Origin of the sequence: Vibrio sp. D54 (assembly GCF_021728075.1) — a bacterium.
Taxonomy (GTDB): domain Bacteria; phylum Pseudomonadota; class Gammaproteobacteria; order Enterobacterales; family Vibrionaceae; genus Vibrio; species Vibrio alginolyticus.
The window spans coordinates 57,672-173,014 of the sequence record NZ_JAKKCS010000007.1 but is presented as its reverse complement, the minus strand read 5'-3'; the positions used below and the strand labels follow the sequence as shown (position 1 = coordinate 173,014).

95 protein-coding genes, 4 tRNA genes, 1 pseudogene and 1 other annotated feature (2 of these 101 cut by a window edge) are annotated in these 115,343 nt (G+C 44.8%); of the genes and pseudogenes, 50 read left to right on the top strand and 50 right to left on the bottom strand.

Annotation, left to right across the window (positions count from 1 at the left end; translation table 11 throughout):
• From L3V37_RS11985 to uvrY, 8 genes are all read right to left on the bottom strand, one after another.
• Positions 1 to 1,731, bottom strand: partial view of a pyridoxal phosphate-dependent class III aminotransferase gene (locus tag L3V37_RS11985; RefSeq protein WP_225477560.1) — the 5' portion only. Its footprint begins 1,146 nt before the window's first position; the window shows 1,731 of its 2,877 coding nt (coding positions 1–1,731); its start codon is at positions 1,729 to 1,731; its stop codon lies off the left edge, out of view.
• An 897-nt stretch (positions 1,732 to 2,628) separates the two neighbouring features.
• Positions 2,629 to 2,704: transfer RNA gene (locus L3V37_RS11980), tRNA-Gly, on the bottom strand.
• 13 nt (positions 2,705 to 2,717) lie between these two features.
• Positions 2,718 to 2,804, bottom strand: a tRNA-Leu gene (locus tag L3V37_RS11975).
• 78 nt (positions 2,805 to 2,882) lie between these two features.
• A tRNA-Gly gene (locus tag L3V37_RS11970) sits at positions 2,883 to 2,958 on the bottom strand.
• Positions 2,959 to 2,995: 37 nt separating this feature from the next.
• A tRNA-Cys gene (locus L3V37_RS11965) sits at positions 2,996 to 3,069 on the bottom strand.
• Between the two features lie 462 nt (positions 3,070 to 3,531).
• Positions 3,532 to 4,089 (bottom strand): CDP-diacylglycerol--glycerol-3-phosphate 3-phosphatidyltransferase, encoded by a 558-nt coding sequence (gene pgsA, locus L3V37_RS11960; protein WP_005394805.1) that lies wholly within the window; start codon positions 4,087 to 4,089, stop codon positions 3,532 to 3,534.
• Positions 4,090 to 4,135: 46 nt separating this feature from the next.
• Positions 4,136 to 5,968: an excinuclease ABC subunit UvrC gene (uvrC, locus tag L3V37_RS11955; protein ID WP_080773718.1), complete on the bottom strand. Its 1,833-nt coding sequence runs from the start codon at positions 5,966 to 5,968 to the stop codon at positions 4,136 to 4,138.
• A 1-nt stretch (position 5,969) separates the two neighbouring features.
• Positions 5,970 to 6,614: a UvrY/SirA/GacA family response regulator transcription factor gene (uvrY, locus tag L3V37_RS11950; RefSeq protein ID WP_005386783.1), complete on the bottom strand. Its 645-nt coding sequence runs from the start codon at positions 6,612 to 6,614 to the stop codon at positions 5,970 to 5,972.
• Positions 6,615 to 7,041: 427 nt separating this feature from the next.
• On the opposite strand from uvrY, the gene L3V37_RS11945 reads away from it, so the two are divergent.
• Positions 7,042 to 9,405: a DNA polymerase II gene (locus L3V37_RS11945; protein WP_237306388.1), complete on the top strand. Its 2,364-nt coding sequence runs from the start codon at positions 7,042 to 7,044 to the stop codon at positions 9,403 to 9,405.
• On the opposite strand, the gene L3V37_RS11940 is transcribed toward L3V37_RS11945, so the two are convergent.
• The gene (locus L3V37_RS11940) at positions 9,402 to 10,169 is read right to left on the bottom strand and encodes a nucleotidyltransferase domain-containing protein (protein WP_237306387.1); all 768 of its coding nucleotides are present in this window, start codon (positions 10,167 to 10,169) and stop codon (positions 9,402 to 9,404) included. The genes L3V37_RS11945 and L3V37_RS11940 overlap by 4 nt on opposite strands.
• A 194-nt stretch (positions 10,170 to 10,363) precedes the next feature.
• On the opposite strand from L3V37_RS11940, the gene yeiP reads away from it, so the two are divergent.
• Positions 10,364 to 10,930 carry an elongation factor P-like protein YeiP gene (gene yeiP, locus L3V37_RS11935; protein WP_005376801.1) on the top strand — a complete coding sequence of 189 codons (567 nt, stop codon included), beginning with the start codon at positions 10,364 to 10,366 and terminating at the stop codon, positions 10,928 to 10,930.
• A gap of 2 nt (positions 10,931 to 10,932) precedes the next feature.
• On the top strand, positions 10,933 to 11,253 hold the full coding sequence (locus L3V37_RS11930; RefSeq protein ID WP_005376800.1) for an HI1450 family dsDNA-mimic protein: 321 nt from the start codon (positions 10,933 to 10,935) through the stop codon (positions 11,251 to 11,253).
• Between the two features lie 187 nt (positions 11,254 to 11,440).
• Here the strand turns inward: L3V37_RS11930 and rluB are convergent, their stop codons facing one another.
• The gene (gene rluB / locus L3V37_RS11925) at positions 11,441 to 12,379 is read right to left on the bottom strand and encodes a 23S rRNA pseudouridine(2605) synthase RluB (protein WP_005376798.1); all 939 of its coding nucleotides are present in this window, start codon (positions 12,377 to 12,379) and stop codon (positions 11,441 to 11,443) included.
• 565 nt (positions 12,380 to 12,944) lie between these two features.
• On the opposite strand from rluB, the gene L3V37_RS11920 reads away from it, so the two are divergent.
• The gene (locus tag L3V37_RS11920) at positions 12,945 to 13,655 is read left to right on the top strand and encodes a calcium-binding protein (protein WP_005376796.1); all 711 of its coding nucleotides are present in this window, start codon (positions 12,945 to 12,947) and stop codon (positions 13,653 to 13,655) included.
• A gap of 93 nt (positions 13,656 to 13,748) precedes the next feature.
• Here L3V37_RS11920 and L3V37_RS11915 read toward each other — a convergent pair whose 3' ends face one another.
• Together L3V37_RS11915 and L3V37_RS11910 are read right to left on the bottom strand one after the other, a co-directional pair.
• Entirely contained in the window at positions 13,749 to 14,369 is a 621-nt protein-coding gene (locus L3V37_RS11915; protein WP_005376791.1) for an L-threonylcarbamoyladenylate synthase, read from the bottom strand.
• Between the two features lie 59 nt (positions 14,370 to 14,428).
• The gene (locus L3V37_RS11910) at positions 14,429 to 15,286 is read right to left on the bottom strand and encodes a PHP domain-containing protein (RefSeq protein WP_005386777.1); all 858 of its coding nucleotides are present in this window, start codon (positions 15,284 to 15,286) and stop codon (positions 14,429 to 14,431) included.
• 95 nt (positions 15,287 to 15,381) lie between these two features.
• On the opposite strand from L3V37_RS11910, the gene L3V37_RS11905 reads away from it, so the two are divergent.
• The 8 genes from L3V37_RS11905 (at position 15,382) to L3V37_RS11870 (ending at position 23,328) form a co-directional block, all read left to right on the top strand.
• Complete coding sequence (locus L3V37_RS11905; RefSeq protein WP_005376787.1) at positions 15,382 to 15,507, top strand: trp operon leader peptide; 126 nt, start codon at positions 15,382 to 15,384, stop codon at positions 15,505 to 15,507.
• Positions 15,454 to 15,557: a sequence feature (Trp leader region), on the top strand. Its footprint overlaps the gene before it by 54 nt.
• Positions 15,558 to 15,683: 126 nt before the next feature.
• Positions 15,684 to 17,249, top strand: a complete 1,566-nt coding sequence (locus L3V37_RS11900; RefSeq protein ID WP_237306386.1) for an anthranilate synthase component 1 — start codon at positions 15,684 to 15,686, stop codon at positions 17,247 to 17,249.
• 16 nt (positions 17,250 to 17,265) lie between these two features.
• Positions 17,266 to 17,874, top strand: a complete 609-nt coding sequence (locus L3V37_RS11895; RefSeq protein WP_005434961.1) for an aminodeoxychorismate/anthranilate synthase component II — start codon at positions 17,266 to 17,268, stop codon at positions 17,872 to 17,874.
• Between the two features lie 37 nt (positions 17,875 to 17,911).
• Entirely contained in the window at positions 17,912 to 18,922 is a 1,011-nt protein-coding gene (gene trpD, locus L3V37_RS11890) for an anthranilate phosphoribosyltransferase (protein ID WP_130545109.1), read from the top strand.
• Positions 18,923 to 18,935: 13 nt separating this feature from the next.
• A complete protein-coding gene (trpCF, locus tag L3V37_RS11885; RefSeq protein ID WP_033905672.1) occupies positions 18,936 to 20,375 on the top strand; it encodes a bifunctional indole-3-glycerol-phosphate synthase TrpC/phosphoribosylanthranilate isomerase TrpF in 1,440 nt (479 codons plus the stop codon).
• Positions 20,376 to 20,439: 64 nt separating this feature from the next.
• Positions 20,440 to 21,630 (top strand): tryptophan synthase subunit beta, encoded by a 1,191-nt coding sequence (gene trpB / locus L3V37_RS11880; RefSeq protein ID WP_005376781.1) that lies wholly within the window; start codon positions 20,440 to 20,442, stop codon positions 21,628 to 21,630.
• Positions 21,630 to 22,436, top strand: coding sequence for a tryptophan synthase subunit alpha (gene trpA, locus L3V37_RS11875; RefSeq protein ID WP_047009991.1), 807 nt, complete (start codon positions 21,630 to 21,632; stop codon positions 22,434 to 22,436). The genes trpB and trpA overlap by 1 nt, the downstream gene beginning before the upstream one ends.
• A gap of 196 nt (positions 22,437 to 22,632) precedes the next feature.
• The gene (locus L3V37_RS11870; protein ID WP_005376777.1) at positions 22,633 to 23,328 is read left to right on the top strand and encodes a Crp/Fnr family transcriptional regulator; all 696 of its coding nucleotides are present in this window, start codon (positions 22,633 to 22,635) and stop codon (positions 23,326 to 23,328) included.
• A 126-nt stretch (positions 23,329 to 23,454) separates the two neighbouring features.
• Here the strand turns inward: L3V37_RS11870 and L3V37_RS11865 are convergent, their stop codons facing one another.
• Positions 23,455 to 24,996, bottom strand: coding sequence for a long-chain fatty acid--CoA ligase (locus L3V37_RS11865; RefSeq protein WP_237306385.1), 1,542 nt, complete (start codon positions 24,994 to 24,996; stop codon positions 23,455 to 23,457).
• 544 nt (positions 24,997 to 25,540) lie between these two features.
• On the opposite strand from L3V37_RS11865, the gene L3V37_RS11860 reads away from it, so the two are divergent.
• From L3V37_RS11860 to L3V37_RS11825, 8 genes are all read left to right on the top strand, one after another.
• Positions 25,541 to 26,800 carry a dicarboxylate/amino acid:cation symporter gene (locus L3V37_RS11860; protein WP_005376774.1) on the top strand — a complete coding sequence of 420 codons (1,260 nt, stop codon included), beginning with the start codon at positions 25,541 to 25,543 and terminating at the stop codon, positions 26,798 to 26,800.
• A 156-nt stretch (positions 26,801 to 26,956) separates the two neighbouring features.
• Complete coding sequence (locus L3V37_RS11855) at positions 26,957 to 28,141, top strand: acyl-homoserine-lactone synthase (protein ID WP_237306384.1); 1,185 nt, start codon at positions 26,957 to 26,959, stop codon at positions 28,139 to 28,141.
• Positions 28,134 to 30,674 carry a hybrid sensor histidine kinase/response regulator gene (locus L3V37_RS11850; protein ID WP_237306383.1) on the top strand — a complete coding sequence of 847 codons (2,541 nt, stop codon included), beginning with the start codon at positions 28,134 to 28,136 and terminating at the stop codon, positions 30,672 to 30,674. Before L3V37_RS11855 ends, L3V37_RS11850 begins: the two co-directional genes overlap by 8 nt.
• Positions 30,675 to 30,785: 111 nt before the next feature.
• A complete protein-coding gene (locus L3V37_RS11845) occupies positions 30,786 to 31,028 on the top strand; it encodes a hypothetical protein (protein ID WP_005376770.1) in 243 nt (80 codons plus the stop codon).
• Positions 31,029 to 31,227: 199 nt separating this feature from the next.
• Positions 31,228 to 31,791 carry a septation protein A gene (locus tag L3V37_RS11840; protein ID WP_033905687.1) on the top strand — a complete coding sequence of 188 codons (564 nt, stop codon included), beginning with the start codon at positions 31,228 to 31,230 and terminating at the stop codon, positions 31,789 to 31,791.
• A 225-nt stretch (positions 31,792 to 32,016) separates the two neighbouring features.
• Positions 32,017 to 32,412 carry an acyl-CoA thioester hydrolase YciA gene (yciA, locus tag L3V37_RS11835; protein WP_005376768.1) on the top strand — a complete coding sequence of 132 codons (396 nt, stop codon included), beginning with the start codon at positions 32,017 to 32,019 and terminating at the stop codon, positions 32,410 to 32,412.
• Positions 32,413 to 32,527: 115 nt separating this feature from the next.
• The gene (locus L3V37_RS11830; protein ID WP_237306382.1) at positions 32,528 to 32,824 is read left to right on the top strand and encodes a YciI family protein; all 297 of its coding nucleotides are present in this window, start codon (positions 32,528 to 32,530) and stop codon (positions 32,822 to 32,824) included.
• 3 nt (positions 32,825 to 32,827) lie between these two features.
• Positions 32,828 to 33,220: a GspS/AspS pilotin family protein gene (locus L3V37_RS11825; protein WP_005386726.1), complete on the top strand. Its 393-nt coding sequence runs from the start codon at positions 32,828 to 32,830 to the stop codon at positions 33,218 to 33,220.
• A gap of 133 nt (positions 33,221 to 33,353) precedes the next feature.
• Here the strand turns inward: L3V37_RS11825 and metE are convergent, their stop codons facing one another.
• Positions 33,354 to 35,636, bottom strand: a complete 2,283-nt coding sequence (gene metE / locus L3V37_RS11820; protein ID WP_237306381.1) for a 5-methyltetrahydropteroyltriglutamate--homocysteine S-methyltransferase — start codon at positions 35,634 to 35,636, stop codon at positions 33,354 to 33,356.
• A 281-nt stretch (positions 35,637 to 35,917) separates the two neighbouring features.
• On the opposite strand from metE, the gene metR reads away from it, so the two are divergent.
• A complete protein-coding gene (metR, locus tag L3V37_RS11815; RefSeq protein WP_005376763.1) occupies positions 35,918 to 36,829 on the top strand; it encodes an HTH-type transcriptional regulator MetR in 912 nt (303 codons plus the stop codon).
• Between the two features lie 21 nt (positions 36,830 to 36,850).
• Here metR and L3V37_RS11810 read toward each other — a convergent pair whose 3' ends face one another.
• The 3 genes from L3V37_RS11810 to L3V37_RS11800 form a co-directional block, all read right to left on the bottom strand.
• Complete coding sequence (locus L3V37_RS11810) at positions 36,851 to 37,051, bottom strand: DUF4250 domain-containing protein (protein WP_005376762.1); 201 nt, start codon at positions 37,049 to 37,051, stop codon at positions 36,851 to 36,853.
• 152 nt (positions 37,052 to 37,203) lie between these two features.
• Positions 37,204 to 37,914: a hypothetical protein gene (locus tag L3V37_RS11805; RefSeq protein ID WP_237306380.1), complete on the bottom strand. Its 711-nt coding sequence runs from the start codon at positions 37,912 to 37,914 to the stop codon at positions 37,204 to 37,206.
• Between the two features lie 86 nt (positions 37,915 to 38,000).
• The gene (locus L3V37_RS11800; protein WP_237306379.1) at positions 38,001 to 40,457 is read right to left on the bottom strand and encodes an EAL domain-containing protein; all 2,457 of its coding nucleotides are present in this window, start codon (positions 40,455 to 40,457) and stop codon (positions 38,001 to 38,003) included.
• Between the two features lie 425 nt (positions 40,458 to 40,882).
• Here L3V37_RS11800 and L3V37_RS11795 point away from each other — a divergent pair, with 425 nt between their 5' ends.
• From L3V37_RS11795 to L3V37_RS11775, 5 genes are all read left to right on the top strand, one after another.
• Positions 40,883 to 43,216, top strand: a complete 2,334-nt coding sequence (locus L3V37_RS11795) for a YgiQ family radical SAM protein (protein WP_064368606.1) — start codon at positions 40,883 to 40,885, stop codon at positions 43,214 to 43,216.
• Between the two features lie 262 nt (positions 43,217 to 43,478).
• Entirely contained in the window at positions 43,479 to 46,988 is a 3,510-nt protein-coding gene (locus tag L3V37_RS11790) for a T6SS effector BTH_I2691 family protein (protein ID WP_237306378.1), read from the top strand.
• A gap of 3 nt (positions 46,989 to 46,991) precedes the next feature.
• Positions 46,992 to 47,945 (top strand): hypothetical protein, encoded by a 954-nt coding sequence (locus L3V37_RS11785; RefSeq protein ID WP_039984243.1) that lies wholly within the window; start codon positions 46,992 to 46,994, stop codon positions 47,943 to 47,945.
• A 119-nt stretch (positions 47,946 to 48,064) separates the two neighbouring features.
• A complete protein-coding gene (locus L3V37_RS11780) occupies positions 48,065 to 48,508 on the top strand; it encodes a DUF2079 domain-containing protein (protein ID WP_130545117.1) in 444 nt (147 codons plus the stop codon).
• A 3-nt stretch (positions 48,509 to 48,511) separates the two neighbouring features.
• The gene (locus L3V37_RS11775; protein WP_237306377.1) at positions 48,512 to 49,456 is read left to right on the top strand and encodes a hypothetical protein; all 945 of its coding nucleotides are present in this window, start codon (positions 48,512 to 48,514) and stop codon (positions 49,454 to 49,456) included.
• A gap of 127 nt (positions 49,457 to 49,583) precedes the next feature.
• Here the strand turns inward: L3V37_RS11775 and L3V37_RS11770 are convergent, their stop codons facing one another.
• From L3V37_RS11770 to L3V37_RS11760, 3 genes are read right to left on the bottom strand one after another with little or no spacing between them, the layout of a single operon-like run.
• Positions 49,584 to 50,006: a GtrA family protein gene (locus L3V37_RS11770; protein ID WP_053306596.1), complete on the bottom strand. Its 423-nt coding sequence runs from the start codon at positions 50,004 to 50,006 to the stop codon at positions 49,584 to 49,586.
• Positions 50,007 to 50,010: 4 nt separating this feature from the next.
• A complete protein-coding gene (locus L3V37_RS11765) occupies positions 50,011 to 51,417 on the bottom strand; it encodes a glycosyltransferase family 39 protein (protein WP_237306376.1) in 1,407 nt (468 codons plus the stop codon).
• 2 nt (positions 51,418 to 51,419) lie between these two features.
• The gene (locus tag L3V37_RS11760) at positions 51,420 to 52,460 is read right to left on the bottom strand and encodes a glycosyltransferase family 2 protein (RefSeq protein WP_237306375.1); all 1,041 of its coding nucleotides are present in this window, start codon (positions 52,458 to 52,460) and stop codon (positions 51,420 to 51,422) included.
• A 152-nt stretch (positions 52,461 to 52,612) separates the two neighbouring features.
• On the opposite strand from L3V37_RS11760, the gene L3V37_RS11755 reads away from it, so the two are divergent.
• The 3 genes from L3V37_RS11755 (at position 52,613) to L3V37_RS11745 (ending at position 55,579) form a co-directional block, all read left to right on the top strand.
• Entirely contained in the window at positions 52,613 to 53,290 is a 678-nt protein-coding gene (locus L3V37_RS11755) for a response regulator transcription factor (RefSeq protein WP_206225592.1), read from the top strand.
• Entirely contained in the window at positions 53,287 to 54,573 is a 1,287-nt protein-coding gene (locus L3V37_RS11750) for a HAMP domain-containing sensor histidine kinase (protein WP_017820496.1), read from the top strand. The genes L3V37_RS11755 and L3V37_RS11750 overlap by 4 nt, the downstream gene beginning before the upstream one ends.
• A 109-nt stretch (positions 54,574 to 54,682) precedes the next feature.
• Entirely contained in the window at positions 54,683 to 55,579 is an 897-nt protein-coding gene (locus tag L3V37_RS11745) for a 1-aminocyclopropane-1-carboxylate deaminase/D-cysteine desulfhydrase (protein ID WP_237306405.1), read from the top strand.
• Positions 55,580 to 55,618: 39 nt separating this feature from the next.
• On the opposite strand, the gene L3V37_RS11740 is transcribed toward L3V37_RS11745, so the two are convergent.
• Positions 55,619 to 56,161, bottom strand: a complete 543-nt coding sequence (locus L3V37_RS11740; RefSeq protein WP_237306374.1) for a hydrolase — start codon at positions 56,159 to 56,161, stop codon at positions 55,619 to 55,621.
• Between the two features lie 150 nt (positions 56,162 to 56,311).
• On the bottom strand, positions 56,312 to 57,172 hold the full coding sequence (locus L3V37_RS11735) for a LysR family transcriptional regulator (RefSeq protein ID WP_193245027.1): 861 nt from the start codon (positions 57,170 to 57,172) through the stop codon (positions 56,312 to 56,314).
• Between the two features lie 99 nt (positions 57,173 to 57,271).
• Between L3V37_RS11735 and L3V37_RS11730 the strand changes: the two genes are divergently transcribed.
• Together L3V37_RS11730 and L3V37_RS11725 are read left to right on the top strand one after the other, a co-directional pair.
• Positions 57,272 to 58,336, top strand: a complete 1,065-nt coding sequence (locus L3V37_RS11730; RefSeq protein ID WP_237306373.1) for an HlyD family secretion protein — start codon at positions 57,272 to 57,274, stop codon at positions 58,334 to 58,336.
• Between the two features lie 9 nt (positions 58,337 to 58,345).
• Positions 58,346 to 59,365, top strand: coding sequence for a DUF2955 domain-containing protein (locus L3V37_RS11725; protein ID WP_213962767.1), 1,020 nt, complete (start codon positions 58,346 to 58,348; stop codon positions 59,363 to 59,365).
• Between the two features lie 1,008 nt (positions 59,366 to 60,373).
• Here the strand turns inward: L3V37_RS11725 and L3V37_RS11720 are convergent.
• Together L3V37_RS11720 and L3V37_RS11715 are read right to left on the bottom strand one after the other, a co-directional pair.
• On the bottom strand, positions 60,374 to 61,402 hold the full coding sequence (locus tag L3V37_RS11720) for a methionine synthase (protein ID WP_237306372.1): 1,029 nt from the start codon (positions 61,400 to 61,402) through the stop codon (positions 60,374 to 60,376).
• Positions 61,403 to 61,432: 30 nt separating this feature from the next.
• Positions 61,433 to 62,407: a DUF1852 domain-containing protein gene (locus tag L3V37_RS11715; protein ID WP_139059381.1), complete on the bottom strand. Its 975-nt coding sequence runs from the start codon at positions 62,405 to 62,407 to the stop codon at positions 61,433 to 61,435.
• 1,102 nt (positions 62,408 to 63,509) lie between these two features.
• Between L3V37_RS11715 and L3V37_RS11710 the strand changes: the two genes are divergently transcribed.
• Both L3V37_RS11710 and L3V37_RS11705 read left to right on the top strand, forming a co-directional pair.
• Complete coding sequence (locus tag L3V37_RS11710) at positions 63,510 to 64,427, top strand: leukocidin family pore-forming toxin (protein WP_005376731.1); 918 nt, start codon at positions 63,510 to 63,512, stop codon at positions 64,425 to 64,427.
• 75 nt (positions 64,428 to 64,502) lie between these two features.
• Positions 64,503 to 65,186 carry a topoisomerase I gene (locus tag L3V37_RS11705; protein ID WP_237306371.1) on the top strand — a complete coding sequence of 228 codons (684 nt, stop codon included), beginning with the start codon at positions 64,503 to 64,505 and terminating at the stop codon, positions 65,184 to 65,186.
• A 66-nt stretch (positions 65,187 to 65,252) separates the two neighbouring features.
• On the opposite strand, the gene L3V37_RS11700 is transcribed toward L3V37_RS11705, so the two are convergent.
• The 14 genes and pseudogenes from L3V37_RS11700 to L3V37_RS11635 form a co-directional block, all read right to left on the bottom strand.
• A complete protein-coding gene (locus L3V37_RS11700; protein ID WP_237306370.1) occupies positions 65,253 to 65,957 on the bottom strand; it encodes an ABC transporter ATP-binding protein in 705 nt (234 codons plus the stop codon).
• A 22-nt stretch (positions 65,958 to 65,979) separates the two neighbouring features.
• Positions 65,980 to 67,263 carry an ABC transporter permease gene (locus tag L3V37_RS11695; RefSeq protein WP_213915218.1) on the bottom strand — a complete coding sequence of 428 codons (1,284 nt, stop codon included), beginning with the start codon at positions 67,261 to 67,263 and terminating at the stop codon, positions 65,980 to 65,982.
• A gap of 2 nt (positions 67,264 to 67,265) precedes the next feature.
• Positions 67,266 to 68,480: an ABC transporter permease gene (locus L3V37_RS11690; RefSeq protein ID WP_237306369.1), complete on the bottom strand. Its 1,215-nt coding sequence runs from the start codon at positions 68,478 to 68,480 to the stop codon at positions 67,266 to 67,268.
• Positions 68,477 to 69,748, bottom strand: a complete 1,272-nt coding sequence (locus L3V37_RS11685; RefSeq protein WP_237306368.1) for a TolC family protein — start codon at positions 69,746 to 69,748, stop codon at positions 68,477 to 68,479. The genes L3V37_RS11690 and L3V37_RS11685 overlap by 4 nt, the downstream gene beginning before the upstream one ends.
• The gene (locus L3V37_RS11680; RefSeq protein ID WP_237306367.1) at positions 69,741 to 70,874 is read right to left on the bottom strand and encodes an efflux RND transporter periplasmic adaptor subunit; all 1,134 of its coding nucleotides are present in this window, start codon (positions 70,872 to 70,874) and stop codon (positions 69,741 to 69,743) included. The genes L3V37_RS11685 and L3V37_RS11680 overlap by 8 nt, the downstream gene beginning before the upstream one ends.
• A gap of 228 nt (positions 70,875 to 71,102) precedes the next feature.
• Positions 71,103 to 71,663, bottom strand: a pseudogene (locus L3V37_RS11675) (GNAT family N-acetyltransferase).
• A 3-nt stretch (positions 71,664 to 71,666) separates the two neighbouring features.
• Entirely contained in the window at positions 71,667 to 72,092 is a 426-nt protein-coding gene (locus L3V37_RS11670; protein ID WP_005486380.1) for a GNAT family N-acetyltransferase, read from the bottom strand.
• Between the two features lie 19 nt (positions 72,093 to 72,111).
• Complete coding sequence (locus L3V37_RS11665; protein ID WP_237306366.1) at positions 72,112 to 72,867, bottom strand: class I SAM-dependent methyltransferase; 756 nt, start codon at positions 72,865 to 72,867, stop codon at positions 72,112 to 72,114.
• Between the two features lie 25 nt (positions 72,868 to 72,892).
• Positions 72,893 to 73,525, bottom strand: coding sequence for a class I SAM-dependent methyltransferase (locus L3V37_RS11660; protein WP_237306364.1), 633 nt, complete (start codon positions 73,523 to 73,525; stop codon positions 72,893 to 72,895).
• A 160-nt stretch (positions 73,526 to 73,685) separates the two neighbouring features.
• Positions 73,686 to 74,201, bottom strand: a complete 516-nt coding sequence (locus L3V37_RS11655; protein ID WP_237306363.1) for a protein disulfide oxidoreductase — start codon at positions 74,199 to 74,201, stop codon at positions 73,686 to 73,688.
• Positions 74,198 to 76,309 carry a protein-disulfide reductase DsbD gene (locus tag L3V37_RS11650; RefSeq protein ID WP_237306362.1) on the bottom strand — a complete coding sequence of 704 codons (2,112 nt, stop codon included), beginning with the start codon at positions 76,307 to 76,309 and terminating at the stop codon, positions 74,198 to 74,200. The genes L3V37_RS11655 and L3V37_RS11650 overlap by 4 nt, the downstream gene beginning before the upstream one ends.
• A 65-nt stretch (positions 76,310 to 76,374) precedes the next feature.
• Complete coding sequence (locus L3V37_RS11645) at positions 76,375 to 76,773, bottom strand: hypothetical protein (protein WP_237306361.1); 399 nt, start codon at positions 76,771 to 76,773, stop codon at positions 76,375 to 76,377.
• A gap of 102 nt (positions 76,774 to 76,875) precedes the next feature.
• A complete protein-coding gene (locus L3V37_RS11640; RefSeq protein WP_237306360.1) occupies positions 76,876 to 77,478 on the bottom strand; it encodes a response regulator transcription factor in 603 nt (200 codons plus the stop codon).
• A 25-nt stretch (positions 77,479 to 77,503) separates the two neighbouring features.
• Positions 77,504 to 79,336, bottom strand: a complete 1,833-nt coding sequence (locus L3V37_RS11635) for a sensor histidine kinase (protein WP_237306359.1) — start codon at positions 79,334 to 79,336, stop codon at positions 77,504 to 77,506.
• A gap of 178 nt (positions 79,337 to 79,514) precedes the next feature.
• Here L3V37_RS11635 and dsrO point away from each other — a divergent pair, with 178 nt between their 5' ends.
• From dsrO to L3V37_RS11585, 10 genes are all read left to right on the top strand, one after another.
• Positions 79,515 to 80,282, top strand: coding sequence for a sulfate reduction electron transfer complex DsrMKJOP subunit DsrO (dsrO, locus tag L3V37_RS11630; RefSeq protein ID WP_237306358.1), 768 nt, complete (start codon positions 79,515 to 79,517; stop codon positions 80,280 to 80,282).
• Complete coding sequence (nrfD, locus tag L3V37_RS11625) at positions 80,279 to 81,409, top strand: NrfD/PsrC family molybdoenzyme membrane anchor subunit (protein ID WP_237306356.1); 1,131 nt, start codon at positions 80,279 to 80,281, stop codon at positions 81,407 to 81,409. Before dsrO ends, nrfD begins: the two co-directional genes overlap by 4 nt.
• A 17-nt stretch (positions 81,410 to 81,426) precedes the next feature.
• Positions 81,427 to 84,519, top strand: coding sequence for a tetrathionate reductase subunit A (locus tag L3V37_RS11620; RefSeq protein ID WP_237306354.1), 3,093 nt, complete (start codon positions 81,427 to 81,429; stop codon positions 84,517 to 84,519).
• Positions 84,520 to 84,748: 229 nt separating this feature from the next.
• Positions 84,749 to 85,360: a c-type cytochrome gene (locus tag L3V37_RS11615; RefSeq protein WP_237306350.1), complete on the top strand. Its 612-nt coding sequence runs from the start codon at positions 84,749 to 84,751 to the stop codon at positions 85,358 to 85,360.
• Positions 85,361 to 85,368: 8 nt separating this feature from the next.
• On the top strand, positions 85,369 to 86,421 hold the full coding sequence (locus L3V37_RS11610) for a c-type cytochrome (RefSeq protein WP_086046930.1): 1,053 nt from the start codon (positions 85,369 to 85,371) through the stop codon (positions 86,419 to 86,421).
• Between the two features lie 301 nt (positions 86,422 to 86,722).
• Entirely contained in the window at positions 86,723 to 88,054 is a 1,332-nt protein-coding gene (locus L3V37_RS11605) for a paraquat-inducible protein A (protein ID WP_054729239.1), read from the top strand.
• On the top strand, positions 88,047 to 89,693 hold the full coding sequence (gene pqiB, locus L3V37_RS11600) for an intermembrane transport protein PqiB (RefSeq protein ID WP_005385808.1): 1,647 nt from the start codon (positions 88,047 to 88,049) through the stop codon (positions 89,691 to 89,693). The genes L3V37_RS11605 and pqiB overlap by 8 nt, the downstream gene beginning before the upstream one ends.
• A complete protein-coding gene (locus L3V37_RS11595; protein WP_237306349.1) occupies positions 89,693 to 90,271 on the top strand; it encodes a membrane integrity-associated transporter subunit PqiC in 579 nt (192 codons plus the stop codon). Before pqiB ends, L3V37_RS11595 begins: the two co-directional genes overlap by 1 nt.
• Positions 90,272 to 90,373: 102 nt before the next feature.
• Entirely contained in the window at positions 90,374 to 91,147 is a 774-nt protein-coding gene (locus L3V37_RS11590) for a hypothetical protein (RefSeq protein WP_017633868.1), read from the top strand.
• A 206-nt stretch (positions 91,148 to 91,353) separates the two neighbouring features.
• Positions 91,354 to 91,593, top strand: coding sequence for a hypothetical protein (locus tag L3V37_RS11585; protein WP_237306348.1), 240 nt, complete (start codon positions 91,354 to 91,356; stop codon positions 91,591 to 91,593).
• Positions 91,594 to 91,653: 60 nt separating this feature from the next.
• On the opposite strand, the gene L3V37_RS11580 is transcribed toward L3V37_RS11585, so the two are convergent.
• From L3V37_RS11580 to sohB, 8 genes are all read right to left on the bottom strand, one after another.
• Entirely contained in the window at positions 91,654 to 93,492 is a 1,839-nt protein-coding gene (locus tag L3V37_RS11580) for an extracellular solute-binding protein (protein WP_054574788.1), read from the bottom strand.
• A 499-nt stretch (positions 93,493 to 93,991) separates the two neighbouring features.
• Positions 93,992 to 94,693 carry an orotidine-5'-phosphate decarboxylase gene (pyrF, locus tag L3V37_RS11575; RefSeq protein WP_005376667.1) on the bottom strand — a complete coding sequence of 234 codons (702 nt, stop codon included), beginning with the start codon at positions 94,691 to 94,693 and terminating at the stop codon, positions 93,992 to 93,994.
• Between the two features lie 84 nt (positions 94,694 to 94,777).
• Positions 94,778 to 95,953 (bottom strand): lipopolysaccharide assembly protein LapB, encoded by a 1,176-nt coding sequence (gene lapB, locus L3V37_RS11570; RefSeq protein WP_005376665.1) that lies wholly within the window; start codon positions 95,951 to 95,953, stop codon positions 94,778 to 94,780.
• 18 nt (positions 95,954 to 95,971) lie between these two features.
• The gene (locus tag L3V37_RS11565) at positions 95,972 to 96,268 is read right to left on the bottom strand and encodes a LapA family protein (protein ID WP_005376663.1); all 297 of its coding nucleotides are present in this window, start codon (positions 96,266 to 96,268) and stop codon (positions 95,972 to 95,974) included.
• Positions 96,269 to 96,549: 281 nt separating this feature from the next.
• Positions 96,550 to 96,831: an integration host factor subunit beta gene (gene ihfB, locus L3V37_RS11560; protein ID WP_005385816.1), complete on the bottom strand. Its 282-nt coding sequence runs from the start codon at positions 96,829 to 96,831 to the stop codon at positions 96,550 to 96,552.
• A gap of 213 nt (positions 96,832 to 97,044) precedes the next feature.
• On the bottom strand, positions 97,045 to 98,715 hold the full coding sequence (rpsA, locus tag L3V37_RS11555; protein WP_005385817.1) for a 30S ribosomal protein S1: 1,671 nt from the start codon (positions 98,713 to 98,715) through the stop codon (positions 97,045 to 97,047).
• Between the two features lie 110 nt (positions 98,716 to 98,825).
• The gene (gene cmk / locus L3V37_RS11550; RefSeq protein WP_021033981.1) at positions 98,826 to 99,506 is read right to left on the bottom strand and encodes a (d)CMP kinase; all 681 of its coding nucleotides are present in this window, start codon (positions 99,504 to 99,506) and stop codon (positions 98,826 to 98,828) included.
• 208 nt (positions 99,507 to 99,714) lie between these two features.
• Positions 99,715 to 100,776, bottom strand: a complete 1,062-nt coding sequence (gene sohB, locus L3V37_RS11545; RefSeq protein ID WP_005385819.1) for a protease SohB — start codon at positions 100,774 to 100,776, stop codon at positions 99,715 to 99,717.
• A 254-nt stretch (positions 100,777 to 101,030) separates the two neighbouring features.
• Here sohB and L3V37_RS11540 point away from each other — a divergent pair, with 254 nt between their 5' ends.
• From L3V37_RS11540 to L3V37_RS11525, 4 genes are all read left to right on the top strand, one after another.
• The gene (locus L3V37_RS11540; RefSeq protein ID WP_213905694.1) at positions 101,031 to 101,777 is read left to right on the top strand and encodes a YciK family oxidoreductase; all 747 of its coding nucleotides are present in this window, start codon (positions 101,031 to 101,033) and stop codon (positions 101,775 to 101,777) included.
• 129 nt (positions 101,778 to 101,906) lie between these two features.
• Positions 101,907 to 102,599, top strand: coding sequence for a translesion DNA synthesis-associated protein ImuA (gene imuA / locus L3V37_RS11535; RefSeq protein ID WP_005372979.1), 693 nt, complete (start codon positions 101,907 to 101,909; stop codon positions 102,597 to 102,599).
• 4 nt (positions 102,600 to 102,603) lie between these two features.
• On the top strand, positions 102,604 to 104,007 hold the full coding sequence (locus tag L3V37_RS11530) for a DNA polymerase Y family protein (protein ID WP_225473355.1): 1,404 nt from the start codon (positions 102,604 to 102,606) through the stop codon (positions 104,005 to 104,007).
• Between the two features lie 27 nt (positions 104,008 to 104,034).
• Complete coding sequence (locus L3V37_RS11525; protein ID WP_237306347.1) at positions 104,035 to 107,109, top strand: error-prone DNA polymerase; 3,075 nt, start codon at positions 104,035 to 104,037, stop codon at positions 107,107 to 107,109.
• A 72-nt stretch (positions 107,110 to 107,181) separates the two neighbouring features.
• Here L3V37_RS11525 and L3V37_RS11520 read toward each other — a convergent pair whose 3' ends face one another.
• Positions 107,182 to 108,135 (bottom strand): chemotaxis protein CheV, encoded by a 954-nt coding sequence (locus L3V37_RS11520; RefSeq protein ID WP_005372976.1) that lies wholly within the window; start codon positions 108,133 to 108,135, stop codon positions 107,182 to 107,184.
• A gap of 363 nt (positions 108,136 to 108,498) precedes the next feature.
• Positions 108,499 to 109,716: an ROK family protein gene (locus L3V37_RS11515; protein ID WP_005385828.1), complete on the bottom strand. Its 1,218-nt coding sequence runs from the start codon at positions 109,714 to 109,716 to the stop codon at positions 108,499 to 108,501.
• Positions 109,717 to 110,126: 410 nt separating this feature from the next.
• Here L3V37_RS11515 and pyk point away from each other — a divergent pair, with 410 nt between their 5' ends.
• The gene (gene pyk, locus L3V37_RS11510; protein WP_237306346.1) at positions 110,127 to 111,569 is read left to right on the top strand and encodes a pyruvate kinase; all 1,443 of its coding nucleotides are present in this window, start codon (positions 110,127 to 110,129) and stop codon (positions 111,567 to 111,569) included.
• 108 nt (positions 111,570 to 111,677) lie between these two features.
• On the opposite strand, the gene L3V37_RS11505 is transcribed toward pyk, so the two are convergent.
• Together L3V37_RS11505 and L3V37_RS11500 are read right to left on the bottom strand one after the other, a co-directional pair.
• A complete protein-coding gene (locus tag L3V37_RS11505; RefSeq protein WP_005372971.1) occupies positions 111,678 to 112,829 on the bottom strand; it encodes a patatin family protein in 1,152 nt (383 codons plus the stop codon).
• 44 nt (positions 112,830 to 112,873) lie between these two features.
• A complete protein-coding gene (locus L3V37_RS11500) occupies positions 112,874 to 112,966 on the bottom strand; it encodes a YnhF family membrane protein (protein WP_005372970.1) in 93 nt (30 codons plus the stop codon).
• Between the two features lie 127 nt (positions 112,967 to 113,093).
• On the opposite strand from L3V37_RS11500, the gene L3V37_RS11495 reads away from it, so the two are divergent.
• Both L3V37_RS11495 and L3V37_RS11490 read left to right on the top strand, forming a co-directional pair.
• Positions 113,094 to 113,684, top strand: a complete 591-nt coding sequence (locus tag L3V37_RS11495; RefSeq protein ID WP_053306612.1) for an outer membrane protein — start codon at positions 113,094 to 113,096, stop codon at positions 113,682 to 113,684.
• Between the two features lie 569 nt (positions 113,685 to 114,253).
• On the top strand, positions 114,254 to 115,343 hold the 5' portion of the coding sequence (locus tag L3V37_RS11490; RefSeq protein WP_237306344.1) for a sodium-dependent transporter. 377 nt of this gene lie beyond the right edge of the window; only the first 1,090 of its 1,467 coding nucleotides appear in the window; its start codon is at positions 114,254 to 114,256; the stop codon falls past the right edge of the window.

The window sequence follows — 115,343 nt, the reverse complement described above, 5'->3', positions numbered from 1 at the left end:
AATCGCTGGCATCAAAGGTGGAGTATGCAGGTGAGCAATACAATCTGGATGTTGAGTAAAAATTGCGTTTTTCGCGACCAGCTCAGCAGCATCGTCGATAACGGTTTTAAGAGGCGCATTTCCATTATCAAGATCAACGTCGTGAATCGCTGCTTCCAATGCTTTTGGATCCATACCTGAATACGGTGCAGTCACTTGTTCAAACACTGACTTCATTGCCGTAGTAGTGTGATTCATCACCGAAGCAAATTCATTGCTGCCCATCTCTCCAGTGTGGATGAAATGCTTCTTCCATTCATCTTGTGGCTGAATTTCGATGTGACTACCGCCAGCGGCTAAAATCGCGTCTTCAAATACACGTAAAGCAAAGTCGATTTGCTCAAACGAGATGATAAGAGGAGGAAGGAAACGAATTACTGCGCCTTCGCGTCCACCTTTCTCAACGATCAAGCCACGCTCGAGTGCTGCGCGTTGAATAGAAAGTGTGAGTTCACTATCCGCTTGAGGTTCACCAAATTTATTGAGCTCACCGTTTGGAGTTTTAATCTCCACGCCTAGCATCAAACCTTTGCCACGAACCTCTGCGATACAGTTCACACGCTTTTGAATACTTTCAAGGCCGTAGCGCAAGTACTGACCCGCAATATTGGCATGCTCAACAAGATTATCACGTTGGATAATTTCTAATGCTTTCGCACCAGAGACCATGGCTAACTGGTTACCACGAAATGTACCTGTGTGCTCGCCCGGCTTCCATGTATCATGTTGCTTGTTGATAACCAATAGCGACATTGGTAATCCACCACCAATTGCTTTTGATAAACACAGAATATCTGGAACAATGCCCGACTCTTCGAACGCGAAATTGTAGCCAGTTTTACCAACACCACACTGGATCTCATCGAAGATCAGTAAGATACCGTGTTCATCACAAATACGACGTAACTCTCGTAGCCAGAATGCTGGCGCAGGAACAACACCACCCTCACCTTGCACTGGCTCCACGATAATCGCGGCAGGCTTCATAATGCCTGACTCATCATCGTTTAAAAGACGATCGATATAGCGAATACTTGCTTTCGCACCTTCATCACCGCCAAGCCCAAAAGGACAACGCAGGTTGTATGGGAAAGGCATAAAGTGCACATCCGACATCAAACCAGTTCGACGAGCTTTCGTGCCTAAGTTACCCATCATCCCCATCGTACCATTAGTCATACCATGGTATGCGCCGCGGAAGGCAAACATAGTGTTGCGACCGGTAGTCTGTTTCGCGAGCTTGATAGCAGCTTCAACCGCATCAGCTCCAGACGGGCCACAAAATTGGATAACGCTGTTCTCGCTTAACTCTTGAGGAAGAAAAGACTTAACAGATTGAATAAACGTCGTTTTTGCTGATGTTGCAATATCTAGCGTCTGATATGGCAGTCCTGAATCTAATTGCTCTTTCAGAGCTTGGTTTATTTCAGGATGGTTATACCCCAAAGCTAGAGTGCCTGCCCCCGCAAGGCAGTCTAGAAAGATCTGTCCACGCGTATCTTCAACCAAGCACCCAAAGGCTTGTTTAATTGCGATCGGCAAACGACGTGGATAAGAACGTACTTCAGATTCATGCTCAGCCTGATCAATCAATACTTGATCTGGCGTTAAGTCATACGTTCCCTCAACGATAGGAACCTGAGACGAAAAAATGTTTGCGATATTGCTATCGACTTCAAAGGCAGTGCTCATACTACATAATCCCTTGAATTATAATAATTCTGTATCCTGTATTAATAATCATTAGAACGAAATTACAGGAGGTGTGAATACCCCTCCGCATTTGTCAGTGCATAAATGACAAATACAGATCATCCGCCACGATACTCGCGACTTTATATGTAAAAGGGATTAATCAAGGTTCTGTAATGCACCCGTTTTGTAAAACAGGACATTTCGGCAGTATGAAGCTGATTAGTGTGTGTTTATTCAAAGGTTTCAATGTTGGGTTTCCCATTAATATGCCGCGTTTACAGCATTAGTATCCCGTCTATCGACAAAAGGCTTTGCCGATACCTACCCTACGCAGTGTCACAATCAGCTTGAATGGTCACTACGCGTATCCCCCAGAGATCAAACGTTGTTAATTACGCTCCGAGATTGCGCGCGAATTTATCACAAAATAAAATCTTCTGGCAACGATTTTTCATATTAGTAACAGTGATGTAAATCACAACAAAACATACCCCATCGCAACTCGCATGTTCATATTCATGAGCTATGCTTTTCTGCTTCTCTCAAACAGCTGTTATTTAAACAAATATTCTTGAGATATCATCACCTCATCTAACAGAGGTTTAAGGTTGTGCTGCTTAATCGTAAAACATTCCTTTCTATATCCGGAACATTTAAAAAGATAGCATTCTCGTCACAGCTTTGCCTGGAGTAAGAGTGGTTATTCACCACAAGTGATGGTTTAAACATAGACTAGTAGGAATAGCTAAGATGTTTTGCAATGGCAGAATTAACAATCACTTGAGTCAATGAGACAAAGGGTTCGTTACTTAACGAAGTCTGTGACAGAAAAGAAGTTTGAGATTTTCAAAAAATATGAAAAAGGCCTAACATTTTCATGTTAGGCCTTAAATCTGGAGCGACACACGAGGTTCGAACTCGTGACCTCAACCTTGGCAAGGTTGCGCTCTACCAACTGAGCTAGTGTCGCATTTAATATGAGATGGTGCCCCGGGCCGGACTTGAACCGGCACAACGCGAACGTCGAGGGATTTTAAATCCCTTGTGTCTACCAATTCCACCACCAGGGCACACAAATATTCTTTGTGATGCCTTTACAGAAAAGTAAAACACCATCTGATACCGCTAAATGCCATATCAATAAAATTTGGAGCGACACACGAGGTTCGAACTCGTGACCTCAACCTTGGCAAGGTTGCGCTCTACCAACTGAGCTAGTGTCGCATTTTTTCTCGAAAGCCATTCGCTCTCAAAAGAATAATGGAGGCGCCTCCCGGAGTCGAACCGAGGTCCACGGATTTGCAATCCGCTGCATAGCCACTCTGCCAAGGCGCCTCATTTGTGAATAAAGCTAAGCTTTTTCACCACCCTTTCGAGCCGTGCTCTCTTGGGTACGGGATGCATTCTACGGATTCGAGCGATCGAGTCAACACTATTTTTATTTTTTTAAATCGTTTGACTAGAATTTGTGCGAAAGACGATGGATTGCTTAGTTTTAATACTAAAAATCGCTTAAATACACTTGTTTATCATAAAACTTTGGCTACGCCTTACACTGCTGGCCGTGCGTTGCGTGCATTGAAGTATTAATAATCAGAAGACTCGCCTCTCTAAGACTCTCCAAGGACAAAAACAAGACTTAGATCACAAATGGAACTCTATCGAAGCAAAAGCCCCAGATACAAATTGCAAGCATGGCCGTTAACAAGCATTGAAAAGCGAGAGAAGCAAAAAATGCTGTAGATTGCCTTAGATACAAAAAAGCAGGCTACTAAGCCTGCTTTCTAACATCAGAATTTAATGGTGCTCTTCATTCAACAGATCGTCTTTCGCAGCAGCTAAATATTGAATCATTGACCAATATGTCAAGAAAGTTGCCACATACAAGGCCGCAAAGCCTAGCCAAACCATCCATTCATCGTAACGCCATATCAACACCCATAAGGCGAACATTTGCGAAACAGTTTTTACTTTGCCAACCCAAGATACCGCAACACTCGCTCGCTTACCGATTTCAGCCATCCATTCTCGCAATGCTGAGATAATGATTTCTCGCGCAATCATCGTTACCGCAGGAATGGTCACCCAAATTGAATGATAATGTTCCGTGATTAGAATCAATGCCGTTGCTACTAGCACTTTATCAGCGACAGGATCAATAAACGCGCCAAAACGAGAAGTTTGGCCAAGTTTACGGGCCAACATGCCGTCAAGCCAGTCAGTAAAACCCGCTACCCAAAACACCATTGCTGCTGCAAACGGTGCCCATGAATAAGGTAGATAAAAGACAACCACAAAAACAGGGATTAGGAACAGTCTAAGAAGAGACAGAATGTTCGGGATATTCAAACGCATTTTATTATTCTCTTACACATTGCGGCTTAATGTTGCGCGATTTTCCTTATTGTTTCAATGCTTGGAAAATAATTTCTGCTAAAGAGTGACTTATTCCCGGTACTTTGGCGATTTCTTCGACACTTGCACGTTTAAGTTCTTGTAACCCACCCATGTACTTGAGTAACGCCTGACGTCGTTTAGGGCCGATTCCCTCAATCCCTTCGAGTGCACTCGTACGTCTGGTTTTACCTCGCTTAGCACGGTGCCCCGCTATAGCATGGTTATGGCTTTCATCACGAATATGTTGAATAAGATGCAGCGCAGGAGCATCGCTTGGTAAATGAAACTCGTCCCCATCGACTGTAATCAGCGTTTCTAAACCTGGTTTGCGAGTAACGCCTTTTGCAATACCAATCATGATAGGACGCTTTGGCCAATCCCCCCAGTACTGCGAAATGATGTCATGCGCACGATTTAACTGGCCTTTACCACCATCGATAAAGATGATGTCGGGAATTTTCTCTACATCCAATTGCTTCGAATAACGGCGCTCCAACGCTTGTCCCATTGCTGCGTAATCATCACCACCGGTAATCCCAGTAATGTTGTAGCGACGATACTCTTGCTTTACGGGGCCTTCGTTGTTGAACACCACACATGACGCAATCGTGCTTTCCCCCATCGTATGGGAGATATCAAAACATTCCATTCGAGCTATAGACTCCAACTTCAATGTTTCGCGAAGCGCATGAAAACGCTGATTAATCGTCATCTTGTGATTGATTTTGGTGGTAATCGCCGTTAGTGCATTCGTGTTCGAAAGCTTGAGATACCTTGCTCGAGAGCCAGTTGGCGACGTATGAAAATGAACCTTACGGCCTGCCACTTCACTTAACGCTTTCTGTATTGGCGCAATATCTTCTGCCAACTCTTGATTCAAAATAATACGAGAAGGAATTGTACGTGCTTCGTTATGGCTCAAATAGTATTGAGTCAGAAAACTATCGAACACTTCCTGCTGGCTTGTATTTTGTGGGATTTTCGGAAAATGGCTACGGCTACCAAGCACTTTGCCTTGGCGTATCATCAGGATATGGATACACGCGATACCATTCTCCTGAGCAAACCCGAGTACATCCATATCATCCATGCTGTCTTCTGAGACGTACTGCTGTTCTTGAACACGCCTAATCGCTTGGATTTGATCGCGAAATTTAGCGGCATCTTCAAAGCGCAATTGCTGACTGGCAACTTCCATTTTCTCGATCAGTTGTTTGAGTACTTGCTGATCTTTGCCTTGCAAAAACATGCGCACAAAGCCAACCAACTCTGCATATTCTTCATCAGAAATGATGGTATTAACGCATGGTCCTGCACAACGACCAATTTGGTACATCAAACATGGGCGCGTTCGGTTGGAATAGACAGTGTCTTCACACTGGCGCACAGGAAATATCTTTTGCAGCAAATGCAATGTTTCTCTTACTGCACCAGAATCTGGGTAGGGGCCAAAATATTCACCTTTGCGCTTCTTGGCGCCACGGTGGATAGAAAGCCGTGGGTGCTTATGACCGCTAATAAAGATATAAGGGTAAGACTTATCATCTCGCAGCAACACATTGTATTTCGGTAAATACTGCTTGATGTAGTTATGCTCTAAGATCAGCGCTTCTGTCTCAGTGTGAGTCACCGTGACGTCTATTTTGGCGATATTACTGACAAGCGCGCGAGTTTTCTCACTGTCTACTTTTTTTCGAAAGTAGCTTGAAAGGCGCTTTTTAAGGTCTTTGGCTTTACCTACGTAGATTACAACAGCTTCGGCGTTGTACATTCTGTAAACGCCGGGCTGATGAGTTACTGTCTTGAGAAAGGAAGCCGAATCGAAGGGAGGATTCACGCTAAAGGGTCTCGGTGTCCAGCATTCCGTGGCGAATCGCTAAGTGAGTTAACTCAACGTCACCATTAATGTCCAATTTACTAAAGAGTCGGTAGCGATAGCTGTTGACTGTCTTTGGACTTAAATTAAGTTGCTCAGAAATATCCGTTACCTTTTGGCCTTTGGTGATCATAAGCATGATCTGCAATTCACGTTCGGATAAGTCTTTAAAAGGGTTCTCAGAGGCTGGAGAAAATTGACTCAATGCCATCTGCTGCGCAATCTCTGGCGAGATGTAACGCTGCCCACTATTAACTACACGAATCGCATTCACCATTTCGTCAGGGCCAGCACCTTTGGTTAAATAACCAGACGCACCTGCCTGCATCACCTTGGTTGGAAACGGGTTTTCTGTATGAACGGTAAGTACGATGATTTTCACATCAGGATTCACGCGAAGAATTTTTTTAGTGGCTTCCAAGCCGCCAATTCCTGGCATGTTCATGTCCATTAAAACGACGTCAGCATGATTACTGCGACACCATTTTACTGCATCTTCACCGCTGTCAGCTTCTCCTGCTACGTTCATTCCACGGACGTCTTCAATAATACGTCGTATCCCTGTGCGAACCAGCTCGTGATCATCTACAAGGAAAACATTTATCAAACTTGTATCTCCACACTTTGTATTGGTTCTGCACCCACATAACCATTATTTGTTAAATGTGGATATCAGTATGACTGCCTATATACTAACGTAATCGACAAAAAATTGCTTTCTATGAATATGTGCTGAAACGCAAACTTTAGCAAGAACTTATTCATAAACCACTCTATTATTTTAGAGCGTGATGAGCAGAACCGAAATCTAAGAAAAGACAATTAACAACATTAAGTACAATAAATCAAGTAACTAGGTTTCATATTGCCCAGCGAAACACGCTATAACTTAAAATGACACTGTCCCTCTTGCACCAAAGACTAACTTGTAATCACTAATTCCAGCAAAAATTTGAGACGCTTTCTTTACTGGTTATTTTTACAGTTCTTAGTGTTAAACTAACGTTCTTCAAGTTTTCTAAGGTTTCTCACATTTGAATATTCAACAAGGCTTCCTGCTAACTCGACAGGCACGAGACATCAAAGGTCAAACTCAAATCGAGCTGTGGCTTTCGACAGAAGCAGGTCCTACTCAGTTACTTATTAATGGTGAGAAGCCAGTATTTTTCATCGCTCAGAAACACTCAGAGCAAGCAAAGACACTCGCACGAGAAAAAAACATATTCGTCGACATCCGCCTTTTGGATCTCAAAACGTTTGAACATACGCCTCTTGCTGCCTGCTATACCAATGTAACCAGAGACGCTCTCGCACTCAAAGACACATTCGCTCAAAAAGATATCACTACGTATGAAAGTGATATTCGCCTCGCCGATCGCTACCTAATGGAGCGTTTTATCAAAGGCAGTATCGAGTTTACAGGCAATGTGACTCGCACCAATGGCTACCAACGCGTCCAGAGCGCAAAATGCCGTGCGGGGCAATATGAGCCGAAGTTAAACGTTGTCTCGTTAGATCTAGAATGCTCTGAGAAAGGCATTCTTTACTCAATCGGATTAGACAGCGTCATGGATTCCCGCGTTATCATGATCGGAGAACCAGAACCTTCGGAGACACCGATACAATGGGTCCAGGATGAAAAGGCGCTTCTAGAAGCACTCATCGATTGGTTTAAAAAATTCGACCCCGATGTCATTGTCGGTTGGAATGTCATTGATTTTGACTTTCGTCTGCTACACAAACGAGCAGAATGGCACAACATGAAGCTAATGCTTGGCAGAGCAGACCAAGCCAGCTTTTTCAGAAGTTCATCTCAAAGCCAACAAGGGTTTATCTCCATTCCCGGGCGAGTTGTGATGGATGGTATCGATACGCTAAAAACGGCGACTTACCACTTTCGATCTTGGTCATTAGAGTCTGTATCTCAAGAACTCTTGGGGGAAGGTAAAGAAATCCACAACGTGCATGACCGCATGGATGAGATCAATCGTATGTACCGCTCCGACAAACCATCGCTGGCTAAATATAATTTACAAGACTGCGTGTTAGTGAATAAGATTTTCAATCACACTCACCTGCTTGACTTTGCAATAGAGCGCTCTCGTCTCACTGGTGTCGAACTGGATCGTGTCGGCGGTTCGGTTGCAGCATTCACAAACCTATACATGCCTCAGATACACCGAGCAGGCTACGTTGCCCCAAACCTACACCCTGAAAATTGGATTGCCAGCCCCGGAGGTTACGTGATGGATTCCATCCCTAACCTATATGATTCTGTTTTAGTATTGGATTTTAAGAGTCTATATCCATCGATTATTCGCTCTTTCTTGATTGATCCTATGGGTTTAGTTGAAGGGTTATTGCTCGATATTGGAAAAGAAGAAAATCAGGCTGTACCTGGCTTTCGCGGTGGGCAGTTCCATCGTACGAAACACTTTTTACCAGAAATGATTGAAAAGCTTTGGGCAGCACGTGATGTTGCAAAGAAGAACAATGAAAAAGCTTTTTCTCAGGCAATCAAAATCATCATGAACTCCTTTTATGGCGTACTGGGCTCATCGGGATGTCGTTTCTTTGATACTCGGTTAGCTTCTAGTATTACCATGCGCGGACATGAAATCATGAAGCAAACTAAGGTGCTGATTGAGGAGCAAGGATATCAAGTGATTTACGGCGATACGGATTCCACATTCGTGTCGTTGAATCGACCATACAGTCAAGTAGAAGCTGACGCTGTTGGAAATCAATTAGTTGATTACATCAACTCTTGGTGGCAAGAACACCTGCGTTCTGAGTACAACCTAACATCTATGTTGGAAATCGAGTATGAAACCCATTATCGCAGATTCCTTATGCCAACGATTCGTGGCGCAGAAACTGGCTCGAAAAAGCGCTATGCGGGTTTAATCGGTGAAGGAGAGCAAGAACGGATTGTATTTAAAGGGTTAGAAAGTGCCCGTACTGACTGGACCTCGTTAGCACAGAAATTTCAAAATACACTCTATAGCATGATTTTCCATGGTGAAGATCCAAGCGACTATGTCCGAGAGATGGTTGAGAAAACTAACAACGGTGAATTTGATGAACAGTTGGTGTATCAAAAGCGACTGCGCAGAAAACTGCATGAGTATCAGAAGAACGTCCCGCCACAAGTGCGTGCAGCTCGTTTAGCGGATGAGATAAATGCCAAGCTTGGCCGCCCATTACAGTATCAAAACAAAGGACGAATTGAATACATTATTACCGTGAACGGCCCTGAACCTTATGAGTACCTCAATAGCCCGATTGATTATCAACATTACATTGATAAACAACTCAAACCCGTTGCAGATGCGATTCTCCCTTTCATTGGGACGGACTTTGACAGGCTTTCAGCGCCACAAATGGGGTTGTTTTAGCCGATACGAAACTCTGTTTTCTGGTACTGTTTGACTAACCAATCACCAAACGCATCAATTAGCCCGATAACAGAACGCTTGGGAATCCCCCGGCCAGAAAGTAAAATTTCTAGCCGCTCGATCTCAAGCTGCTTTTCAGGATGATAAGTTAAGAATACCTTGCCACACTCTACGGGGTCATCAAACCAACGTTTATCTCGATACATCACCAAAGAGTATGACGCTCTTAGTAACTTTTTAGCAATCACGCGCTGGGCGGCCACCTGCTCTTCTATCGTCTTCGCTTGTACGATTTTTTTGCGATAAGCCGTAATCCAATCTTCCACATCCATATTCCAGTGCTTAGCAATTTCCCAACTTGGGACGTAATCACCAAAACAGTCTGCTAGATCATCACCATAAACACAGACACAGCAATGCTTAAGCATAAAGCCCCAAGTGAAAATACTGTCTAAATTAGCTACTTCGCTCACTAAGGCTGTACGGACCGATACACCATTAACGTGAGGGTAACTCTGCTGCGCACGCCACTTAATTGTGTTGAGCAAAGTCGCGCGATTGTGCTCAAAGGATGATTGAGTAACGACAACCAGGTCTAAGTTCGACCTTCCTGCGATCGCTGTTTTACGAGCAACACTACCGTATACATAAACGCTGTGTAAGTTTTGCCCCAGTCCACCTTTGAGACAAGCGGTGACTTCCCTAATTAAAGGCGCAAACTCTGGTTGAAATGGTTGTTTAGGATCGATAACAGGCAGAGACATGACTTAAAACGTGTTCTCAGATGGTTCAAGAAGTTGGACTATATGTTCTCTTAGCCGACTCACTGAATCAAGTCCATTCAGGTGTTTAGTCATGGGAGTAACAACAAATTTCTGCAATGAATTTTAATGCTAGGCGGCTAACTTAGCGCTATAATCACCGAGTTTTGCTTAATAAGTATGAATAGGAATATACAATGCCAAAGGCAAGTGAAATCAAAAAAGGCTTCGCAATCGAGTCTAATGGTAAAACTCTTCTAGTTAAAGACATCGAAGTAACGACTCCTGGCGGTCGTGGCGGCGCTAAAATCTACAAAATGCGTTGTACAGATCTAAACACGGGCGCACGTGTAGATGAGCGTTACAAGTCTGATGACGTTGTTGAAACGGTAGAGATGAACAAACGTGCAGTTGTGTACTCATACGCTGACGGCGATGAGCACATCTTCATGGATAACGAAGACTACTCACAATACACATTCAAGCACAATGAAGTTGAAGACGACATGCTGTTCATCAACGAAGATACACAAGGTATCCACATTATCCTTGTTAACGGTGCTGCAGTGGGTATTGAACTACCATCTTCTGTTGAGCTAGTGATTGAAGAAACTGACCCTTCAATCAAAGGTGCTTCTGCATCTGCTCGTACTAAACCAGCACGCTTCGCTTCAGGTCTTGTCATCCAGGTTCCTGAGTACATTGCAACTGGTGACCGTGTTATCATTAACACAGCTGAACGTAAATACATGAGCCGAGCATAAGCATGTCTGATTTGATTTCTTACGACGACGTCATTGACGCAGCGTACGACATTTTCCTTGAGATGGCTCCAGATAACCTAGAGCCTGCTGACGTGATTCTGTTTACTGCGCAATTTGAAGATCGTGGTGCCGCAGAACTTGTTGAAACCGGTGATGACTGGGTTGAACATGTTGGCTTCGAGATCGACAAAGAAGTATATGCAGAGGTTCGTATCGGCCTAGTAAATGAGGAAAATGACGTTCTTGATGACGTATTTGCTCGTATGCTAATCAGCCGAGACCCTGAACATAAGTTCTGCCATATGCTTTGGAAACGCGATTAACGTTTCTTCATCATGAACAAAGATACCAGCCTAGTGCTGGTATTTTTTTATCTGTTGTTTTCGTTTAGCTGAGATATTTGTTTATACAAAGCACCCTGCTCTATATCGGCTTTAGATCCTTTTGTTATGTAACAGATAAGAAAAAGGCTTGCCGAATTGGCAAGCCTTTCTGATGTTTTGCTATCGATTAACGATGCTTGTTGCGTGCGCCTTGGTCACCAGCAGTCTTCTTCGGCTTACGACGAGAAGGGTTGTTGCTGCGGCCTTTTGGCGTGTTAACACGCTCTTCATGGCGCTTAACTGCGCGACGAATTTTTTGGCTGCGTGCACGCTCACGTTTGCGTGACGTGTTGTCTTTGTTCAGATCAAGCATGGTTTCTTTCTCTGGACGAAGCTCTACAAGCTCACGCAAGTAGTTTACTTCTTTCAGGTCAAGCTCCATCCAACCGCCACGAGGCAGTTTCTTGTCTAAGAAGATGTCGCCGTAACGAACACGTTTCAGACGGCTAACGGTACACTCTTGCGATTCCCATAGTCGACGAACTTCGCGGTTACGACCTTCGTTGATAACAACGTAAAACGTGTGGTTCATGCCTTCACCACCCGCGTAAACAACATCTTCAAAGCGAGCTAAACCGTCTTCCAGTTCAACACCTTTTACTAGATTACGAACTTTCTGTTCAGTTACTTCACCGAACACACGTACTAGGTATTCACGTTCAACTTGGCGGCTTGGGTGCATTAAGCGGTTCGCCAGTTCACCATCCGTTGTGAAAAGTAGAAGACCAGAAGTGTTCGCATCCAGACGACCAACTGAAATCCAACGAGAGCCACGAATTTTTGGCAGACGATCAAAAACAGTACGACGACCTTCTGGATCGTGACGAGTACACAGTTCACCCTCAGGTTTGTAGTACGCAAGTACACGACAAATCACTTCTTCTTGAATCTTTGCAGAGACAATGTGACCATCGATACGAACTACGCTGCTCTCGTCTTCAAGTCTTTCACCAAGCTTAGCGACTACACCGTTCACGCTAACGCGACCAGATTTAATTAACGATTCAATCTCACGACGAGAACCGTGACCAGCACGTGCTAATACTTTTTGTAACTTTTCGCTCATTTATCTACCTATGTGTCGTCTTCACAGACGTCTAGACCAGGATTGGTCTGCATTTTGCTATTTACCCATTTCAGTGGGATTTTTCGGTCGGACATTATACGTAACTTTCTTAGTTAATGTAAGCTAAATCGGCGCCATTCTCTACACCAAAATTCACTTCAAAAATGACCGAAATATTTGTCCTATTCTGCAACTTTTTTACTACTTAAAGCAGGCATTGCTCAACGAGAATCCCACTAATATCGGTCTTCCTGAACCACTTTAACCACGCGGTACCTGATAAAATTGTCAGGGTTACAACAATAACCACTTGGGGTGTGTTTACTGTTCGTATTGCTAGAAAGCAACGAAGAATAAGCCGTCCCTGTTTGCTGCTAAGTAATACCAATCACCGCAGGCAATGAGCACTCATAGCAAAACAAGGTCGTGGGTAACAAGACAAAAATTGTCTTTAAGTCATTAGTTCACATCAAAAATAACACTAATGCTATCGTGTACTCTGACTCACTAAGTTCGCTCTGCACTCTCGGCGATTGGCATAAATCAGACAAAAAGGAATAGAACAATGTCTATGCTAAATCTCGACCTAAATTGGATTTTTGGGACATCTCAAGATGACGATATGACAGGCACAAAAGGCTCTGAAACAACCGATATTTTCTTCGGCTTCTGTGGTGATGATAAGTTTGTAGGATACGGAGGTAATGATATTGTCTTCGGTGGCTGGGGAGATGATACCTTGCTTGGTGGCCGAGGTAACGACTTTGTTTCTGGCGGCTTTGGAAACGATTTCCTATCCGGCGGATTAGGAAACGACAAACTCTTTGGTGGCTGTGGCGACGACACAATTTTTGATTATTCAGGCAACAACTACTTGAGTGGTGGCTGGGGTAACGACACGCTCGTTGTTGGTGATGGTGAATCGGTACTGAGCGGTGGCTGTGGAGACGACACCTTCGTGCTTACAAACCGCCTGGCTATTGGTGTACCTGATCAGCCAGTGTCTTCCAACGATATTGATGTTAAAGCCGACATTGTCGATTTTAATATTTTCCATGACAAACTTGTCTTTGATATGGGCCGAGACACTGATAACGATGGCATTCGAGATACGTTCTTGGATTCAGCGGATGATCTGACTTTATCTTACAATGAATGTGGCTGGGCAGTATTCTCAAGTGATGAATACAATGTTGAAGTGACACTAAACGGTGTGAGCTCTGCATACATCAACTATGCAGAACAAAATGGTATCGACATTTTCGATTTCGCTTAACCTCAATCAGTTAAGTTCAATGAGATATTCGATATGACAACTAAAATAGGAGGCGCGATGCCTCCTATTTTGTTTGACGGTGGTGTGCGTCTACTATTCGAATGGTGCAGGGTCACCAGATCCCAAACGAACCACAACAGGTTCACCTTCGCTAAAGTCAATTACAGTCGTAGGTTGTTCACCTAAGTAACCGCCATTAAGAATCACATCAACCGCATGTTCTAGTTTATCGCGAATATCCTCTGGATCAGATTCTGTTACGTCACTGCCAGGTAGAATCAACGACGTAGACATCATCGGCTCACCTAATGCTTCCAACAAGTCCAAGGCAATTTGATTGTCTGGAACACGGATACCGATGGTCTTACGTTTTGCATTCATCAAACGACGCGGCACCTCTTTTGTGCCTTTGAAGATGAAGGTGTAAGGACCTGGTGTGTTATTTTTCAGCAGTCGGAATGCAGAGTTATCCACTCGCGCATAGAGAGAAAGCTCCGACAAATCACGACACAGCAAAGTAAAGTTATGCTTATCATCCAGACGACGAATCTGACAGATTCGTTCCAGTGCCTGTTTGTTCTCCAACTGACAGCCAAGTGCATACCCTGAATCAGTAGGGTAAACCACAACGCCGCCGTTACGAATGATTGCTACTGCTTGATTAATCAAGCGAGCCTGTGGGTTTTCTGGGTGAACGTAAAAAAACTGGCTCATTGTAATTCCTCATTATCGAGCCTCTCGGCTCTATATTTTTATGGGTTCTCGACTTCGTATTACTGAGTATTATTCAACGAAGGATCTATTCCCCAATCTTTCCAAACTGGTTCGACGCCAGCAGGCAACCATAGGTTCCTTCCTAGCTCCATCCACGGTGATGGGTAGTGAAAATCACTGCCTTGAGAGGCTAATAGTTTGTATTGTATAGCATAATCAGCCAAGTTGCGCCTTTCTTGTTGCGCTTGCTGTGGCTGTGCAACTTCCATCGCATCACCACCTGCTTCGACAAACGCTGCTAGAAGACGCTTAATCCACTTCGCTGTCAACTTATATCTGCCAGGATGCGCTAATACCGCCATTCCACCAGCCGCATGGATAGCATCAACCGCATCCTTCATCGAACACCAATTCGGTGGTACATAACCTGGGTTATTACGCGTTAGGTATTTTTTAAACACCATTTGCATGGTTTTTGCGTAACCATTATCTACCAACCATTTCGCGAAATGCGCTCTTGTCACTGGAGCATCACCGGCGATTTGCCTTACCTCTTCAAGCACACCTACTCGAGTTGCTTTTTGTAGTCGCTCTGCAATTAACTCAGATCGTGTTATGCGATGCTGCTTCTGCTGTTCTATGAGGGCAGATAATTGTTCATTTTCCGGATCAATATTCAGGCCGACAATATGAATGTCTTTGTTTTGCCAGACGGTCGATATCTCAATGCCATTGATGATTTTTATCGGCAAATTATTATCTTGAACGTATTGCTTAGCTAACGCCAAACCGTCAACCGTATCGTGATCAGTGATCGCCAAAACCTCGATATCAAAACTCAGCGCCCTTTCCACTAAATCTTTAGGTTCTAACCGACCGTCCGATGCAGTGGTGTGACTATGTAAATCAATTCTCATATTTTTATCGTTTTAATGCCGTTTTGGGGTTGACTTTTTACTCTCGCACTAGTTAACTAGTACACAAATACAAAGTACGTAATTTAAGGTTCACCATGTTACAAGAATTTAACCAAAACCAAAAAGCGAAAGTTGCGGTTTGTCTTAATAAGGCAAACTCATCAGATCTTGCTTGGTGGCGCACTTGGACTAGTTCTTGGTGGGCAAACGTATACTTCTAGTTTATAGAACCAAACGTTGTAAAGCCCGCTACTTAAGCGGGCTTTTTTGTTTTGTTGCTCATTTCACATTCAACTGCCTAAACATTAATCGAATATAGCCAACTCTAGATTGGGAGAACGTTTGCTTTATGCGACTATGTACGGCAGGAAGATTTAAACAGCTACAAGGAGGTCTTGTGAACAAGGCCATTGAAATTAAGAAACTTGGACAGCTTGAAGTGCTAACGGCTTCCGTCCCTTATACTCAAGACCCGACTCGCTTGTTCCACACACTATGTGAGAACAAAACTGACAGCCTATTGCTGGAATCTGCTGAGATCGATTCAAAGCAAAATTTAAAATCCCTGCTGATCGTAGATTCAGCGGTTCGCATTGTTTGCTTCGGCCATACCGTTAGCATGCACGCCTTGACCAATAACGGTAAAAACCTACTGTCTCACCTAAACCAGAACATCCGTGGTGACGTTGAGAGCAAGTTCGATGGCGAAACGCTAACTTTGCAGTTTAACCAGCCATGCGACACGTTAGATGAAGACTCTCGCCTACGTGAAGCCTCTTCTTTCGATGCGCTGCGTTTGGTTCAGCATAGTTTTGATATTTCACAGCAAGACAAACACGCGATTTTCCTTGGTGGTCTGTTTGCCTACGACTTAGTCGCAAACTTTGAGCCGCTTGGTAATGCCGAAGCAACAAATCAGTGTCCAGATTACGTTTTCTACGTCGCGGAAACACTACTTGTTGTCGACCATCAAACGGAATCTTGCCAGCTTCAAGCGACGTTGTTTGTTGATGGTTCAGAGAAAACAGCGTTAGAGACTCGTATTGCAGAAATTAGCGCCCAGTGTGCAGCGCCAAAACTGTTGCCGAGTGCAGAGCAAATAACAGATGTAACGGTAGAACCTAGCGTGTCTGATGCAGACTTCTGCCAAACCGTTCGCGACTTAAAAGAGTTCGTAGTGAAAGGCGATGTATTCCAAGTTGTACCATCTCGCCGATTCATTCTACCTTGCCCTTCTCCACTAGCGGCTTACAAAGAACTGAAACAAAGTAACCCAAGCCCTTACATGTTCTACATGCAAGATGAGCTGTTCACTCTGTTTGGCGCATCACCAGAAAGTGCGCTTAAGTACGAAACCGACACTAACCAAATTGAAATCTACCCAATCGCAGGCACTCGCCGCCGCGGTAAGCGCCCTAACGGCGAGATTGATTTCGACCTAGATAGCCGCATCGAACTTGAACTGCGTACCGACATGAAAGAAAACGCAGAGCACATGATGTTGGTTGACTTAGCACGTAACGACGTCGCTCGTATTGCTCAAGCTGGCACTCGCCACGTAGCAGACCTTCTAAAAGTCGACCGCTACAGCCACGTAATGCACTTGGTATCTCGTGTGGTTGGTCAACTGCGTGAAGACCTAGACGCGCTGCACGCATACCAAGCATGTATGAACATGGGCACGCTCACTGGTGCACCAAAGATTCGTGCCATGCAGTTGATTCGTGATGTAGAAGGCGCACGACGCGGTAGCTACGGCGGTGCTGTGGGTTACCTCACTGGCGAAGGTACATTAGATACTTGTATCGTGATCCGCTCAGCGTACGTTGAAAACGGTATTGCTCAAGTTCAAGCTGGTGCTGGCGTGGTGTTCGACTCTGATCCACAAGCGGAAGCAGACGAAACGCGCGGCAAAGCACAAGCGGTAATCTCTGCTATCCAAGCAGCTCATAAGTCACAATAAGGAATAGGGTTCAGAGATGGCTAATATCATTTTTATCGACAACTTTGACTCGTTCACCTACAACCTTGTGGATCAATTCCGCTCGCTAGGTCACTCAGTCAAGATTTACCGAAACAACATCCCAGCAGAAACCATTGAACAAGCGGTAAACGAGCTTGAAAACCCAGTGGTTCTGCTATCACCAGGTCCTGGTGCACCTTCAGAGGCAGGCTCAATGCCAGAGCTTATCCAACGTATGAAAGGCAAAGTGCCGATGATCGGCATTTGTCTTGGTCACCAAGCGATTGTTGAAGCGTACGGCGGTACTGTTGCTGGCGCAGGCGAAATCATTCACGGTAAGGTCTCTATGATGGAGCACCAAAACCATGCGATTTACCAAAACCTACCATCACCACTTGCAATTGCACGTTACCATTCGCTGGTTGCGACCAAGGTTCCTGAGAGCCTAACCATCACAGCAGAAGTGGATGATTTGGTAATGTCTGTTGTACATGAAGAAGATAAAGTTTGCGGGTTCCAGTTCCACCCGGAATCTATTATGACGACCTACGGAGCAACACTGTTGGCAAATGCCATTGAGTGGGCACTTGAAGAACAAACTTCAGCGAACCCACTCACTGCTTAAAAAGCACTTGGCACATAAGAAATTTAGGAGAGGAAATATGGAAGCAATCATCAACCCTATTATTACCAAACTGTACGAGCAAGAATCGCTTACTCAGGAAGAGAGCCAACAGCTATTCGACATCATTATCCGTGGTGAACTACATCCAATTTTGATGGCATCAGCACTGACTGCACTAAAAATCAAAGGCGAAACGCCAGACGAAATTGCAGGCGCGGCGAAAGCACTGCTGGCAAACGCAAACCCATTCCCTCGTCCAGATTATGACTTCGCAGATATCGTAGGTACTGGCGGCGACGGTCACAACACCATCAACATTTCAACCACTGCGGCGTTTGTTGCTGCAGCATGTGGTCTAAAAGTAGCGAAACACGGTAACCGAAGCGTTTCAAGCAAATCTGGTTCTTCTGATCTTCTTGATTCATTTGGTATCAACCTAGCTATGAGCGCAGACGATACGCGCAAAGCGGTCGACGATATCGGTGTTGCTTTCCTATTTGCACCTCAGTACCACGGTGGTGTGCGACATGCGATGCCAGTGCGTCAAACCATGAAAACACGCACTATCTTTAACATTCTTGGCCCACTGATTAACCCTGCTCGTCCTAACATCGAGTTGATGGGCGTTTACAGTGAAGAACTGGTTCGTCCTATCGCAGAAACCATGCTACAAATGGGTATGAAGCGCGCCGCTGTAGTACACGGCAGTGGCTTGGATGAAGTGGCGATTCATGGTGAAACAACCGTTGCCGAAATCAAAGACGGTAAGATCACAGAATACAAACTAACGCCTGCAGACTTCGGTCTAGAAGCGCACCCCCTAGAAGCGATCAAAGGTGGCGATCCTGAAGAAAACAAAGCGATCATTACCAATATTCTGACGGGTAAAGGTACAGACGCACAATTGGGCGCAGTGGCAGTAAACGTTGCTCTGCTAATGCGTCTATTCGGCCACGAAGATTTAAAAGCCAACACGCAACAAGCGATTGAGGCAATGAATTCAGGCAAGGCGTACCAATTGGTACAACAACTTGCCGCACACGCTTAAGGAATTGAAGAACATGACTGACTTCAACACTCAGCAAGCTGACAACCTGTCTGAACACGTTTCTAAGAAAGAAGCAGAAATGGCAGAAGTACTGGCGAAAATTGTCCGCGACAAATATCAGTGGGTAGCAGACCGTAAGGTGTCTCAACCGCTAAGCACATTTAAGTCTGATTTGCTGCCATCGGACCGCAGCTTCTACGATGCTCTGAGTGGCGAAAAGACGGCCTTCATCACCGAATGTAAGAAGGCATCTCCTTCTAAAGGTTTGATTCGTGATCACTTCGACTTGGATTACATTGCATCGGTTTACAACAACCATGCTGATGCGATTTCAGTCCTAACAGACGAGAAGTACTTCCAAGGTAACTTTGACTTTCTTCCTCAAGTGCGTGGTCAAGTCAAACAACCGGTTCTGTGCAAAGACTTCATGGTAGATACCTACCAAGTTTACCTAGCGCGTCATTACAGTGCTGATGCCGTGCTACTTATGCTTTCTGTCCTTAATGACGAAGAGTACAAAGCGCTAGAGGAAGCAGCGCACAGCCTGAACATGGGTATCTTGACCGAAGTCAGCAACGAAGAAGAGCTTCATCGTGCCGTTAAGCTAGGCGCACGCGTTATCGGCATTAATAACCGTAACCTTCGCGACCTAAGTACCGATTTGAATCGTACTAAAGAACTGGCACCGACCATTCGTGAACTGGCTCCTAACGCAACAGTAATCTCAGAATCTGGCATTTATACCCATCAACAAGTTCGTGATTTAGCGGAATACGCAGACGGCTTCTTGATTGGTAGTTCACTGATGGCGGAAGACAACCTTGAACTTGCAGTACGTAAAGTGACGTTAGGCGAAAACAAAGTCTGTGGCTTAACGCACCCAGATGACGCAGCGAAAGCGTACCAAGCTGGTGCGGTATTTGGTGGTCTGATTTTTGTCGAGAATTCGAAGCGTGCGGTCGACCTTGAAGGTGCGCGCTTAACCATGAGCGGTGCTCCACTTAACTACGTAGGCGTGTTCCAAAATCACGATATCGATTTTGTTGCTTCTGTCGTGACCTCTTTGGGTTTAAAAGCGGTGCAACTGCACGGTCAAGAAGACCAAGCTTACGTTAATCAGCTAAAAGCAGAGCTACCAGCATGTGTTGAAATCTGGAAAGCTTACGGTGTGACAGATGCGAAGCCAGAACTGCTTTCGGACAACATTGACCGTCACCTATTAGATGCACAAGTTGGCACTCAAACAGGTGGAACCGGACAAGTGTTCGACTGGTCACTGATCGGCGACCCAAGTCAAATTATGCTAGCGGGCGGACTGTCGCCAGAAAATGCTCAACAAGCAGCGACACTAGGTTGCTTGGGATTAGATTTAAACTCTGGTGTAGAAAGCGCACCAGGCAAAAAAGATTCACAGAAGTTGCTTGCGGCCTTCACCGCCATTCGCAACTACTAAAGCTGGACATCAGCTAAAAAATTTAAAGCTATTCGTAGCGAAAAATACGAGAAGGAATATAACGATGGCAAAACTGAATGCCTACTTTGGCGAATACGGCGGTCAGTACGTTCCGCAAATTCTAGTTCCAGCACTGGAGCAACTAGAGCAAGCGTTTATCGACGCGCAAGAAGATCCAGAATTCCGCAGCGAATTCATGACGCTTCTTCAAGAGTATGCGGGCCGTCCAACGGCTTTGACTCTAACTCGTAACCTAACCAAAGGTACGAAAACCAAACTGTACCTAAAACGTGAAGACCTACTTCACGGTGGCGCGCACAAGACCAACCAAGTGTTAGGTCAAGCTCTGCTTGCGAAACGCATGGGTAAAAACGAAATCATCGCAGAAACAGGCGCAGGCCAACACGGTGTTGCAACCGCACTAGCGTGTGCACTACTTGGCCTTAAGTGTCGCGTTTACATGGGTGCAAAAGACGTTGAACGTCAAAGCCCGAACGTATTCCGTATGAAGCTAATGGGCGCAGAAGTTATTCCTGTCCACTCGGGTTCAGCGACACTTAAAGATGCATGTAACGAAGCGCTACGCGACTGGTCTGCAACTTATGAAGATGCGCATTACCTACTAGGTACAGCGGCAGGCCCTCACCCATTCCCAACGATCGTGCGTGACTTCCAACGCATGATTGGTGAAGAAACGAAGAATCAGATTTTGGCACGTGAAGGTCGTCTTCCTGATGCGGTTATCGCATGTGTGGGCGGTGGTTCAAACGCGATTGGTATGTTTGCTGACTTCATCGAAGAAGAAAGCGTTCGCCTAATTGGTGTTGAGCCAGCAGGTAAAGGTATCGATACTGACCAGCACGGTGCACCACTTAAGCATGGTAAAACAGGCATCTTCTTCGGTATGAAAGCACCATTGATGCAAGATCCAAACGGCCAAGTAGAAGAGTCTTACTCGGTGTCTGCTGGCCTTGATTTCCCTTCAGTTGGTCCACAGCACGCACACCTAAACGCAATTGGCCGTGCTGAATACGACAACGTGACAGACGATGAAGCGCTAGAAGCATTCCAAGAGATTGCACGCCATGAAGGCATCATCCCTGCACTTGAATCTTCTCACGCCGTGGCACACGCACTGCGTATGGCACGTGAGAATCCAGAAAAAGAGCAATTGCTGGTTGTTAACCTATCTGGTCGTGGTGATAAAGATATCTTCACTGTACATGCCATCCTAGAAGAAAAAGGAGCGATCTAATGAGCCGTTATGAGAAGATGTTTGCGCGCCTAAACGAAAAGAACCAAGGCGCATTTGTACCGTTCGTAACGGTTTGCGATCCAAACGCAGAGCAGTCTTACAAAATCATGGAAACACTGGTTGAGTCTGGCGCAGATGCCCTTGAACTTGGTATTCCATTCTCAGATCCGCTAGCCGATGGCCCAACCATCCAAGGCGCTAACATTCGCGCGTTAGATTCAGGTGCAACTCCAGATATCTGCTTCGAGCAAATCGGTAAGATCCGAGCTAAATACCCAGAGTTGCCTATTGGTCTTCTGATGTACGCGAACCTTGTTTACTCTCGTGGTATCGAGAACTTCTATGAGCGTTGTGCAAAAGCAGGCATCGATTCTGTTTTGATTGCAGACGTACCAACTAATGAAAGTGCTGAATTTGTTGCTGCTGCAGAGAAGTTTGGTATTCACCCAATCTTCATCGCACCACCAACGGCAAGTGATGAAACACTGAAGCAAGTATCAGAGTTAGGTGGCGGCTACACTTACCTACTATCTCGTGCTGGCGTTACTGGCGCAGAAACCAAAGCAAACATGCCTGTAGGTCATATGCTGGATAGACTGAACCAATTTGATGCGCCACCAGCACTACTTGGTTTTGGCATCTCAGAGCCTGCACAGGTGAAACAAGCACTAGAATCTGGCGCCGCTGGTGCAATTTCTGGTTCAGCCGTGGTCAAAATCATTGAAGCGAACGTTGATCAGCCACAAATTATGCTCGACAAGCTAGGTGAATTCGTTTCTGCAATGAAAGCCGCCACTCAAAAATAATTTCAGTTTGATATGACACAACAACGCCCGCTTAACATTATGTTTAGTGGGCGTTTTCTTACTATCGCGTTTATGCCACGTCATTTTTTGTTCAACGCCCGCACTTTCCAAATCTATCTCAAGCAGAGCACTCAAAGAGTGTTAAGCTTGGGTAACTTAACTAACTCAATAAAGCAATGTGCAGTAAGGTTGCTACATGGAAGAAGTCAAAACACTGCTAGCCAAATGTCCTGTACTATCAGGGCTGCCAGATAAAGGGCTTAGTGAAGCAGCGCAAATGACTAAGGTTCGCTGCTTCGACGAAAAAGCACTGATTTGCAATAAAGGTGCGCTTCAATCTTCTCTTATGGTCATAGCTCAAGGTGCAGTGAGAGTGAACTCAATTAGTTCAAAAGGCAAAGAAGTCACACTGATGATTTTCGAAGCTGGTGGCTGGTTTGGAGACAATGTTTTTTCTCCCGGCATGCCTCGTATTTTTGGTGCGACCGCGCATTCTGACGTGACTGTAATGGAGCTTCCTGGAGATAAATTTCGCCAATTACTCGCCAAATACCCTCAAAGTTACCCCACTATACTCGACTTACTTAGCCGCCGCTTGTGGTCTGCTATTTCTGTTATCGAAGATGACGCGATTAGAGGAATTGAAGAACGAGTCGCCAAAAGGTTGCTGCTACTTGCTGAATACCAACTTAATCAAGCGATCGATACTCGACCATGCGTTGTCAGGGTAACAAGAGAACATATCGCTAACATGATGGGGCTAACTCGTCAGAGCGTACACAAGATACTAAAACGATTAGAAAGTATTGGGATGCTAGAGCTAAACTATGGCTCAGTAACCATTACCAATCCGAAACGCTTAGAAGAATACTTTAAAGAACTCGAGCAATAGATCCATTCAACAAACGGTAAGTATTGTCTAACGATAGCTAAAAACCTTATGCATCTAATTGGTCAAGAGCACAACACCATTTGCACTTAAGCAAGTGGTGCTGTGACACAAAAACCATTGAATTGACTAAGCTATATTCAATTCAGATTTCAACTCACGTTTCAAAATCTTTCCTGTCGCACTCATCGGGAGGTGTTCACGAATTTCGACATAACGAGGATATTTAAACGAGGCTAATTGCTCTTTACCCCACTTTTGTAATGAATCGGCGTCAATGTATTCTTTTGGTTTAAGTACAACGTAGGCTTTTATCTCTTCGCCATACTCTTCATTTGGAATCCCTATCACCGCTACCATTGAAACTGCAGGATGAGTCATGAAAACTTCTTCAATTTCTCTGGGATAAACATTAAATCCACCTCGAATGATCAGATCTTTCATTCTATCGACAATAAATAAATTACCTGAACTGTCAAAGCGGCCCACATCACCAGTATGGAACCAACCATTTTGTAGCGCAGATTCAGTAACTTCTGGGCGGTCAAGATATCCCTTCATAACATTATGACCACGCACAACAATCTCACCTTCTTCGCCTATCGGTAGTGCATTGCCTTCAATGTCGATAACTTTTACTTCGACACCTTGAACCGGTTGACCTACCGAGCCTGGTATACGCTCCTGATCCAAATGATTAAAACATGCAATAGGACTTGTCTCCGACAAGCCGTACCCTTCTAAGATCGGCACATTAAATGTTTCTTCAAAGGTTCGAAAGATTTCGGTTGGCAATGACGCACCACCGCTTACTGCAACACGCAATGACGAGGTATCAAATTGATGCTGCACATGAAGCAGACCGATGTACATCGTTGGCACACCAGCAAATATCGTCACCCTATGTTTTTCCACCAGCTCAAGAACATGTTTAGGCTCAAACCTAGGCACCAACACCAATGTTGCCCCGCCCAAAACACTAGCATTTAAGTGGACGGTTTGACCAAATGTATGAAATAAAGGCAAAGTTACTAAGTGAATATCATCGGCCTGGCTGCCCATAATGTTTTGTGCCACCAGAGCGTTCATTATGATGTTCTGCTGAGTCAGCTCAGCGCCTTTTGGTAAGCCTGTCGTCCCTGATGTATACAAAATCACACAAGTATCATCCGCATTACGCGGTATATAATCCGGCAACGGTTGGACATCGGCTATAAACGCATTGAGAGTTATTACACCATTCCAATAGCTTTCATCTTGAGATTGAGTCAGTACGACTATGCCTTCGCATGTATCGACTTGTTCAAAGGCTTTGACGCCCTCTTTTGCCATTGGCAGTTCTTTCGTCCCTTCAAAGCAGAAATAAAACTTCGCTTTTGAATCTTCTAAGTGATACTTAATTTCTCGCGCTTTCAAAAGCACATTTAATGGGACTGCAACCGCGCCAGCTTTTTGTATTGCATAATAAACAAACGCGAAAAAAGGAATGTTTGGGCATGAAATTGTAACGCGGTCACCTGGCTTTACACCTTTATTGATTAAAGATGCTGCGATCTTGCCGGCGATCGCATCAAATTGCGCATAATTTATCTTTTCAGCGCCACATATCAACGCCGTTTTATCTGGTTTACTCGCAGCATTTCTTTGTAACGCAGCAGCAAGATTCATCATAGTCTCTTCACCTCTTACTTGTCTTTCTCGTCTAATCAGCTCAGGAGCATTAACTAAGCAAGTTATCCTTAACACTGGATCGTCAGCATTTGAGTCTCACCAGTCATTATTATTTAACATTATGTTTACAACGCAATTAGAGCCAAGAATGTAAAGCAATTAACATTTCAGAAGGCAAATTAATAAAAGTGTGAGCTTGAAAGAGATGAATTGTTATAAACATCAACCCAAGTCACTAAAAAACTCTGACTGCAATAGCAAATACAAAAGCAGCTAAAATTAACAAAAAGAAAACAAATAAAGAGAAATAAACTTGAACAATCCTAAGCGCGACCCTTATAAGAAAAATCAATAGCAAACGTTTGCCATTGAACAAAACTTTATCGTTCGTCAATAAAATATCGATTAATCCATCAATAATACCTTGCTGCATATTGCCAATTGTAAACGATAAGTGTAAAAAGCAAGGCGAGATAATTATCCGTAAATCCATTTATGGTTAGTGGGTAATTTTAGGATTTTACATTTTATTAGCACAGAGGTTGTGGAAGTGTTAAAAGAAAAGAGTTTGCTAAACAACATTGGCGTACAGGTCGTAATCGCCATGATCGTGGGCACAGCCGTTGGTGCCATGATGGGTCATGATGCGACAGTGTTCGCTCCTTTAGGTGCTATCTTTATCAACTTAATCAAAATGTTGGTTATTCCTTTGGTCGCTGTAGCCTTGATTTCTGGCGCCGCTGGTCTTGGGAACAGCCAGTCAGCAGGTAAAGTTGGTATCGTCACTCTAGGTTATTTTGGTTTAACATCCGCCCTAGCCGTTGCGCTTGCACTATTTATGGGTGAAGTATTCCAACCAGGCATGGGTATCGACGTCTCTGGCGTTGAAGGCATGTTCTCAGCAGAATACGCTTCAAAAGGTGAACTACCTACTTTCTGGGCAACCATCACTGGTATGATCCCAACCAACGTTTTCCAATCACTAAATGAAGCAAACATCCTACAGATCCTCGTTTTCTGTATGTTCTTTGGTATTGCGATTTCTAAGCAAGCAAAAGAACGTCGTGAACCAATCATCAATGGTGTTAACTGCATCGTTGACGCAATGGTTTGGATGATCAACAAAGTAATGATCATTGCACCTATCGGTGTATTTGGTCTGATGGCAGAAGCCGTCGGTACGTTTGGTTTTGGTGCGCTAATGGTGGTGTTTAAACTGTTCGTTGTTTACGTTGCCGCCATCCTAATCTTCGGTTTCGTTGTTTACCCAGCAATGGTGCATGTTTTCACGAAGACATCTGCGAAGAAATTCCTGTCTTCAATGAAGAAACCGCAAGCAGTTGCGCTTTCAACAGCGTCTTCTATGGCAACACTGCCTGTCACAATGGACACCTGTGAAAAAGAGCTGGGCGTAAAAAATTCAACTGCATCATTTGTTCTGCCTCTAGGCGCAACGATCAACATGTCAGGTAATGCGATTTACTATGGCTTGGTTGCTATCTTCTTTGCTCAACTGTTCAATATCGATCTAGGCATGGGCGCTTACATTGCAATTATCGTAACGTCTACATTGGGTGCGGTTGGTCAAGCGGGTGTTCCTGGCCCTTCTTTCCTAGTGGTTGCCGTGCTTCTTGCCGCTGGCATTCCAATTGAAGGTCTACCGCTGCTATTCGCTCTTGACCGTATTTTCGATATGATTCGTACAGCACTGAACATCACAGGTGATGCTGCATGTGCAGTTATCGTTGATGCGCTAATTGAAGAAGAAACGGCAGAAGCTGAGCTAAAAAAGCAAGAAGCCTAACCCTTTCTTGAATAGACCAAAAACCGCTCATAATGAGCGGTTTTTTTGTCTTTTCTTGCATTACGTAACTATACAAATAGAAACCGATGGCATAAATTTTTCAAAATGATATAAACCATTACAAAATATAACAAAACGTTAGAACTAGGTTATATCATGAGTCTTGAGCAATCTTTGGAATATCTCACCAAAACAAATGTGCCGATCGAATCAAAGCAGCAGGCACTGATTGACTTAGTTATTCTTACCCTAACGAAACAAAAACGAGATGCTCTTTTTCAACAGGTTGCTCTGTATCGAATAAAACTGCTTAAATCTCTCTTTCCTAAACACGCATCAAAAAGTCTTTCTGCACTATTTGAGTTAATGGATTATCGAGATTTAGTGCAACAGTATCCGACAGGTTTCTCCGAAGAGATTCGTTTACTTGAACAACTTGCCGCAGATTGTTACCCGCATTGGATGGTTTTCTGGTGTCAATGCGAGATCGAAGCAATCAAACAAAAATATCCTTCAAACGAAGCTGCTATTCCTACTCCGCTCCCGTTTAACGACAACAGTTATACTAGCGTGTTAATTGAAGATATCGCAGATTGCGACCTTAAGGTCATGCTGCCAAATCATGCTGCGTTAATGCCGATTTCCGAAGCGATCACACTGAGTAATCTTGAGCTTTTCGTCCAAGCTGAACAGTGGTTTGAAATCTTGCCTCTTTTATCACTCTCGCAAAAAGGGCAGCACTTTGCCCTCTTGCTCAAATCGTCATCTTCACCAATCATGGTCTCCTCCGCTTTAGTGCAAAGCTGGCATCAACGAAATAACTGGCTTAGTTACTCACCACAGTTTAGTAACGAACAATGGCAGTTTTGCTTTCCTAATCATGGGTACAGTGTTCTCAATCAACTGGGTATTTTGGAGTGTCGTGCTCTAACTCATGAGCACACTCTTATTGAGTTTGATGCTCAGTTTCAATCTCGTGTAAAGAACACTGAAGCGGTTTGCGAAGTGCTGCGCCTTACGGTGGGAGGCAACATCCAACAAAAGCTGTATTTTTTGTATCTGGCGCAAAAAACAATGATGAGTGAGCTTTATAAAACAGGCTATAAGCTCGGCTTTACCATTATTGAGCAAGTATTTATGTTAAATTTCTATCAATCTATTGATTTAAGTGCCTACTTTCACTCAGGATACCGCGACATTAACGGTGACGGTACCAAGACATACCGCGGTTTCTGGAATTTAGGTATGATGGTTGAAGCATTTCAAGACATACAATTTCGCGACTACAAACATTGCGTACGAACAAAAAGAATGGATAAAAAGGTGAATGAGCATGCTTGATGTTCATTTGCACGGTCTCTTTTACCCAAAAGCAATGGCATTGTACGCGACTGTACTAATAGTATTCGCTTGGCTACTGTATTACTGCTATCGCCTAAAACAGAAGAGTGAATCAATCTTAGGCTCGCATCACGCGCCTTACATCGCTTATTCCAGCTGTATCATTGTTTGGATAAGCAGCAACGCCTATTTCCATACCGATTTATTGCCAGAATTAGGCTCTGTTGGTGGTATTTTTATGGCTAAGTTAGCGAACTTAGCGTCTTTTTTCGCCTTTGCGTTTGCATTCTATTTTTCTTGCCAGTTAACCGCAGATGTTAAAAAAACAGCGGTCAAAGTCTGGCAAAAAGTCGTCTTTGTCGCACTAGCAACGTATTCACTGTACATCAACTTAGTGCCGAATCTTACTGTCGAAAATGTCACCATTAGTGCTCCAAGCCAGTTCGTCATTGAATTTGGCCCACATACCTCATATTTTTTCATTAGTTTGCTAGCTTTCGTGGTACTAACGCTGCTTAACTTGATTGCCATGCGCGCGAACAGCAGCAAGCTCACGCTAGCAAAAAGCAACTATATGATCTCTGGCATTTTGGTATTCATGTTATCTACGGCAGTGATACACCTTGGAATGACGTATTTCCTTGGCGACTTCTCCCTAACTTGGTTACCACCAGCACTTTCAATCAGCGAAATGTTGTTTGTGGGCTATGCCCTACTTACCTCTCGCTTCTACAGCGCTAAATATCTCACGTACTTAACGGTAAGCGCGCTCTTAGTCTGCGCCATTTTTGTTCTGCCGCTAGGGGCGATATTTATTCCTATCTCTGAAGATAACCAATGGCTTGTTGCGGTACCTTTATGCGCGCTTATCGGTATCACTTGGCACTTGCTTTTTAAGCGAGTCAGTCGTTTCGCTTCGTATTTTATTTATGGGAAACGACACACTCCCGTTCAGCAAATCCTTGGGTTAGAGGAAGAGTTTAAACGCTCAATAGATGATGCTATGCGTCAGTTGGCATCGTTACTTAACATACCAAACAACAAGCTACAGCTAGTCACTAGCAATTACACAGAAACGTTTTACGAAGAGTACCTGCCGTCAAGCAAGTCAGTTCTCGTGCTTGATGAGTTGTCTGAAGAAATTGATTATGCCTCCTCTTCTAAAGGGTCGATGAGAAAGCTCTACGAGCGCATGCGCTCAAGCAATACTGCGCTCGTTATGCCTCTCTTCGGTCGTGGAAAATCTGTTACTCACTTGCTGATTTCTTCACATAAAATAGATAATAAGCTGTTTTCTAATGAAGAAATCTCAGCTCTGCAAACGTTATTAGTTCGCATCCAGAGCACCATTGAAGCCGATAGAAAGGTACGCCAAAGCCGTGCGCTGGCTAACTCCATTGCACATGAAATGCGTAACCCTCTCGCTCAAGTACAATTACAATTTGAAGCTTTAAAACAGCATATAGAGTCAAACGCCTCACTGGATACGCTAAAAAGAGAAATTGATAAAGGTGAAGCCGCTATACAACGCGGTCGACAACTTATCGATATTATTTTACGAGAAGTTAGCGACAGTTCACCAGAGCATGAGCCTTTAGTTCTCACTTCCATACATAAAGCCATCGACCAAGCAGTAAGCCGTTATGGTTTTGAAAACGATCAAATAATAGAGAGAATTAACCTGCCACAGGCACACGATTTTGTCGCGAAGTTAAATGAGACCCTGTTTAACTTTGTCATTTTCAATTTGATTCGTAACGCTATCTACTATTTTGATTCTTATCCCGACAGTCAAATTGAGATTCGTACCCAGACGGGGGCTTACGAAAACATTCTGATCTTCCGAGATAGTGGGCCAGGTATAGATAGCAGTATCTTACACAAGATATTTGATGACTTTTTCTCGTATCAAAAAAGCGGAGGCAGTGGCTTAGGTTTGGGCTATTGCCAACGTGTTATGCGCTCCTTCGGAGGACGAATAGAGTGCCAGTCTGAATTGAACGAGTTCACAGAATTCTACTTGTATTTCCCAGTCGTACCAAACGCACCAAAACCAGAGACATTAAGAGCACCGGACTTTGATAGCTGGAAAGCAACTGCATCACATTCTGAAAATCATTCAGCTCAACACGTACAAGTATGTAAAGATGCACCAACAGTGCTCATTGTTGATGACAAAGAGGTGCAACGCACCTTGGTACAAATGTATTTAAAAAGATTGGGAGTCAACAGCTTACAAGCAAATAGTGGAGCCTCTGCGGTAGAACTATTCCACTCTCACAAGATTGATCTCGTTCTTATGGATGTCCAAATGCCGGTAATGAATGGATTTGACGCAAGCCAACGGATTAAGCAAATCACATCTTCCGTTCCAATCATTGCCTTATCTGGTGAGTCTGGAGCTAGAGAGTTGGAGCTAATTTCGAAACTCATGGATGACAGACTCGAAAAGCCCACCACGTTAAATGCACTTCAAGTCGTCATCCAAAGATGGTTACAGAACGAGAATTTTGCACCTTCCAACACTTTTTAATTTGCAAATATAGAATTGGCACTAGATGTGCATTATTGGAGTAAATCGAATTATCCAGAAGGTCAAGCAGGCTGCAAAAGAGTAGCGTATGAGCTTGATAAGGAGATCGCCATGTTACTTCATCGTCATACATACTACGGCTTGATTCATCATGGAATCAAAACACTGTTACTTGATCGCTTAGGCCACTATACAGAAGAAGAGTATCATCAGTATCTGAGCCTGATGACTGGTAAATCCACTTGCTTCACGATGTCTCTTGAAGAGCTAGAAGCAACGGTCGATAACTTACTACGGGAAGGCTATTTAGAAGATGTAAAAACGCTTATTTCCCAATATCAACGTGTGGCTTAAGGTTTAAAACTCTCAACTTTATTGCCGCCTCATCGCGGCAATTTTTATTCCTTCCATATGCTGTTTCGACATGGAAGAATCTTGCGGTCTATACGATATACTAAGCGTTACTATTCTTACCTTAACTTCCTCAGTATTCACATCTTGTCAGATTCCGTTAGACTGTCTTCAATTCAATAATTAGGTAGATTTTGCCATCATGAAGCAGATCCTAGACTTTATACCACTCATCATTTTCTTCGCTTTATACAAGCTGTACGACATCTACGTGGCGACAGGTGCACTGATCGTAGCAACAGCCATTCAGCTTGTCGTCACCTACGCACTGTATAAGAAAGTCGAAAAGATGCAACTAATAACATTTGTTATCGTCACTATCTTCGGCGGCATGACCCTTTTTTTCCACGACGACAATTTTATAAAGTGGAAAGTCACCATCATTTACGCGATTCTGGCGATTGGCTTAGCAGTGAGCCACGCATTGGGAAAATCAGCCATCAAAGGTATGCTAGGCAAGGAAATTACGTTACCTGACGCTGTTTGGGCAAAGATTAACTGGGCTTGGGTTGGCTTCTTCTCATTCTTCGCTGGCCTAAACATTTATATTGCTTACGAATTGCCGTTGGATGTTTGGGTTAACTTCAAAGTATTTGGAATGTTGATCGCGACATTTGCCTACATGATTGCGACTGGCTTTTACATTTATAAACACATGCCAAAAGAACAAAAAAATAACTCATCCGACGTGTCCACTGATGATTAAAAACTCAGTTTTGCTATAATCCGCGACTTCACAGCGACCTTAGGGTCGCTGTTTTGCTCCATGTATCAGTAAACCGCTCAAACAACGTACCGTTTTCAGACCATTCTTGCTGCTGTAAACCAACTTTCTCTGGTCCGGTATCTGCGGTTTTTTAAGGACCTTTGGTTCTAGGTATTTACTATGTTGGCGCTTAGTTTGAGCGCCTTTAAGATTTAGGATGTCACAATGAGTCAAGAAATTAGCTCTCCGAAAGGTCAAATGCTGCTTCGTACCCTTGCAATGCCTGCAGATACAAACGCCAATGGCGATATTTTTGGCGGTTGGATAATGTCTCAGCTCGACTTAGCGGGCGCGATTCTGGCAAAAGAGATCTCTTGTGGTCGCGTTGTCACCGTTTCGGTATCAAGCATTACGTTCAAAAAACCTGTTGGTGTGGGCGATGTCGTATGCTGCTACGGCGAATGCACTAAGATCGGCCGCACATCCATGAGTGTCGATTTGGAAGTATGGGTCAAACCCGTCAAAGCTCACGGTGTTGGCGAACGCTTCATGGTTTGTGATGCGACCTTCAACTACGTAGCCATTGACAGTGAAGGTAAACCACGTCCGGTTCAGAATTAGTCAACCTACAACGCTAACAGTTAGAAAGGATCTCACATTTTCTGTTGTTCACTTGTGAGAGACACAAAAAAGGCGTTAAATTAACACTTTACCCTACCAATTAAGGAACTATGCTATGTGGTATGTCATCTTTTCACAGGACGTTGAGAACTCGTTGGAAAAACGCATGAGCGTTCGCCCACAACACTTGGATCGCTTACAAAAGTTACAAGACGAAGGTCGCCTTCTTACAGCTGGTCCGATGCCTGCGATAGATTCTGACAATCCTGGTGAAGCTGGATTTACGGGCTCAACTGTCATCGCTGAATTCGTCTCGCTAGAGGATGCTAAAGCGTGGGCAGAAGCCGATCCTTACGTAGCGGCTGGTGTTTACGATAATGTAATCGTGAAACCGTTCAAAAAAGTGTTTTAATTTATGAAAAAATTACTGTGTCTTTTCTTGGTATTTGGTGCTCTGGCTGGCTGTTCATCAACCGATGATAATCAGCGGCAACTTGAGCTTATGGCATCAAACCGAGCAGGAGTCTTGTCAGCGGGCCTCCCTTTAGAGTACGGTCCACTGCAAATAATGCGTGTCTCATCCAACAAAAATGTTGTAGAGATGATGATGATTTATAACGATGGCGCACTCGGTGCAAAGCCGTTAAATCAAGTACTGAATACCAGTATCTATACCTACTGCAGCAACCCAGAAGTTCGCAAGCAAATTGATATGGGCTTGATGTATCGTATTAAGGTACGTAATTCTCGCGGTCAGTTGATGGCAGATGAGTTGGTTTCCGCACAGACTTGTACTCAGGTGAAGTAGCTACAGTAATTTTTGTTGCTTTCGGCATGAGACGATGATTCGCTATTATTGGATAATCTGAAAACGAAAGTTAACAATTAAGAATAGAAAAACGGAGACCACAGTCTCCGTTTTTATTTGCTGCAACGATGTGTTACGCCAGCTCAGCACGGAGCTTCTTCGCCGCTGAAACCAGATTTGCCAATGCGGCTTCTGTCTCCTTCCAGTTTCGTGTTTTCAGACCACAATCTGGGTTTACCCACAAACGTTGAGCCGGAATTTTTTCTGCCGCTTTCTTGATTAAACCTTCAATCCATTCTTCCGTAGGAATGTTTGGTGAGTGAATGTCATAAACACCAGGGCCAATTTCGTTCGGGTAATTGAACTCTTCAAATGCTTTCAGCAGCTCCATATTTGAGCGAGATGTTTCAATGGTAATGACGTCCGCATCGAGTGCCGCAACCGAATCAATGATTTCATTGAACTCGCTGTAACACATATGAGTGTGAATCTGAGTTTCTGGTTTTGCACTTGCCGCAGAGACCTTAAACGCATTTACGGCCCATTCTAAGTACGCTTTGTGATCGCGTTTTTTGAGTGGTAAACCTTCTCGAATGGCTGGCTCGTCAATTTGAATGATATTGATGCCTGCATCTTGCAGGTCAGACACCTCATCACGTAGTGCCAAAGCAAGTTGCTGCGCAATTTCTTGACGTGTGATGTCTTCACGTGGGAACGTCCAACATAAAATCGTTACTGGTCCAGTCAACATGCCTTTCATCTGTTTGCTGGTTAGCGATTGTGCGTACGTCGACCATTCAACTGTGATCGGTTTTTCACGTTCAATGTCAGCAACTACAATGGCAGGTTTCACACAGCGAGAACCATAACTCTGTACCCAACCAAATTTGGTCGTTTGAAAACCCGCCAAGTTCTCAGCGAAGTATTCCACCATGTCGTTACGCTCTGCTTCACCATGAACTAGCACATCTAGGTCGAGCGCCTCTTGACGTTTTACTGCGTCAGCAATATGTCCTTTAAGTGCTTGGATATATTCAGACTCAGATAATTGACCTGTACGATAAGCGCTGCGCTGCACCCGGATTTCATCCGTTTGAGGAAAAGAGCCGATTGTCGTTGTTGGCAACAAAGGCAAGCCCAATACTTCAGCTTGATGCGCAGCACGCTCTGCATAAGGTACGCTGCGCTCGGCAAGTGACGCGGTAATGTTGTTTAAACGCGCTTGTACTTGAGGTTTATTCACATGTGTTGCTGTCTTGCGCGCTTTGATTGGCTGGCTATAGGTATCACAAGCGAGAATCGCATTTTGGTCACCATCGAGCGCTCGGCCAAGCAAGGCGACTTCTGCCACTTTTTGTTTTGCAAAGGCAAACCAACTTTTTACTTCTTCGCTCAGTTCTGTTTCCAGTGCTAAATCAACAGGGCTATGTAGCAGAGAACATGAACTGGCAACCCAAAGTTTGTCGCCCAGTTTCTCTTTGACTGGCTGTAGACGCTCGAGTTGGGCACTTAAATCTGAACGCCACACATTACGACCATTCACAACACCAGCAGAAAGCACCCAATCCTCCGGTAACTTGGTAACTACATCGTCAAGCTGCTGAGGGGCGGCAGATAAATCGATATGCAAACCATCTACCGGAAGCTCTACAATTTTGCCTAGCGTATCGCTTACGGAGTCAAAGTACGTCGTTAGCAGCACTTTTACATCGCTTCGAATCACTTGGTAGGCTAGCTTAAACGAATCAGCCCATTTGCTTTCTAGCTCCAGTGACAAAATTGGCTCATCAATCTGAACCCACTCAACACCTTGACTTGCTAGCTTTGCCAAAATAGCTTGGTAAGCAGTAAGTAAGCGTGGTAGCAGGGTTAAGCGGTCAAACCCTTCTTCGACCTCTTTGCCCAAGTAAAGGTAACTGACTGGACCAAGCAAAACAGGCTTCACTTGGTGGCCAGCTTGAAGCGCTTCGTTGACTTCTTCAAACAGTTGCGGCCAGCTCACTTCAAACGTATCGTCCTTGCTGAATTCAGGGACAATGTAATGGTAGTTTGTGTTGAACCATTTGGTCATATCCGATGCCGCAGCGCCCGCACAGCTGCAACCCGCCTGAGATTGACCGCGACCCACTTTGAACAACGTATCCAGGTTAGGGAAACCATCAGCGTGACGCTTTGGCACATGACCCAATACCAACGTGGTCGTCAGTACATGATCGTACCAAGCGAAGTCGCCAGCGGTGGCAAAACTCAGACCAGCATCCGTTTGTGTTTGCCAGTTTTTGGCGCGTAGATCTGCCCCAACCTTTTTAAGCTCAGCTTGATCAATTTCTCCTCGCCAGTATTTCTCCTGAGCGAATTTTAATTCTCTTTTTTCACCAATGCGTGGATAACCTAGTATGTGAGTCGTTGTCGCCATGTCCCTATTCCTTTCTCAATTTTGTTCAATTTGTTTGGATCAGAGCATCTTTCGGTAAAGAACAAGATGTCTGGATGGCTAAACTATCGCTCTCATCTGATATTAGAACAACGTCCATTTATTCAACTTGTTTATTAAAAAAATTCATCATGAAGCGACATGATTCGCAAATAAAAACAACAAATAGACGTCTAGACGTTTACATATCCATTTTTTGTCGTTAAGTTATTTACACGATTGCTATTCTGTTCATAGCGAGCAACAAAGGATGAAAGGAATTCATGATAGAGCTAAAACATTTGCGGACACTCACTTCGCTTCGAGACACTGGCTCTCTAACGGCGACAGCGACCGCTTTGCATCTCACTCAGTCGGCACTGTCTCATCAGATCAAAGATTTGGAGGCGCGAATTGGAGGGCAACTGTTCCTGAGAAAGACTCGTCCGGTGAAGTTCACTTCAGAGGGAGAAATCCTATTGCGTCTTGCAGAAGATATCCTTCCGAAACTCGCAAGAGCAGAAAATGATTTAGCGAGCTTGAAAGAGGACGTCAATGGCCGATTACATATGGCCATTGAATGTCACTCTTGCTTCCAATGGCTAATGCCTGCACTTAGGGAGTACCAACTTGCTTGGCCTAGCGTAACATTGGACTTTTCCTCTGGTTTTGGCTTTGAACCACTCCCAGCTCTATTGGCAGGCGAACTTGATCTCGTTATTACTTCCGATATCCAACCTCGATCTGAAGTCCACTACGAGCCTCTATTCGACTTTGAAATGCGTTTAATTACCGCAACCAATCACCCATTGGCGGAAAAAGAAATTATTGATCCGCAAGATCTCGCAGATCAAACCATGCTCTCTTATCCGGTTCAAAAACAAAGGCTAGACGTCGTAAAACACTTTCTTCAGCCAGCAGGAATAGAACCTGCGAAATGGAAGCAAGCCGACAATACTCTCATGTTAGTTCAGATGGTCTCTGCTGGATTAGGGGTGGCGGCACTACCCAATTGGGCGATTTCTGAATTTTCTCGCCAAGGTCTTATTACCAGTAAACCTTTCGGCCAAGGCTTATGGCGTCGCTTGTTTGCAGCAACGCGTCACTCAGAGAAAGAGAAGCGTTACTTACAAGCTTTTTTCGCAACCGCGAGGCTACAATGTAAAAGCCACCTTGACGGAATCAAGGTGGCTTAAAAGATTTGGGTTATGAAAGGCTTAGCGTTGATATGCTTTAAATTGGTTAGTCAATGGATCGTACTGATAACCGAGCATATCAAGCTTGCCGACTACAGACTCTACATCCATCTCATACACTGATACTAACTCGTCAAAACTGTCGCACTCTAAACGTAGCTTTTCGTTGACGATACCTAGCAAAATAGTGCTGTCCAGATTACCTACATTGCTTAAATCCATCGCGACTCTCCTCTTCGACAAGGTATATAAACAAGCGTAGTAGTAATCACGCGAATTTAAAGTGAGTGCGATCTAAAACGTGATCACCTTATACCCAAGCACCAAGAAAGCACTTGGATATAAGCTGTCTAGCTTTGTCTTTAGAATAGAGGTTAAGCCGCGAGGGAGAATAAACCTTGCAGGCTCGTCATCGACGCGAGTGCTAGAAACAAGGCAACGCTCAGTTGCACCTTTTCTGGTTTCTTATGCGTAAAAATATGCCAACACCACACAATAATTGAAGAAATTAGCATAGCTAAAGACAGCAAGATCGGCTGTGTCGCAGCGTTTAGTGTGGCTTCATTTAACTGGTAAGAAGCAAACAACGTTGCGATGACTAATAGCATTCCAGACACAATGCCCGTAACTGGTAAAATACGGTGAAATGCCTGTAATCTGCTGCGAGCTATCGTAAGCAGCAATTGAGAAAATGACGCCCCAAGGAAAAATATCATTAGCGCCATCGCTATCGATGCTGGCCAGCTTGATTGCTCAAATACTTGAATACTCACATACGCAAAGGCCAAACCATTCGCTAAATGCATCGCCCATAGTGGCCCTTTTCCACGCGTTTTCTTGGTTTGAACCTGAGAATAGAAGTAGAAAATAGCAAACACGATCATAAATGCTTCAATGCGAAGTGACGCAACAGCGAGCCACAATACAGCTACTGCAGGCAACATTTTATGAAGACGTCCTCGCTGACCAGGACAAATATCGCCCTTGATTAGAAGCAAAGTCAGTAGCGCTTGTGCGCCAAATAGCATCGGAGGGAAAGTAACCAGCAATTGTTGAATCATGTTGAATGCACGCTCAAAAGTCATTTTGGGGGGCGATAATATCAAATCAACTATCGCCAAACCACCGAAAGTCGGCCCCCAAATGAGCTAAAACGGTAAGACAATTTTATTCACAGAGAAGCAAGATACTTCAACGCGTCTTCCTGCGTTAAAACTCCACGGTACTCTTCTTTGGTATTACACAATACCCAAGGGAAACGAATGCCGGTTTTAACCAACTCTCGAATAACAGAGACAGGTAAATCCTCATCAACCAACACAAATTCGGTGCTCATTATCTGATTAACAGGACGTTTCCAAATTCTGCTTTCTCGTTCAGTTTCTCGCTCTGTGCCCATCGAGGGCGTTAGGTGTAAATTCAGCGTCTCTTTCGTAATTAACCCAACACAACGATTTTCATTGAGAACAACTAAAGGCAAGCTTGGATTCAAATTCATGTACTCCACTGCCAAGGAGAGCGGTTCTCCAGGGTCCATAGACCTGACTTGTTCATGGCTCACAGATTGCAACACATCACTTTGCTTAGACTCAATCGCGATGTCAGAGAACAGATGCTCATAACTGTCCGCTTTATCCATCAAATCGACAGGCACGGCAGCAGAAAATAGAAAGCCCTGCATGTAATCGACACCGATTTCTGCCAATACTTGAAGTTCTTGCTTAGATTCCACGCCTTCAGCAACCACTTTTACATTCATTTGCTGTGCAAGCTCGGTGACCATTTTCACAATGTTATAGCTGGTGCTCCCTTTATGAATGTTCTTGATGAATTTTCGGTCTATTTTCAGTAAATCAAACTGCCCTTTTTCTAGATAAGAAAAAGAAGAATACCCAGTACCGAAGTCATCAATCGCGATCTCAATGCCCTCTTTCCGCACTTCCTCTAGAGCTCGAGTATGCTCCTCATCTTGTTCAAAATACGCGGTTTCTGTTAGCTCGATAGTTACTCGCTTAGGGTCTACACCACTGGCTTTAATCAAATCATGCGACCGCTGAAGGATCTGAAGAGAATCCAATTTCGTATTGAGGGAGCGATTGATGGTCACGCCCACTTCCTCGCCATAAATTTCTTGTAAGCGCGGAAAGTGCTTCAACGCAGCTTGGCAGACCACATCATCAAGTGCCGCTATGAGTTCTAGATCTTCAATAATAGCGATCATCTTTTGCGTACAATACGCATCATTTTCATCATAGAAGCGTGCGAGAGCCTCGAACTTAACCACTCTTCCGGTTTGAACGTCGATAATCGGTTGAAAGTAAACGTCCACTAGTCCACTCTCTATTTGCGCCTCCAAAAACGCCTCGAGATGTTGGCGCTTCACTAATTCAGAGTGAAGTTCACTGTCGTAAAAGTTGAAATAGCTGCCTTCACCGGAAATAGAGGACAACATCGCTTGCGCTGCATGTGCTAGCGCTTGTCTTGGTCGGTTCGTATCATAGCCAAGGATTGACACACCAGTTTGGCCTTTAACGATAGTGGCATGCATTTTTGTGCCCATTTCATTTCTAAGCTCATTAAAGAACCCTTTCATGGCAATTTGGATCAAACGAACCGGGCTCAACCATTGACAATGAGGGGTCAGCAAGCATACGACAAACACGTCCCGAGATAACTGCCCCGCAATACTGGTGTAGCGACTTCGCATAATAAAATCTGCAAAACCTAATTGCTGTTCAAGCAAGTATCTCTCCGAAAACTTGGGTCTGAGTGTCATAACAATGTTGAGTTCTTTATTTCTGCTTTCATTCGCTAAGGTAGCTAATTGGAGTTCAAATTCTTTCCTCGTTGGTAAAAAGGCAGCCCAATCATGCTGTTGTTCACAACGATTTTTCATCCACAACAACGAAGCAGAAATATCCGTAGAAAATCCGAGATAAAGAATTCGTCCAGAATGAAACGTAAGTCGGTAAATACAAAGATGATGAGCTTGGTTGCTACCGTTTGCTGTTTTGCTCAGCAAGTTACCACACCAACATCCTTCATCATTAATTTGCTGCCACAGCTGATCATAAAACGCTTGGCTATGGTGAGAGGTACTGAAAATATGAGTTTTAAGCCCAACCAGATCTCGGTTTTGATAGCCCATTTGTAACTCAAAGGCACGGTTACAACCTAAGATGCGCGTATCTTCATCGGCAACTAAAACGCCTACATTCGGCAAATCAAAAATCGTTTCGAGGATTTTCGCTAACTCCTCGCAACCAGTGATTGTTAATTGTGGAATGATAGTGCCTTGGATAATGCGCTTATTGAGCCTTTCAAAACTAATAGTAACGTGCACTAAGTTAACGTTTTTTAGCATCATGCAACAAGAAAACCGCCCCCGTCCGCCAAAGAGTTCCACTTCTAGAATTCGTTGTTTTAGCGTTTCTTGTTGCCCCATCAGCATATGATCAAACAAGTTATTTAGGCTGGTTACTGGCGTACTTATCCCAAATGCCTTTGCCATTCCTTGCTGATCACATTCGAACTCGCGAGTATCAATATCGTAAGACCACTCTATAACAGGAGTTAGACTGGAAGTCGTTTGCATTTTTGGATGCACTGTTGTCGTAGATTCACTCATACCCTAGCCCCTTTTTTTGTAATTAGCCCAAGGCTCAAAATTCACAGTCAATTCGCGACATTCCAGTTGGGACCTGCCGATCCTCTTTATAGATGGATTGTGTCAACGATAAGCCTATCGACTTAGAACTATTTCCAGAGCAGTTCAGCCTTTTGCATTTAATATGCACCAATTTGATTATAGGCTTTACCCCATATAAGCACACCATTGCTTATACTTTGTATTAAGATTGCGACATTTTTCATGAACCGATCTATAACCATGAGACTTTCAAGGTGAAATTAGACAGAAAATCGCCGATAGAGCATTGATATTTTTACAAACCAAATAAAACTCGATGAACTAAGCTGGAATAGATGAGTTTGTTATAGATACCTGATAATCAAATCGCTATAATTCGCGCTCCCTGGAACAGAGAGCAAAATATGACCAATAACATCACTCCTATTCATGAGTACAAAAAATACTGGGCAGAGTGTTTTGGTACGGCACCTTTCTTGCCGACCAGTCGCAAAGAAATGGATGCCCTAGGATGGGATAGCTGTGACATTATCATTGTAACCGGTGACGCTTATGTGGATCACCCAAGCTTTGGTATGGCTATCATTGGCCGCCTGCTAGAAGCGCAAGGTTTCCGTGTCGGTATCATTGCTCAACCAGAATGGCAAAATAAAGATGCGTTCATGCAACTTGGTAAGCCAAATCTGTTCTTCGGGATCACTGCGGGTAACATGGACTCCATGATCAACCGTTACACCGCGGATAAAAAGCTTCGTCACGATGACGCGTACACACCGAATAACGAAGGTGGTAAACGCCCAGACCGCGCAACGTTGGTTTACTCTCAACGTTGTCGTGAAGCTTACAAAGAAGTACCTATTGTTTTAGGTGGTATCGAAGCCAGCCTACGCCGTGTTGCGCACTACGATTACTGGTCAGATAAAGTTCGTCGTTCAGTACTGTTTGATGCAAAAGCAGACATCCTACTTTTTGGTAACGCAGAACGCGCACTTGTCGAAGTAGCACATCGCATCGCAAACGGCGAAGACATCAGCACCATGACCAATATTCGTGGTACTGCCGTGAACTTGCCAGCGGCGCCAGAAGGCTACACAGTTATTGATTCTTCTCGCATTGAAAAACCTCGTAAAGAAGCGTTCGTACCAAAGAACCCATACGAAGTAGAAACTCAGTGTGAAACTAAAAAAGACGAGCCAGTTGCACAACCAATCACGATTCGCCCATCACGCCACGATGCTGCGACGACTGCGGTCCGTTTACCTTCGTTTGAAAAGTTAAGAAACGATCGCATTCTTTATGCGCATGCAAGCCGTGTACTGCATTTAGAAACGAACCCGTACTCTGGTCGAGCGTTACTTCAAAGCCATGGTGATCGTGAACTTTGGGTAAACCAAGCTCCAATTCCATTGACGACCGAAGAGATGGACTTTGTGTTTGGCCTGCCTTACGCGCGTGTCCCTCATCCTATGTACGGCAAAGCAAAAATTCCTGCGTACGACATGATCAAGACGTCTGTGAACATCATGCGTGGTTGCTTTGGTGGCTGTTCTTTCTGTTCGATTACCGAGCATGAAGGTCGAATCATTCAAAACCGTTCGAAAGAGTCTATCATCAACGAGATTGAAGAAATTCGCGACAAAGTTCCAGGTTTTACCGGCACAATTTCCGATCTTGGTGGCCCGACTGCAAACATGTACCGCCTGGGCTGTAAAGATCCAAAAGCGGAAGCGAACTGTCGTCGTCCTTCTTGTGTATTCCCGGGCATCTGTAACAAGCTAAACACAGACCACAAACACACGATCGATTTATACCGCGAAGCGCGTAAAGTTGAAGGCGTGAAGAAAGTGATGGTTGCATCTGGCGTACGTTACGACCTTGCGATTGAATCACCAGAATACGTGAAAGAGCTCGTGACTCACCACGTAGGCGGTTACTTGAAGATTGCACCGGAACATACAGAGAAAGGTCCTCTTGATCTGATGATGAAGCCAGGCATGGGTACGTACGATCGCTTTAAAGAGATGTTCGAGAAATACAGTGCAGAAGCAGGCAAGAAGCAGTACTTAATCCCTTATTTTATCTCTGCGCACCCAGGCACAGAAGACGAAGACATGCTGAACCTTGCTCTGTGGCTCAAAAAGAACAACTTCGAATGTGACCAAGTACAAAACTTCTACCCTTCGCCAATGTGTAACGCAACGTCGATGTACTACTCAGAGACAAACCCTCTGAAACGCGTGAAGTACAAAAAACGTGAAGATGTACCTGTAGCAAAAGGTGAACGTCAACGTCGCCTGCATAAAGCGCTGTTGCGTTATCACGATCCAGCAAACTGGCCAATGATCCGTGAAGCCCTAGTCAGTATGGGTAAAAAACATTTGATTGGTGACAAACAAGGCTGTCTCGTTCCTGCAGAAGACATTGAAGCACAAACACCTGCGCAACGTCGTAAATCTGGTCGTCACGGGGCAAACCGCTTTGCAACCAAACATACCAAAAACCAACCAGGCTTCGGTGGTCATTTGAACAAACGCTCTGAAGGCGGTTCAAAAGATGGTAAACCATCTGGCAACCGTAACGGTTCGGGTAAAGCTACAGGTGGTCAACGCCCTGCAAGCAACGGCCAACGTCCTAGCGGCAACGGTGCAAACCGCCCGGCAGGTAGCAAGCCGCAAGGCCAAGGTCGCCCGCAAGGACAAGGCAAACCAGCTGGTCAACGTAAACCAAAGCGTCGCTAACTCTTTAGCACTTAAATACTAGAAAGGGCTCCAGAGGTAACTCTGGAGCCCTTTTGTTTTGTCGGCTCATTGAGGCATCACTCACAACTCAAACTTTGATTCAATCAATACAAAAAATGGTAAACACCAACCAACTTATTGGAAAAACAAACAATTATTTGATTGACGCAAAACCATAAAAATCTAACTCATTGATTTTTAGTCACTTTATTTTGGTGCGATATTTGCGTAACAGAGTAAAACTCTTAAACATGGGCTAACGATGAATAATCCACTTCCCCCAAAAACTTCTATGTTCTGGTATGACAACAGCTATACCTATGAGGAGGCCGTTCAGGCATTTGAAAGCGATGGTACACTGAAATCGCTGAATATCGTTCCAACCACGGAATCCGATGATCTTGCTGGCTCACCCCCAGAGCGCAGTATGTTTTGGGAGGGAGAAACAAAAAAAATCGATCCGCCACCGCCGTGTGAACCAGAGCCTCTCAATTTAAAAACTGAGAAAGAAGCAACGGAAGCATCACCTGCGCACTTTATCCCAGTCCGCTATGCCATCGATCAGCTAGAAACAGAAGAGACACAACCTTTTGGTTTGCCTGAAGAATGGAAAGGCCAAGGCCCAGCCAAACTCAATACCGTTGGTTACACCCTGCGTCAACTGCGCGACGGTTGGCTGTATGTCTATGATGCAATCAACAAAAGCTTAGACGAATACGAAATCAAAGGAACGCAATTCACGCTCTATAAGTTGGGAGAATCAGAAAGCCCAAAATCAGAGCAGCGTGGGACACCACAAGATGCAAAGCCCTTCCTTACTTACGTCAACGGAAGCGTACTATCGATTTGCTTCTCTGAGCACCGCTGGACATGGCACACGTTCATGCGCGTACTTAACAATCCGAGTAATCATATCGATCGCATGCAAACTGTCGTGTTATCCGCAAACGAGAATCAGCACAACATTGCACCAATCGATAAGTTAACTCAAGTGGCTGATATTGAATCTTCTGCCGTCGATGATGGGCGCTTTGCAGATTCTGGCATCGCCACCAAAGCTGATGAAGATGGTTCTATCTTTAAACCTGTCGCAGCCGAGAGTGATTTAACCTCTGCGATTCCAGAAGAAGAATCAGGCTACTTCGTCGCGATAAAAGATTACGCCGCAGACATTCAAGATATGTCGCTGCATTTTGTTGGTGCCGCAAGCCCTTACCGTCTTTTCACTGACCAGTTTTCAAACCAGTGGAGCTTGATGCAGACCGCCATGCAATTGTGCATGTTCGGGGCAAGTGACAATATAGACATGCCTACAGGAGTAAAGCGCAAAAACCAAGAGCTTGAATTCTATATGGACATGGCGGATTACTATGACAACTCAGCAATGGTTGACCTTACCAGTGAATCTCAAGCAGCTATCATCAAAGGAATGCCATCTTCATTTTCCCAGCAAGCTATCGATGATTACCAAAAATCCACTTCAGAAATAGCAAAGGCCATACAGAAGAAATATGGCATTTCAGCAAACCGATTTGGTAAATACGAGCAATGGATAGCGACTGAGCGTTGGCGTAAGCAGCTCAACTGGAAGCAAATGCTGAGCGAGATGCAAGATCTGTCAGAACAAAAAGAAACCATGCTAGCCCAAGTTGTTTCAGTAAAAAGCGACTTTATCGCTGTAATGGAGTCTTTGACACCGCATCATCTCGAAAGAACCTTCGACCTATACAGTGAAGACACACAATACAGCTTGTATCAACTCCATAAACAAGCCGTTGAGTCATTTACTTTGGTGGTGCAGGAAGAAGACCGCCAATGGGCTGAAAGCCAATGGGAGAAACCTACCAGTTTACTTGCTCTCTATGCCTCTGGGTTTAGCCGAAGCTTATTTAAAGTAATAGAGAAGAATATTACTGAGGCGCAGAATGAACAGTCGATCGCCTCAGAAAATTCTGATGCTGATAATCAGCTGATGGACCAGATCTCTGCTACCAGCAACCGTATGGGCATGTACTCTAAAATCATGGACTTCGTTTCCAACCCAAACACTGCGGAAACGGAATTTCTCAAGGATATCGCCAAAGGTTTCCAAGAGCTGGACATTATCTTTAAATCTGCAATAGGTGCACTTGCAAAAGGAGTTTTAGAGTTTGGCGTTAGCATGACTTCACAAGCATCGATTTTACTGATGCCTGTTTTCGCTAAACCTCTGAACCGTCAGAGCTATTATTTGTTTGCTGTTATAGCAGAGCATATGGCACACAATATGCCTGTTACTGTAAATGAAAGCTACGCTCGCGATTTTAAAAAATGGAAAACACGCGTAAATGATTACCCAAGTGAGCTCAAGAAAAACGATGCGGTCATTGCTGACTTCCAGAAAAACAACCGCAAAGCCGACTCTAAATACACAACAGCTTTAAAAAATAAAAAGAGAATCAAGAAGGCACTCGCTGTGGCTACATTGGAGTACCCACAGTATATTGAATTACCCGATGATTTACCGCAAAGAACCGTCGAGCTTAGAACTCGGATCGCTATGAATAAGCTCGATGATTTGAATAAACTGTTCGAGAATGCCGGTGGTCTAGGCTTTATGGCATTAGTATTTAACTGCATCGCGCTTGGTGATGCCATGAGCAGTATTCAAGAAACAGGGTTAATGTCCTCAGATGAATTTTTGGATATCCAACAAAAGCTTTTTTATACAGTCAACGCTTGGACGGGTATTCGTACAGGTAAATTATGGGAGAGAGTAAAGGGTGACCCCAAATTAAGAACCCATTCATACAAAGTCTTAAAAGAGTTAGTGAATCAAAATGTAGAAGGTTTTGAAAACTTGATCCTTGATGACCTAAAGGTATTCAATAAATGGCTAGCTGTAACCGGAGTTATTGGGGCTCTTGCTTCAGGTATAGAAGCCTATCGTTCATGGAAGAAAATAGACGGCTTGCATGGCAACATGAGAGTTGTGGAGTACTTCAACTTTGCATCTTTAGTTGGATTGACACTAATTGGTGGGTTTCAAGCTATCGGTGGATTAACTGGGATTTGGTCAGCAAATATCCTGTTTGGAGGTCCGATCATGTTTGTCATTATGGGCCTCACTGCGGTTTACCTTCTTAGTAACCATATAATGAGTAAACTTAAACAAGACGATTATCAAAAATGGTTAGATAAACTTCCTTGGGGCTATCACCCAGATAAAGCGCGTTGGAGTCAATCCTCAAGCTTGGTAGAGAAAGAAAAGCATAATTCTTCTTTAGTACAAGCGGCCCTTTTTGAGTTAAAGACCATAATGGATAAACCTTTAATCTGCCAAACACCAATGATGCGTACCGTTCCGAATTCAACAACACAGTACCCAGCAGCAAAACAAGAATTGTTTGGTATTGAGCTCCATATCCAAGTTCCCACCAATAATGCAAGAGATGGCATAAAACTTCGGACAAATACTTCTGTAACAGAGAAGGGACTGATGTCGGGAGCTTGGTACACTGGAGTAAATCTAGAAACGTTGAATAGTTCAACTGATTCCTTAGATTCTCAAAGCGTCTATAAATTAACTTTACCAATGAAAGACTCAGCTAACTATCTAGCATTTGAGATTGAATACATTCTTGATGATAAAAACGGATTAAGCCGTAAGTACTGGTTCCAAAATAATGCAAAACAGCGTGCAACTTATACGGCGATTTCAGACAATACGAAACAAGCAACGATCAGAAGTTCATTAACTTCAGATGCTAGTGAACTTAGCTTACAGGAGTAACCCTTGGCTTATTTACCTTTTTACATCACGCCAGACGAGCTTTCGGCTTATCAAGAAGAACAAGAGCAAGAAATTCTAAAGGGGATGAACCTCACAACCTGGCACAAGCACGATATTGAAGAGCCTTTTCGATACTTATACCTATCGATTGCTATAGCCGCTGTCAGTCCATTATTTTTCCTTACCTATTTCCTACATGATAACAGTGACATGATCTTAACTTACATTTTATCGGGTCTGACGATTATCATGTCTGGTGTATCTTATCTGACATTTGGGTTGGACAATCGTTATGATTACACCTTATCCGATCGCGGGTTGGTTATAAAAAAACGACGTAATTTACCGAATTGGGTAAACTCTGCAACTCAAGTCATGGGCTGGATTGGAGCAATAGTTTGTGTCGTGATGGTTGGAGTTGCTGGACCTATGGTTCTTGTCGGAGCTGGTGGCTTTATATTGGTTTCTTTTGGTATGTTAAAACGGAAGCCCGATGAACCAACAGAAGTGAGGGTTGGAGAGCGAGAAGGTTGGCTCTTTGCTGATTACAATAAGAGAAGAAAAGTAATTAAGTTCTTTTTTAAGTATGACAGGTGCGAATACCAAGATACTGCTCAGGAGATTACTTTTCGCTCACAGGGGCGATTCTATAGTTACATTTTCTTTAAAAATGAAGCGGACTTAGAATCTATGGTCACGCAACTTTCAAATATCTACAAGCTGGATTGTAAAGAGGTCAATGATCATAAAAAGCTGTTTGAAGCGAAGCCTGAACCTAGACTTTTTACGACTCCTGCTTGTTATCGAGAATACCCTACCAATGACGTGTTTGATTTAAGGGCTTCGAAAGCTCCACTCCCAGAGTGTAAGTATCTTTACAACGGTAAGTGGCGAACTGAATCAGAAATCGAACGCTTAAAAGCGGCTGGTGAACAGCAAGCCACTCCCGTTTCATAGTTCACAACAAGCACTAAAAGAAGGGCTCCAGATATCAATCTGCCCCCGTACCTTATGTTTTTGAGAATGCAAAAACATAAGGTACACAAACCAAGCCTAAACTTCTGGTTAGTCAATTTATGTATTTAAGTGGTTTATTGCTCCTGGCTGGCTTAACGAGCTTCTGTTTTTACTTTGGATATCAAAAAATCTCAGCGCTAACTTCCCAAATTGGAGACGTTGCGGTTTACTCAAGGTTTGACTTAGCGATGATTCCATTTGGCTTCGTATTACTTGGAGGATTAATCAGTGCTTTGTTTTTTGCATTTAAAAAGAAACGCTGGGATGAAGTATATGGAAACGGCTTACAATATTTGATCTTAGGTTCTCTTGCTGTTGCTATCGTATTGACTCTAATTTCCCCTTGGATTTATCAAACACGATATGACAAGGCGGGTCTGAAAGAGTGCTCTCGTTCCCCCGAAGGCTACCTACCATTCTTCGCAACTAAGTTTGTTAGAAAAGGATCTCTTTGCATCAAACCAAAAACATTATACCAACCAGAAGACTCGGATAAGGATTAGTTCTTGGCATATTCACCATTTTACATCACCCCAGAAGAATTGGCGGTTTATCAAGAAGCACAAGAGCAAGAGATTCTCAAAGGGGACAATTTAACAACATGGCATAAGTATGATGTAGAAGAGCCATTTCGCTACCATTACAAGTTAACGGCTTTGCCATTTATGAGCTTCTTATTTGTAATTGTATTTTTGACACACTCAAGTGATACGCTTGTCGTGACCTTTTTTGGCCTTATCTTGTCAGTAATGATGGCCGGGATCTTTTATCTTACGATTGGCCTCGACTATCGCTATGACTATATTTTTTCTGACAAAGGCTTTGTGATGAAGAAACGTCGCAACATGCCTAAGTGGGTGAATACCGCCATGCAAGCCGTTGGCTGGATAGGTGCAGTGGTATGTGTGGTGATGGTAGCGATGGTTGGCCCGATGGCGTTAGCAGGTGCAGGTGCTTTTATATTAGCCTCCTTTAAAATGCTTAAACGCCAACCAGATGAACCAACAGAAGTGAGAATCGGAGAGCGTGAGGATTGGCTGTTTGCGGACTACAATAAAAAAAGGAAAGTGATCCAGTTCTATTTTAAGCATGACATATGCAGATATCGAGATACTGCTCATAAGACTATCTTTCGCTCACAAGATAGATCAGATTGTTATGTTTTCTTTAAAACTGAAGCGGATTTAGAATCCATGGTCACGCAACTGTCAGAGGTCTACAAACTGGATTGTAAAGAGGTCGATGATCATAAAAAGCTGTTTGAAGCAAAGCCAGAATCAAGGCTCTTTAGTATTCCAGTTTGTAGTAGAGAATATCAAACCGAAGAGGTATTTGATTTAAGGGCGTCAAATGCCCCACTTCCTGAGCGTGAATACCTTTACAACGGCAAGTGGCAAACGGAATCTGAAATCGAACAATCAAAATCTGAACTAACGGCAGCCAAGGTATAAACCTTGGCTTATTTACCTTTTTACATCCCCCATGAAAAGCTTTAGGTTTACTCTGATGTACAAAAAGAAAAATTGGTTCAAATAACGAATTTTTAACTCGAGGATAGGAGAGTAAGCCCGAACCTTTCTATCCTCTACTAAACACCCATTTTGCACTGAGCAAATAATTACTCATCATGCCTGCCAATATGCCTAAGCTCAAAGCCAAATAGACCATCATTCCTTGCGTTCCTAGCGCGAGCGTTACGCCTTTAAACACAATAAAATTCGGCAAAGCACTGATACAGGCACTCATCATAGACTTTTTCCATTGAGCGAAAGGGTTGGTTTTTTCTGCTTGAGAGAAAGTCAGCCAACGATTACCAAGCCAAGTCGTGGTTGCCGCAAATAAAAATGCTATCCCACGAGCCAACATCAGATCCAGACCAAACCAATGGAACAACACAGAAAAGATAAGGGTGTCGACCATAAAGCCGACACCACCTACCAGAGCAAACCTTGTTAACGAAGCATACCTTTCTGACGAAGCAAACTTTGGTAATTTGCGCATTCCGCTATCCAACCACACAGGTGTAGAGTGAGCGTTTCGATTTTGCTGTGAACTCGTTGGTACAACTCAACGCATTTTCATGAATCATGCTATCCACTTGCTGCGATTTACCAATCAGGTGGAATTTCTTCAGATTGTTTAAGTCATTCTTATGTTTAAGCTTTTTCGCCTGACCATGACTATAGAACTGGCCTGAAAACGGGCGCTTACCAATGTAGAAGACCGGAGCATTATCATTAATTTGCGCGAAGATTATGCGGTCGCTGCGGCTATCTGCTTTGCCCATATTCAAAACCAACATCGCAATCATAAGCAGGGCTGGCAACACCGCTGCCGTTCCGGTCAGCCATTTGAAATCGTGTTTATCCACCAGCATTGCAATCAAGATACCCAATGCAGGCACACCCGGTAGCACGTAAGCAGGCAAAATATTCCCAGCCATGGTGAACAAGATCATTGGTGAAATCAGCCAACACATCAGGAAGCTAAATAGACCTTGATGATCGGTTTCAATGGCTTTGAGCACCTTACGACGTTTCCACGCCAAGATAGGCAATACGATTGACCAAGGCGCAGCCGACTGCAGCCAGAATACCCAGATCATCCCACGTGGTTGATCATGAGCAGAGCCATACAGGTCCCCTTCCCAACCGCTGACAACAAAACGCTTAAAGTGCTCGCCAACAATGAAGTAATCAATAAATCCAGGCGTCGCCATTTCAGCCATGATGTACCAAGGTAGAGCAATCGCCAGCATGAGCGCCAACCCCAACACAATTGGAAAACGCTGCCACAAGGCTTTGAAGGCACCGAAGAAACCATGCTGAATCACAAGCCAAGGAAACACTGCGATGCCCATGATCACGATCGCCACCGGACCTTTTGCTAACAGCCCGCAAGCCAAGCCAAAGAAACCGAGATAACCCCACAATCGGCTGTGTTTGTCTTTGCCAAGCCAGCAGTAGTAAAAGCCGACCATCGCCATGGTCATTGCCAATGTCAGTGCCATGTCTGTCATCACTGCACCCGCCGCAATTGAAAAGATGCCACACGTCGCCAATACCAACGCTGCGATGACTGCGTTAAAGCCAGCGCGATGCGCCATGGCTGCAACAAAAATAATAGTCGCGACACCCGCCAACCAATGAGGCGCGCGCACTGCGAATTCATTCAATCCAAACAACTCAATGCCGTAAGCACTCATCCACGTGAACAGGGGTGGCTTCCCCCAAAAAGGCACGCCATAATCAAACTGTGGGGTAAGCCAATTGCCGGTTTCCACCATTAAGCGCGCCATTTCGCCGTAGCGGGCTTCTGTGGTGTCCATCAAAGGGTAAGCGGCAAGTGAAATAAGACGGAGTAAAAGAGCAAACGCCAACAACAACCACAGATGGGTTTTATTAATACTCATGATTACGCGGTTTCTCCCAGTTTAAACTTCATGGTTTGGATGGATTGATGTTTTGCAGGCTGCTCGTAAACAGACTGAACAAGATAAAGAGGACGTTGCTTGGTCTCGATAAAAATGCGGCCAATGTATTCGCCCAAAAGGCCAATCGACAGCAGTTGCACACCGCCCAATGCAAGTTGGACGACCATCATGGATGGGTAGCCAGTGACAGGCTCACCAAATACAACAGTTTTCATCACTATGAATGCGCCATAGATAAAGGCACTGAACGCCACCAATGCACCGGCAAGTGTCGCTAAACGCAAAGGACGAATGGAAAACGAGGTAATGCCGTCCATTGCAAGGCCAATCAGCTTGAGGTAGTTCCATTTGGTTTCACCACAGAAACGAGCGTCACGCTCAAACTGAACCGTCACTTGCTTGAAACCCGGCCAAGAAAAGATGCCTTTCATGTATCGGTTACGCTCTGGCAACGCATTGATGTGTTTAACCACTTTTGCGCTCAGTAAACGGAAATCGCCCACGTTCTCAGGCACCTCTAATTTCGCCATGCTATTCAGCACTTTGTAAAAGCAAGCGGCCGAGAAGCGTTTGAACCAAGTTTCACCGTGGCGTTCGCTGCGCTGCATGTTCACCACGTCATACCCTTCACGCCATTTTGATACCATTTGCGGGATCAACTCCGGCGGGTCTTGCAAGTCGGCATCAATCACGATCACCGCTTCACCTTGGCAGTGTTCCAGGCCAGCGCTCATGGCGGACTCTTTGCCGAAATTACGGCTTAGTGCAATACAACGAACGTCGCTAGAAGATTGAGAAAAGTTTTGCGCGATCATTAGGCTGTCGTCTTTGCTGCCGTCGTCCACATAAACGATTTCACAGCGTTCTGGCATTTCATCCAAAACGGCGGCTAAACGACGATGAAATTCAGGTAAGACTTCTTGCTCGTTAAAGAATGGCACCACAACAGACAAAACTGTTTTAGGCTCAGTGTGTTGGCTCACCTTTGAAAAGGTTGCAGCGTGAATGTTGAAGGTTGACATGCTACTCTTCCACTAAATCTGATGAATGAATCCAGTCTACAAACATCAACGTGAAAGAGATGTTATTGACATCTTTTTCACGCCCTTAGTGAATAATGTTCGGTTAAAAAGAAGTCTTATTTTCGAACACCTGCCCACTTGGAGAGAAATACATGAAACGCGTACTTTTAGTCGAAGATAATCGAGAAATCGCAGGCATGCTGTTCGATTATTTTGAGTGTGCAGGTATGGAACTCGATTATGCAGACAACGGCGAGCTCGGCCTGAAACTGGCGATGGAAAACACCTTCGACATCATCTTGCTCGACCTCATGCTGCCACGCATGGATGGCCTGACCATGTGTAATAAACTTCGCGACGCGGGCAACAACACACCGGTACTTATGCTGACGGCGCTCGATAGCCGTGACGATATGCTCAAAGGCTTCCAACACGGTGCGGATGACTATCTGACCAAACCTTTCGATCTGGATATTCTTGAAGCGCGCATGATGGCACTGATCCGCCGTTACCGTGGCACTGTCACATCGAGCAAGTTGGAATACGGTGAAGTGTCTATCGACCAAAAAACGCGTAAAGCTTATCGCCAAGATAAACTGTTGGCGCTAAACCCTACCACTTACACCATTCTGGAAATGCTTGTGAAAAGCGCGCCAGACGTAGTGACACGCGAAGAAATTGCCTTCCAACTTTGGCAAGAGAACGAGCCGAACAACGACGTTCTGCGCAGCCACATTTACCAACTTCGCAACCAACTTGATAAGCCATTTGAACAACATGTGCTTATCACCGTGCCGAAAGTTGGCTTCCGCTTGGAGACAGGTGCATGATCAATCGCTTACTTGCTAGCACGCAAAGCACACAAAGTATGACAGGGCGACTCGCTCTGTTTTTCTCTTTTGTGTCGGTCGTGATTGGCATCTTCTGCTTTTTGTTGATTACCGGCTCCCTGCTTTGGTCTGAAGACCGCGTGGGCGAGCGTCGTATTATGGTCGACAAAAAAGAAGCAATTGAACATTTCCAGTCCCACCCAGAGCAAGGCAGTATTCAGCTTGACCTGCTCACCACTGCATACAACGACATCTCATTGGTTGCCGAGCGCTATCAAAAATACCTGATTGGTCAAAAGCACTTTCTTGATGAAGTAGAAGACGGTGAATACTCGCGCATGGTTTACATGAGCACTTACACCTACAAAGGCGTTGAACATCCCGTTATTCTGGTTTCCTTGATTGATGAAATCGAGATCACCTCAGAGGAATTCATTCTCGTCGTCGCTATGGTGCTGTCCATTGTCGCCGTGCTGGTGTTTCTGTTTGGTAGTCTGCTGCTGCGCTTATCACAGCGCTTAATTGAACCCGTCAATGCGCTTAAAACTCAACTCGATCACCACCAAGGCGATGCCACGCAGACCTTTAGTGTGCCTGAGGGCTCGGCCAAAGAGTTCCAAACCCTCGCGGATGAGTTGAATGAATATCGCCACAAAATCAACCAAGTCATCAAGCGAGAGCAAGCCTTTGCACGATACGCAAGCCATGAACTGCGTACACCGTTAACCGTGATGAAAGGCTCAAGTAGCTTACTGGCGAGAAGTGCGAACACAGATTTCCAGACCCGCCAGGTGAACCGAATTCAAGATGCAACGCAGCAGATGTCGACTATGGTGGATGCCCTACTCGGCTTAGTGCGTTACGAGCGTAATGCAGATGATTCACCAGTGCGCAGCATCACCGAAGAAGAACTCATCCAAATCATCTTCCAAAGCCAAGCTCAGGCGGATGAGAAAGCACTCAGCTTTGATGTACAGATCGACGGAAACCCAAAAACGCGCGCTACCAATGCTGTGTTGACCATTATTCTTGGCAACCTGATTCGCAACGGCATCGCCGCGACACCATCGGGATCAATTCATATCAGCATCGGGGAAAACACCATCTCGGTACGTGATGAAGGCGAAGGCTTTTCGACCATTCCACATTCTGATGGGCACGGATTGGGTTTGATGATTGTGGATGATTTATGCCAGCGTTATGGCTGGCAATTTAAGATTGGTACACATCCAGAAGGTGGTTGTGAGGCGGTGATTGACCTTACGTCAGAGCATCAGGAATAACCGAAATGGTTGTACTGAAACACAGACTTTTTATCTGGGTTTAATGGCGTTACACTACGCGCCCTTTTTAAATGGCAAAGGTGACACGGTTTATTCCGTCAGCATCGACATGAAACTCTCAGAAAGTCCTATCACCCAACATAGCTTTAATGGGCACAAATTTTTCCTTAAACGTGACGACATGCTCCACTCCCACTTTTCTGGGAACAAAGCACGTAAGTTTATGACGTTAATGGAAGAGCAAAATCCCGACATCACCACGTTAATAAGCTTTGGCTCCGCTCAATCTAATGCCATGTACTCGCTAGCGGCTCTCGCCCAGATTAAAGGTTGGGCATTTGAGTTTTATGTTCATCACATTCCATCTTGGCTAAAAAGCTCCCCCATCGGAAACTATCGCGGCGCTCTCGATTTGGGTATGAAAATCACCGCCATGCAAGACATCGGTAGCGAACTTCACCCTAGTGAATACATCCACCAGGTACGAAGAGTAGATGAGTCGACATTGCTGATTCCAGAGGGTGGACGTTCCCACCTCGCTGAAGCTGGCATCAAACAGTTAGCACGAGAAATTCTTGATTGGACGCGATTGAGAGGTAAAGAGCAGTTTACGGTCGCCCTGCCATCAGGTACTGGCACGACGGCTTTATATCTTCATAAACATTTAAGCCCACACGGCATAGAAGTGCTAACTTGCCCTTGCGTAGGCGATGCAGATTACTTAACTGAGCAGTTCAACCAGCTCGGTGAAAACAGCCACCCAACCATTTTAACCGTGCGCAACAAACACCATTTTGGTCGCTTGTACGAAGAAGATTACATCACATGGAAAGCACTCTTTGAGCAAACCGACCTCGAATTTGACCTGTTATACGACCCGTATATGTGGCAATGCCTAACACCTTGGTTCGAAGAGAACACAGATAAGACGGTGATTTACATTCACCAAGGCGGGTTACTTGGCAACGAGTCGATGTTGCCAAGATATCAACGAGAATTTGAATAGCGTGTTCAAATAAAGTTGTTGCTGATTACAGTGATTCCACTATTTGATGAGCGCCAGGATTTCTTTGAATTCAGGTGCTCGGCAATCTTCGACCATTTCATACAAACACATTTCTACCCCAGTGAGCACCACACCGTTTGCGGTTAACTTCGCAAGAGCGAGCGCTTTATTGGCAGCGGTTCGGGAAGATACACAATCTGTGACTAATTCAACGCGATAACCGGACTGACGCAGAGAAACCGCGGTTTGATAGACGCAAATGTGGGATTCAATACCGCAAACCAACCAGGTATCAACTTTCGCGTTCTCCACCGCGACCTTAAACGTCGCCTCTTTGCAACCATCAAACGTGTACTTGGTAATAGGTAAATGCGTGCTTTCAAGCACTTCACGAATCGGCTCCGCGGTTGGGCCCAATCTTTCTGGATTCTGTTCTAGCCACAGAATAGGCAAATCTAGTGCTTTGGCGCCCTTTACCAGTTTCGTGATATTTTCAATCAGAGCGTCGCTTTCATGCATTAATGTAGCGAGTTTGCCCTGAACATCCACCACAATCAGGCCCGTGTTTCCTTTCGATAACATTTCCATCTCCTATATTGTGCGACCACAAACCATACTCAACAAGTTGAGCAACGGTTAATGTATCAGAACCCTTTCATGTTAGAGCAACAAAACCTAGAAAGATGACCTTCGCTCACACATTTGCCCTTAGGGAAGGGTGGGTTGAACTGACTATTTAAATTTCTCTCGAATTAGCTCAATCAAGGCTTTAACTTTATTGGGCAGAAATAAGGCCGAGGGATAAATCAGAGTAAGATGCTGCTTCGGATGCGCGAATTGAGGCAGCACCTCGACCAACAAACCATCTCGCAATGCAGGCTTGGAATGAATTTGTGGAATAAACGCGATGCCGTTTCCTGCTATCGCCATCGAGCGCAGCAAGTTGAGATCGTCCGATCGCAACGCGACATGCAAATCTGAATCGAGCAAATCGGCATTGTAACGATTAGTTAAAAGGCGATGCTGCTTAAGATCTTCCACCGTTTTTACTAGCGGATGCGATTCTAGATAGGCTTTTGACGCAACAAAGTGACTACGATAAGGCAAAAGACTGAACTGCACATAGCTGTCATCGGTGACTTTGACCACGCTCGGAAGAAGCTGTAAATCAAACGATTGACGCTTAAGATCGACACTCTCTTGATGGTTTTCAATCTCGACCGAAATCTCCGGATACCGCGTTGTGTACTCGGTGATGATCGCGTTAAACGCGGCAGAGCTCATCAATGCGGAAGGAATGGCTAAACGCACCTTGCCCGTCAGCTCTTGTTGATATTCGTGCATGGCATTTAAACCTTGCTGAATATGGTCAATAGGCTGCCCCACCAACTCAAACAAGCGTTTCCCGTGCTCCGTCAACTCAATGCTGCGTGTTGTGCGGATCAAAAGCTGTACCCCGAGCGATTTCTCTAATTCTTGCAGGCGGCGACTCACTTTTGAGCGTTGTAGTTGATTCGCCTCTGCCGCTGCACTTATACCGCCGTGAACCACCGTCTGAGTGAATAGGTAAATATCATCAAAACTAACGTTCATTGTCCTATTTTTAGGTCATTTATGTTCGTATTATCATTCTACTGAATTGTGAGTGACTTCTCTATAATCCGCTATCCAATATGTTTAACGGAACTTGTAATGACGGCTGACCAAAAATTCAAACACTGGATGCGAACTTTGATTGTCCTGTTCATCGTACTATTTTTGTACATTATCATTGCTGACCGCCACGCCCCCTTAACGACCGAAGGACGAGTGCAAGGATACGTTGTCCAAGTCGCGCCCGAGGTATCTGGTAAAGTGACCGACGTTCTCATCGAGAATAACCAGTCCGTTCAAAAAGGCGATGTGTTGTTTACGATTGATGATCGTAAATACAAGATAGCACTTGAACAGGCGGAGCTGTCTCTGCAATACGCTTATGAAAAAGAAGCAACACTGTGTTCTCAACGCGAAGTCGCTCTTGCCAATATTGCCCGCGCACAAGCGACATTTGATAATGCACACCGCGAATACAACCGCTTACTGACGTTATCGAAGCAGAAAGTCATCTCTCAATCGACACTCGATAATGCCTTTGCCCAAAATCAGGTATCACGTGCAGCGCTTAAAGCGGAACGACAAAACTTAAAAGTCATTGAGGCGCAATTAGGCGATCAAAAAGGTCAAAGCACTGCCGTTCGAATTGCCAAAAATGGCATCGAAAAGGCGCAACTTGATTTGGCAAATACCGCGGTACTCGCTCCCAGTGATGGTGTCGTGACCAACCTGCAACTAGAAGTTGGCACGATGGCAAACACCAACATGCCATTGCTGACATTTGTACCAACAGGATCACTTTGGGTAGCCGCTGATTTTCGTGAAAAATCCGTCGCGAACGTAGACAAGACTTTCCACGCCTTGGTCACATTTGATGCCAACCCAGGTTCAGTGTACGACTTTGATTTAGCTAGCCGCGATTACGGTGTAGCAGCCGCACAACAAACGCCTAATGGCGCACTAACCAAAGTAGAAGTGAACAACCGCTGGGTACGTGATGCACAGCGTACACGAGTGAACCTAACCAGCAGCGAAGAGTTACCACCAGCACTGTTTGTCGGCTCTCGCGCTACCATTGTTTTATACCCAGACAACAGCATTTTCTGGCAGTGGATGGCGCAAGCACAGATTCACCTCGCAAGCTGGTTCCACTTCATTTACTAGGCGGCGACAATGAAAACCTTACGAATTTGGTTCGGCTGCTCTTTAGGGCTCGCGCTAAGCATGATCTTCGGTTGGTCTTACGGGTTTTTTGCCATCATGATGCCGCTGTTTATATTGGGCAGAATGGACAACTTTAATCTTTCGGCTTTATTGATCGTGTTTTTCTCTGCGGTGTGGACAACCATACAAGCCACATTTTTGCTGGAATACTTGCAGTTTCATCCAACATTAATGACCGTAGCCGTCGGAATCATGATGCTGTTCAAGTGCATTGCAATGATGAACCAGAAAACCTATTTGTTTGGTTACATGGGGCTGTTAGTGGGTTCAATTGTGTTGAATTTTGCCAGCTATAACTTCATGGATATTGAAGAGTTCAATGTCAACATGTGGGTGATGGCGTTCAGCAATATTTTTGTTTGCGCATTCGCGTATTGGTTGTTCCCTGAGCCAAAGTCCCCCACCGAGCACATTGAGATGTCGACCCCAGTGAAAAGCGATATTGACTACATCAGCCAAGTTGCCATGGGTTGGGTAGTGGCGATGGCGGCGTTTGTCGTATTCCAAGTAGCGGACTTATATGACTCGTTATCCGCACAAGCTTCCATTTTGATCATCCTAACCCCAATGACTTTAGCGGGCTCGCTCGCCATGGCAAAAATTCGCATCATCGGCACCGCACTAGGCTGCATCGCAGGGATGGCTGTTCAGCTGATATTGGGCAGTTGGTATGGGCATGGGCTACTCTTTTGGCTCGCCTTTACCATTGCAATGGGGCCATTCTGCTTGTGGCTCACCAAGGGGCAAATTAAAGCGGCTATCGCGTTTTCTGCCATGTCTGCCCTATCGGTTCCGCTGACGACTTCATTGGTGCCAGAACAAAAAGACGCGTTCTTTTCGATCTTGTACCGTTTCAGCTCGATTTTCGTTGCGGTTCTGCTCACCGCGATGGTGATGTGGGTGGTGCATCACTGGATTCGTGTGATGTTGCTAAAGCATCCTGAGATTAAGAACGTGGAGTTGAATTAAATCTGGCCGAGGCTGGAAACGGGAAATGTATGCCGCTCACTTTACTGTGAGCGGCATTTTTATTTAAAACGGTCACCCTGAACATCGAGGAACGAGCGTGGTTCAGGACCTACTCACCGAGTGCTGTGAAGTTCTAAGGTTATCGCCATTTCCTAGCGAGCTGTAACCCGATTCCTAGTCTCGTTTAAACTCGCTAGAATGACCCTCTCTTGGAGCTGCTCCAATACCTAGGGTTGTGGCGAGCGATGTATCTTCCAACACCCGTCATCCTAAACAGCGAGGGACGAGCGTGATTAAGGATCTACCCACCGAGTGCTTTGAAGTGCGAAAGTTATCGTCATTTCCTAGCGAGCTGTAACCCGATTCCTAGTCTCGTCTAGACTCGCTGGAATGACCCTATCTTGAAGCTGCTCTAATACCTAGGGTTGTGGCGAGCAATGTATCTTCCAACATCCGTCATCCTGAACAGCGAGGGACGAGCGTGATTCAGGATCTACCCACCGAGTGCTTTGAAGTGCGAAAGTTATCGTCATTTCCTAGCGAGCTGTAACCCGATTCCTAGTCTCACTTAAACTCGCTGGAATGACGTTATCTTGAAACTGCTCTAATATCTAGGGGTGTGGCGAGCAATATATCTTCCAACATCCGTCATCCTGAACAGCGAGGGAGGAAGTGATTCAGAATCTACTAATCACGTGCTTTGAAGTGCGAAAGTTCTCGTCATTTACCAGCGAGCTGTTATCAGATTCCTAGTCTAGTTTAAACTCGCTGGAATGACGCTATCTTGAAACTGCTCTAATAACTAGGGTTGTGGCGAGCAATATATCTTCCAACATCCGTCATCCTGAACTGCGAGGGACGAGGTGATTCAGGAGCTCCCCACCGAGAGCTTTGAAGTGCGGAAGTTATCGCTATTTCCTAGCGAGCAGTAAACCGATTCCTAGTCTCATTTAAACTCGCTAGAATGACTCTAACTTTAGTTCATGGTGCGGAGCCTAAGTATTAATATCAACCCACCAACTCTTTACGAATGATCTCAGCACCCGCACTTAACGCATTGAGCTTAGCGGTCGATACTTCACGAGACAAAGGTGCCATACCGCAGTTGGTACATGGGTAAAGCTTGTCGGCATCAACGTACTTCAACGCCTCTCGCAGTGTGTTCGCCACTTCTTCTGGCGTTTCAATTTCGTTGGTAGCGACGTCAATCGCACCAACCATCACCTTCTTACCGCGAATCAACTCAAGTAACTCAATAGGCACTCGTGAGTTATGACACTCAAGCGAGATAATATCGATATTTGACTGCTGCAATTTAGGGAATATTTCTTCGTATTGTCGCCATTCAGTGCCTAGCGTTTGCTTCCAATCCGTGTTCGCTTTGATGCCGTAGCCATAGCAGATGTGCACTGCAGTTTCACATTTCAGCCCTTCAATCGCACGCTCTAAACACGCAATGCCCCATTCGTTCACATCATCGAAGAACACATTGAACGCAGGTTCATCGAATTGAATAATGTCGACACCCGCCGCTTCAAGCTCTTTCGCTTCTTGGTTGAGGATCTTTGCAAATTCCCAAGCCAGCTTTTCACGGCTACCGTAATGATCATCATAAAGTGTGTCGATCATCGTCATAGGGCCTGGCAGCGCCCACTTGATAGGTTGCTTAGTTTGCTGACGCAAGAACTTGGCATCTTCAACAAACACGGGTTTTGTGCGGCTTACTGGGCCAACCACCGTAGGAACACTTGCTTCATAACGGTTGCGAATGGTCACCGTTTTACGGTTTTCAAAATCTACGCCGCTTAAATGCTCAATAAAGGTCGTCACAAAATGTTGCCGAGTTTGCTCGCCATCACTGACGATATCAACGCCTGCCAGCTCTTGTTCTTGCAAAGCGACACGTAGCGCATCGCGTTTGCCATCAATCAGTTCTTCACCTTGCAGTTTCCACGGTGACCAAAGTTTTTCTGGTTCTGCCAGCCAAGAAGGTTTCGGTAAGCTGCCAGCCGTTGAAGTCGGTAATAGTGTTTTCATCGTCATTCCTTTCTAGATTCTCGTTATCGATTACGCGTAGCTTGCAGACCATTGTTCAAGCACAGATTGATAAGGTTTGATGAAATGCTCCTCGGCAAATTTCCCTTGTTCAATCGCCAGTTGGCTGCGCTCTTCTCGGTCGTAAACGATTTGAGTTAGCGAGTGGTCTAGGTTTTTTAGGTTTGGCTGGTAGCAATTACCGGCAACCGCGTTGGCATTGTAAATCTCAGGTCGGTAAATCTTCTGGAATGTCTCCATCGTGCTTATCGTGCTGATAAGCTCTAGGTTTGAATAATCGTTCAACAAGTCACCGAAGAAGTAGAATGCCAACGGTGCAACGCTGTTTGGCGGCATAAAGTAGCGCACCTGTAAGCCCATCTTCTTGAAGTACTGCTCCGTCAACGAAGATTCGTTCGGCTGATATTCAAAGCCCAAAACAGGATGTTGGTTTTCAGTACGTCGGTATACTTTGTTGTCCGATACGCTCAGGCAAATCACTGGCAACTTTTTGAAATGCTGTTTATAAGACTCAGAATTAACGAAAGCTTTGAACAGTTTGCCATGCAAATCACCGAAGTTCGCTGGGATGCTGAACTGTGGCTGGTTTTTGTTGTGGTCCAACAGCAAAACGCTAAAGTCGTAATCACGCACGTATGAAGAGAAGTTGTTGCCCACAATGCCTTCGATACGCTCGTTAGTGTTGTGGTCAACAATGTTAGTTTTGAGCACTTCAATCGATGGGAAGGCTTCTCCACTACCTTGGATATCCATATCAACGGAGATGATTTCAAGTTCAACGGAGTAGCGGTCACCTTGCGCGTTATCCCAATATGCCAACGCATTAAAACGATTATCGATCATTCGGAGCGCATTGCGCAGATTCTCTCGGCGGTAGTTTCCGCGAGCCAGATTAGCAAAGTTGGTAGTGATTCGCGTGTTGTCTGATGGTTGGTAATTCTCATCAAAGCGAATGCTTTTGATAGCAAATGTGAAATCGTTATTCATCGTGAGTTGGTATCCTATTTCCTTAGATAAAGCAGACTTTTCCTAACTCTGTGCATGGGGACATTTTTTGTTTTTTGGTTTTCCCAATCGTTAGGTTGCGCAGCGTTCACGACGAACAGTTCGTACTAAAAACGGTGGTCGCAGTGCCTAACACCAGAGCAGTCCGTTTTTTATACTTGCTTCACGAGTTGAGTAATATTGGTATTGTTTCACATTGAACATGAAGGAAATTCATAGTGGCAGTTCCAACCCTGAGAGAGCTATCGTAGATACTGTTTTTCATTGACACCAATACACGTAACTTGGCGAGCATATTGCCAATATGTGTAATTAAGAAACTGATAAGGGATTAGCAGTACGTAAACCAGTTTTAAGCCGAGAAAACGCATTGTATAAACAAGACGCCAACTGGAATATAGGACAGCGTAACTTAAATAGTACTTTTCACACTCCATCGTTTATTCAAGCATTCGTTTAATTAGAAGTACGTTACATTTATATTCTCGGAAACATGATTATTTAATTATCTTATTTATTTCTTTTTCTATCTTTACCATCTTAAACGTAAAGTTTAACTCCCTGCTGTAAAAGCACATATAACTTCATACACGAACATGGCAACTTCATTGACGGACTTTATCACTCAACTATTACATTAAGCTCTAAAAAACAACAACAAAAAAAACATAAGACACTGTTTTAATTTGAATTAAAACCATAAACCCGAGATGACCACATAACGATACTTTACTTAGTTTGGTATAACAAAAAACCCTAAAAATAACATGGCTAACATTTATAAAATTCACTTTTATCAATAAAAAAGCTCAATATAACATTAGAAAATTAAAATTAAGCAATAACTTAAAAAGGCAAGACTTAATAACCAAATTCTTATTTATTATAGTTGAGAGGTGAATTTAAAAACTATGAGACATTAATCCCACGAATCTATCCTTTTTCTTTTTTTAATAAAAAACAAGATGCACTATTTCACCGCTCATTTATTGAGCTTGAATTTATAACCTGTCCATAATTATAAAGTGCCCATCAAGATGGTTTAAAACAAAAGTCTTTATGGGCTGACTAATAGGAAAAAATAATGGAAAAACAGCATCTTTCTGCGAGTATTATCGCACTCGCTTTACTTGGTTCTTTAGCACCAGCACATGCTGAAGATACATTGAAATCTTACACTTCGACGTTGCTTCAGCTTGATGATGGTGATGCACGCTCGAAAAAAATCCGCTTAATTTATTCTTTAGAAAATGTCTGGAACCAATCTTTGCTACCAAATGGCGCTAAAGAAGCCAAGTTGATCCTAAATGGCGGTTCTGGCTTCGACATGACTAATGTTCCAAACAAAGAACAAATCTATGGTTTTGCCACTGGGGGAGATTACCGTTACACCGTTCCAACGGCTTTTAAGCTGGCACTGAGCTATTTAAATGGCGCCCCTTTACGCCACATGAGCCATGCTCCAGAAAACACCATTGCAACGGCATCTGTCAGTGAGTCGCTAGATTTTAACCTTGGATTCAGTGCTTCTACTTCTCCAAATATTAGTGGGGGAATCTCCTGGAGCAACCGTGTAACGTACGACCAGCCAGAGTTTCAAACGGTTGCCGATTTTAACCAAGCTAACGAAAGCATTAATTGGTTAATTGAAAACAAGACTATCCGCCATAATACGCCAGCTAAAGACTGGTTATTGTATCGTTGGACCAGTTGTGACATGGGTAATTTGATTGATTACAATGAGTTACCTGTCGTTATGCGTTCAGATTTTAAACCACAAGTCGGCGTCGTATATAGAAAAAATGACATTCAAGATGGCCTAGATACATCAGAGGTCAAGCTGGTTGCTGGTTGGCGAAAAACCAATTACTACTTTGGTCGCGACTGGTGTAGCTGGTATACCACTCCAGAAAATACCTGGAAGAAAAATCGTGATAGCAGTCAATGGACAGAGACTAGCCGAGCCGTAACTATCTCTTGGAATGACGATCTCTACCACTAACTTATTAGCCTGCGGCCACGGAATAAATAAGTGGCCGCCGTATTTACTAATGAAATAAACGGTAAGACATGACACATGACAAGTAACAAAAAACTCTTGACTGGATCGGTGCTGGCACTTGGTGCAGTACTCGCCATATTTCTGATTAATTCAAATAACAAGAATGCCCAGACCGAACCTGTTGCAAGCCTTGACGAGCAAATCAAGACAGAAGACGCTGCTACAATAAGTGTAACGCCTCCTGAGAGCGATGCTGCTCAGAAGGTGGTTACCACTCCAACACCACAAAGTGGCAATGATGATACTTCCGACGTCATTCCAGCTACACCTTGGATATCTGCCCCATTAAATGAACTGAGCAATGAACTGTACGATTTTATTGAAGCTGAACAGGTAAGTTACATCAGTACGACCGACTATCCATTCGACGAGCAAAAGCAAAAACAATTGCGAACATTAGCTAGGCAAGGGGTTCCTATCTTGTTTGACAATACGGAGTCATCCTATTTGGATAGCTACGGTGTCAGCGAAACCAAAGTCGTATCAGAGTATTTTGGTACGGCGTCTGAAGGTGATGTCATCATCGCTACCGGAGTACAGAATGCAGATGGCAGCATTCATTATCTAGTTTTGCCTATGAAGAGCAAAGATCTCAACGATAACAGTAAATTGATTGAGGACACTAAGCTCGCAATCACTCTACTTAAAGAACAAAAGCATGACTTGATAAAAGAGAGACAAAACGAACATCGCGAATAAAAAGTAAAGGGAGATAGCCTCTGTATCGCTATTTCCCTTAAAACTCAGTTCTCAATTAAGAAAAGCTCATTTCTCCCTACTTACCGGCACCCTATCCGAAATTACCTTGCCGTCTTTGATGGTGATGATGCGTTTAGTGCGCTCTGCCAGAGCGTTATCGTGCGTCACGATGATCAATGTTCTGCCTTCATCGTGAAGTTGATTGAACAAGGCTTCAATCTCTGCGCCGGATTTTGAATCCAATGCACCCGTTGGTTCATCCGCTAAGATGATTTGCGGATCGTTGACCAAGGCTCTGGCGATAGCAACTCTCTGCTTTTGACCACCAGAAAGCTGGTTTGGTTTATGGTCTAAACGATCCCCTAGCCCGACTTGCTCTAGCAATTTAGCTGCGCGCTGGCGACGTTCTTTGGCTTTGATGCCAGAGTAAACCAACGGCAGTGCCACGTTATCAAGCGCCGTCGCGTATTCCAATAAGTTAAAGCTTTGGAAGACAAACCCGATCTTTTGGTTACGAATGCCAGCCAACTCATTCGCACTTAAACTTGCTACGTTTTGGCCGCCAAGTTGGTACTCGCCATCGGTGGGCTTATCTAAACAGCCGAGCATGTTCATTAGCGTTGATTTACCCGAGCCAGACGGGCCAAGAATCGAAAGAAACTCACCTTGATTGATGGTTAAGTCTACGCCGTCGAGCGCACGTACTTCCGCCTCTCCGCTTGAGTAGTATTTGCAGATGTTGGTTAGCTCAACAAGCGGCTGGTTCGACATGTTCTCTCCAGAGTTATTGTTGTTATTCACTTTGTAGCGCCTCCAATGGGCTGACTTTTGCGGCTCGGTTTGCAGGTAACCATGCAGATGCCACACCAATTATCACTAAGGTGAGGATGACAATCGCGACAACGACCCACGACAACTCAGGGACAGGTTTACCCAGTTGTTCATAAAAGGCATTGCCCTCTAAAGGAATGGAACTGATGGCAGACACCAGCGCGTACGTCACGCCTAAGCCAAGCGCGCCCCCCATCATCATTGTCAATAAAGACTGCACTAAATAGTGCATGCGAATGGCCGTTGGGGTTGCACCGACTGCCATGCGCACGCCGATATCACGCGTAGATCGCTTTACGGTGGCATACATCACATTGGCGATGCCAACGCCAGCAACAGCTAACGTCACGAAGCCGATAATGCCAAGAAAACTCTGCAAACCTATCAGAAACTGCTGCATACTCTTTTGTTTAAGGAACATATCATCGACTTGGACGACCTGTTCATCACTGACACTTGCCCCGTGCTTACGGGCAATCACTTGCCTTATCGTCTTTGCTAAGGCTTCTCGGTCTACATTGGCTTGTGGTTGCACATTGATGCCACCAATTTCACCGTTGACATGAAATCGCTTCCACGTCGCTAACGGCACAAAGCTGGAATAGTTGATAAGGTCCCCCAGCTCTATTTGAGCGCTGTTTTTCTCCAATACGCCCACAACGGTGAACTCCTCATTGCCGATTTTTACCTTTTTCCCCACAGGGTTGACTTGCAATGTGACTGTCGCAAACCAACTAAAGTCCTCATTCGGGTTGAATAAGTCGGCTGCCAGTTCATAACCCAGTACAACGACTTTGCGCGTCTCTTTTTGATCGAGTGGATTTAACCATCGCCCCCCCGCCATCGGCACCAAATTGGTCATGGATTGAAACTCGCTCGTGACCGCTAACGGCTCTTGCCACGAGCTTCTGTCACCAACGGTGATGCGCTCTTTCCACTTCGCAGTTGGCGCAACGCTTTTTACATCGGGTAACGCTCGAACGACCTCTGAATCGTCCATTTTTAATGTCAGAAACTTACCTTGGTGAAAAGCACCGTGGTCGACGGTAGCCATCCCTCCGGTCAAATAGATCAAGTTACCGTTACCATTTTGTGCGGTTTTCAATACGCCCTGACGAATACCCTCACCTACCGCCAACATAGCAGCGATACAGAGGGTCGCCCACGCTACTGCCAGAATGGTCAAACCCAATCTCAGCTTTTCTGCGGCCATTTCTTGGAAAATTTGTCTCATCGGTAACAACATGACTAGGCCCTCGCACTCAAAGCAATGACTGGCGTGAGACGCGATGCTCGCCTTGCTGGGAAATACGATGCCATCAAGGCCAAGACAAGCGTCACAAGTAAAGACCAAGCAATGGAATCTGGCGTGATCACAGGCAAACCAATCCATTCCGGTAATGCCATGCTGCTTAGGACAGATACCACGGCATACGAAAACATCAGACCTAATGCCGTGCCCACAGCTACCAAAATAAGCCCCTCAAGAATAAACTGACTGAGTATGGACTTTTGAGTCGCCCCGATCGCCAAACGCACACCGATTTCACGCGTGCGCTCCGTGACAGATAAAAACATGATGTTGGCAACGCCAAGCGCACCGACCGCCATGGTCATCGCGCCGCTCGCTCCAAGAAAAATCTGAATGCCACGCAAAATTCCACTGATGACCGCCGCACCTTCACTAAAATCGGGTAATTCGACCGCATCTTTATCACTTGGGTCAAAATGAAGCTGCTTGGCGAAAAAGTTTACGATATTTTGTCGAAACGACGGTGCATCCATCCCGTCTCTCGGCTTCATCAATACCATCCAAGGTTTCGCATCCCACAAATCGCGGTACGTTGTTTGAGGAATGAAAACAGTGCGGCTATCGCCGAATGAAATGCCAGTGTCCTCACCAACGGTTATCCCAATCACCAAAAACGGAATGCCGTTGACTTTGAGCCTATCCCCGATTTGGATTCCGCCCATTTGCGCAATTTGATCGCCTAACACCGCCACGCGGGTGTGGTTGTCCATATCACTTGGTGACAGGTTTCTCGAACCGGATTGCAGCTTGCGTTGTATTAAAGGAAAGTAAGACGCATCAATACCGCTGACCGTACTCGATAAATTCTGTCCTTTGAGATTGGTGATATTCGCATCCCATTTGGCGTAAATGCTTGACGCCTGTTGCACGAAGCCTGACTGTTTGATCATGTCGACTTTTTCTTGTGGAATATCAATTTGTCGTCTTGAAGGTAACCCTTGCCACGGTTTACTGGTACTCGACGGAAACACCACTTGCACATTGTTGATCATAAATGAAAACGACTGGGTCTGATGGCGATAAAAGCCTTCGCCAAGTGCGATTAACACCACCACAGAGACCACGCCCCACGCAATCGCGATAATGGCCAGCACGCTCTTCATGCGGTGCGCCATCAACGTTTGCCAAGTTTGTTGCAATAGACTGCTCATGAATGAAAAGCTCGAGAGATCAACGCCATGGTATCGTCATCGAGTTTCCCTGCGGTTTGCAGTAAGCCGATTCTCTTACGCCAATAGCTGTACAAGTTGGTTTGCAGACTGTTTTTCGCCTCAAACAAGCTGTTGTGTGCACTGATAACTTCCGACACTTCAAGCAGGCCAGCGTCGTAAAGCTTCTCTTTGCTTTGCAACACTCTGGCGCGCGATTCAACTAGCTCGTTCGCTATCAAAACTTGATTCCAGTTGATATCGACCTGCGTAAACTGCTGAATAACTCGTTTCTGAATATCAATTTCCACTCTACGCATATCTTGCTTAGCACTTAAAATGTTCAACGATGCTTCGTCCACTTTCGCTCGCACTGCACCATTGAGGTCAATCGGCAAACTCAAACTAATCCCAGCGTTAAACTCACCGCTTGAACGATTGTCACCATCGTTGTAGCCCACACTTCCTTTGACGGTTGGATAGTATCCACCTTTAGCTGAATCTTTCGCGAACTCGCTCGCTTTCACCATCTGCGCCGCTACCAACAGCTCTGGACTGCTGTCTTTTGCCAGCTTTAGCCATTGCTCCTGAGAGTCCACCAGCATCGGCGGCTGAATCAAAGAATCCGTTCGTATTTGGTCGACACTCTCCGGCATTTGATTGATTAACGCCGCAAGCTCTGCTTTTTTCACTTCGAGATCGGCTTTTGCATTGAGGATACTTGCTTGCTCAGAGACTTGATTCGCTCGCATCTCTTCAACATCAACCGACTTCACTTTTCCTGCTCGATAGCGTTTCTCGATGATGTTGAGAAGTTCTTTCCCCTCCTCCAGCTTGGACTGCGCCAATTTGAGGTCGCCCTGTGCGCTTGCCACATCTAGGTAAGCGGTGAGCAACTTCTGCGCAAGCTCGTTATGCGATTGAGATAGCTCTAACTGTGCTTTGAGATAATTGGCATTCGCTTGATCCAGTTCCGACCACAAACTGCTATCCCAAATAGTTTGAGATAAGGTAGCGCCGTAACTGTTCGAATGGCTTGAGGACTCATTCCAATCCGCTGACGCACTGGCACTTAAACCCGGCAATAACGCACTGCGGCTACTCTGTACGCCAACCTCGCCAAGCTGGACGCCGATTTTCGCTTTTTCGTAATTAGGATCGTTCTGCTTTGCTTGTTGCCAAGCTTGTTCAATAGAAATTGCGTAGGTCGGCAAACTGAGCGTGGCAGCCAACAATGCAAAGGCGATTGTTGATCGTTGCAGCTTAACCATGCGCCGCTCCCATCATACTGTTGTCGATAACCTCTTCATCAAGCTCCACGCCGTCAAGCACTTCGACATTGATGCCATCTGACAGACCGAGTTTCACCGGTTGTTTATGAAACCCTTGTTCTGAGCTGTCGGGGATCAGAACATTCGGTGCGTCACCATCAAATTGCAGAGCGCGCTCCGGTAGAGTGAGCACGTTTTCAGACTTCTTCAGAATGATTTGAGCCGTCGATGAAAAACCAGAACGAAGCAACACATCTTGTGGGATCTTGAGTTCTCCCACTTCAACCTCAAAACCGTTATCAAAACTTTTAGCCGAAGCGTTGCCTTCTGGTGAGTTAAGGTTCTCAGATTGAATCGCTACTTTGGTTAGCACACCAGAAATCATCACATCAGGATAAGGCGCAACCGTCAACATAACGGGCATTCCCGGAGACAACTGCGCAGCATCATGCTCACTGACGCTGCCTTTAAAAATCAGACTGTTCATGTCGGCCAATGACATCATTTCCGTCGCGGCTTGGCTTGATTGAGTCGAGATGATCGGCTCTCCGACCTCAACTTTCTGGTTGAGTACCGTGCCATCAATTGGCGCGTAGATCGTCGACGTTAAACGCGCATCGCCGATCGACGCCTCACCACTGCGGATGAGTTCGAGATTCTGGCGCTTTTGCAATACGTCCGCTTGCGCAGATTTGACTGCCGAGCGCGCACTTACGTATTCGTCGTAGTTACTTGGAATAATGTCCTGCTTGACCAAGCTTTCTAAGTTGGACAGTTTTTGTTTGGCGGATTCCAGATCGGCTTCGCTACGCATGAGTTCTGCCGATGCATCCGTTAATGCTTGGGGGGTTGGGTTTGGACGCACTTTGATCAGCGGCTGGCCTTGCTTCACCTTTTCACCAACTTTCGCGTAAATTTCACCGACTATACCGTCGATTTGTGACTTTATAGACACGGAGTGTGCAGGGACAATTTTACCAACAGCCACCGCTTGTTTTTCAATCGTGCCTTTTTCCACAATCAATGTAGGCAGTAATTCTTGTTGAGCGGCAGATTGGAGATAGAAATACGTACCACCGCCGAGCAGCGCGAAGCTCACAGCGGAGACAAACCAACGTTTCGTCATTATTTATTCCAACAATTATTGGGTAGTCTAATGACTACTCCTAAAACACAAAGTTGAAGGAATAATATCCTGCTTTAATAGAGGTTTGGTTGTCACAGTTGGTATGGTTTTGTCAGTCGCCTCTGACAATCAAAGACTAAAAAAATCTCGAGGAATCATTCAGCAAAGACGCTGTCTACGATGGCGACTAACATGCTCTGTAACCGCTCGTTTCAACCGCCACCCTTTTCATTCTGAACAATGTGCAAAATGGCGCAGTTCTGTATCCTTCAATCGCATATCCATACAGTCTTGCGCCTCACGTCCTAAAGCAGGAAAAACCGCATGCGCTTTTAAAATGCCTTGGCTGATAAAGCCACATTTCTCCAACACACGAATACTCGCGTGGTTGCCAATATGCGGGGTAGTGCGAATGCGCTTTATACCCAAGCTTTGCAGGTAAACAACGCCAAGTTTTCAGGCTTGGGTTGCATAGCCTTTTCCCTGATAGCGAGCAGAAATACCAAAATGGATTTCACTGCTGTCTTGCTCAGGTATCAGCACCAGACAACCAATAGGAGTTTGAGAAGTGAGTTCTTCAATAGCGAAGACTAATAGGTTGGGAGACTTTTGATCATATTGAGCGCGCCATCTTTCGATCGCTTCAAGGGTTTGATTAACATTTTGGTGGGCTTGGCGATTGAGGAAGCGGCATGCTTGCTCATCGCCTAAATAGTTTTCAAACAGAGGAGCAGCGTCTGTTGTTTTGAGGTATCTGATTGCCACTTGTTGAGATTCAACTCTCATCATGATTTAGCTCTGATAAACATTCGGCTTCCAGATTTGCATGAAGTTTTCTACTGGAGCAATAGGAGTGAACCCAAACTGTTCGTACAATCCATGAGCATCACGGGTTGCAAGCATCATACGGCGTAAGCCTTGTAGTTCTGGATGAGCAACAATTTCTGAGATCAACCACTTACTGATGCCTTTACCACGGTGTGCCTCCACAACAAACACATCGGCAAGGTACGCAAACGTGGTGCGATCGGTAATTAACCGAGCAAAAGCGACGAGTTGATTTTCGTCATCCAAAACCGCGAAACAGAACGAATGGCGCAATGACTTCTCAAGGCGTTCTCTTGGAATGCCCTTTCCCCAATAACTGTTTGAAATGAACTGGTAGATAACGTCTAAATCCATGTCATCTAACGACGTGGTAATTCGAAACCCTTGCATTGTATCCCTCAACATTGGTTTATATTTTCTCAGCCACACAGACAAGCGAGTTGGCATTCGCCTCAAATACTTGCGCTGACCAAGATTGGTACTTCTCTATAATTCTGAATCCCGCTTGTTCAAGGAAGACCTCTATGTCTTCCAGCGGGCGATATTTTAAATCAATGCTGGAATGCTCAATCGTTCCACTTTCAAAATGGCGCTCTTTGTTCAAATACATGATGGACGTTTGCAAGTCATACTCGGCCTTCATACCGAAATAATTCACTTCACCATAGGTTGGAGAAACATAGGTTTGCCACAGCGCCATCTCATGATCCAATTCTAGATTCTCTGGCGTTGGTAACCGCGTATCGAAGACAAATCGCCCACCTTTTTCTAGGTGCTTTGATATTGAGCTCAATGCGCCTGCCAGCATGTCGTTACTTAAAAAGGCTTGGAATGCATTCCCTGTCATTATGGCTAGGTCAAACTTCTTACCTAACGAAAACTGGGTTGCGTCGAGATGAAGAAAACGTAAGTTACTCCTACTTTTGGCTTTGTCCTTTGCGTGTTTGAGCATCCCTTCAGAAATATCAATGCCAATGGCTTCGTTGAGTTGCTCTGAGACTGGAATCGTGACAATCCCGGAACCACAACAGACATCCAATACACTTCGAGCATTGGCTTCTTCGATTAACCTTGTGATGAAGGCAATGTCGTGATGGTAATGCTGGTCGTATTGAGCATCGTATTCAATGCCTGACCCGAACTCGGTTAAATCTTGTGTTTTCAAAAACAATCCTTGTTTGTTACTTATTTCAGCGGTGTGACTTTTTCAGCTCTAGCATCAAGTATCGACACACATAACCAACACCAGATACGTAACCAATCACATTTTCTAGGGAAACCACTTCCAACCCCGCTTGCTGACAGAGTTGCTCAACTTCACTTTCGGTATATGCCTTATGCACGACCGATCCACTATAAGTATTTCGAGGCAAATCTTGTCCATCCGGATCGTGGTATTGAAAGCTGATAAAACATCGTCCATTCGCAGTTAGCTTATGCGAAATACACTCCAAAAGTTGTTGAGGCTCTGCTAGAAACTCAGTAAAACCAAGTGCGGTGATAAGGTCAAAGGTTTGCTCAAACAAAGGGGAAAATGGCTCATCGAGGTTATGAACCGCGACGCTTTGATAGAGGTTAGTTTGGCGCGCTTTATCAACCATTTTGGACGAGATGTCTAAGCCATGGATGGCGAATTCTGGATAGTGACTTTTTACGACATGTCCGATACTGCCAGTCGCACAGGCTAGGTCGAGAACCGAGCCTTGCTCGATGGGAAAGGTTTTTAACTTCTCAGAAATCCAACGTGGACCGACGTAGTGACTGTCATCCACCAACTTTTGATAGCGATCCGACACATCATCATACATTTTTGCTACGTTCATCGTTTCCTCCTTGATAACCAGAACGATGCTCGAATGTAACACGCAATAAGCATCTAGACACTTATTGGTTGACTAGTTCTTTATGGTATGTGACCGACTGGTTGTTTAGGACAACAAAAAATCCGATACTCTATATTTTGAATATCGGATTTTTATCGCGTTATCGAGCTAACCAAATTCTCGCTAGTATTCCTATCGGAGTGGTAACGCCAGTTGTTACAGAGGAAATTTCACCATTTCTTAAAACATAAATGGTTGGGGTCACGCTAATTTTCCATTCGTGCATAATATCGCTTGAAGGATCGTTTATGTTTTCGAAACGATATTCTTTTGCCCTCATAAACTGCGCCACACGCTCATTCGATCCCGACGAGCCAGAAACGCCAACTACGGTGTAGTCATCACTCAGCCAACTCACGCTTGGGCTTACAAATTTACAAGCGGGACACCAAGTCGCCCAAAAATAAACAACGACAGGTTGTTCATAACTTTGCGCGATTGCATCGAAATGTTCGCCATCGCTCAATACGGAGCTCAATGGTGGTGACTCCTGTTTAGGAATATCTTTAGTGCGATACCAATCCATCGCGATGGAAATGACGGTGACAATGAGCACCATCTGTACGATTTGAACGAGCCAATATCGGAATGTTCTACGCCGCTTTGTCGAACTCATTGAATAGCTCCCCCACTCGCTTGCTTCACCGCACTTAAAACAACATCATCAGTCAGAATCACAGGTAACGGGATACCTTGTGGCGCTGCCGGGCCATAGACGATGTTAAACGGCACACCGTAACGCCCATGAGCTCGTAAAAAGTCAGTTACCGAGCCGTCCGGATGTGTCCAATCCCCTTTTAACGTCGCTACATTAGGGCTTTGCAGCAATGAGTAGACAGGATCTTGCCAGATCACACCGATCTTGTTCGCTTTACACGTGACACACCAATCCGCAGTGACATCCACAAACACCACTCGCCCATTATTGACGTGATCTTCAATCGCCGAGTTAGAAAGCTTCTGCCACGCTAAGTCCTCAGGAAGCGGTGTCGCCCATTGGTCAGCAGTGACACTACCAAGTAACAGGCCACCAGCTATCAACACTAATGACGCAGTTCCGGATACAGCAAGCGCTTTCTCACCATACACTTTCTTAACTCTTGCCATCATTACAACAAAAGCAGTCACAGCGATAAGTGCAATCCATAACATCGGTACATGATTTGCCATTAATGAAAGTAGCCAAACGCTGGTTGCCAACATCATTATGCCAAACGCTATTTTAACGACATTCATCCACGAGCCAGGCTTTGGTAGTTTCAGCGCGATATTTGGAAACACAGCGACTAAGATCCAAGGCAGTGCCATACCCAATGCTAATGCTGTAAAAGTTGCAAATAACGTTAATACGTCGGCACCCAAGGCAAACGCCACGGCTGTTCCCAGGAAAGGCGCGGAGCAAGGCGTCGCAAGCAATGTGGCAAACATACCTTGAACATAGTGACCAACTAGGGAGTTATCACCTTTCGAGGCCAGCCATGTATTGGTACCCGATGATAGACGGATTTCAAACAGCCCCAGCATATTGGCCCCAAACAAAGTGGTGACCAACACCATAAAACCTAAGAACCAAGGGCTTTGAAATTGCACGCCCCAGCCAATGGCATTACCTGTTAGCTTGAGCACCAAAATAAAACCAGCGAGAATCCAGAACGACGTTAATATACCAAGTGACGAGGCAACAAACTGAGCGCGAATTTGACGACGCTCGATACCTTGAGCGGCAACAATACCACTTAGCTTCATCCCCAAAACCGGAAGAACGCAAGGCATGATGTTAAGAATTAAACCGCCGAGCAACGCGAATAGAAAAACACTCGTTAGAGACGTGCTCGGCAACGGTTCAACTATTGCCTCAGCAGTTGCTTGAGTGGTTTCTTCTGCTAGTAAATTGGTGTCTTTGATGGTCACAAACAGCGACTGACCATCTAACTCCACCTCGCCTAGCCAAGTATCAACGATATAGCTCGCGGTGACGATGTTTCCTTCTTGAAGCATTCCTTCAAACTTGAAGCTATAGTCTCGCGTTGCTTCATCGACACCATCCACCAGCACTTGTGGTTGTTGCCAACCCTGACTGTTCTTTAGCTTGATTTGTAGTTTCGATTGGTTCGCATCCCAACTCGCCTGAGTAACATCAATAAACGGCGATGGCTGCGGCACGTTACTCACTGCTTGAGCGTAACTGAACATCACGTCTTCATCGACTTTTAGATCAGAAGGCAAGAACGTCAATTGAATTTGATAGTCGGTCAGCACACAAATCGTCGTACAAGAGGAAAGTGTCAGTACCGCATCAATCGTGACAGGTTTGGACATGTCTTCGACGTGCAGCGTCATGGGGAACAAAGTGTCGCCTTTATACCCAAGAGTCTCGATACCTAATAATTCGAATTTTTGTGGATGCGGCCATTGCCAATCCACTTTGGATAAATTTTGTGAATTTTGCCAATCAATAGATGGTGCTACGCCGCCCTCACCAGGTGAACGCCAGTAAGTTTTCCAGTCCCCAGCCAACTTGACGTCCAGATAACCAGTGATTGTTTTGGCTTGCGGATCTTGTTGACCTGTGAGCACAAAGCGCGTTTGCACTGGAGGATGTTGCGGGTTGGTCATCCAACCGGTATCGGTAGTTTGTGCTGAAATATTCAGAGAGAACAAACTCAAAGCCAGCGTCATAAAGAACATAGACGCGAACTGAGTCAGTTTGGTAATTTGATTCATAGTAATTCCTAATAATAAAAACAAATGTGCTAAACCGCTGACGTTATTGGTCAGAAAGCACGTTTTTATTCTTGGAATACACAGAAAGTCAGATGGACTCGATACTTACGACCTATCGGCTCCGTCCAATGTTGTGCGCGAATATAAGCGCAGCACATCCAAATAGCCGACGCCAAAAGACCGACAAACAGAACAACAATAAATGCATCGAGTTGATGTTGAGAAAATTGAATTAACTTTTCAGACAATTCGCATTTGCTGGTTTCTTTAGCATCAATCGACTTGACGCTCGAACCCTCATCAGTAAGTGAAACAGTAGGCGATACCGTCTCGTACTTCATAGAGCATGACGATGCAAAACCTGAATTTTGCATCAGACACACAACCACCACCCAGCCAATAATCGCTAGTAGCCATTTTGCCCGCTTATGTGGCGTGTAATGTCGTTTAGTCAACAAACTCATAAGAATTCAGATAAAGTAAGAACGAAGAAGATAATACGCGAGTCGTCATAAAGCTCAAGTTGTATCCTCTAAATAGCCTTAAGAGGTTTCACTCTCTAAGCTTTAATCTAGCTTGCCATATATATATGCCAACTCTGCGACCGTTTTTGCCGAGAACTTCTTCAATAGATTGGCTCGGTGTACTTCAACCGTTCGCATTGCTATGCAAAGTTCGTCAGCAATACGAATGTTGCGCTTTCCTTCAATGATCAAACGTAAAATGTCTTTTTCTCTAGGTGTGAGCGACTCATAAGCCGATTTTGCTGCTGCCATATCGAGGTTTGTGACAGACCGTGCCTGTCCCTGCAAAATGGCTCGTGCCAGTTCATCGCCTTTGACTGGTTTTTGGAAGAAATTGACCGCCCCAGCTTGCAATGCATCGACCGCCATCGGGACATCACCATGCCCTGTCAGATAAATAACGGCCAACGGGCTGTTGGCTTGATTTAAAATTTGGTGCACTTGCTGACCACGAAGGTTGGGCATTCGACTATCAAGGATCACGCATCCGGCCTGATGAATGTTCACTTTATCGAGAAAAGATTGCCCATCAGCAAAAGTCGTCACGTTGAAGTCATGCTCTTCCAGCATAAAAGCGAGCGAGTCACGCACCGATTCATCATCATCGACTACAAAAACAGGTAGCTGCTTTTCACCGCTGTTCATTGAATGCTCCTATGCCTAGTTCAGATTAGTTTTGATATGGAAATACAAGCTCAACCAAACAACCATGTGGTGCTGTCGAGCTGATGACAAACTCGCCACCATGCATTTCCATCACATCGCGACAAATGGCCAACCCCAGCCCAAGCCCTTCTTCTTTGCTACTCACAAACGCTTGAGTCGGATTCTCTTGCTGCAACCCTGTACCATTGTCTAACACTCGAATAGAGAGTTGACTGATTTGGTAATCGCAATGCAGGGCAATTTTACCTTGATAACCTGATGAGTGATATTTCTCTTGGAACAAAGTACACGCATCAATCGCGTTGCTGATCACATTAACTAAAACCTGTTGTACGCCAACTGCATCGACAAGTAACGGACGAATGTTCCCTTCTGTACTGGCCACAATAGAAATGTTTTGCTTCTGCATTCTAAAATGGAGCAACTCAATCGTGTCATCAATGAGTACTTGAAGATCACACGACGTTTTGTCGACACTGCGCTTGCGAATCAACGTTCTTAATCGCTGAATAATTGCATCGGCTCTTTCAACTTGACCCTGTATTTTCTCAAGTACAGGGACAATATCTTCATGAGGGCGCTTTTTGGCCAAGCGAAGTAAACCGCCTTCACTATAATTGCGAATGGCTGCCAATGGCTGATTGAGTTCATGAGCAAGACTAGTGCCGATTTCTCCGACAATCGCGACCCTTTGTGAATGTTCTAACTGTTCACTTTTCTCTTTTAATCGTAACGATGTCTGCTCCAACACTTGCTTACTCTTACTAAATCGATACTCAAGCCAAAAGTGGTACGCGTTCAACACAATCACAAACATGAACAGCGCCCATGCCCATTCTTGATGACTACGCAGCCAGCGTAGAGCCTCACTCCACCAAGGTTGTTGCAACGGATGGAGATCCAACGCCTGATAAAGTTTGTCGATGCTCAGCAAGCTGACGGGGGACGTCCAACCTGACGCGCCTGCCGCAATAACCGCAGGGTGTTCAGGTGGCATCGCTAACAATACTTGCGCAATCTGTTTGGCAATCTGAGCTGAGCCGCGCTCTGTTTTGGCAAATGACCAGTTAGGATAAAGCGGTGTGGAAACAACGCATAACGAGCGCTCGTTCGGCTGTTGATTTAAAACTCGGTAATTACTCGGTTGTAAAAGCCCTTCACTTAGCATCTGTTCCAATAAACAAGCAGGGACAACGGCCGCTTCCACATTGCCATCACGTAATTGATACAGGTTGGCATCAATAGGAAAACCAAGATAGCGGACATCGGAAAAGAAATCGTTTGGATTAAGCCCCATTTTGACTATTTGATAGCGCATCGTGAGATAACCACCAAACGCTTTTTCTGATACCGCCGCAACGGGACGTCCTGAGACATCTTGCACCGTTTGATAACTTGAATTGGCTCGAACCACCAGCGCCGAACCAATGCCGTAATTCGAGTTTTGTGGTGCTCTGCTGGTTAGCGTTGCCATCCACGACAGCGCGTATTGCCTGCCCAATCGCACTGCCTGACCTGGGTTAGTTAAGATGAAATCCATGGTCTGAAACTTCACCGCTTCGCCCATTTCATCCAAGTTAAGGGGATGAAGGGCAAAATGCACATCGGAAATTTGCTGATTGAGCCAATCAATGGTCGGTTGCCATCTCTGCTCAGCATAAAGATGGCCGCGTATCGCTAACACGCCCACTTCAACTTTCTGCTTGGCCTGTGGCTGCTCTGCTTTTTGCTCTTGCATTCCTTGCAGATCTGCTTGTTCAGAAACTGAGCCCTGAGCCAAAGATGCAAAGACAACTAAGCAAAGAATCCAAAGCTGAAGCCACAGTGCTTTTTTCATGATGAGTCGAATCGTTCCGTCAAGAGAGTGCGACAAGAATAACAGCTACCTTCCCTAAACCACATTTGTTTTAGATCAAGTTTGATCTGGGTATGTGGAAATCCACAATATAAGCCTCGCAGTGCATTTCTCACAATGGAATCAGTCAATTCAAATACAACAAAAAAGCAGGTGAGTTATGGATTCCACCAAACGTCGCTTTCTCAGCGCGGTCACAGCCGGAGCCGCGTTAATTCCAGTCGCAGGCATTGGCACGGCAACTGCGGGAAACATTATTCGAAATAACCAGTCCGCTGACCGAAAAGGACAAGTCGGCAAGCGTTATGCCATGGTGATAGATTTGCGTAAATGTGTCGGATGCCAGGCTTGCACTGTGGGTTGCAGCATCGAGAACCAAGCGCCAATCGGTCAGTTCCGAACCACCGTAAAGCAGTACGAAGTCACGCTGGATGACGGTTCGAAAGCCACGCGAGAAGCAAAAGCCTTTATGCTACCGCGCCTGTGTAACCACTGCGACAACCCGCCTTGCGTGGCAGTGTGTCCGGTTCAAGCAACCTTTCAGCGCGAAGATGGCATTGTCATGGTGGATAACAGTCGCTGCGTAGCGTGTGCGTATTGTGTACAAGCTTGCCCTTACGATGCTCGCTTTATCAATGAAGACACCCTCACCGCAGATAAATGTACCTTCTGTGCTCACCGTCTAGAACAAGGTCTATTGCCTGCCTGCGTGGAAACCTGTGTTGGCGGTGCACGTGTAATTGGTGATTTGAATGATCCATCAAGTGAAGTCCGCCACTTAATTGCGAAGCACCAAGACGATATCAAAGTGCTAAAACCCAATGAAGGCACCAAGCCTCACGTGTTTTACATCGGCATGGATGAACGCTTCACCAGCCAGATCGACGGACAACCTGCTATTTACGACCCACAAGGAGATCGCGCATGAACATCACCGAAGTGTTAGTCCAACCTCAAGCGATGGCTTGGCTCCCGTGGGCGGTGCAGTATTTCTTCTACATCGGTTCGGCTTATGCGGCTGCTGTTTTATTCCTAATCGCCCTATTATTTGAAAAACACACCAGTCACAGACTGCGCGCTGCGCTTGTTCTGACGCTGGCCATCGGCGCCATCGTGGGACCATTAGCGTTAACTGGTGATTTACACCAACCGGGACGAGCATGGCATTTTTACGCACACATCACTCCGTGGTCATGGATGTCTTTGGGGTCGCTTTTCTTGCCTGTTTTCTCAGGTTTAGCGGTAGTGACTGCATGGCTGTATCTCCGCGAGGATCTTATCGCACTGCGAAATCAACCGGGAAAAGTACTACCTCTGTTATCTAAGTTGTCGCTTGGTGAATGGGCTATTTCTCACAAAGTGATGCTCACAATATCTGCAATCACCGTGTTATCAGGCTTAACCATCGCCCTTTATACTGGAGCTGAAATTGCAGTCGTTCAATCGCGCCCTTTATGGCACCAACCCGCGTCACCAATTCTTTGGTTTGTCACTGCATTTATGGGCGCGGTCGGATTTTCTCTGTTGATTTGGCTCTTGCTGCCTAGTCAGTCAAAGACGCTGACATCTGGCGATACTAATTTACTTAAAAAATCAGTGGTTACCAGCGGTGTATTAACGCTGATACTGCTACCGATTTGGGCATCCAACAATTCCGCATTTTCGCTCTATTCTAGCGAACAATGGATGCACAACATTGCCCTGCTCACTTTTGTCGTTTTAGGTTGTGTTTTGCTCGCTTTCATCTTCTTTCGCAATACCAAAAAGCCCGCATCAGCCAGATTTCGTCACATCATAGGTCTCGGTTTTGTGTCTGCTGCCGCACTGGCAAGTGCATGGCTGATTCGCTGGTTTACCATCATGGAAGTGCAAACCATCGCCAAGTTCGATGCAGGGCTGTATCCATACCAACTCACTATGGATGGAAATGGCTGGATAGGCATTATCGGCATGCTCGGATTATGGCTTGCACTGGCACTGCTCGGCTCAGAGCTGGTTCAACCAAAACAAAATATCGACGTAAAAGCCTCATCACTCACCTTAACTGAACGCTAATCAAAGAGGATTTCATCATGGATAACAAACGCCGTCAGTTTTTGAAATCAGGCATTGCAGTGGGTGGGCTTGGCGCATTCGCTGCGGGTTACGCCACCACCACCAAACACATGGTCGAGGGTGCGCTCGAAGGCACTGCGGGAGAAAAAACGCGTGATATTCACCACGGTAACTCGCTTGAACCAGAGTACACGGTCAACAGCAAAGGCAACCTAATCCCTAATCCAAATCAGCGCGTTGCGCCATCGATGTGCTTTGGTTGTTGGTCACTGTGCGGATTGCGTGTACGCATTGATAACCGCAACGACGAGATTTTGCGTATTACTGGCAACCCATATCACCCACTCTCTCATCAACAACACATTCCGTTCGAAACGCCAGTCAAAGGTGCTTATTTAAGTTTGGCAGGGGAAGCGGGCCTTGACGGTCGTTCAACAGCATGCGCACGTGGCAATGGGATGCTAGAAATTCGCAACAGCCCGTACCGCATTACTCAGCCACTGAAACGAGTTGGAGAACGCGGCGAAGGAAAATGGACTCCGATCAGCTACGAGCAATTGATAGACGAAGTCGTAGAAGGTGGTGATTTATTTGGTGAAGGCCATGTTGATGGCTTACGCGACATTCGCGATTTAACAACGCCCGTTGATCCTGAAAACCCAGAATATGGACCGAAAGCCAACCAATTGTTAATGACCAACGCTGGTAACGAAGGCCGAGACGACATATTCAAACGCTTCGCGTTCAACAGCTATGGTACACGTAACTTTGGGCATCACGGCTCTTACTGCGGCTACGCATTTCGTGCTGGCAGCGGCGCATTTATGAACGACTTAGATAAGAACGCACATTTGAAGCCAGACTTTGATAATGCGGAATACATCATCTTCATCGGTATGTCGCCTGCGCAAGCTGGCAACCCTTTTAAGCGTCAGGCGCGCCAACTCGCCAATGCGCGAACAGAAGGTGGCTTGGAATACACCATCATCACGCCAAGTTTGCCTGCGGGTTCATCGAGCTTGGCCGCCGGTGACAACAACCGCTGGATACCAATCAAACCGGGCACCGACTCTGCCCTCGTGCTTGGCATGATCCAGTGGATCATCGAAAACCAACGCTACAACAAAACCTTCTTGGCGCAGCCAGGGGCAAACGCGATGAAGCGAGCCGGCACCGCGCACTGGTGTAATGCTACGCATCTCGTGATAAGCGATAATCAGCACCCGAGAAACGGCACGTTTTTACGCGCGTCGGACTTGAATCTGCCATTCGAGGGCGAAGCGTTGTCTGACTCCGACCCGTACGTCATCGTGGATGAGCAAAGCGGCGAATTTGGTGTTCATACCCAAGCTGAGGAAGCGGCACTGTTTGTCGATAAAACGGTTTCGCTTGCATCGGGCGAAGTGCGCGTAAAATCGTCTCTACATAGACTCAAAGAAGAGGCGTTCAAATACAGCCTTGCGTTCTACAGCCAACAATGTGAAATCCCTGTCGAACAAATTGTTGAACTAGCAAAGCGCTTCACCAGTCACGGAACAAAAGCGGTGGTCGATACCCACGGTGGCAACATGCACACCAATGGGTTCTATAACTCGTTTACCATCATGATGCTCAATGCGTTGATTGGTAACATAAATATGAAAGGCGGCGCGATGGCCAAAGCGGGTGGCTACCCAACTTCCGCTGCGGGCCCTCGTTACGACTTCACCAAATTTGCTGGCAAAGTCGGCCCGAAAGGCGTCTTTTTGTCGCGCAGTAAATTCCCCTACCATAAAACCAGCGAATACAAACGTCGCGTTGAGGCAGGTGAATCCCCTTACCCAACTCGCGCGCCTTGGTATCCGTTTGCCGCGCCACTGCTGACAGAGCACCTATCTGCGGCTATTGATGGGTATCCATACCGCGTAAAAGCGTGGATCAACCACATAGCGAACCCAATGTATGGTGTACCCGGTTTGAAAGCGCTGCTGGAAGACAAGCTTAAAGATCCAAAACAACTCGGTTTGATTGTGTCTGTTGATGCGTTCATTAACGAAACCACCGCATTGTCGGATTATATTGTGCCGGACACGGTCACCTACGAAAGCTGGGGTATGGCAACGCCTTGGCACGACGTTCCGGTGAAAACCGTCACCGCTCGTTGGCCGATTGTGGAAGCGCGAACAGAGAAAACCGCCGATGGTCGTTCGATTTGCTTAGAAAACTTTTTGATTGATGTCGCCAAGAAAATGCAACTAGGCGGCTTTGGTGACAACGCGATTCAAGATACGCAAGGGAATTGGCACGCCCTCCACAGCGCTGAAGATTTCTACTTACGTTCCGCGGCAAACTTGGCTTATGTGAAAGGCGGGGTGCCTGAAGTTTCGGCAGAAGACATTGCGTGGTCCGGCCTAGAGCGTTTAATGCCAGCCATGCAGAAGACGCTGACAGCGGATGAGATGAAACGTGTGGCGTTTATTTTTGCTCGCGGTGGACGTTTTGAAAATGCAACCGAAGCGTATCAAGGTGAGCAAATGAAGCACAAATGGACGCGACCTGTCGCGATATGGAATGAACGTGTCGGCAGCGCAAGAAACACCATGACCGGTGATTTCTACACGGGTTGCCCAACATGGCATCCACAAAAACTGGCCGATGGCACACCAATGGAAGACCAGTTCCCAAGCTCAGAATGGCCTTTCAGCCTGACGAACTTTAAATCCAACATTCACAGTGCGGTATCCAATCTATCGCCAAGGTTGAACTCGATTAAAGGCGTAAACCCAGTGTACATCCATCCAATCGATGCCGAGCGCGCAGGCATTAAAACGGGTGATGAGTTTGTTATCGAGACACCATCTGCAAGCACCAAAGCACTTGCGATGATAGTCAGCGGGATTCGCCCTGGCACACTCGGATTTGAACATGGGTTTGGTCATACCGAGCTAGGACAACGCTCGCACTGGATCGGCGATAAACAGCAACCCATAAAAACTCGCAGCCAAGATGGTGTCAACATTAACGACATCGGATTAATTGACCCAACCCGAGAAGGGAAAGGCGTGTTGTTGGATTGGGTCGTGGGCGCGGCGGCACGTCAGTCCCTGCCGGCCAAAATCCGCAAAGCGTAACGCCGCACGTTAAGACGTCTCTACCACTTAGAGCTGCCGATTTGTGCAGCTCTTCACCACTTTGTTTTTATCGCTTATAGAACAACCAATAAAAACAAATACGGCCATTTACACTTATTAAATATGTGGAAATCCACAATACCTTTCATTATTGACAAGGCCGACAATATTGTCCAAGTGACTACCAAGTAGCACTTAGACATATTAATAAAAATTAAAGTGAGTCAGCATGTCAAAAATTCTTCCAGTGGTGGTGGCCTGTTTGTTAGCAACCACTATGGGCGCAAGCGCCTCGTCTATTCCGGAAAAAGCCAGCGTATGTAGCGGTTGTCACGGCCAAGATGGCATGGGACAGCCAAATATCGCGCCGATGATCGCTGGTTTAAACGCGAATTATCTCAACACTCAAATCGAACTATTCCTTAGTGGCGAACGCCAAAATGTGGTCATGCAAGGCATGGCGAAGGAACTCAGCGATCACGCAGACCGTAAGGAAGTTATGGAGTACTTTGCTAACCTCCCGAGCTACGAGTTCACGAATCCAGAACAACGCGGCGACCAAGCTGATATTCGTAACCCGTATCGTAAATTAATTTTCCAAGGCGATTGGGATAGAAACATTCCAGCTTGCGCGACTTGTCATGGAGCCAGCGGTATGGGCGTCGACAAGTTCCCTCGCCTCGCAAGCCAACATGCTGATTACTTAAAAACGCAATTGATGGCATGGAAAAACGGCACTCGCAGTGGTGACCCGCTCAATATGATGGGGACCATCGCAAAAAATCTCACTGACAAAGAGATCGAAAATCTTGCTTACTACTTTGCCTCATTACGTTACTAGGAGCAGTCATGAAACGTTTCTATTCTTTGTTCGCACTGCCTTTCATTTCTACGCTCGTATTAGCTAACGATCTGTTACCGGACCGCCAGAAAGAGCTACCTGCGATAGAAAAAGAAAAGCACGGTGAATACTTAAAACCGCGTGATCTCAGCACAATCCCAAACACCGCATTTGGTGAGCAAGTAAAACGCGGTTACTCGCTCTTTGTTAACTCACAACAAATGCGCGGAAAATACGTTGGCAACGAACAAAACTGTGTGAACTGCCATATGGAGGCAGGACGAAAAGCAAACGCTGCGCCACTGTGGGCAGCTTACATGGCATACCCGGCATATCGTAAGAAAAACGATCGCGTAAACAGCTATGCTGACCGTATCCAGGGTTGTTTCGAGTATTCCATGAACGGTAAAGCGCCCGCTTACGATTCGCCAGAAATTGTTGCCCTTAGTGCTTACGCCTACTGGTTAGCGATGGGCGGTTTGCTTGACAAACATGGTATGGCGGATGAACCCATTCCAGAGCTAGACGCAAAAGCGTTGCAAATTGGTGGAAAAGCAAAAGACTTTCCGTTGCCCGAAGCCATCGCACAAGCACTACCAGTTGAAAAGCGAGGTAATCTCTCTGGGCGTGGCTACCCAAAAATCGCCGCCCCTGAGCAAGAACCATCAATAGAGCGAGGCGCATTGGTCTACGAAAAGAACTGTGAAACTTGCCATCGCGCCGACGGTTCAGGCATCAAAGACACCAACGACCATTCATACATTCCACCACTTTGGGGCGAATATGCGTATAACTGGGGCGCAGGTATGCACCGGATTAACACTGCAGCCTATTTTATTTACGAAAACATGCCGCTTGGGAAAAGTGTGCAGCTGACAGAGCAAGAAGCTTGGGATGTCGCAGCATACGTCAACAGCCATGAGCGTCCACAAGATCCTCGATTCAAAGGCAATGTCACCGCAAACGCGGAGAAATATCACCAGCACCAAGGCTATTACGGCAAAACGCTCAACGGTACGCAAGTCGGCTCCAATGCCTTTAAGAGCGGAACGGTCAAGTAAAGTACAACTAAGCACCTTAAATAAAATGCTCTTTTTCCCTGCTCAGATTATCTGGGCAGGATTACTTACCCTTAAAAACAAGTAATTACCCCTCCACAGACAAGCAATATCACATTATTTTCGGCTTCCAACATACTCATCTTGGCCGTAAAATCTTGTACCAAACGCGACTTCGTTTATGTCTTAGATCTCCCATATGCTCTAATGCCAAAAGTAAGAAACTCGTAAACTCCTGAATCAAAACAAGCGTGCCTAGTGAAAAAAGAGTATTCTTAAAGCAAATGAATCTAAAACCTACCCGATGAGTATTCAACCTAATTCCCGTCAGTTAATTTCATGCGAAGAGTGCGGCCTTGTTGTTCGCATTCCCGATATCGAACAGGGGCAAAAAGCACAATGTCCTCGATGTTCGCATTCGCTGACTAAAGTGAATGCCAAGCCTTACCAAAGCGTGATCGCCATATCATCGGCATGTTTGATCATGTTAGTGCTAAGCATTTCTTTCCCTTTTATGTCGTTCAGCGTGCAAGGGTTGTCGCAAGAAATCACCTTATTGCACGCTGCAAAAATGCTGGCTGAGTTTCAAAATGTGCTTTTGGGTGTGCTGTTACTCGCAACAGTTATCGTTTTACCTGCAATCTATGTTGGCCTCATTCTCTTTCTTCACCTTGAAGCATTAAAAGCACGTAAACATACCCCCTCTAAAAAGCAGCAACGAATGGCAAAAGTTTTATGCCGTCTTCTGTTTCGAGTCGAACCCTGGTTAATGGTGGATGTCTTTTTGATTGGCGTGTTGGTCAGCTTAATTAAAATCGCTTCCCTCGCAGACATAGGAATGGGCACTTCATTCTGGGCGTTTTGTGTATATACCGTTCTGGTAGTCAAATGCATATCAATGGTCGACAAAAGCTGGCTCTGGGGGCACTTTATTCCAGCTATCGAGCTATCTAATGTAAAAGAGGGCGATACGCACCATAACCACAACCATATTGGTTGTCATACGTGTCACCAGCTCAACCCTATTGAAGCTAAAAAACACCAACACTGCATTCGTTGTAAAAGCCCTATTCACAAATACAACCCCGCAGACAACTTACAAAAAGCTTGGGCGCTTTTGTTTGCTTCAGTCATTTTCTATATCCCTGCGAACCTCTACCCTATGATGTACACCGTAAGTCTTGGACATGCAGAAGGTTCAACTATCATGGAGGGGGTAATATTGCTTTGGCATTTAGGTTCTTACCCTATTGCGATGGTAATTTTCTTTGCTAGCGTATTTATTCCAATGGCGAAAATGCTGGCACTCGCGTGGCTGTATTACAATGCGCAAAAAGCGCGATATCTTCCGCACGAAGAGAGTATTTCACGCTTAAAGATCTACCGTATAACTGAGTTTATTGGTCGTTGGTCCATGATCGATATCTTCGTCGTCGCGATCTTAGTTGCACTGGTTCAGCTGCAAAACTTAATGGCGATTTATCCAGGTCCTGCTGCGCTCTCTTTCGCGGCAGTGGTCATTTTTACTATGCTTTCTGCAATGATATTTGACTCACGTTTGTTGTGGCAATTGCCACAAAACGAAGTGCAGGAGCCGATTTCTGACAACTTAAACGAGAAAGCCAAATATGAGTGATGAGAACAACGTAACCGCTCAAATAAAACCGCAAAAGCAGATTTCTGCGATATGGATTGTCCCGATCCTTGCGCTAGCCATGGGAGCGTGGATGCTGTTCCAATATATCAACAGTACAGGCCCACAAATTACTCTCCAACTGCCAACCGCAGATGGGATTGAGGTTGGCAAAACCGAAATCCGAGCATTGAATGTAAAAGTCGGACTGATTACTGAAGTCACTCTCAGTGAAAATTACGATCACATCATCGCTAAGGCACAAATGAACAAGGATGCAGAACGCATGCTGCGAGATGACACCATGTTTTGGGTGGTGAAGCCTCGTATTGGCCGTGATGGCGTTTCAGGTTTAGAGACCTTGCTCTCTGGCGCTTATATCCAACTTCAGCCGGGTAAATCTAAGATAGAGAAAGAGCGCTTTACGGTCTTAGATGTTCCCCCAGTGGCCTCTCCTGATGCGGAGGGGCTACGCCTTGTGTTAACACACCGCGAGGCCGGTAAACTAGGCGTTGGTGACCCCGTCATTTATAAAGGCTTTACGGTTGGTCGTGTAGAGAAAACTAGCTTTGATGTTGACACTCGCAAAGCGTTATACCAACTCTTTATTTTCAAGCCTTATGACAGCTTAGTGCGCACTCGTACCAAGTTCTGGCTGAATTCTGGCGTAGATTTACAGCTCAATGCTGAAGGGTTCGAAGTCAAGTTTGGCTCATTAGAGAGCATGCTAACGGGTGGTGTTACCTTCGATACCGTTCCAGGTCTTGAATCCGGTGAACAGCTCACTGAAAATATGGTCAACTTCCGCTTGTACGATGATATTAAACAACTTCGAGAAGGCATGTACGATGATTATATTGAATTCGTTATGCTTTTTGATGAATCGGTACGAGGACTTAAACGTAAGGCACCTGTCGAATATCGAGGCTTGAGAATTGGTACTGTGATGCGTGTACCAATGCGACTTCCAACCCCAGAAGAGAACTTTTCTGCGAAAAAAATTCCTGTATTGGTACGTATCGAGCTCGGCCGTGTTTATGGCGATTTCCAATCCCAATCTTTACCAATGTTAAAAGATAAATTGAAGAATGAGTTTGCTAAAGGCCTACGTGGTACTTTAAAAACAGGTAACTTATTAACAGGCGCACTATATGTTGACGCCGACTTCTATCCAAATGACGAACCTTACGTACCGAGTAAGTTTGCTGATTTAGATGTTTTCCCAACCATGCGTGGTGGTTTTGCGCAGGTTCAGCGCCAAGTGAACGACTTCCTAAATAAGATTAATAACTTACCGATGGAAGAAACGCTAGATTCTCTCAATTCAACGTTAAAAACGTCTGAAAAAACGTTAGCTTCAGCAGAACGCGTGGCGGACAGTATTGATAAACTTTTGAATCAAAAAGAGACGCAAGAGATCCCAACAGATATTCGCCAAAGCTTACAGCAATTACAAAAAACACTCGATGGTTATGGACCCAACTCAACCATGTACAGCGAAATGGAAGCCACGCTAAAAGAATTAGAAAGCGTGATGACAGAGTTTAAACCCGTACTTAAACAGCTAAACGAAAAGCCAAACTCTCTCGTGTTTGGAGAAGATGAAATCAGTGACCCAATACCAGTTAAAGGCCAAAACTAATGAAACGAGTATTCTTTCTGTCTATCGCGCTATTTGTCGGTCTAACGGGTTGCAGTAGCGCTCCGCAAACTAAAGGAGCTATGTACCTTCTACCTAAGGCGGAACCAGTGACGCTGAGCTCTTCTGATATCGCTCAGCGCCCAACTTTAGTTGTTCGTCCAGTGACATTGGCGAGTTATTTGAATGATAGTGGCATTGTTTATCGAACCTCTGAGACCCAAGTTATTCAGGCGAAACACAATCAATGGGCGCACAGTATTTCTGAGCAAATCACTCAGAGAGTCGTCTCGGAACTACGCCACAAGCAAAGTCATTACTGGCCGACTGAAATGAATAATCTGCTGGATCAAAGCGGTGAAGCCAAACTACAGCTTACGTTAAATAAATTTAATGGCAGCTACAAAGGTAATATCGAAATTGAGGGGGAATGGTTACTCATCAATGCCGAAGGTAAGGTAGAAAACAGCGCGCCAATACAAATCTCTCAGCCGCTTCAAGGTGAGGGCTATGAAGCGCTCGTCAACGCTTTATCCATAGGCATAGAAAGCCTAACCTCAGACATTGCCAAACAACTCTAAGTCAATGTTAATTACAGGGAAGCAAGTTGCTTCCCTTTTTTATGCAGAGTGTAGCGACTTCTACTAAGCTGAAAGCTGACGAAAAGCCGAAAAGGAAATTGGATGAAACCATGTAACCTGCTATCACTCTCCTCACTCATTCTTGTATTACCTACATCAGTAGCGCTCTCAGCCGAGACACAAGAATCTCGTTGGCGAAATAGCATAGAAGTGTACATGCTAGGACTGAATATCCACGGGGATACCAGTATTGGTCGCTTTTCATCAGAGGTGGATGTCGATCCTAAGTTCATCGTAGACCACCTCGATATTGGGGCGATGTTGCGATTCGAGAGTATTTACCAAAGTAAGTGGGGCTACTACATAGATTATAGTTTCATGAACTTAAGTGGTGATGTTAATAATATCAAGGGCGCTCTGCCTAACGCTCGTTATCGTGCGGACATCGAAATACGGCAAGGTGTTCTAGAAGCAAAGGCATTCCAACGCGAACAATATTCATTTGGTAAACTGGATTATATGTTTGGATTACGTTGGTGGGACAATGACATCACCGGCAAGCTGTATCGTAATGACAACCGGGTACTAGAAGATAGACTGTCATTACAAGAAGATTGGGTCGATTTTTTAGTTGGCTTGCGACTCATTGATGAATTGAGTGAAAACTGGCGATTTCATGCCAGTATCGACGCCGGACTTGGCAACGATACTCACTTCACTTATGCCATTCAAACTGGTGTTCGTTATCGCTTTAACGAATGGTCTGATCTCAACTTAGCTTACAAGTCGACCTGGGTCGATTACAAAAATGAAGAGGTATTTGAATATGATACGGCTTCTCAAGGGCTTTTAGTCGGACTTGGCTTTTACTTTTGATCAGGTGAAACCCTAGCCTATATTCAAGCGTTGTAACGTGTACTAGCTCTAGGTACACGTCTAGTGCCGCGTTACAGATGCTTGAATAAGGCAAATTGATCTTCATCAGACTATAAATTGCTCTTCGGTGTTACTCTCTGTCGCAAAATGTAAAACCCCACTCTATGACCTCATATAGGTCTTGTTGATAAGGTTCCCGAGTAGCAATGTCGATTAACATTTCCGATCTAACCACCGCCCTAAATAAGGTAGAGCATATTCATAAAGTGCAGCTTGAAAACGTACATCAGTTCTTCAAAGCAAACGAAGCTTTCTCGTTGCAAACATTCAGCCAGCTGATATCCAACGACTCGCTTGATGATCGATTTAAAACCATCGATAGAGCGTTCTCTTTGCTTGGTGATGCAAAAACCTACCTTTTAGAAGCGTCTTACCTTATTAAGTAAAAAAGAAAGCCCCGATAAAATTCATTACCGGGGCTATCATTTTCTATCTAAACTACTGATTTACAATTTGTAACGATCATCAATTACCGTTAATTCTGGGAAGGTTTTACCCTCGTCCATCGCTTCTTCTGTCTCTTCTTTTACTTGGTTATCAATCCAGAAATTACCGATATCCATTGGATGAAGCACCCATTCTGTCGCTTTTGTCATGCCGTTTTTAGGAATTTTAACCCAGCGCCAATGAGCAACTCGAGAATAAGGCACCATGTAGCCAGGAACGATGATGTTCGCTTTGCTGACATAGTTTTGGATTTGATGCGACAAGTCGTAACGCTTCTCCTGATCAAACTCAGAATCATACGCTTCAATTAACTTGTCTAGCTCAGGGCTGCTGTAGTTGGTGTGAGCATTCGTTTGTGGTCGATTTGCATTATCCGAGTGTAGGTATTCCCAATACGCAGGGATCTCACCAGAGCCCATATTCAAAAACGCTAGCTGATGCTTTTTCTCAAGAATGTATTTAAACGCAGATGAGCCATCCACCAAGTTTAACGTGAACTCAAGACCAGCAAGTTTCGCTTGCTCTTTCAGGTATGCAATACGCGGTGTCCAAGAGTTGTATCCGTAGGTGATAGCAAAGCTCAAGCGTTGGCCCTGGTCGTTAACACGAATACCATCTGCGCCCACTTTGTCAAAGCCCGCTTTTTCGAAGTGTTTAACCGCCGCATCAGCATCAAACTTTGGCGGTGTATTGTTAGGATCATCGTATTCGCCATGACCAAAGCCGAGCCCATGCGGTTTACGTGAATAATCTCCACGCATGATGTTTTCAATCATGCCGTCATAGTCAGTGGCTGCCATAACACCTTTACGCACTTCTAGGTTATCCAACATCGGCATCGCTGTGTTCATCCAAAGACCACCAGCTCCTTGCGGTGCTTCGTTAAAGCCCCAGTACTTTTGGATATAGCCTTTTTTGTACACATCACTATTGGTTTTGTCATGCCAAAAGCTTGGTAGCACCATCTCAAAGTAGTCTAAGTTGCCTTTCTCAAAGTGCTTCATGGCAATATCAGGATCGCGAATCACCTTAATGCGAACCTTTTCAACGTTATAACGGTTTTTATAGTAGCGGTTGTTGTATCCCCACCAATCTTCACCGACATGTTTGAATGTCACGCTCTTACCTTTCTTCACTTGATCAATGTAGTAAGGCGCTGCGGTTGGCTCAGATTTAAAGTTAAACTTTCTGACGAAGTTATCAGGCATGCCATCGTTATTTGCGTCCTTTTCTCCTTCAAAGAAGTGTTCAGGACGAGGCTGAAAACCATTACTTGGCATGTTAATCATAACCATAAGTGAGTCATGACTTTGAGCTACAGCAAGATTGACTTTGATCGTGTAGTCATCAATTTTTTCAACACTCACAATACTGTTTGTGAAGAAGTCGTTATACCACGGGTCGATAATGTCTTTTGACGTGTAGTACTTCATCATAAAGACGTAATCATCTGCTGTAATTTTTTCACCATCTGACCACTCGGCCGTTTCGTCGAGTTTAAAGAATACGGTTTTGTTGTCTTCTCCAAATGCCCATGACTTAGCAAGTTGAGGGATCCATTTGCCAGTATTTGGATGACGCTGAGCCAGTTTTGGTGAACCATCCATTAAGTATTGGCGCAAACCTGAGTTCGCATCTGGACCAACACTTCGTAATGTTTGCGGAAAGCTCTGAATGTAAGTGCGATAGGTGCCACCTCGTACCGCCTCTTCAGAGGCAAATAGAGGTTCGTTGTTGTTTGAAATCCATTCGATATCAGCTGGCAATTCTGCCGCACTCAGTTGAAAACTGGCAGCGGTCAGTGTTGCTAGTACTGAAAATGGCAGTTTTTTAGTCATGTTTCTTCCTTGTTGTGTTTGCGCACTAAGGTCGTAACAAGGAAGACAGCGTGTGAAAGCTCACAGAAAGCTGCGATTTAAAATACGCAGATAGGAAATAATAGGAACGTAATATGAAGTGACGTCCTGCCAGCTTCTATATTAATTTCAAAGAGTTTCACTAGGTCATCCTAGACCTTACAACGCAGTGAATGCATCTTCGCCATAGTATTCTTTAGATATTTGTAACGCAAGCCATCAATAACACATGATTGCATTTTCGAGGCATCACAGTGAGTTATGTTACAAAAGTGTGATCAGCATAGTACCAAGCCCTACTTTACTCAGAATAAACCGCAGAACCTTTATCTCAATTGGCCCCGATATACCAGTTACAGCGAGTAAATGATCAGACATAGCTGGTTAAAAGGAATGGTTGTTTACCGCGATCAGTATTTTCATTCGATATAAAAAGTGAGGCATCTTAGCCTCACTTTTCTCCATACAATCGAGACAGTGCTTACATGTTAGATAAGCTCTCATTGATCGACTTCAGCACTTCTGCAGGATTTGACGCTTGAGTGATAGGGCGACCAATCACAAGATAATCTGAACCTGATTGGATAGCGTCTACTGGCGTCATGATACGGCGCTGGTCACCTTGTTCTGAACCAGCAGGTCGAATACCAGGGGTCACTAATTTAAATTCTTGGCCTAGTTCGCTCTTCAGTAGTGAGGACTCTTGCGCTGAACATACGACACCATCTAAGCCTGCGTTTTTGGTCAAGGTTGCTAGACGAATCACTTGCTCCTGAGGCGCAACATTCAAACCAATACCAGCTAAATCACTTTGTTCCATACTGGTTAGTACCGTTACACCGATAAGAAGTGGACGATCTTTACCATATGGCTCAAGAATTTCACGTGATGCCGTCATCATACGCTCACCACCGCTCGCGTGTACGTTCACCATCCATACACCCATTTCAGCCGCAGCGCGAACTGCTTTCGAACAGGTGTTTGGAATATCGTGAAATTTTAAATCTAGGAATACCGAGAAACCACGTTTATGGAGTTCACGTACAAAATCAGGACCAAATAGCGTAAACATCTCCTTGCCAACTTTTAGTCGGCATGACGCAGGATCAATTCTATCTACAAACGCAAGTGCATCTGCTTGGTTATCATAATCCAGTGCGACAATAACTTTTTGGTCGATCATTTCATCTCCTAACTGTTTTGGTTCTTATTAAATAAAAAGTTAAAAAAATGCAGCGGACAGAAACTCTGCCAGCTGCATTAAGAATTATTCACCATCCAATCCGCGGATTGGCTTGATCGTCCCCCATCCTTTACAGGACGGACAATGCCAATAAAGGGAATGGGTAGAAAATCCACACTTCCGGCATCGGTAATGCGGTTTCACTTTTAACTGTTCACCCACCATCGCTTGTAGTGTTGATAGGCTGTCTTTCGCTCGACCATCTTCTGCTTCTGCAATGTGGTAGTCAATTAAACGGTAGAAGCCCTTCATGGTTGGGTTTTTCAGCAATTGTTTCGTCAGTAACTCTTGAGCAGCCCCAACGTTCTCGTGATGAGCAACTAATTGAGCCAACATCAACTCGGCTGATACGCCTGCTTTCTTATCAATACAAGCTCTCAGAAACTCGACAAGTTCATCTTCCTGACCCAGATGATGATAGCATTCTGCAATAGTTGGCAAGACATCACTGATAAAGTCTTTATCTTGCTCAAGTACCCCCGTCAGATATTTGATGGTGTGCTTATAGTCTTCAGACTCTAGGTAAATTCGTCCCAAAGCAATACTTGCTCGAACACACTTCGGGTCTTCCGCTAACGCTTTTTTAAAATGCTGTATTGCCTTATTAGTATTCCCATCAGCTTGGTCGAGCATGGCTATTTCACACCAAAAATGGGCAATATTTGCACGCATCCTTGAGCGTTTATTACCTAACTTAGCCAATTGGTTCGCGTAATAAATCGCCTTTTCCCATTCTCGTGTTTGCTGATAAATGGTCACTAATTGTTGAAGAGCCGCCTCTTTGTAATCTGGCTCTTCGACTAACTGTTCGAAGATTTTCTCTGCACGATCAAGAAAACCAGAGACCATGTAGTCTTTCGCTAACTGTTGAAGGGCGAGGTTCTTTTGGTCCAGTGTTAAGCCTGAACGAGAAATAAGATTTTGGTGAATTCTGATTGCGCGGTCGACTTCACCACGAGACCGGAACAGGTTACCCAACGCAAGGTGAGTATCGATGGTCTCGTTATCAACTTGGAGCAATTCAATAAAGTGATCGACAGCCTTATCTGATTGGTCAGAGAGCAGCAGATTAAGACCCGTCATATACTGACGAGAGATTTGATGAGATTGCTTCTGCTTGTCTTGCTGAGCGCTGCGATGCCCCATATACCAGCCATACGCAGCAGCTATAGGCAACAACAAGAAGAGTAGTTCAAGCATTAAAGTTAAGCCTTATCCTTATGCCTGTTTTTCAATGGCTGGCTTATCAGCAGCGTTGTTTGATTCAGTTGGTTCGTACTTTTTCAGTTTTTTCTTTAAACGACGGACCTGTAGCTGAGTTTTCAGTTGGATGCTACCAAATATAACCCACGCTAAAGCAAAGCCAACCACAAATACTACACCTAATAGCGTAGATAAGTGGAACTCTCCTTTTGCTAGAAGATAGTTAAAAGTCACGAGCTCTTGGTTTTGGGAACCTAACGCCAATGCAATTAAAAAGAGAGCTAAAACAGCAACGATTTTTATAATTTTCATGTTACATCACCCTTCTAGGAGTAAGTCGGTAAGATTATGCAGGAAAATGCTTCTTCAGACTACGTATATTAGCAATAATCTATACCCAAGTAACCTCAAGATGCTTAGTTTGTAGACATGCTTAGAAGTTAAAGTTATTTGGGTATAGAAAGCAGCAAAGAAAACAGCTGAATCCACAATTAGATTAGTAAACGATCTTGGATGTATGACTAACTTGGATACATTACAAAAAAGCGGCATACACAAACGTATGCCGCTTTTTTCAAACTAATAAGAGTGCATTAACCAATATTTACACGCTCACGAAGTTCTTTACCAGGTTTGAAATGTGGAACGTATTTACCTTCCAATTCCACTTTATCGCCCGTTTTAGGGTTACGACCTACGCGAGGCTCGCGGTAATGAAGAGAAAAACTACCAAAGCCACGGATCTCGATACGGTCACCGCTCTCTAGTGTAGAGGCCATGTGCTCTAAAATATCTTTTACAGCATCCTCTACCTCTTTCGCTGATAAGTGTGTTTGCTCAGCGCAGAGTCTTTCAATCAGTTCAGACTTAGTCATAGTTGCCCTCTTTGAGTATCTTTATCACTTATTATAGTAAGTAATACTAATTCCAACAAACACTTGCTGACAATTCTAGACAAATTTTATGCAAAATGCGCAATGAAGAAATGCCTTTTATTAAGATAGTTTACTGTCATTAGTATTACTACTTAAATATGACCAAATATAAAAAAGGAGCCTTGCGGCTCCTTTTTTGCTTAAGCGAGTATATTATTCGCCTTTAGCAGCTTTGAAAGCGTCAGCCATTGCGTTACCGAATGCATTGTCATCTTGCTTGTTGATAGATGCCATTGCTTCTTGCTCGTCAGCTTCGTCTTTAGCTTTGATAGATAGGTTGATTACGCGGTTCTTACGGTCTACACCTGTGAACTTCGCTTCAACAACATCACCAGCGCTTAGGATTAGAGAAGCATCTTCTACGCGATCGCGTGATACTTCAGAAGCACGGATGTAACCTTCAACGCCTTCTGCGATTTCAACAGTAGCGCCTTTAGCGTCAACAGCAGTTACAGTAGCGTTAACTAGAACACCTTTCTTGTTGTCAGCAACGTAAGCATTGAATGGGTCATTTTCCATTTGCTTGATGCCTAGAGAGATGCGCTCACGCTCAGCGTCTACTGCTAGAACAACTGCAGAGATCTCGTCGCCTTTCTTGTACTCACGTACAGCTTCTTCGCCAGCAACATTCCAAGAAATGTCAGATAGGTGAACTAGACCGTCGATGCCGCCTTCTAGACCGATGAAGATACCGAAGTCAGTGATAGACTTGATCTTACCAGTAACTTTGTCGCCTTTAGCTTGTGCTTCAGCGAATGACTGCCATGGGTTAGCTTTACACTGTTTCAGACCTAGAGAGATACGACGACGTTCTTCGTCGATTTCAAGAACCATAACCTCAACTTCGTCGCCAACATTAACAACTTTAGAAGGGTGGATGTTCTTGTTAGTCCAATCCATTTCTGAAACGTGAACTAGACCTTCAACGCCTTCTTCGATTTCAACGAAGCAGCCGTAGTCAGTTAGGTTAGTTACGCGACCAGTTAGTTTGTGACCTTCTGGGTAACGCTTAGCGATTGCTACCCATGGATCTTCGCCTAGTTGCTTAAGACCTAGTGATACGCGAGTACGCTCACGGTCGAACTTAAGAACTTTAACTTGGATCTCGTCACCAACGTTAACGATTTCAGATGGGTGCTTAACGCGCTTCCAAGCCATATCAGTGATATGTAGAAGACCGTCAACGCCACCTAGGTCAACGAACGCACCGTAGTCAGTAAGGTTCTTAACGATACCTTTAACTTCAGAACCTTCTTGTAGAGTTTCTAGAAGCTCGTCACGCTCAACGCTGTTCTCTGATTCGATAACTGCACGACGTGAAACAACTACGTTGTTACGTTTTTGGTCAAGTTTGATAACTTTGAACTCTAGCTCTTTGTTTTCTAGGTGAGCAGTGTCGCGGATTGGACGTACGTCTACTAGAGAGCCAGGAAGGAAAGCACGGATACCGTTTAGTTCAACAGTGAAACCGCCTTTAACTTTACCGTTGATGATACCAACAACAGTTTCAGCTTCTTCGTAAGCTTTCTCAAGTACGATCCAAGCTTCGTGACGCTTAGCTTTCTCACGAGAAAGTTGAGTTTCACCGAAACCATCTTCAACAGCGTCTAGAGCTACGTCTACTTCAGCGCCAACTTCAACTTCAAGTTCGCCAGCAGCGTTCTTGAACTGTTCAGCAGGAATAGCAGATTCAGACTTAAGACCAGCGTCAACAAGAACGAAACCGTTCTCGATAGCTACTACAGTACCTTTAACGATGCTGCCTTGTTGGAATTCTGTTTCGTTTAGAAACTCTTCAAAGAGTTGAGCAAAAGATTCAGTCATTTAATTAATCTTCAATAAATTAAACTTCCACGGGTATCCTACCGCATGGGGTTATTAAATTCGCCAGTCATCATCCTTGCGACCAACGCTCTTAGCCTAGTCGAGTATTATTACTCAGCTAGCTTCGATTCGATATATTGTAGTGCCTTTTCTACTACTTCGTCGATAGTCATCGACGTAGAATCTAGCACAAGCGCATCCTCAGCAGGGCGTAATGGCGCCACTGGGCGGTTACGATCTCGGTCGTCACGCTCTTGGATCTCGCTTAAAAGGTCAGCAAATCTAACATCTAACCCTTTCTCTTGCAACTGTTTAAGGCGTCGATTTGCACGCTCTTCAGCACTCGCATCAAGGAAGATTTTTGCTTGCGCACTCGGGAATACAATTGTGCCCATATCACGACCATCAGCAACCAGACCCGGAGCGGTCTCAAATGCACGCTGACGACGTAGTAATGCTTCACGAACACGTGGCAAAGCCGCAACTTTAGATGCTGCCATACCCGTTTCTTCTTTACGAAGCTCCCCTGACACGTCTTCGCCTTCTAGAATGACCTTAACTAAGTCACCTTCCGCGATAAATTGAACGTCTAGGTGGGTTGCTAGTGGGACAAGAGCATCTTCTGACTCGGTGTCGACACCGTGGTGAATCGCAGCGAGTGCAAGTACACGATAAATTGCGCCAGAATCTAAGAGTTGGAAACCCAACTTTTTCGCCAGCAACATACATAAAGTGCCTTTACCTGCACCACTAGGTCCATCTACGGTTACAACCGGAGTTTGAGAGGACATGTTCTTCTCCACCAATAGTTTCTTTTCAGCAATTTGCTCGGTTTTCGAGGCGCACATTATACGGGTAATCAGTCTTTGGAGCGAGGAAAAATGTCGTGTAAAGCATTACACCTAATGCGTAATTGGATTCATCAATAAACATAAAGTTCAACAAAAACGGCGAGAGCTTCCGCCCTCGCCGTTTTAAATGTCATGAACTTAAGCTCGATTAAACAATCGGCTTTTGACCACGCTCAGCTAACTTTAAAATCACACTATCAGCGACTTTACCCGCCACACCTGCTAGCTTGTCGGCCAGTTTTTTCTTTTGTACATAATGCACAGAAAGTACAGTTTTATCTTTGCATGCTGCAACAACGATATCATCAGATGTACTAATGTCATCCACCAAACCAAGCTCTTTCGCTTGTGTACCGAACCAGTGCTCACCAGTGGCTACTTTGTCTAGGTCCAAACTAGGACGACGCTCACGGATGAAGTCTTTAAACAAGACATGTGTTTCTTCAAGTTCTTGCTTAAACTTATCGCGCGCTTTATCGGTATTCTCACCGAACATCGTTAGCGTGCGTTTATATTCACCCGCTGTTAGTTGTTCGTACTCAATGTCATGTTTCTTCAACAGTTTGTTGAAGTTAGGAATTTGTGCGATAACGCCAATAGACCCCACAATTGCAAATGGTGCAGAAACAATCTTATCTGCTACACATGCCATCATGTAACCGCCACTTGCCGCAACTTTGTCAACAGAGATGGTCAGAGGAAGACCCGCAGCTTTGATTCGGTCCAGTTGAGAAGAGGCAAGGCCGTAACCATGAACCATACCACCGCCAGACTCTAAGCGAAGTAACACTTCATCACCTTCACGTGCGACAGCCAAAATAGCGGTGATTTCTTCACGTAGAGACGCGACTTCTTTTGCGTCTATGCTACCGTTGAAATCAAGAACAAATAGGTGTGGTTCACGCTTGCTATCTAATGAACCGTCTTTGCTCGCTTGTTTGATTTCTTTCTCGCGAGATTTGTTCTTCTCTTTTTCTTCTTTCTTGACGGCTTTATCTCGAGCCTTGATGAAAGCATCGTCATGCAAATGATGCTCTAACTGCTCAACAGATTGTTTGTGTTGCTCTGAAAGGTTGGTAATCTCTAACTCCCCTTTCGCCGCACCCGATTTGCCACCAGCCGATTTTGCAATAATGAGCAGAACAATTATCGCAGCAACCACCGTGATAATTTTGGCCAGAAACAGACCATAATCTAATAAAAATTCCAACGAGAGCTCCTTTATCTCATTTCAGATGACGTTAGTATGTTACGCAGAAACATCAGCGAGAAGGCAGCGCGGTTTGTAACCACTTGTTCTGATTGATAGCATACCTAACGAAAGTTCTGGAATTGGTATAACACATGAATTGGTGTATTGTAACCATCTTGTCACGATTACCAAGATTTTCCATTGAGAAACAGGCGTTTTTTAGCGTCAATTAACTATCATGGACCCTCTTACAATAATAAGGATTTATCGCCGTGAACTACTCCGTTTCAGCTGATGCTCTAAAAGGTAAAGTCATTCTTGTTACTGGCGCTGGTAATGGCATCGGCCGTCAAGCCGCGCTTTCTTATGCCGAGCACGGTGCAACTGTTATTCTCTTGGGTAGAAATGTGCAAAACCTTGAATCTATCTATGATGAGATTGAAGCTTCTGGCTATCCACAAGCAGCTATCATTCCATTGGATCTCAAGGGAGCAACTCAGCAGAATTACATTGATATGGCAGAGACAATCGAAGGACAGTTTGGTCGCTTGGATGGTCTATTACACAACGCAGGTGTCTTGAGTTCGCTGTGTCCATTTGATCAAATCAAAGAGGAAGACTTCGACGATATCATGCAGATCAACGTGAAAGCCGAAGTGCTAATGACTCAAGCACTACTGCCTGTGATGCGTAAATCAGAAGCTGGGCGTATTATCTTTACCTCTTCAACCGTCGGCCACTCTGGCCGCGCATTCTGGGGGCCATACGCTATCTCTAAATTTGCCGTAGAAGGCATGATGCAAGTTTTAGCTGACGAGCTGAGTGATACACCGATCCGCGTTAACGCAATTAACCCTGGTGCCACTCGTACTCGCATGCGTGAAAAAGCATATCCGGGTGAAGATGCGAATACTCTCAAAACGCCACTGGATATCATGCCGCTATATTTGCACTTAATGGATCCTGCGGTTACCGATGTGAACGGTCAGTGCATCGACGCTCAACCGAAGCGTAAATAACTCATTCAGGTTACCTCACATAATCGATTGAAAAGGCAGCAAACGCTGCCTTTTTTCATTTCTCTCTTCATAAAAATCTTGCGACTTTCTCCCACAGAAATATACTGTACATATATACAGGTATTTATTATGCAAGATATTATTCAGAACTTAAAAAGCCAACACCTTGTTTGGCAAGCAAATTTAACGAAAGCAGATCCTCAGCAGTTGCAGACTAGTTCCGGTTTTTCTGAATTAGATGATTTGCTCGGCGGAGGCTTTCCACCTCATGGCGTAGTGGAGATGGAATCTATTGGTAGTATTGGTGAATTGCGTTTGCTCGCTCCCTATTTAAAAGCCACTCAGACCAATGGTATGACCGCATTTATTCAACCACCTGCGCTAGTGAATTCTCTGTTTTTACACTACATCGGGTTGGATATAAACCAAGTGTGGGTCGTTACTCCAACTCACCCCAAAGACGCTCTTTGGGCTGCAGAGCAATGTCTGAAAAGTGGGGTATGCAGTAATGTTTTGTTATGGCAAGAAGAGCTTGAAATACATCAAGTGAAACGCTTACAGGTAGCGAGTGAACAAGGTACTTGCCCTCTCTTTATGCTTAAAACAGATACTATCAACCGCTTGTCTTTGCCTGTGTCACTCAGTTTAAAACTGAAAGGCGACGAGCAAGGGATTCATGTTGAAGTGCTGAAAAGGAAAGGAGGCTGGAATAGAGGTAGCGTTAGTATCGGATTCCAACACCATTACCCGCAACTGGTGAAACCATCATCTGAAACTGTGCACTCGACTGTGGTCAATTTCCCACTGGCGAACCAAGGTTAGTGATATGTCTCTGTGGATTTACTTGCACTTCCCTCGCCTGCAGCTAGACGCACTCTTTGGTGATAACCAAGAACAACCCGTGGTGATTGTCGAAAGCCAACGTTGCCAGATTCTTCAATACAACGAGATTGCCGAACAACAAGGCATTAAGCCTGGTATGGGCTTAGGCAGTGCTGCGTCCTTGTGTCGAGATTTACAAGTGCATCCTTATCATCCACAAACCGAATTAAATAAATTACAAGAGGTAGCCCAGTGGTTGTATTTGATCACATCTGACGTTGTGTTGATGCCAAACCAAGGTATTTTACTGCGTGCTACTCCAATGCTCGCTCTGTATGAAGGGCTTGAAAACTATTGGAATAAAGTCAGAGCTCACTTATCGGAGCTGAAACTGAGTTTTCAATTCGGATGTGGTTTTTCGCCTTTTGCTGCCAAATTGATGGCAATATCAGGAGCGAACGTCATCAGTGAAGACAAATCTGCCATACAAAAAGTCCTATCACCATTACCGTTAACACTGGCAGATTTATCAAGCGCTACAGTAGAGAAGTTACAACGTGTAGGCGTCACCACATTGCAAAACCTGCTTGAACTGCCATTGCAAGACATCGCACGACGCTTTGATATCGATTTGGTGAACTACGTTGGTCGACTGACTGGGCAGTTTAAACACCCTGTCGACCTTTATCACCCTACCGAATCCTTCCAAGTTTATTTAGAGCTGTTGTTTGAGATCGAAAACGTTCAGTGGATTGAAAAACCGTTGGCCAAATTACTTCGTCAACTCGAAACCTTTCTTAAATTAAGAGATAAGGTCGCTTTTGAACTGTGTTTAACACTCCACCAGCGTGAGAAACAAGAGCAACACCTTCAACTCACTTCTGCGCAAGGTGATTACCTATGTCAGCGTTGGCAACAGTTAGCGAGTTTAAGCTTAGAATCACTCTCGCTTAATGGCCCAGTCACAGGGCTAACGTTAAAAGTCATCCGTCAAGGTGAGCCTCTTAGTGCATCACGCGATCTCTTTGCTGGGCAGAAAGGAAACATGAATGCTTTAGAGCTGCTCTCTTTACTGCAAGCTAAATTGGGGAAAAGTGCCGTTTTAAAACCCAATATTGCTTGCGATCCTAGACCAGAAAAGGCCAGTCAGTATCGCCCTGCTGATGCTCCAGATAAAAAGGGGCACGCCATACCCTCCATACTACGCCCCGCAATGCAATTACCCACTCCCATTGTATTGCAAGAACAAGTTTCTTTGGTCCACGGACCTGAGCGAATAGTTTCTGGGTGGTGGGATGGTGATGAGATCATGCGTGATTACTACATTGCACACACCAAGCAAGGCCGCTGGTTATGGATATTTCGCGATCAGCACAAGCACTGGTTTCTTCATGGCTATTTTTGTTAAATCGACAGTTATTTTTGTTGGATCATTATGAGTTACGCGGAACTATTTTGTCAGTCTAACTTCTCTTTTTTGACTGGGGCTTCTCATGCAGAAGATCTGGTACTCCAAGCTGCTTTCTATCGCTATCAAGCTCTAGCTATAACGGATGAATGTTCAGTCGCGGGCGTTGTCAAAGCCCATGCAACCATCGAACAACATAAACTCGATATCAAACAAATCGTTGGAAGTATGTTTTGGTTAAATGATGAATGCCAAATCGTACTGCTTTGCCCTTGTCGCAAGGCTTATGCCGAGTTGTGTCGTATCATCACAAACGCAAGGAGACGCAGTGAAAAAGGCAACTATCAACTGTTCGAATGGGATTTGATGTCGGTTCGACATTGTTTGGTATTGTGGCTGCCCACACATCAAGAGAGTGATCACTATTGGGGGCGCTGGCTCAATCAACACCACGCTAATCGTTTGTGGGTAGCGATTCAGCGCCATTTGAGTAACAACGATACTGAATACATTGCGCACTGCGAGCAGTTAGCACATGAATTTCAATTACCGATAACTGCCTGCGGAGGCGTTCTCATGCATGATGTTGAACGCTTGCCATTACAGCATGTACTTACTGCTATAAAGCATGGGTGTAGCGTCGATAAACTCGGTTTTGATCGTATTTCGAATACTGAGCGAGCGCTTCGTCCTTTTAAAAAGTTGATTCGGATTTACAAACCAGAATGGCTGGAAGAAAGCACTTACATCGCCGATTTATGCGAGTTTAAGCTCTCCGATTTAAAATACGAATATCCTACCGAGCTTATCCCAGATGGTTACACACCCGACTCTTACTTACGTATGTTGGTCGAACGCGGTAAAAAGCTGCGTTTTCCTGAAGGCGTGCCAGCAGAAGTCAATCAAACCATCGAGAATGAACTGGCGCTTATTCAAGAGCTGAAATACCACTACTACTTCCTTACTATTCACGACATCGTAATGTTCGCGAAACAGCAAGGCATTCTTTACCAAGGGCGAGGTTCCGCTGCAAACTCTGTGGTGTGTTATTGCCTGGAAATTACCGCCGTCGATCCTCGACAAATCGCTGTCTTATTCGAACGATTTATCAGTAAAGAACGTAAGGAACCGCCGGATATTGATGTGGACTTTGAACACGAGCGCCGTGAAGAAGTTATCCAGTATATTTACAAAAAATATGGCCGTGAGCGTGCAGCACTTGCTGCAACAGTGATCAGCTATCGCTTTAAAAGTGCCGTGCGTGAAGTCGGTAAAGCACTAGGGATTGAAGAGACCCAATTGGATTTTTTCATTAAGAACGTTAATCGCCGAGATCGCCGCCAAGGCTGGCAAGCTCAAATTATTGAACTGGGCTTACAACCAGAATCTCTCAAAGGGCAGCAGTTCATCCAATTGGTCAACGAGATCATTGGCTTCCCACGCCATTTATCTCAGCACGTAGGTGGCTTTGTAATTTCATCTGGCCCTTTATATGAGTTGGTACCTGTTGAAAATGCCTCGATGGAAGATCGCACTATCATTCAATGGGATAAAGACGATTTAGAAAGCTTGAAGCTACTAAAAGTCGATGTGCTCGCACTCGGCATGTTAAACGCCATCAAAAAGTGCTTTCAACTGGTCGAGAAACATCACCAGCGATCCCTCTCGATTTCCGAGATCACTCGCCGACAAGATGATCCACACGTGTACCGCATGATCCAAAAAGCTGACACGATAGGCGTATTCCAAATTGAATCTCGTGCACAAATGAGCATGCTTCCTCGCCTAAAGCCTGCTTGTTATTACGACTTAGTGATTCAAATTGCAATTGTTCGTCCAGGCCCTATTCAGGGTGATATGGTGCATCCTTTTTTAAAACGACGAGATCACAAAGAGCCTGTCAGTTATCCATCGGAAGAAGTAAAAAGCGTTCTGGAGCGGACTATGGGCGTCCCTATTTTCCAAGAGCAAGTCATCAAGCTAGCCATGGTAGCCGCAGGGTTTAGCGGCGGCGAGGCCGATCAACTCCGTCGAGCGATGGCATCATGGAAAAAGAATGGCGATCTCGCTAAATTCAGACCAAAACTGATCAATGGTATGCAAGAGAGAGGTTATGACTTAGCGTTTGCTGAGCGCATTTTCGATCAGATTTGCGGCTTTGGTGAGTACGGCTTCCCTGAAAGTCATTCAGCGTCTTTCGCAGTGCTGGCATATTGTTCTGCATGGTTAAAATATTATTACCCAGCCGAATTTTACACTGCATTATTGAACAGCCAACCAATGGGATTTTATAGCCCATCGCAATTAGTACAAGATGCTCGCCGACATGGCGTCGAAGTATTGCCGGTGTGCGTCAATCATTCAAAATATCAACATCATCTCGTCTCACGTCCGAATGGCAGGCTCGGCGTGCAACTTGGTTTTCGCTTGATGAAAGGCTTTAACGCAGAAAGCGCACAAAGGCTTATTGAGCGCAAACCACTTAATGGTTACCGATCGATTCAAGAAGTAAAGCAGATATTAAGAAGCCGAAGTGACATTGAATTATTGGCTTCAGCCAATGCATTTCAGGCCTTATCGGGAAATCGTTATAACGCTCGCTGGGCAGCAATGGATTCCTTATCTGACCTACCATTGTTTCACAAGGTCGAAGAACCCAATGTTAGCTACCAGACTCAACCCTCTGAATATGAAAATTTAATTGAGGATTACGCAAGCACGGGACTATCTCTTAGCCGCCATCCAATTAAATTATTAGAAGAAACGGGCAAACTCCCTCACTTTACCCGCATGAGGCACCTGACAGAGAAACCGCATAAGTCACTGGTCACAGTGGTAGGTGTGGTAACAGGAAGACAATCTCCAGGCACCGCCGCTGGCGTGACATTTTTTACGTTAGAAGATGACACGGGCAACATTAATGTGGTCGTTTGGCAAGCGACAGCACGAGCCCAAAAGCAAGCGTATTTAGGCGCTAAAGTATTAATGGTGAAAGGCATTCTTGAAAGAGAGGGAGAAGTCACGCACGTCATTGCTGGTAAGTTGATTGATTGCACGCACTACTTGAACAATCTACAAAGTAAATCTCGGGATTTCCATTAGTACAGAGGAATTAAGGAGAGAGATGTTAAAAATCAGAGAGAGGCGCGCTCCCTCTGATTTCACTAGATCTAATCATGCACTTTTAGAAAGCATCTGGCGTAATCGGTCTTGAGCAACTTCAACCAGCAGATCCGGTTGGAATTTAGATATAAAGCGATCACAGCCTACTTTTTGTACCATGGCTTCATTAAAACTACCGCTCAGAGAAGTGTTCAATGTGATAAACAACTTAGACATACGTGGATCTTGGCGCACTTCATGGGTCAGTTTATAACCGTCCATTTCAGGCATTTCAGCATCCGTAATCATCATCAACAGCTCTTTTTCTACATCTTTACCTTCATCACACCAACGTTTTAAAACCGTTAACGCTTCTAGCCCGTCACGACACTCGATGATATTCATACCCAATTGAGAAAGCGTATCGCGAACTTGATTACGAGCTGTAGAGGAATCATCTACAATCAGAACATTACGCCCGACCATTGCTTGGGCCAATTCTTGATCGAGAATGTCCTCCGAGATAGTCACGTCGTAATGTACAATCTCTGCTAAAACTTTTTCAACGTCAATAATTTCGACAATTTGAGAGGCATCCCCCTCTTTGATTTGCGTGATAGCCGTGAGGTAATTCGAGCGACCAGACGTGGAAGGAGGCGGCTGAATTTCAGTCCATGCCGTATTAATAATGTTTTTAACCGGACCGACTAAGAAGCCCTGCACCGTGCGGTTGTACTCTGTCACGATCAAATTTTCTTCTTCCGCTTCGCCACGCAAAGCAGGAAAACCAATTGCGCCTCGTAAATCAATCACTGGTACCGCTTCACCTCGTAGAGAAGCAACCCCACGAATATTGTAGTGCGAGCCAGGGAGCTTGGTTAACGGTGGAAGCTTGATGACCTCTTTCACTTTGAACACATTAATCGCAAATAATTGGCGACTATTTAAAGTGAACAGCAGAAGCTCTAGTCGATTTTCACCAACCAAGTTTGTACGCTGGTCAACCGTATTTAACACTCCGGACATACTACTACCTAAATTATGGATAATTCTTATTTTACTCGAAATCAGTACAGACACAGCAAGGTTATATAACCAAATAACCTTAAAATATTTGGCTTTTCGAGCACAGCTTTAAAGTACAACAGTTTTAGCGTATTACTTCTCTTTGCATCAGACGCAAAGTCACGCAGCACATTGAAAGCCATTTTGTTTATTTACTTGAGCTTTTTAGGAAATTACATGAATGGCGCAGATATAGCAATGCAACATAACTCAAATTCCCTTTCTAGTAATAGGCGATCAAAAAGGGTGAGCCGTTAAGTCTCACCCTAAATCACCTACAAATGCAGTCTCAACAGCCAGGCACATCATCATGTTAAAAAGTACTTAACCTTCCACAACCTTCATCAATAGTTGCCCATCGTACAACGCTTGCTTAATCAACGCGGCACCAGGCATTGTGGCTTGCTTATAGAAACGAGACTCCACCAGCTCAAGATCTTGGTGATAAACAGGTAAACTCTGCTCTTCGATACAACGACGAACCGCAGGATAAAGCACATCTTTTGCTTGGTTAATCACACCACCGATCAAGATTTTCTCAGGGTTAAATAAGTTGATCACAATAGCAATTGCAGAGCCTAAGTAGCGTCCAAGTTTTTCAATCACATCGACGGCCAAAGGATCACCGTTTGCAGCGGCTTCACAAATGCTCTCAATACTCATTTCCTCTTGTTTAGCAAGAATAGAGTCTTCGCCATCAGCGATTCGTCTTACGACTTCTTCACGAATTGCCTGAGAACTGGCAACGGTTTCCAAACAGCCAATATTGCCGCAATGACAACGTTTTCCATTTGGGTCAATTTGAATATGCCCGAGTTCACCAATGTTACCGTGACGGCCTTGCAAAACGCGCCCATCCAGAATGATGCCTGCACCTAAGCCGTGGTGGATAGAGATAAGAACGGAGTTGTCATTATCTTGAGAATGACCGAAAAGCTTTTCTGCTAATGCCCAAGCTCGCGTGTCATTGGCAATGAAAACTGGCAAGCCTGTTGCTTTGTATATCTCTGGTCCAAGAGCAAGATTTTCGACATTGTAATGAGGCATCTGCAAAACGACACCTTGCTCTGAGTTCACGAGGCCAGGCAGCGTAAGGGCAATACTGGTAACACGATCAAGTTGATCCGCGTAAGTCTGAAAGAATTCATCAATTTCGTAAAGCAGGCGCTCAAGCACATCGTCTTGATCAAGCTCGTGTATCTCGATTTTAGTATCGATCAGTACATCACCGCCTAACTCATGCAAAGCAATGGTTAAATAACCCCGCCCCAAACGCATTGACAAAAATTGCCAGCCTTCATTATTGACCTGCAAACCGACAGCAGGTCGACCACGACTCGTCGCTTCTTGTACTGTCGTTTCATGAATCAAGTGCGCTTCAATTAATTCCCGAGTGATTTTGGTGATACTAGCAGGAGCAAGCTCACTCTGCTTGGACAAATCAATTCGAGAAATAGGACCTTTTAGGTCAATTAGTTTATATACACGACCAGCATTGACCTGTTTGATATGATCAATATGGCCCGGTTGAGCCATGTACATCTTGCACTCCGAAATTCTATAACGGGACAATTTTTTTACTTTGCGAACTAATTGTGAAGTGAATTAATAAATCCCCGTGACAAGCATCACGTATAAACCTGTTTGTTTGTGTATTCAATCAAATAACGAAGAATCTACTCCTGTTAAATTGTTTGAAAAATAACTTATTTTTATTCACTAAATTATGAAGTAGTGCCTTTAAAGCAGCGCATTTTTATCAATAAGGCCATTGCCTGTCGAATATCTGTCTGTTTTACCGGGGTTACTCTTAATGTAAACATTCTGTGCATATACTTATATTCAAGTAGCTTTAAGGTGTGGGCTCAGCAACGAGGCTAACCTTGAGAGCGATTGCGTAAAGTAAGGATAGAGTTCAAGTTACCTGTACACACACATTCATCGGAGAATCTATGACTTCCAAACTAAGACGAACAAAAATTGTCACTACGCTGGGTCCTTCAACGGATAAGGACAATATACTTGAGGAGATCATCAAAGCCGGTGCAAACGTTGTCCGTATGAATTTTTCACATGGAACCAGTGAAGACCACATTCAACGAGCGAACAAAGTCCGTACCATTGCAGCAAGACTTGGGCGTCAGGTTGCAATTCTTGGTGACTTACAAGGCCCTAAAATCCGTGTATCAACGTTTAAAGACGGCCAAGTCATTTTGAATGTGGGCGATAAATTCACATTAGATAGTGATTTACCAAAAGGTGAAGGCAATCAAGAATCTGTAGGGTTAGATTATAAAGAACTACCGCAAGATGTTTCACCAAATGACATTTTATTACTCGATGATGGACGCGTTCAGCTGCAAGTTACCAAAGTAGAGGGTAATAAAGTTCATACCCGTGTGATTGTCGGTGGTCCATTGTCCAACAATAAAGGGATCAACAAAAAAGGCGGCGGATTGTCAGCCGATGCGCTCACAGAGAAAGATAAAGCCGACATTCTTACCGCCGCAGCAATTCAAGTAGACTACCTTGCTATTTCATTCCCGCGTAACGGCGAAGACATGCATTACGCTCGACGCTTAGCCAGAGATGCAGGCCTTGAAGCCATGTTAGTGGCTAAAGTCGAACGAGCAGAAACCGTCGCGACCAATGAGTCTATTGACGACATTATTCTCGCATCCGATGTGGTGATGGTTGCACGTGGTGACCTTGGTGTAGAAATCGGTGACCCTGAGCTCATAGGTGTCCAGAAAAAACTGATTCGCCGCGCACGCAGTTTAAACCGTATCGTGATTACCGCGACACAAATGATGGAGTCCATGATTACTAGCCCAATGCCAACGCGTGCTGAAGTGATGGATGTGGCCAATGCGGTTCTAGACGGCACTGACGCGGTGATGCTGTCTGGAGAGACCGCTGCAGGTAAATATCCTGTAGAAACGGTCAAATCCATGGCCGAAGTATGTGTGGGGGCAGAAAAAATGTCGGAGGCAAGTCTATCTACTTATCGCTTAGATAGAACCTTCGAAACCGCTGAAGAAACCATCGCAATGGCAACCATGTACTCTGCGAATCACATGGAAGGAATTAAAGCGATGATCTCGTTAACTGAGTCCGGCAGGACTGCGTTGATGATGTCTCGCTTAAGCTCTGGCTTGCCAATATTTGCCTTATCACGGAATGAATCGACACTAAATCGAGCAGCATTATACCGAGGCGTGACACCTGTATATTTCGAGTCAAAAAGTGATGCGGGTTTACCAACGGCTCAAGCAGCGATTACTAGCCTTAAAGAGCAAGGGTTCTTGCACAAAGATGATTTAGTCATTATTACTCAAGGCGATGTAATGGATGTTGTTGGCTCAACCAACTGCATGCGCATTCTACAAGCGTAGTCGTTATACCTAACCGGAGTTAACCACAAGAACCCGCAAATAAGGCTCCGAAAATGGAGCCTTATTTATATGCTTTGTATATTGCGCACATCGTGAACGTAAGAAGGTTTATGCACTCTCTCTACCATCAATTTCAACATCCAGCTGGTCATAGAGTTGAACTAGGTTAAACCCAGCTTGAAGCCCAAGTTGATAGTCATGCTCTAGTGACTCTTGGTCACTTAACAAAGAAGAAGAACGAAGTCCCTCTTTAGGCGCAACTTGTAAAATAAAAGTGTCGTCAGGTGGAGCAGATATAAAGGCCTGAGTGAGCTCAAATGTTTGATAATGAATCATCAGCATGTCGGCTAAACCTGAATCAAAATTCTCACCAATCAGATGACTTAAACGATACAAGTTATCGGCACCGAACAACCAACGGCCTCCATTTAACAGCATTTTCCCTGCAAGCTTCGATTGATGTGCTGCATTAATTTTTTGTTGGAAGAACGACGCCCAATCCAGCTTCCACTGATTCACTTTTTGCTGCCATGATTGCTGTACTGAGTTGATAGACTCTCGATACCATTCGACAGGCACATCCCCCACTTCACTTTGGGCTCTCGCTTCAATCTCTGAAAACGGCTCTGTGCGAATGACAATAATGTTGCGAGCATTCTGACGCCACGCTTCTTGAACAGGGATAGAGGCAGACACGCCGCCATCAACAAACTTATTGCCATTTACGTCGACAGGTCCGTGATATAACTTGGGAATCGCACATGTCGCTAGCATAGTGTTAAACCACGAGTCATCCAAGATTGGTAGATATTGATCTGATAGCGTCTCTATATTCGTTACCGCAGCAAACGCCCCTCGTTTTCCCAATGCACTGCGACCTAAATCAAGGTCAAGCTTGTATGGGAAATCTTGAATCCGTTCTAATGCCCACTCTAAACCTAAGTACTGCTGCTTTCGGATATAGCGAAACAGATTAAAAAATTCAGGAGACGTTGTCAGCTCGGTAATAAAAGCTTTGCCCATGCCATGTTGACGACACAAGTAAGAACATAAGTTAAGTGCTCCTGCAGAGGTGCCATAAAATTCATCGAAAGGATCGAAGTTGGAAAGTAAAAAGGCGTCTAAAACGCCAGCGGTAAAAATCCCTCTCTGCCCTCCACCTTGCGTGACTAAAGCAGTTTTACCATGCCTAAAGTGCTCATAAACTTTTACATCAAGCTCTGCATGGCTTTCTGTGATTATACCGCTGTTACGTATCATAGGCTCACGCCGTTTTGTTAAAACGTTTGGTAAAAGTGGTTATCTTAAGCTGTTGTAATAGCAATGATGCCAAATGACAAAAGCACTGCAAAAACAGTCACCACAATGATTAATGCGGATTTTAGATCGTGTTCCATAAACACCTCCTTAATATGTAACAAATTAATAACACCGGTGTGAAATATGTTCAAGATTTGCTTAATTTAGTCGCGCAATTTTGACTAACCCATCACAATTAGCTTAGTCATAATAAGGAGATAGGGCATGAACCAAAAACTCAGCTGGCTAGTAGGAATCATGATGATGAGTACTGCTATCAATGCACAAGCGAATATCATCGTTACGCCATACATAGGCTATACAGGAGGCGGCCAAGTAGAGGATGAAAGTGGTAATAAATACGATCTCGACCCCGCAGTGAATTACGCTCTTTCAGTCGAGACTCCCTTAGAAAAAGGAAGGATCGGATTGTTTTACTCCAATCAATCGACGGAACTTGAAAAGCTGTCCAACTCGGCAGATATCCATTATCTGCACTTCCAAAGCAGCATGTACTATCCTGTCGCAGAAAATTGGCAAACCTATATCGGTGTAGGTTTGGGCGCTTCTTACGCCGATGTGGATTGGGTAGACAAAAAATACGGATTTTCGGCTAGCGCTTTTGCAGGGCTGGAATATGAATTTTCAAAGAACTTTGCGTTAACAGCCCAACTGAGATGGTTAGGAACGGTCGTTGATAACGATACATCTGGCGCCTGTACTCTACCTAATGACGGCTCAAACTGTATCATTAAGTTCGATACTGATTGGATGAACCAATTCCAATCAAATGTCGGTTTTAGTTTCCGCTTCTAATTTTTATGCATGTTCCTTTGTAGGACTCGTCACAAAGAGCGCTGAACGAGTCCTGCACAGAGCCGATAAAGGATATCGTCTAAACACCATTGTTTGGCAAAGTAACGAAGCATCATCTAGATAGGTGCACAAAAGATAGCCGTACGCCCTAATTAATCAAAATAGTCTTAAACACCAAAGCAATTATTAGATCCCAGTCATTTATTCCAGACAAACAACCACCCACCCACACAAAACCACAATCAAACTCAAATTTAACAAGATTAAAACCAGACAACGCATCTGAATTAACATTTAGATTCTATTGCGCTAAGTATTATTAGAAGTTAGTCTGATCAGTGAAAACAGATAAATATTTCAGTTTTATCAAACACACATCAAAATTTTAAGATTAATAATCTACTTTCTCTTACAGTAGACAGAATATAGCTCTATAAAATTATAATAAGTTAGAATTAAGGATAGAAAAGCTGATGGATAACAGCGGTCCTTTCTTCCAACTGTTTGCGCAATTATTACTGTGTTACGTAGAGAGCTTCATTCCTCAGGGAGTCTTATAGGAGTCAAATATGAAGCGAGAACAATGGGGATCCCGGGCGGGATTCATCTTAGCAGCAGTTGGGTCTGCTATCGGTTTGGGAAACATTTGGCGTTTCCCATACATGGCCTATGAAAACGGTGGCGGCGCATTTTTTATTCCTTACATTTTTGCCATGATCACTGCCGGTATTCCTTTTATGATCCTTGAGTTCAGTATGGGACAAAAATACCGAGGCTCGGCACCAAAAACACTTGCGAAAATTCATTCTAAATTTGAATGGCTTGGCTGGTTCCAAGTTGGTGTGGCTGCAGTTATTGCCGTTTACTATGTGGCTGTTATCGGTTGGTCGATTTCTTACTTTGGGTTGTCGTTCACTCAAGGTTGGGGAACCGATACCAACGCATTTTTCTTTAGTGAATACCTAAAGCTAGGTGACAACTCACCAACAGACTTAGGCAGTATTCAATGGAAGATTGCTTTATCCATGGTAATTGCTTGGGCAATTACTTACACCGCCATTGCCAAAGGCGTGAAATCAGGAATTGAACGAGCATCTAAAATTATGATGCCAATCCTATTCTTGATGGTGATTTTCTTAATCGGACGTATGATTTTCTTGCCAGGAGCTCTAGATGGCGTGAACTACATGTTCGAACCCGATTTCAGCAAAATTTGGGATGTGAAAGTATGGGCAGCGGCATATGGTCAGATTTTCTTTACGTTAAGTATCGGCTTCGCCATCATGCTAGCTTACTCTAGCTACCTACCAGAAAAGTCGGACATAACGAATAACGCGTTTATGACCGTGTTGATCAACTGTGGCTTCTCGATCCTAGCCGGCATCATGATCTTCTCAGTATTGGGTTACATGGCTCAAGAGCAAGGTAAGCCGTTAACAGAGGTGGTATCTGCAGGCGTTGGCTTGGCTTTTGTTACTTTACCTGCGGCAATTAACCTACTACCTGCCCCATATATTCTTGGTCCACTGTTCTTTTTTGCACTGGTGGTTGCTGGTCTAAGTTCGCATATTTCAATTATGGAAGCCGTAACTTCAGCCATTATCGACAAGCTGAAGTGGAGCCGTAAAAAAGCTGCAAATGTTGTGATTGGTATTGGCT

Bases quoted from the DNA above. Each gene is read 5' to 3' on its own strand.
- L3V37_RS11635 (WP_237306359.1), bottom strand. From the start codon at position 79,336: ATGAAAAAAGCACTGTGGCTTCAGCTTTGGATTCTTTGCTTAGTTGTC.
- cmk (WP_021033981.1), bottom strand. From the start codon at position 99,506: ATGTCCTCTCAAACTCCGGTTGTAACCGTAGATGGACCTAGTGGTGCA.
- dsrO (WP_237306358.1), top strand. From the start codon at position 79,515: ATGGATTCCACCAAACGTCGCTTTCTCAGCGCGGTCACAGCCGGAGCC.
- L3V37_RS11795 (WP_064368606.1), top strand. From the start codon at position 40,883: ATGACCAATAACATCACTCCTATTCATGAGTACAAAAAATACTGGGCA.
- L3V37_RS11740 (WP_237306374.1), bottom strand. From the start codon at position 56,161: ATGTTATCGAAAGGAAACACGGGCCTGATTGTGGTGGATGTTCAGGGC.
- L3V37_RS11940 (WP_237306387.1), bottom strand. From the start codon at position 10,169: ATGTCTCTGCCTGTTATCGATCCTAAACAACCATTTCAACCAGAGTTT.
- L3V37_RS11825 (WP_005386726.1), top strand. From the start codon at position 32,828: ATGAAAAAATTACTGTGTCTTTTCTTGGTATTTGGTGCTCTGGCTGGC.
- L3V37_RS11685 (WP_237306368.1), bottom strand. From the start codon at position 69,748: ATGGTTAAGCTGCAACGATCAACAATCGCCTTTGCATTGTTGGCTGCC.
- L3V37_RS11615 (WP_237306350.1), top strand. From the start codon at position 84,749: ATGTCAAAAATTCTTCCAGTGGTGGTGGCCTGTTTGTTAGCAACCACT.
- L3V37_RS11710 (WP_005376731.1), top strand. From the start codon at position 63,510: ATGGAAAAACAGCATCTTTCTGCGAGTATTATCGCACTCGCTTTACTT.
- L3V37_RS11640 (WP_237306360.1), bottom strand. From the start codon at position 77,478: ATGAACAGCGGTGAAAAGCAGCTACCTGTTTTTGTAGTCGATGATGAT.
- L3V37_RS11660 (WP_237306364.1), bottom strand. From the start codon at position 73,525: ATGAACGTAGCAAAAATGTATGATGATGTGTCGGATCGCTATCAAAAG.
- L3V37_RS11655 (WP_237306363.1), bottom strand. From the start codon at position 74,201: ATGAGTTCGACAAAGCGGCGTAGAACATTCCGATATTGGCTCGTTCAA.
- L3V37_RS11730 (WP_237306373.1), top strand. From the start codon at position 57,272: ATGACGGCTGACCAAAAATTCAAACACTGGATGCGAACTTTGATTGTC.
- L3V37_RS11610 (WP_086046930.1), top strand. From the start codon at position 85,369: ATGAAACGTTTCTATTCTTTGTTCGCACTGCCTTTCATTTCTACGCTC.
- L3V37_RS11840 (WP_033905687.1), top strand. From the start codon at position 31,228: ATGAAGCAGATCCTAGACTTTATACCACTCATCATTTTCTTCGCTTTA.
- L3V37_RS11745 (WP_237306405.1), top strand. From the start codon at position 54,683: ATGAAACTCTCAGAAAGTCCTATCACCCAACATAGCTTTAATGGGCAC.
- L3V37_RS11495 (WP_053306612.1), top strand. From the start codon at position 113,094: ATGAACCAAAAACTCAGCTGGCTAGTAGGAATCATGATGATGAGTACT.
- L3V37_RS11830 (WP_237306382.1), top strand. From the start codon at position 32,528: ATGTGGTATGTCATCTTTTCACAGGACGTTGAGAACTCGTTGGAAAAA.
- L3V37_RS11920 (WP_005376796.1), top strand. From the start codon at position 12,945: ATGTCTATGCTAAATCTCGACCTAAATTGGATTTTTGGGACATCTCAA.
- L3V37_RS11700 (WP_237306370.1), bottom strand. From the start codon at position 65,957: ATGTCGAACCAGCCGCTTGTTGAGCTAACCAACATCTGCAAATACTAC.
- L3V37_RS11765 (WP_237306376.1), bottom strand. From the start codon at position 51,417: ATGAGTATTAATAAAACCCATCTGTGGTTGTTGTTGGCGTTTGCTCTT.
- L3V37_RS11905 (WP_005376787.1), top strand. From the start codon at position 15,382: ATGTTACAAGAATTTAACCAAAACCAAAAAGCGAAAGTTGCGGTTTGT.
- L3V37_RS11780 (WP_130545117.1), top strand. From the start codon at position 48,065: ATGTATTTAAGTGGTTTATTGCTCCTGGCTGGCTTAACGAGCTTCTGT.
- L3V37_RS11590 (WP_017633868.1), top strand. From the start codon at position 90,374: ATGAAACCATGTAACCTGCTATCACTCTCCTCACTCATTCTTGTATTA.
- L3V37_RS11800 (WP_237306379.1), bottom strand. From the start codon at position 40,457: ATGAGTGAATCTACGACAACAGTGCATCCAAAAATGCAAACGACTTCC.
- L3V37_RS11770 (WP_053306596.1), bottom strand. From the start codon at position 50,006: ATGCGCAAATTACCAAAGTTTGCTTCGTCAGAAAGGTATGCTTCGTTA.
- L3V37_RS11870 (WP_005376777.1), top strand. From the start codon at position 22,633: ATGGAAGAAGTCAAAACACTGCTAGCCAAATGTCCTGTACTATCAGGG.
- L3V37_RS11515 (WP_005385828.1), bottom strand. From the start codon at position 109,716: ATGTACATGGCTCAACCGGGCCATATTGATCATATCAAACAGGTCAAT.
- L3V37_RS11690 (WP_237306369.1), bottom strand. From the start codon at position 68,480: ATGAGCAGTCTATTGCAACAAACTTGGCAAACGTTGATGGCGCACCGC.
- trpA (WP_047009991.1), top strand. From the start codon at position 21,630: ATGAGCCGTTATGAGAAGATGTTTGCGCGCCTAAACGAAAAGAACCAA.
- pyk (WP_237306346.1), top strand. From the start codon at position 110,127: ATGACTTCCAAACTAAGACGAACAAAAATTGTCACTACGCTGGGTCCT.
- L3V37_RS11735 (WP_193245027.1), bottom strand. From the start codon at position 57,172: ATGAACGTTAGTTTTGATGATATTTACCTATTCACTCAGACGGTGGTT.
- L3V37_RS11520 (WP_005372976.1), bottom strand. From the start codon at position 108,135: ATGTCCGGAGTGTTAAATACGGTTGACCAGCGTACAAACTTGGTTGGT.
- imuA (WP_005372979.1), top strand. From the start codon at position 101,907: ATGCAAGATATTATTCAGAACTTAAAAAGCCAACACCTTGTTTGGCAA.
- L3V37_RS11580 (WP_054574788.1), bottom strand. From the start codon at position 93,492: ATGACTAAAAAACTGCCATTTTCAGTACTAGCAACACTGACCGCTGCC.
- L3V37_RS11930 (WP_005376800.1), top strand. From the start codon at position 10,933: ATGTCTGATTTGATTTCTTACGACGACGTCATTGACGCAGCGTACGAC.
- L3V37_RS11855 (WP_237306384.1), top strand. From the start codon at position 26,957: ATGAGTCTTGAGCAATCTTTGGAATATCTCACCAAAACAAATGTGCCG.
- pyrF (WP_005376667.1), bottom strand. From the start codon at position 94,693: ATGATCGACCAAAAAGTTATTGTCGCACTGGATTATGATAACCAAGCA.
- L3V37_RS11725 (WP_213962767.1), top strand. From the start codon at position 58,346: ATGAAAACCTTACGAATTTGGTTCGGCTGCTCTTTAGGGCTCGCGCTA.
- pgsA (WP_005394805.1), bottom strand. From the start codon at position 4,089: ATGCGTTTGAATATCCCGAACATTCTGTCTCTTCTTAGACTGTTCCTA.
- L3V37_RS11805 (WP_237306380.1), bottom strand. From the start codon at position 37,914: ATGACTTTTGAGCGTGCATTCAACATGATTCAACAATTGCTGGTTACT.
- L3V37_RS11895 (WP_005434961.1), top strand. From the start codon at position 17,266: ATGGCTAATATCATTTTTATCGACAACTTTGACTCGTTCACCTACAAC.
- L3V37_RS11680 (WP_237306367.1), bottom strand. From the start codon at position 70,874: ATGACGAAACGTTGGTTTGTCTCCGCTGTGAGCTTCGCGCTGCTCGGC.
- L3V37_RS11620 (WP_237306354.1), top strand. From the start codon at position 81,427: ATGGATAACAAACGCCGTCAGTTTTTGAAATCAGGCATTGCAGTGGGT.
- L3V37_RS11705 (WP_237306371.1), top strand. From the start codon at position 64,503: ATGACAAGTAACAAAAAACTCTTGACTGGATCGGTGCTGGCACTTGGT.
- L3V37_RS11760 (WP_237306375.1), bottom strand. From the start codon at position 52,460: ATGTCAACCTTCAACATTCACGCTGCAACCTTTTCAAAGGTGAGCCAA.
- rpsA (WP_005385817.1), bottom strand. From the start codon at position 98,715: ATGACTGAATCTTTTGCTCAACTCTTTGAAGAGTTTCTAAACGAAACA.
- L3V37_RS11505 (WP_005372971.1), bottom strand. From the start codon at position 112,829: ATGATACGTAACAGCGGTATAATCACAGAAAGCCATGCAGAGCTTGAT.
- yciA (WP_005376768.1), top strand. From the start codon at position 32,017: ATGAGTCAAGAAATTAGCTCTCCGAAAGGTCAAATGCTGCTTCGTACC.
- L3V37_RS11670 (WP_005486380.1), bottom strand. From the start codon at position 72,092: ATGCAAGGGTTTCGAATTACCACGTCGTTAGATGACATGGATTTAGAC.
- L3V37_RS11595 (WP_237306349.1), top strand. From the start codon at position 89,693: ATGAAACGAGTATTCTTTCTGTCTATCGCGCTATTTGTCGGTCTAACG.
- L3V37_RS11695 (WP_213915218.1), bottom strand. From the start codon at position 67,263: ATGTTGTTACCGATGAGACAAATTTTCCAAGAAATGGCCGCAGAAAAG.
- L3V37_RS11720 (WP_237306372.1), bottom strand. From the start codon at position 61,402: ATGAAAACACTATTACCGACTTCAACGGCTGGCAGCTTACCGAAACCT.
- yeiP (WP_005376801.1), top strand. From the start codon at position 10,364: ATGCCAAAGGCAAGTGAAATCAAAAAAGGCTTCGCAATCGAGTCTAAT.
- trpCF (WP_033905672.1), top strand. From the start codon at position 18,936: ATGACTGACTTCAACACTCAGCAAGCTGACAACCTGTCTGAACACGTT.
- rluB (WP_005376798.1), bottom strand. From the start codon at position 12,379: ATGAGCGAAAAGTTACAAAAAGTATTAGCACGTGCTGGTCACGGTTCT.
- L3V37_RS11750 (WP_017820496.1), top strand. From the start codon at position 53,287: ATGATCAATCGCTTACTTGCTAGCACGCAAAGCACACAAAGTATGACA.
- L3V37_RS11790 (WP_237306378.1), top strand. From the start codon at position 43,479: ATGAATAATCCACTTCCCCCAAAAACTTCTATGTTCTGGTATGACAAC.
- metE (WP_237306381.1), bottom strand. From the start codon at position 35,636: ATGGCGACAACGACTCACATACTAGGTTATCCACGCATTGGTGAAAAA.
- L3V37_RS11810 (WP_005376762.1), bottom strand. From the start codon at position 37,051: ATGGATTTAAGCAATGTAGGTAATCTGGACAGCACTATTTTGCTAGGT.
- L3V37_RS11915 (WP_005376791.1), bottom strand. From the start codon at position 14,369: ATGAGCCAGTTTTTTTACGTTCACCCAGAAAACCCACAGGCTCGCTTG.
- L3V37_RS11525 (WP_237306347.1), top strand. From the start codon at position 104,035: ATGAGTTACGCGGAACTATTTTGTCAGTCTAACTTCTCTTTTTTGACT.
- trpB (WP_005376781.1), top strand. From the start codon at position 20,440: ATGGCAAAACTGAATGCCTACTTTGGCGAATACGGCGGTCAGTACGTT.
- L3V37_RS11565 (WP_005376663.1), bottom strand. From the start codon at position 96,268: ATGAAAATTATAAAAATCGTTGCTGTTTTAGCTCTCTTTTTAATTGCA.
- L3V37_RS11845 (WP_005376770.1), top strand. From the start codon at position 30,786: ATGTTACTTCATCGTCATACATACTACGGCTTGATTCATCATGGAATC.
- L3V37_RS11500 (WP_005372970.1), bottom strand. From the start codon at position 112,966: ATGGAACACGATCTAAAATCCGCATTAATCATTGTGGTGACTGTTTTT.
- L3V37_RS11530 (WP_225473355.1), top strand. From the start codon at position 102,604: ATGTCTCTGTGGATTTACTTGCACTTCCCTCGCCTGCAGCTAGACGCA.
- L3V37_RS11645 (WP_237306361.1), bottom strand. From the start codon at position 76,773: ATGAGTTTGTTGACTAAACGACATTACACGCCACATAAGCGGGCAAAA.
- pqiB (WP_005385808.1), top strand. From the start codon at position 88,047: ATGAGTGATGAGAACAACGTAACCGCTCAAATAAAACCGCAAAAGCAG.
- metR (WP_005376763.1), top strand. From the start codon at position 35,918: ATGATAGAGCTAAAACATTTGCGGACACTCACTTCGCTTCGAGACACT.
- L3V37_RS11910 (WP_005386777.1), bottom strand. From the start codon at position 15,286: ATGAGAATTGATTTACATAGTCACACCACTGCATCGGACGGTCGGTTA.
- nrfD (WP_237306356.1), top strand. From the start codon at position 80,279: ATGAACATCACCGAAGTGTTAGTCCAACCTCAAGCGATGGCTTGGCTC.
- L3V37_RS11755 (WP_206225592.1), top strand. From the start codon at position 52,613: ATGAAACGCGTACTTTTAGTCGAAGATAATCGAGAAATCGCAGGCATG.
- L3V37_RS11605 (WP_054729239.1), top strand. From the start codon at position 86,723: ATGAGTATTCAACCTAATTCCCGTCAGTTAATTTCATGCGAAGAGTGC.
- L3V37_RS11865 (WP_237306385.1), bottom strand. From the start codon at position 24,996: ATGATGAATCTTGCTGCTGCGTTACAAAGAAATGCTGCGAGTAAACCA.
- L3V37_RS11650 (WP_237306362.1), bottom strand. From the start codon at position 76,309: ATGAATCAAATTACCAAACTGACTCAGTTCGCGTCTATGTTCTTTATG.
- L3V37_RS11850 (WP_237306383.1), top strand. From the start codon at position 28,134: ATGCTTGATGTTCATTTGCACGGTCTCTTTTACCCAAAAGCAATGGCA.
- trpD (WP_130545109.1), top strand. From the start codon at position 17,912: ATGGAAGCAATCATCAACCCTATTATTACCAAACTGTACGAGCAAGAA.
- L3V37_RS11585 (WP_237306348.1), top strand. From the start codon at position 91,354: ATGTCGATTAACATTTCCGATCTAACCACCGCCCTAAATAAGGTAGAG.
- ihfB (WP_005385816.1), bottom strand. From the start codon at position 96,831: ATGACTAAGTCTGAACTGATTGAAAGACTCTGCGCTGAGCAAACACAC.
- lapB (WP_005376665.1), bottom strand. From the start codon at position 95,953: ATGCTTGAACTACTCTTCTTGTTGTTGCCTATAGCTGCTGCGTATGGC.
- L3V37_RS11715 (WP_139059381.1), bottom strand. From the start codon at position 62,407: ATGAATAACGATTTCACATTTGCTATCAAAAGCATTCGCTTTGATGAG.